Below are 115,343 nucleotides of genomic sequence, written 5' to 3'. Positions count from 1 at the left end.
GCATAAAGCTTGCGCAGCACGCTGAAAAAGTAGGCGTAGACGCAGTTTCTGCTGTTCCGTCTGTTTATTATCATCTTTCTCCTGCAAGTGTTGAAAAACACTGGAACGGAATTATTGATTCAACAAATTTGCCATTCATTATTTACAATATTCCACAGCTTACATCTTTTAATCTTCCACTTGATTTGTTCGAGAGAATGGCTAAAAATCCAAAGGTTATCGGTATCAAAAACTCCGAAGAACCTGTTTACAATATGGAAAGATACAGAACTGTTGCAGGTGATGACTTCATCATATTTAACGGTTCGGACGAGCAAATGCTCGGCGGCAGACTTATGGGTGCAAACGCCGGTATCGGCGGTACTTACGGTACTATGCCGGAACTTTTTGTTGCACTTGATAAGTTGATTAATGAAAACAGAATTGAAGAAGCTAAGGCTTTGCAGTTCAAAATCAATGATGTTATTTTTGATTTACTCAAGTTGCCGTCACTTTACGGTGCAGCAAAGAATGTTATTTCTCAAAGATTCGGTGTGAATGCAGGCGTTCCGAGAAGTCCGTTCTTGCCTGTTGACAACGACGAAAAAATTACTGCAATCGTTAACAAGATTGAGAAATATGTTGCTGAATTAGGAGAATAATTATGAGTGACGATTTCAAAGATGAGATAAAAGACGTTCAGCTCGACCCGCCTCTTGTTGTTCATAAAAAAACAGACGCCTCATATTATGACGGCGGAATCAATGTCGATATGAACGAAACTCATATTGAAGAAGAAAAGAAACCTACTATTGAAAGGCACAGATTTAAAAAAGACCCTGATAAGAAATCAAGCAAGTTTCCGATAATTCTTTTGATTATTGTTATTTTGGCAGGTGTTTTTTGTGCGCTTTATTTCACGGGTAATATTACCTTTGGCAATAAAAATGCAGAAAAGCCAACAAAAGAGTCTACAACCGAAACAACTACTTCGCTTGAACAAGCCTATGCGGGGACTATCGTTGTAAAGGGAACATATATCTTTGTTGATGCACAAGAAGTTGACGGTATTCAGGGACTTCAAGACGCTTTGAGATATGTTGACAAGTCAACAACAGCATATACAATTATTGATGAAAATGCTGATTCAAATTTTCTCAACAACAATGTTTTGCCTATATTGCTTGATATGGGTTTTTATGATGAAAACACAAACATTGTTCATCAGGGATATACAGGCTTGATGGCTAAAGACGAAACAACAACTCAACCGTCTACTCAACCGTCAACCGCTCCAAGCACTAAACCTGTTCAACAATAAAATAACTCAATACGATTCAGAAAACGGTACAATTTGATTGTGCCGTTTTTATATTGTAAACAAATCGTTAAATTTGTAAACAAACTGTTAACAAAATGTTGACTCTTAATATTGCAGTAACTATAATATTTTTAATATAAATAAAGGGGAGTATTATGTTAAAATCTATGACAGGGTTCGGCAGAGCCCAAAAAGAAATTGACGGTTATGTAATCACCGTTGAACTAAAGTCTGTAAATCACAGATATTTCGAGTTTTCGTCAAGAGTTCCTCGTCAGTACGGCTTTCTTGATGAAAAACTAAAATCATATATTAACGGCAAGGTTTCTCGTGGCAAGATTGAATGTTATGTTACTATCGAAGCGTTGAACACCGATACAGCAGATGTTGTTGTTAATCACACTTTGGCTGCCGCTTATGTTGATGCGCTCAAAGAAATTGCCGAAACATATGAACTTAAAGACGATTTCGGCGCTTCAACAATTTCTCGTTTTCCTGAAGTTCTTGTTGTCAGAAAATCTGACGAGGACGAAGAAAAACTTTGGGCATATGTTCAGGAAGTTTGTTCTGAAGCAATTGACAAATTCGTTGCTATGAGAGAAGTTGAAGGTTCAAAAATGAAAGACGACATCTATTCAAGAGGTCAATTCATTTTGGATTGCGTATCATACATCGAGGAGCGTTCTCCGCAAACCGTCAAGGAATACAACGACAAACTTGTTGAGAGAGTTCACGAGCTTTTAGGTGATGTTTCGCTTGATGAAAGCAGAATTATGCAAGAAGTTGCCGTTTATGCCGACAAGGTTGCCGTTGCAGAAGAAACAGTCAGACTTCGTTCCCACATCGAACAACTGAATACATTTATTTCATCCGATGAACCTGTTGGCAGAAAAATGGATTTCTTGGTTCAGGAAATCAACCGTGAAACCAATACAATCGGTTCAAAGGCAAACGATGTTGACATTGCACGCAAGGTTGTAGACATCAAAGCAGAGGTTGAAAAAATCAGAGAGCAAATTCAAAATATCGAGTAATTGACTATCGGAGATACAAATGAATTTAGTTAACATAGGATTTGGAAATTTAATCAATGCCGATAGAGTTATTTCCGTTATTTCACCCGAAAGTGCACCTGCAAAGCGACTTGTGCAAAAGGGCAAAGAGGACGGAACGCTGATAGACGCTACTCACGGCAGAAAAACTATGAGTATAATAATTACCGACAGCGACAATGTTGTTTTGAGCTATATGGATTTAAAACAAATTGCCGTGCGCTTTGGTGTGGAGGTGCAAAATGACGAATAACAAAGGCTTACTTGTAATCCTATCTGCACCAAGCGGATGCGGAAAAGATACTGTATTTCAAGCAATAAAAAAATTGCGCAGTGATGTTGTGGAATCGGTTTCTGCAACCACTCGTAAGCCGAGAGAGGGCGAAGTTGAAGGAGTAAATTATTACTTCAAGTCAGAGTCCGATTTTCAGCTTATGGTCGTAAATGACGAATTGCTCGAATACGCAAGATACAATAATTGCTATTACGGTACACCGATTTCAGGTGTTGAAAAAGCAATTAATGATGGCAAAATATGCTTCTTGATTATTGATGTTCAGGGCGCTCAAAGCATTTTGAAGGTTCGCCCCGACGCAGTTTCAATTTTCTTGTTGCCTCCAAGCCTTGAGGTCCTTGAAAAACGACTTATAAATCGCTCAACCAATGACATTGAGGATGTAAAAAATCGTATGAAAATTGCACAAAGGGAAATCGATATGGCTCCGCTTTATAAATATACGGTGGTAAATGACGATTTGGACGAATGTGTGAAAACTATAAACAATATAATTAACAAAGAGTTGTTAACTCTTAACAGTAAGGAGATTAAGTAAATGTTCAATCCGGATTTAAAGAAAATGTTAAATAATGTAAACAGCAGATACAGCCTTGTTGTAGGCACTGCAAAAAGAGCAAGAGAAATCAGAGATGAGGCTATCGAAAACAACACCATTCTTGACGAAAAGACCGTTTCTACCGCTATTGAGGAAATTTGGGACGGCAAGTATGTTATCGAAGAACCATCTGAAATCAAATCTAAATAATGAAAACAGTTGTTGCAACTGTTGCTGTTGACAATACCTTTTTCAGCTTTGATACCGATTATAGCTACATCGTGCCGATAAGTTTGGCAGAAAACGCAAAAATCGGTTCAAAAGTTTCTGTTCCGTTTGGCAGAGGTGACAAAACAAGAGACGGCATTATCGTTGAACTTGCAGAAACCGAAACAAACGAATTAAGCGGTCTTAAAGAAATAAAAAGTGTTTATGAAAAACTTTTGGATGACGAACTTGTAAAACTCGCTGTCTGGCTTAAAGAAAGATGCTTTTGTACAACTTATGATTGCTTAAAACAGATGTTGCCGAGAAAATACGGAACACTAAAAGGCAAGTCGGAGCGAATGGTAAGACTTCTTGTTGATGACGAAATAGAACTTTCAAAGATTACTAAAAAACAAAAAACAGTATGTGATTTGCTTTTAGATATCGGTTCGGCAGGAGCAAATGAAATTTGTGAATTTTGTGGCGTTGGTATTTCTGTTCTCAAAAACTTGGAGAAAAGCGGAATTGTTGAATTTTATTCAAAAGAAGTTTATCGCAATCCGTATGAAAACAAAGAAATTGCTGATAATAGCGAAATTTTGCTTTCCGACGAACAACAAGAGGCGTATTTAAAAAACAAGAATATGCTTGGCTCCGGCAAAACGGGGCTTCTTTTCGGTGTAACGGGAAGCGGAAAAACCCAGATATATCTTAAACTGATTGATGATGTAATTGATGACGGCAAAGATGTAATCGTTCTTGTTCCCGAAATTGCACTTACTCCGCAAACGCTTTCTATATTTCACAGAAGATACGGAGATAAGGTTGCAGTTATTCACAGCGGTTTGTCACTTGGCGAGAGAAATGATGAATACAAACGAATTGACAGAGGTATTGCAAAGATTGTTGTAGGCACAAGGTCGGCGATATTTGCCCCTGTTCATAATCTCGGACTCATCGTTATGGACGAGGAGCAGGAACAAACCTACAAATCCGAGCGTACTCCTCGATATAACGCAAAAGATGTTGCAAAATTCAGGGCAGGGTACAATAAGGCTTATTTTCTTATGAGCTCCGCCACTCCGTCTATTGAAACATACAGCAACGCATTGAACGGAAAATATGTTCTTTCAACTGTAACGCAAAGATACGGAAACGCTGTTTTGCCGAATGTAATTACTGTTGATATGAAAAACGAGATGAGAAACGGCAACAAAAGCCCTATTTCATCAATACTTCTTCAGCATTTGACAAAAACAATCAATAACGGCAAGCAAGCTATTTTGCTGATTAATCGCAGAGGTTACAATACTTTTATTGCTTGCAACGAATGCGGACATGTTATAACTTGTCCTAACTGCTCAATTTCTTTGACATATCACAGCTATAACAACAGGCTCGTGTGTCATTACTGCGGTTATACAAAAAAAATTGACAATATCTGCCCTGAATGTGGTAGTGATGCTGTCAGATACAGCGGTTTTGGCACCCAAAGAATTGAAGAGGAACTTCAAGCATTGCTTCCCGATGCAAAAATATTGAGAATGGACGCCGACACAACAACGGCAAAATTTTCGCACGAAAAACTGCTTGAACAATTCGGAAACAAGGAATATAACATATTAATCGGCACTCAAATGGTGGCGAAAGGTCTTGACTTTGAGGATGTGACCCTTGTCGGAGTTGTCAATGCCGATAATTCGCTTTATGACCAAAACTACACGGCAAGCGAGCGTTCTTTTGACCTAATCACGCAGGTTGTCGGCAGAGCAGGCAGGCGTGACAGTTCGGGAACGGCGATTATTCAAACCGTTAATCCGCAAAACGAAACGATTGATTTTGCTTCAAATCAGGATTATATCGGTTTTTATAATAACGAAATTATGCTTCGCAAGTTGATGATTTATCCGCCGTTTTGCGATATTTATTCAGCAACATTTACGGGTGAAAACGAAAATACAGTCGCACTTTGTTCAAAGGCGTTTTTCGACCGTCTTGTTGAATATAACAGTAATGAATACAAGGATATAAAACTTGTCGTTTTAGGTCCAACTCAAGCAAAAATTTCAAAAATTAATAATACATACAGATACCGTTTGGCAATTAAGTGTAAAAATTCACAAAGAATTCGCCAAATGATAACAAAAATCTTAAAAGATGTTAACAAAGATAAGTTATATTCCAAGGTAAGCATTAGTATTAGCTTAAACCCACCGGATATATCATAAAAAGAGGGAATATTATGGCTTTAAGAAGAATTGTTGAAATAGGCGACCCTGTTTTAACTAAAAAATGCAGAAAAATAGAAAATTTTGATGAAAAATTGTCAACGCTTATTGATGATATGTTTGATACAATGTATGAAGCTAACGGTGTCGGACTTGCCGCTCCGCAGGTAGGAATGCTCAAAAGAGTTGTTGTTATCGACTGCGGCGACGGACCAATCGAACTTGTTAACCCTGAAATCACTATGTCAGAGGGCGAACAAATGGAAACAGAGGGTTGTTTGTCTGTTCCGGGTAAATACGGTGTTTGCAAGCGCCCTGCAAAAGTTCAGGTTAAGGCACAAGACAGAACAGGTCAATGGCATGTCTACACAGGTGAAGAACTCAAAGCACGATGCTTCTGCCACGAGCTTGACCACCTTGAGGGAATATTATTCGTATCAAAAGTTATCGGAAAGTTGGAAGGCTGATGAAAATTGTATTTATGGGTACTCCCGATTTTGCAGTACCTTGTCTTGAAAGCTTAATAGACGCAAAACACGATGTTGTTGCTGTTTTTACACAACCGGACAAACCTGTCGGCAGAAAGCAGATTTTGACTCCGCCGGAGGTAAAAGTTTGTGCTCAAAAGCATAACATTCCTGTGTATCAGCCTGAAAAAATCAAAGGCTCAAACGCTGTTGAAATTTTAACAGAACTTGCTCCCGATGTAATTATCGTTGTTGCTTACGGCAAAATTTTGCCAAAAGAGATACTCGAAATTGCACCTTTGGGTTGCATAAATGTTCACGCTTCAATCTTGCCGCTTTACAGAGGTGCTGCTCCTATTCAATGGGCTGTTCTCAACGGCGACAAGGAAACAGGCGTTTCTATTATGCAAATGGACGAGGGACTTGATACAGGCGATGTATTCTATGTTGAAAAGACCGAAATCGGCGAAAACGAAACAAGTGCAGAACTTTTTGACAGATTGTCTGTAATCGGAGCAAGAGCTCTTGTTAAAACTCTCGATATGATAAAAGACGGCTCTGCCGTTGCCACAAAACAAGCTGATATTGAATGTCAATACGCATCAATGATTAACAAATCTATGTGTAATATTGACTGGAGCAATTCGGCAGATAAAATCCACAATCAGGTCAGAGGCTTGCAAACTTGGCCTGTTGCCACAACAACAGTTAATACTAAAGGCTTAAAAATTCACAAAACCGTTCATACAGACATCACTGCAAATAAAGCGGGTCAAATTGTAGATAATAAAAACAAACTCGTTATTTGCTGCGGTGACGGACATTGCCTTGAAATTCTCGAGCTTCAGCTTGACGGAAAAAAGAGAATGGACTCAAAATCATTCTTGCAAGGCAACAATATTGAAATCGGCACAATTTTAGGAGAGTAGTATTTTATGGGATATTATATGATGTATTATATGACAGGCTTTATTATGGTTCCTGTTTTCATCTTTGCATTAATTTGCCAATCATCTGTTAAAAAGAACTTTCGCAGATACTCGCAGGTTATCAGCCGTTCAGGGATGACCGGTGCTGACGCCGCTTGGCGACTTTTACAACTTAACGGCATCAATGATGTAAAAATTAAAAAGGTTGCCGGCACTCTTACAGATTATTATGACCCACGAACCAAAGAAATTTGCCTGAGCGAGGATGTATTCGACTCCCGTTCAATTGCGGCAATCGGTGTTGCTTGCCATGAAGCAGGTCACGCTTGCCAACACGCAGAGGGATATTTCCCGCTTAAAATAAGAAACTTTGTCATTCCTGCAACTAATATCGGTTCATCTCTCGGTATTCCGCTTTGCTTGATCGGTATGCTCATTCGTTCCGAAGCAGTTGCATATATCGGCATTATACTTTATTTCTTTGTTGCTTTGTTCCAGCTTATCACATTGCCTGTTGAATTTAACGCAAGCAAAAGAGCACTTGAAACAATCGAATCAAATCACTTTATGACAGACTCGGAGTATTTTGGTGCAAAGAAAGTGCTAACAGCCGCAGCCTTGACTTATGTTGCGGCATTAGCTTCTGCCATTGCAACTATTTTCAGACTTTTACTTGTGGTTAACGGTGGAAACAGACGATGAAGAACAGCAGACTCGCATCATTTGACATATTATATGACATTCTAAAAAACGGAGCATATTCAAACATTGCCATTGACAAAGGACTTACGGATGTTGACGGCAAGGATAGGGGATTCACTTCAAGACTTGTTTACGGTGTTGTTGAACGAAAACTCACACTTGATTATTTTATCGACAAGCATTTAACTTCAAAGGCAAAACCAAAGGTTAAAATCCTACTTTATATCGGTGCTTATCAGATTTTGTTTATGGATAAAGTGCCAAATGCCGTGGCTGTGTTTGAAACAGTTGAAATAGCGGATTTAATCGGTCTTTCATATTATAAAAAGCTGATTAATGCTGTATTACATAAAATAATAGAATGTAAATCCGAACTTGAAGCAACGGATGATTTGAGCATCAAGTATTCCTGCCCACCTCATCTTATTAATATGTGGAAAAAGATGTACGGAGAGGAAAAAACAATTGCCACACTTCAAGCAATCAATAACAGACCGCCTGTTTTCGCAATTCCAAACAGAAAGTTTGTTGACGAGGGCGAACTTCAGTATGAACTTTTAGATAACGGCGTTGAATGTGAAATATATGGCGATGTTGTCAAAATCAATTCATCTTTTGATTTAAGCAATATAAAGGCTTTTAAGGACGGATTGTTTTACATTGAGGATTACAGTTCATATTCCTGTGCAAAGGCACTTGATTGCAAAGAGGATGACATCGTTCTTGATATATGCGCCGCTCCGGGCGGTAAGACTTTTACTATGGCTCAAAGCGGAGCAACGGTATATGCTTTTGACTTGCACGAACATAGAGTTGAACTGATAAAAAAATCTGCACAAAGGCTTGAATTAAACAATATATCGGCGAGCATTAATGACGCACTTGTTTACAATGCCGAAATGCCTGTTGCCGATAAAATTCTTTGCGATGTTCCGTGCAGCGGCTTTGGAATTATAAGAAGAAAACCTGAGATAAGATACAAAAATCTTGATGATATAAAAGAGTTGCCACAAATTCAATATGATATTTTGAGCACATCGTCAAAATATTTAAAAAATAACGGCAGAATTATTTATTCCACCTGCACACTTAATAAAAAAGAAAACGAAAAAGTTGTTGAAAGATTTTTAAACGATAACAATAATTTTAAACTTATAGATGAAGTCACCGTTTTTCCAAGCGAAAATGGTGGCGACGGATTTTTCTATGCAATAATGAAAAAGACAAATGACTGACATAAAATCACTTACTTTTGAAGAACTGAATAACGAAATTATTTCAATAGGTCTGCCTAAATTCAGAACAAGGCAGATCTATTCGTGGTTACATGAAAAGGGCGTCAATTCTTTTGACGAAATGACTAATCTCTCAAAAGATTTGAGAGAAAAGCTAAGGCAAAATTATTTTATACCAACCGTTGAAATCGAAGATAAATATGTTTCTAAAATCGATGATACAGTAAAATATCTTTTCAGATTATACGATGGGGAATATGTCGAAGCTGTAATTATGAAGTATAAATACGGCTACACAATCTGTATTTCTTCACAGGTTGGTTGCAAAATGGGTTGCAAATTCTGTGCTTCAACTCTTGCCGGATTTAAGCGAAATTTGCTCCCTGCCGAGATGGAATCACAGCTTCATACCGCACAAAAAGATTTGAACATTCGAATTTCACACATCGTACTTATGGGTATAGGCGAACCGCTTGATAATTATGACAATGTTATAAGATTTATCCGTACAGTCAATAATGACAAGGGCTTGAATATCTCAATGCGTGACATAACTCTTTCAACCTGCGGTGTTGTGCCGAAAATGTACGATTTGGCAAATGAGAACATTCCTATTACTTTAACACTTTCGCTTCACGCACCGAATGACAAGATTCGTTCAACAATGATGCCTGTAAATGACAAATGGGGTGTCGATGAAGCAATAAAAGCGTGCAAGAATTATGCAGATGTTACAGGCAGACGAGTATCGTTTGAATACACACTTATAAACGGTGTGAACGATACGACAGAATGTGCTCACGAACTTGCAGAAAAGCTTAAAGGAATTCTTTGTCATGTCAATTTGATTCCCGTTAATGATGTTGAGGAACGAGGAAATGTTCGCTCAACAGATAAATCAATTAAAAATTTCTGCGAAACCTTGTATTCGCTCGGAATAAATGCTACAATAAGAAGAACGCTCGGTTCGGACATAAACGCCTCTTGCGGACAGCTCAGACGCAAGAAGAACGAAGGTGGTAACATATGAAAATAGTTGCTAAAACAGACAAAGGCTTAGTCAGAGAAAACAATCAAGACGCATATGCAGTCGGTGAACTTCCGGGAGAAGTTGCATGGGCTGTTGTTTGTGACGGAATGGGAGGAGCCGCAGGCGGAAATATTGCTTCCGCACTCGCTGTCAAGGTTATCAGCGATAAAATTACTTCCTCGTACAATGAAAAAATGCGTGATTCTTCAATCAAAAATCTTCTTGATTCCGCTATAACCGCCGCCAATATCGAAGTATATGATATGGCGTACTCAAGACCTGATTTAACAGGTATGGGTACAACAGTTGTCGCAGTTGTAGTGCGTGACAATGTTGCGCATATTGCCCACGCAGGCGACAGCAGAGCGTATATCGTCAACGATGACGGAGTTGAGCAAATCACAGTTGACCACAGCCTTGTTCAAAACCTCGTTGACAGAGGAGAAATAACCAAAGAAGAAGCCGAGCACCATCCAAATAAGAATGTAATCACAAGAGCGCTTGGCGTTGACAAAAGAATTGATGTTGATTTTTCAGAGGTCGAAATGCACGAAAACGAAACCCTTGTTTTGTGTACCGACGGACTCAGCAATTGTGTGAACAATGCAGAAATGGCTGAGGACATCAAGGACGGTCAGTATTATGCGTTTGCCGACAGATTGGTAAAAAGGGCAAACAAAAACGGCGGAAACGATAACATTACGGTTGTAGCAATCGCAATTTAACATATTTAGGAGAAAATAATGGATAATTATGTTGGAAAAAGATTAGACGGCAGATATGAGATACAGGAAATTATCGGTGTTGGCGGAATGTCTGTTGTTTATAAAGCATATGACAATGTTGATGACAGAATTGTTGCTGTTAAAATTTTAAAAGACGAATTTTTGAATAACGATGATTTTAAGCGTCGATTCAAAAACGAATCAAAGGCAATTGCACTTTTGTCACACGAAAATATAGTAAAAGTTTATGATGTCAATTTTGGTGAAAAACTCCAGTATATCGTTATGGAATATATTGACGGAATCACTCTCAAAGAATTCATCAACAAACAAGGCTCAATCACTTGGAACGATGCGCTGTTCTTTATGACTCAGATTTTGAGAGCGGTTCAGCATGCTCACGATAAAGGAATCGTTCATCGAGATATTAAACCTCAGAACATCATTTTGCTTCCAAACGGAAACCTGAAGGTTACAGACTTTGGTATCGCAAGATTTTCCCGTTCTGACACAAAGACTTTAACAGAACAGGCAATCGGTTCTGTTCATTATATTTCACCTGAACAGGCCAAGGGTGAATATACTGACGAAAAGGCAGACATTTATTCAATCGGTGTTGTTCTTTATGAAATGCTTTCGGGCAAAGTACCTTTTGAAGCTGACAGTGCTGTGTCTGTTGCGCTTATGCAGGTCAATTCAAATGCTGAGAAACTTACAAAGATAAATCCCGATATTCCGCTCGGTCTTGAACAAATTTGCTTCCACGCAATGCAAAAAAATCCTGCCGACAGGTATCAATCGGCAACCGAAATGCTCCTTGATATTGAGGAGATTGTAAAGGACCCTAACAAAACTTTTAATTATGTAAACAACGAAGTTATAAAAGAAGTATCACAAGAAATCGAACCAATTGTTGATGATGAAGAATATGACGAATCGGAGGTTGAATACGAAGATTCGTCACGCAAGAAAAAAACAATTGCTGCAGTTGTTATCGGTGTAATTGTTTTGATTGCTGCAATTATCGGCATCGTTATGATGTTCACATCGGGTTTGAACACAAAGACTCAAAAGCTCGAAAACTTTGTCGGATTTTCTTATGACCAACTTCAAGATAATGAAAGCTATAATTACGAATTTGTAGCAGAATACGAAAAATCCGACCAATACGACCCGGGAACTGTAATCAACCAAAGTCCCGAAGCAGGCTCAAAGGTTATGGCTGGCTCAAAAGTAACACTTTATGTTGCTTCGTCAGATAAAGATATACCTATGCCGAATGTATACGGTTTAACACTTGAACTTGCTGAGCAGACGCTTCAACTTGAGGGCTTAACAAAGTTTAAGACTATGAACATTGCAAGCGACAATGTTGCTGAGGGCAAGGTTATTTATACAGACCCCAAGGCTACAACGATTGTTTCCGCTGAGCAGGAAATCACAATTTATGTTTCATCGGGACCGACAACTACCGTTATAGAAACTTTGACTGTTCCTGATGTTTCTGGTCTTACACAAAGCGGTGCAAGGGCTTTCCTTGAAAAATTCGGTTTCAGTAATATTTCGTTTGTAACACAAGATGATGCACTCCAAAAAGGTATTGTATTGGCGCAAAGCCCTCTTGCCGGAACTCAGGCAAAAGCAACTGATGCAATCAAAGTAATTATCAGTTCAGGTGTTACAACAACAACCGCTCAAGCTGTTAAGTATTCTGTGAACATCACTTTGCCGGTTGTACAAAATAATAACGGCACATACGGAACAGATACGCTTGTTGTAAAAGTTGGCAAGGATACCTATTCAAGCAGAAAGGTTACTCTTGACGGTTCAAACGTTCCTATCAATATCACAGCAGAGAGCGGAAAATCACAAAACATCAAGGTTTCTCTCAATGAGACCGGGGTTACAGAAACAAAACATATTGACGGCAAAAAAGATAACGACATCTCAGTTAACTTCTCATCTGCGTCAAAATATCCTGTAACCTCCACTGTTCCTTCTCAAACAGAAAACGCACAAAACCCACAATAATTCTACTCAACGGCGACATCCTCGCCGTTGATGTTTTTAAAGATATATGACAAAAGGTAAAATTATAAAAGGCATCGGCGGTTTTTACTATGTTGATACCGACAATGGAATATTTGAATGTAAGGCAAGGGGTAATTTCAGAAATCAAAAAATAACCCCTCTTGTCGGTGATGATGTTGAAATCAGCGTTAACGAAAACGCCGAAAACACAATCGATACAATTTATCCGAGAAAAAACGAACTTATCCGTCCGCCGCTTGCAAATCTTGACCAATTGTTTATTGTTGCGTCGCTTGTTGACCCTAAAATAAACACAACAATAATTGACAATCTTACCGCAATTGCCGAGTATAAAAAAATTGAACCTATCATTGTTTTAACAAAAACAGACCTTGACGACAGCTCAGAAGTTTATAAAAACATCTATGAAAAAGCAGGATTTAAGGTTATTATTTGCAATAATATAACAGGCGACGGCTCAAAAGAAATACGTGATTTATTATGCGGAAAATGCTCAGCTTTTACAGGCAACACAGGTGTTGGAAAATCAACTTTGCTTAATAATATTTTCCCTGATTTGGATTTGAAAACAGGGGAAACAAGCAAAAAGTTGGGCAGAGGAAAACACACAACACGTCATTGTGAATTGTTTAAAACAGATAACGGTTATATTGCCGATACGCCCGGATTTTCATCATTAGAATTTAAGCAATGCGAAAAAATCTTAAAAGACGATTTGCCGTATTGCTTTAGAGAATTTGAAGATTATCTTGGTTGTTGCAAATTTTCAACTTGCACACACACAACCGATAAAGGTTGTGCGATTATTGATGCGGTTAATGATAACAAAATTTGCAAATCACGTCACGAAAGCTATATTTCAATGTACAACGAGGTTAAAAATATTAAAGAATGGGAACTCAAATAAAAAAATGTACCATTATTTCCGGCGCTCCTGATAACGATATTGATTTTTTAAAAGATAATATTAATGCTCAATCGTTTATCATTTGTGCTGATTCGGGATATAAAAATTGTTTAAAAGCAGGCTTTGCTCCAAATTTGATTATAGGGGATTTTGACTCATCAGAAAAGCCTGATATTGATTGCGAGATTATATCACTTGAGGTTGAAAAGGCCTTTACGGATACATTCCATTGCGTTATGGAAGCTGTTGACAGGGGATTTAGCGAAATCCGAATTTTTTGTGCTATCGGTTCAAGGCTTGACCATACATATTCAAATATTCTTTCCCTTGATTACTGTCAAAAACACAAGGTAAAATGTTATATCCAAAATAGAAATAATCGACTTTCTTTGATTAACGGCAAAGGTATTGTTAATAAAGATTACGACAATTTTTCTCTTTTTGCTTATCTGTCTGAATGTAAAGGTGTAAGGATTAAAGGCGCTTATTACACCGCAGGTTTTTACGACAAGGAAACACTTAATATCAAACCAAGCGATCAATTTGCACAAAGCAACTTTGTAAGCGAAGATTATGCCGAAATCTCTATTGATGAGGGAACACTTCTTTTAATTGAAAGTAACGATTAAGTATAAACTGCATATATTATAGTAAGCACAGATACGGCGGAGGTGTTTGCTATGAAGAAAATGTGCAAGAGAGATTTGTTATGGATTGCCTTTGGACTCGGTTGTGTTATGGCGTGCTGTTTGCCAACCGTTTGGGTAACCCGTATTCTTGCTATAGCAGTCATCGTCCTCGGAATCATCATCTGTTGCAGAAAGTAGGGGAGATATATGAAGGTTATACTTATAAAAAGTCCGAAATTGCTTGCGCCTATCCTGCGTTCAATTTTCAAAGTGAAGAAAATAAATTATGAAGAATAGTAAAAAGGTGCCAAGGTGCACCTTTTAAATTTTTGGTATTGAAATATACTTCTGTTTATTATATAATATTATAAATATTTTTAAGGATTAACTATATGGATAATTATATTGACTTAAACAATTTTGAAGATATTCCGGTTGTTCCGCTTCGTGGACTTGTCGTATATCCAAATATGACGCTTCATTTTGATGTCGGCAGAAAAAAGAGTGTTGCGGCTCTTAATACTGCTATGGACACTCATCAAATGATTTTTCTCGTTTCTCAAATTGATTCGAGTATTGAAGACCCAAGCGAGAGAGATGTTTATGAAGTAGGCGTTATTTGCAAGGTTAAGCAAATGATAAAAATACCGAATTCATCAAATCTCCGTGTTATTGTTGAGGGCATAGCAAGAGCAACCATTGTTACAATGTATACCGACGGCGACCACTTCAACGCAGTTGTTGACAGAGCACCGATTTATGATGTTGAGGTTTCAGCGGAAAACACAGCCTATATCAGAACTGTAAAAAAAGAATACGAAGTTTATGCTTCGATGTTCAAAAAGATTTCAAACGAAGTCGTTGCAAAAATAATTTGCTGTGAGGACATTGCGGAACTTACCGACTATATTTGCGAAAACAGCTTTTTCTCATTTTCGGACAAGCAGGCAATGCTTGAGGAATTTGACCCGCAAGAGAGAATTAAAAAGCTGACTGTGCTTCTTAAAAAGGAAACTACTTCACTTGAAATAGAAGCGGAAATTCAGGACAAGCTCCAAAAGGAAATTGACAAAGGACAGCGTGAATATTACCTCCGTGAAGAAATGAAGGTTATATCCGACGAACTCGGTGAGGGTGAAACACCGCTTGAAGAAGCTGATGAATACAAATCAAAAATCAATAACCTCAAATGTAATGATGAAATTAAAACAAAGCTTCTCAAGGAATGTGAAAAATTGATAAAAATGCCATCAGGTTCACACGAGGGAACGGTTGTCAGAACTTATCTTGACAAATGCCTTGAAATTCCATTTGGCAAATATTCAAAGGACAGAATAAATCTTGACCGCTCAAGGAAAATTCTTGATGCCGACCATTACGGGCTTGATAAAGTTAAAACACGTATTATTGAATCATTAGCTGTATTAAAGCGTAATCCTGAATACAACGGTCAAATTATTTGTTTATATGGACCTCCCGGAGTAGGTAAAACAAGCATTGTCAAATCGCTTGCGAAGTCTATGAACAGAAAATATGTTCGTATCGCTCTCGGCGGTGTTCACGACGAAGCAGAAATCAGAGGTCACAGAAAAACATACATAGGCTCAATGCCGGGCAGAATTATGCAAGCCATCATCGATGCAGGTACAATGAATCCGATTGTATTGCTTGACGAAATCGACAAGGTTGGAAATGATTACAAAGGCGACCCGTCATCTGCTCTTTTGGAAGCACTTGACCCGGAGCAAAACAATTCATTCAACGACCATTACATTGATTTTCCGATTGATTTGAGCAAGGTGTTGTTCATCACAACAGCAAACGATACTTCAACCATTTCTGCTCCGCTTCACGACAGAATGGAAATAATTGAACTTAACTCATATTCAATTGAGGAAAAATTCAGTATTGCAAAACAGCATTTGGTAAAGAAAGAACTTAAAAAGCACAATTTGTCGGCTCGTGAGTTCAAAATTTCCGATGATGCAATTTACAAAATCATTGAATGCTACACAAGAGAAGCCGGTGTCAGAACTCTTGAAAAGAATATTGCTACTCTGTGCAGAAAAGCAACGGTTGACCTTGAAAACGGCAAAAAGTCGTTTAAGGTAACATATAAAAATCTTTCCGATTATTTGGGTGTTGAAAAATATTCAAAGGATGAAATCCCAAATGAAAATCAAATAGGTGTTGTTAACGGACTTGCTTGGACACAGGTCGGCGGAACGATGCTTCCGATAGAAATATCGGCACTTGACGGCACAGGCAAAATCGAGCTTACAGGTAATCTCGGTGATGTAATGAAAGAAAGTGCCAAAACGGCTGTTAGCTATGTCAGAAGCAAAACAGGGGAATACGGTATCGAATCTGATTTCTACAAAACAAAGGATATTCACATCCATGCTCCTGAAGCTGCCATACCAAAGGACGGACCGTCGGCAGGACTCGCAATCACAACTGCCTTAGTAAGCGAGCTTACAGGTGTTCCTATAAAACGCAATGTTGCTATGACAGGTGAAATTTCACTCAAAGGTAAAGCTCTCCCAATCGGAGGACTTAAAGAAAAGTCTATGGCAGCATATAAAGCGGGATGTGACACAGTTATTATTCCAAAGGACAATTTCAAGGATCTGAACGAAATCTGCAATGAAGTAAAAACAGCCGTAAGATTTATTCCTGTTTCTTCGTTTGACGAGGTTATAACTCAGGCACTTGAATATATGCCTAAAAAAGAAAAGAAACAAAACATAATTATAAAGTCCGATGAGTCGGTTTCATCGGCAGTAACGCAGTAATATGAATTATAATAAAGCAGAATTTGAAAGAGCGTTTGGTATTTCGGGTCAGTTGCCGCCGAGCGAAGTTCCTGAAATCGCTTTTGCGGGCAGGTCAAATGTCGGCAAAAGTTCACTGCTCAATAAATTATTTAACAGAAAATCTTTGGCAAGAGTCAGTTCCGTTCCGGGTAAAACGATTACTATCAATTTTTATGATGTTGACGGTTATAAATTTGTTGACCTTCCGGGTTACGGCTACGCTAAACTCAGCAAGACAGAACGAGACCGTTTTGGAGAACTGATGGAAGGCTATTTCCAAAGCGGAAGAAACATAAAACTTGTTGTTCAGCTTGTTGATATGCGTCATAAGCCGTCACAGGATGACTATGGTATGATTGATTTTATGCAGCAGATGGAGATTCCGTTCATCGTTGTTTGCACAAAAGCTGACAAGCTTAAAGTAAAAGAATTTAAGAGAAGAGAACATGAAATCAAAGAAGAGCTTTCTATGGTGGATGAAAACTTGATTATTCCGTTTTCTTCACAATCGGGACTAGGTCTTGATAAAATAAAAATGTTAATTGAAAAATCACTCGGTGCATAAGTGATTTGAGGAGGATAAAAATGAATAAAACACCATTTCTTTCATTAGAAAAAGCACAGGAAATCATCAAGGATTATCCAACACCTTTTCATATTTATGACGAAAAGGGAATCAGAGAAAACGTAAAGGCTCTTAAAGAAGCATTCTCTTGGAACAAGGGTTACAAGGAATATTTTGCAGTAAAAGCTACTCCAAATCCATTTCTTATTAAAATATTGCAAGAGTACGGTTGCGGATGTGACTGCTCATCAAAAACAGAGCTTATGATGGCGAAAACTCTCGGTGCAACAGGCGATAACATTATGTTTTCATCAAACGATACACCGATTCAAGAGTTCAAGTATTGTAATGATTTAGGCGGCATCATCAATCTTGACGATATTACTCATATCGAAGCTGTTGAAAAGGCTTGTGGCAAGCTTCCAAAGAAAATGAGCTGTCGTTACAATCCGGGCGGTCTTTTCAAAATCAGCAACGATATTATGGACAATCCGGGTGATGCAAAGTACGGTATGACTACCGAGCAAATCTTTGAAGCATTCAAAATTATGAAAGAAAAAGGTGTTGAAGAATTCGGTATTCACGCTTTCCTTGCTTCAAACACAGTTACAAACGATTACTATCCGATGCTTGCAAAGGTTCTTTTTGAACTTGCTGTTGAACTTAAAGAAAAAGTAGGCGTACATATCGGTTTCATAAACCTTTCGGGCGGTGTCGGTATTCCATACAGACCTGACCAAGAGCCAAACGACATCCGTGTTATCGGTGAGGGCGTTCATAAGGTATTTGACGAAGTTCTTGTTCCTGCCGGAATGGGCGATGTAAAACTTTGTACAGAACTTGGCAGATTTATGATGGGTCCTTACGGTGCGCTTGTAACTACTGCAATCAACGAAAAGCACACACACAAGGAATACATCGGTGTTGACGCTTGTGCCGTTAACCTTATGCGTCCTGCAATTTATGGCGCTTATCACCACATTACGGTTTTGGGCAAAGAAAACGACGAATGCAACAGCAAATATGATGTTACAGGCTCACTTTGCGAAAACTGCGATAAGTTTGCAATCGACAGAATGTTACCAAAAATTGATATGGGAGATATTCTTTACATCCACGACACAGGCGCTCACGGCTTCTCAATGGGCTATAACTACAACGGCAAGCTCAAGAGTGCAGAAATTCTCCTCTGTGAGGATGGTTCATACAAACTCATCAGAAGAGCAGAAACACCAAAAGATTATTTTGCAACATTTGATTGCTTTGACTTTTATGATGAATTAATCAATGAATAATTGATTTTTAAGGCGGTGGGAAAATTTCTTACCGCTTTTTTTAAATTATGCTTTACTATCACGATTTAATGTGCTAAAATATTATCATAATTTAAACGGAGGCTTAGTTATGAATAATAAGCTACAAAACAAAAATGTTGATTTTTTATTTAAAGCAATTTTAGCACTTGAAAACACAGAAGAATGTTATGACTTCTTTGAGGATTTGTGCACCGTTCAGGAGCTTAAAACCCTCAGTCAGCGTATTGTTGTTGCAAAAATGCTTTCTGAAAAATGCGTTTACACCGATATTGTTGAACAAACAGGCGCTTCAACAGCCACTATCAGCCGTGTAAACCGCTCACTTCAATACGGTTGTGACGGATACGACAAGATTTTTGACAGAATCAGCGAAGAAGAAAGCAATGAGTAGTTACCAAACATTTGCTTATCTTTATGATGAGTTGACTCAAAATGTTGAATACGAAAAAAGATGCGAGTATATCCTGTCTTTTTTTGAACAAAACGGTATCAAATCGGGTACTGTTTTGGATTTGGCGTGCGGAACAGGCTCAATGAGTATCCCTTTTATGAAAAAAGGGTATAACATTATCGGAGTTGATTTGTCCGAAGAAATGCTTGAAATCGCCTCTAATCGACTTTTTGAAGCAGGGAACAACTTTTCTTTGCTAAAAGCGAAAATGCAGGATTTTGAGCTTTCTGAAAAGGCTGACGCCTGCATTTGCTGTCTTGACAGTATTAATCATCTCAATAATATTAACGATGTTCAAGCAACATTTAAAAATGTTTATGATTCGTTGAATAATGGTGGATTATTCGTTTTTGATGTCAATACTGTTTATAAGCACAATGAAATTCTTGCAGACAATACTTTTGTTTTTGACGAAGATGATTATTATCTTGTATGGGATAATGAAGCTGTTGATGACAGAACCGTTCGAATTCTTCTTGATATGTTTATTCTTAACGGCGAAAGCTATGACCGATTCAGCGAAGAATTTGAAGAAACAGCATATTCTGTTGAAGAATTGTTAAGTTTACTAAACAAAGTCGGTTTTGTTGATATTAAAGTTTATGATGAGCTATCATATGACGAACCTAAAAACGATAGCGAAAGATTATATTTTGTATGTAAAAAGGTGTAATAATGGGAAAGATTGTTAGATATATTGCAGTAGACGGTTCTGCGTTTGTAATTGCGACCGACTCTACCGATATTGTATACGAAGCAGAGCAAATTCACAAAACCTCTGCAACTGTTACTGCCGCACTTGGCAGACTTTTAACGGCAACATCAATGATGGGCGATATGCTAAAGGACAAAGAGGACAGCATCACCGTCAGAATGAACGGAGCAGGTCCTTGCGGTGATTTAATCGCAGTTTCAGACTACGAGGGCAATACAAGAGGTTATGTACAGAACCCTGTTGTTGAAATTCCGCTTAAAGAAAACGGAAAACTTGATGTATCGGGTGCAGTAGGCACAAACGGTCAACTTTGTGTCATCAAAGATATTGGAATGAAAGAGCCGTATGTTGGTCAAGTTCCGATTATCAGCGGTGAAATCGCCGAAGATATTACAAATTACTTTGCAACAAGCGAGCAAACACCGTCTGTTTGCGCTCTTGGTGTATTGGTTAATCCTGATTTAACTGTTAAAAAAGCCGGAGGATATATCATTCAGCTTCTTCCGGGATGTCCTGATGAAATTATTGACATTATCGAAAAGAACGTTTCGAAAATTCCGTCAGTTACAACAATGCTTGACGAGGGAATGACTCCTGATGATATTGCAATCAAGGCAATGCAGGGTATTGAACTTGACAAACTTGACGAAAGCACAGCGGAATACAGATGTAACTGTTCAAGAAAAAAAGTTGAAAATGCTCTTATATCAACAGGTATTGAAGCACTTACGGAAATGGCAAACGATGACCAAGATACAAAGGTGGAATGCCATTTTTGCAACAAGGAGTATGTATTCACACCTCAAGACATAAGACAAATTATTGACGCTTCAACTAAAAAATAAAAATTTAAAAAAAGTTGAAAAAAAGTGTTGACATTTTAGTCAAAATACTGTATAGTATAACACGTTGCAAGTAGCAATTCGGAAGCATAGCTCAGCTGGGAGAGCATCTGCCTTACAAGCAGAGGGTCACAGGTTCGAGCCCTGTTGTTTCCACCACTTCCAAGGCGAAAGCCTTGGAATATAAATGGCCCGGTAGTTCAGTTGGTTAGAACGCCAGCCTGTCACGCTGGAGGTCGACGGTTCGAGCCCGTTCCGGGTCGCCATTTATATGCTTCTGTAGCTCAGTCGGTAGAGCAGAGGACTGAAAATCCTCGTGTCGATGGTTCGATTCCGTCCGGAAGCACCAATTTGCGGATTTAGCTCATCCGGTAGAGCGTCACCTTGCCAAGGTGAAGGTAGCGAGTTCGAGTCTCGTAATCCGCTCCACATAATAGAAAACACGCAATGTGTTTTCTATTACTTTTATGGCACCATAGCCAAGAGGTAAGGCAGAGGTCTGCAACACCTTTATCCCCAGTTCAAGTCTGGGTGGTGCCTCCATAAAACCCGAGTCCTACGATTCGGGTTTTTATTTTTGCAAAGGAATGATTATTATGGATTTTAACGAAGTCATCAAATCAAGAAGAAGCATCAGAAAATACAGCGCTGAAAAATCTGTAACAGCCGAACAAATCGAAGAACTTATTAAATCGGCAATTTATGCGCCATCTTGGAAAAACTCACAAACAGCAAGATATTATTGTGCAGTTGAGCAAGACGCAATCGAAAAGGTTAGAAATTGCTTGCCGGAATTTAATCAGAAAAATTCTGAAAACTCCGCTTTGATTGTTACAACATTTGTACATAATCGTTCCGGTTTCAAACCTGATGGCGAAGCACAAAATGAATGTGGCAACGGATGGGGATATTACGATTTAGGTCTTGCAAATGAAAATCTTTTGCTAAAGGCAACAGAAATGGGCTTGGGAACGCTTGTAATGGGCATTAGAGACGGTGAAATGCTCAAGTCAGCTCTCAACATTCCAAACGAAGAAACTGTCGTTGCGGTGATTGCTGTCGGCTATCCTAATATTGAGCCTGAAATGCCAAAACGCAAAGAGCCAAGTGACATTATCAAGTGGATAAAATAAAAAAGGGAAATTAACCCCTTTTTATTTTTGAACATATACAGTTTGAGTCGGAAAAGCAAAATCCGTATCATTGTTTTCAACAATCTTTTTAATGGCGAGATTAAGCTCATTTTCGATTTTTAGGTACTCATCCATATCGGATGTTTCAGTGTAACAAACAACCTCAAAATTGAGGGCGCTGTCACCAAATTCTCTGAAATGGATTCGACAAGGTTCAGGAAGAATATCTTTGTTTTGAACAATATAAGTTTTTATCTCGTTTCGTATCTTTTCAATGGTTTCATTTGAAGTTGAATAAACAAGACCGAATGTCATCTTAATTCGTCTTTTGTCCATCATTGAAATATTTGTAACAGCTTCTTTTGTCAAAGTTGAATTAGGAACGGTTATAACGCTGTCGTCAAGAGTACGAATTTTTGTGCTTCTCATTGTAACTTCTTCAACAAAGCCTTTAACAGTCGCAGATTCGATTAAATCGCCAACCTTAAACGGTTTGTCAAAAATAATTATAAAACCGCTTATAAGATTTCCCACGGCGTCCTGTGCAGCCAAAGAAACAGCCAAGCCTCCAACACCCAAACCTGTGAGCAATCCGTTTACATTATAGCCAAGCTCACTTATAATCATTACAATGCCAAATGCAATAACAACAATTTTTAAGATATTTGCCAAGAAACGCAAGGCGGTGGTGTTCATTGTATCGTCTGCATTCTCACCAAAGTGTATATGAATGAACAAGTTGTTGGACAAATAATTAATTATACTCCAACATATAATTAGTATAATCAGTATTTTAAATACTTTTGTAACGCCGGGCTTATTATAATTAATTGCAAATGCAATGTACAAGCCAACCGTTCCGATGAGATAGGCAAGGGGTTTTTGCAGAGAATTGACAAGAGAATCCGTCTTTTCTTTGTTGTTCCTTAAAAATAACTTTCCAAAAACATTAATAAGTGCGTTTGAAATCTTATATCTGAATATAAACAATATCAAAAACACAGCAACGCCTATAACCAAATCAACCAGTTTATCTGTATCAGAAACAAATGTTGTTAAACTTTCAATAAATTTATTCATCTTATTTTCCTTTCAATTGATTTCTATATTTATTTTATATCATTTTTTTACACAATTCAATCATATTCTATTAACAAACCTACAATATAGAGTGTATATTTGTTAAATTTATTACTAATGTTTACAATTTATTCACAAAATTTGGCTATAAAATTAAAAATAGTTATTGAATTTTAATATAAATAATGTTATACTACATTCATACTTATAAGGAGGGGACTGCTTTGAGTAAAGAATCCAAAATCGCAAAAAAAGAGCAAAAGGCAGCAAAGAAAGCCGCCAAAGCCGAAAAAAAGCAGGCTAGCCAATATGCAAAACTTGTTAAAAGTATCGACAAGAAAAATGCAAAGGCTGAAAAGAAAGCTAACAAAAAGGGTAAACCGTTTACACCCGCACCAATTCCTACACAGGAAGAGGCATTTGCCGGTGTACAAGGAAGCAAAGGCAAGAAAATATTTACGCTTATCATTTTAATTCTTTTAATTTGGTTAGTTATTTATTTCTTGGTTATGTGGTTTAGCTATGTAGCGCCAATCAAAAGCAATGAAGCAGAAGAAGATAACGGTACTTCATCATCTCAGGAATATGACAGATATGTAAATGAGCATGAGATTACCACAACAAAGAGCTACAGTGTATCTGAAGCAAAGGCTCTTTTGAAGCAAGTTATCCACGACAACTGGAGAACTCTTTCATACTCAAGTGATCCTTCATCTGCAGCAATTAACTACACATCAAACATTGTGACAGTTAACAATGCTGATTGCTATGAATTTATGGCAAGCGGAAAAACATACGCAGTTGCAATCAATCTTTCAGCTGTATATGTTGTTGAGAACGGTGAATATACACCAATCACATTCCACGGCACAGCCCTACTTTCATAATTGTAATTAATACATAATTATACCGTCGAATTCCGGCGGTATTTTTATTTTAAATAAAGAAAAGGAGTCGAAAAAACGACTCCTTAATTTTTTACTATTTAGTTTTTAAGTGAATGAAGCGGAGCAGGAATTTTACCGCCGCGGGAAATGAATTTTGCCGGTGATTTAGTGTTAACTTTCATAACAGGTCCTGAACCGAGCAGTCCGCCAAATTCAAGCACATCTCCGTCTTTTTTGCCAACAGCAGGAATAACTCTTACAGCTGTTGTTTTTCCGTTCACCATACCAATAGCTGCTTCGTCGGCAATAATACCGCTGATGACTTCAGGAGTTGTATCACCCGGAATAACAATCATATCAAGACCAACGGAGCAAACTGCTGTCATTGCTTCAAGCTTTTCGATGCAGAGAGCACCTGATTTAGCAGCAGCAATCATTCCGGCATCTTCCGAAACAGGAATGAATGCACCTGAAAGACCGCCGACACTTGACGAAGCCATAACTCCGCCTTTTTTAACAGCATCATTAAGCATAGCAAGGCAAGCTGTTGTACCTGCTGCACCACACTGTTCAAGACCGATTTCTTCCAAAATATAAGCAACCGAGTCGCCGACAGCCGGGGTAGGAGCAAGTGAAAGGTCAACAATTCCGAAAGGAACGCCCAATCTTTCGCTTGCAAGAGTACCGACAAGCTGACCCATTCTTGTAACCTTAAATGCGGTTTTCTTGATGAGTTCTGCGATTTCGTTAATTGAATAATCAGGATGTTTTGCAACAGCGGCTCTTACAACGCCGGGACCCGAAACGCCGACATTAATAACACAATCAGGCTCTGAAACACCGTGAAAAGCACCTGCCATAAACGGATTGTCCTCAGGAGCATTGCAGAAAACAACAAGCTTTCCTGCGCCGATACAATCGTTATCCTTTGTAAGTTCAGCAGCTTCTTTAACCTTTTGACCCATAAGGCGAACAGCGTCCATATTGATACCTGCCTTAGTCGAACCGATATTTACCGAAGAACAGATATGTTCGGTTTGTGCAAGCGCCTGCGGAATAGACTCTATAAGTTCTCTGTCACCGGCTGCAAAGCCTTTTTGCACCAAAGCAGAGTATCCGCCTATAAAGTTAACTCCGATTGTTCTTGCGGCTTTTTCAAGGGTAAGTGCGTACTTTACAGGATCGCCGCCGCTGATACCTGCAAGGATAGAAATAGGAGTAACGCTGACTCTCTTGTTAATAATAGGAATACCGTATTCCTTTTCAATGTCTTCGCCTGTTTTAACAAGATTTTCTGCTTTTTTGCAAATCTTGTCGTATACCTTTTGGCAAGACTTGTCTATATCGCTGTCACCGCAATCCAATAGGGAAATACCCATTGTTGTGGTTCTGATATCAAGACACTCGTCTTGAATCATTCTAATTGTTTCAAGTATGTCGTATGTATTAATCAAAACGATGTCCTCCGATTATATTCTGTGCATTGAATTAAAGATGTCCTCGTGCATTGCGTGAATAGACAATCCGTTATTTTCGCCGTATTTTGCAAGTTTTTCTGCAAAAACAGGGAAGTCAACATTGGCCTTTGAAGCGTCTGCCATCATCATCATACAAAACATATCCTGCAAAATTGACTGAGAAACCTCTGTTACATTTACATTACATTCCTTACAAATACCCGATACGGAAGCGAGAATACCCACCATATCTTTACCTACAACTGTAATAACACATCTCATAATATGTCCTCCGAAAAATTATATTTTTTTACCACGATATGAAGAAAGATTTGAACGAGCCTTTACGCCGTTTGCAACCTTAACTGCCGATACCTTGTAGTAATATTTTTTACCTTTTTTGAGTTTTTTGTTTTTGAAACTTGTTTTCTTTGTGCTGCCTATATAGCTGTATGCACCATTTTTGCTTGTTGCTCTGTAAATATAGTATACAGAAGCACCGCCGACTTTTTTCCAAGACACAGTAACGGTTGTGCCTTTTTTCTTTATCGGATTAAGTTTAGGAGTGCCGTAATTTGCAAACTGCACATCTTTCTTTTCACCCTTGCTGTAACCGTATCTTGCAGAAGAATTTTTGTAATTGTTATAATATACATTTCCTGCTGCTTCTTTTTCAAAATAAACAGCATATTTTCCGTGACCGTCAAATATATTCGATGAAATTGTATTTACGCTTGCACCGGAATTAATATGAATTGCATCTGTACCCGATGAAACAATGTTATTAAGTTGGATAGTTGTACCGCTGCATTTACCGATTAAAATTCCGTTCTTTTCCGAATTTGAAATAGTGTTTGAACGGATTGTATTATTATTGCATCCCGAGTTAACAACAATTCCGCTGCTTCCCGCACCGCTTACATTGTTATTTCTAACTCTGTTGTTAGCGCTTGAAGAAGCAATCAAAATACTGTTTGAAAACTGCGAAACGGTATTTAAATAAATATCATTTGAATTTGAAGCATTTGCTGCATAAATTCCGTATCCGCCGTTTGTTCTTGAACTTGTAATTGTGTTATTGTGAATCTTTGAATTTAAAGTATCATACATTCTGATACCGTGAGCAGTAGTGTAAATTATATTGTTGAAAACAGAAATCTTGTTTACCGCATAGTTTGCAACATCAGCATAAGAATCATATTTTTTCTTTTTTGCCGATGTAACTTTGTTTCCGAAAATATAGATAGCCGAAGCAACAGAAACATCATCAGTAGAATTTACGCTGATGTTGTTATTGAAAATTCGTGTTTGGCAATCGTTGTTTACAAAACCGTTTTTATCATATTCACAAACAGAACCGAGTCTTGAATCGGGGCGCATCATAAAATAATAAATGCCCTCACCGCAATTTGTAATTGTGTTGCCGTAAATCTCTGTGTTGACATATGCAGAACAGAAAATAGCACATCCTGTCAAATTTGAAAAAGTATTGTTTCGAATAGTTATATTATTTTGGTAATATCCGTGGAACATAGACTTTGTGCCGACACCGCTTACAAGATTGTTGAATGTACAATTTTCAACGGTTACGCTGTTATTCATCGTTCCGTCATAGAACGGGAAACCTGAAAAGTGCTCATCTTCTTCAAGAATGTCAATTTGAATAGCCTCGCAGCTTGATGAATCGATATCACCGATAAAGCCGTCAAAAACGCATCCGTCAAAAACAACATTTGTTGAACCTGCAACCTCTACAAAGTGAGATATGAAGCCCTCTGTGAACTTTACATTTTCAAATCTTACGCCGTTTGCATGGGCAATTCTCGAAAGACAAGATTCGTTAGCGTTTTCATCGGTGTAAGTAAGTTGACCGCCACGCAATGTAAAATTGGTAAGACCGTCATAACCATAATATCCGCTTGGAGAATTGATTATGTTACCTCTCTTCTTGCAGTCATTATATATTACTGTACCGTTTGTAAGGTCAAGGACAGTGTTGCTTGTTGCGGTATTTGTTTGTGTTATTTTGTATTCACCGGCAGGTATTTTGATTGTCAAAACATTTTGAGGAGTTGCATTTGTTGCACAATATTGCAAAGCCTGCTTCAACGGCAGAGTGATGTTGTTGGTTTCAACCGAAACACTTTCAACCAAATTTGAAGAAGAATCCAAAATTTGAATTGAATCATTTGCAAATACAGTCATAGCCGAAAAAGGCAAAATTGAAGCCATCAAAACAACCAAGCTCATTACGATTGACAAAAGCTTCTTTTTTATTTTCATTTTAATTACCTCTATATAATACAATTAATCTATATTATAGTTTTAATTTGTATAATTGTCAAACAAATAATTTTATTTATAAGTATTTTATTTTACCGAAAACTATGATATAATAATGAGCCGGGTGATGATTATGAAATACAAGAACATTTTTGACACACATACTCATTCTGCCAACTCTTTTGACGGACATCATTCCTGCAAGCAATTATGCGAAGAAATTATAAAAAACGGCGGTATCGGTATAGCGATTACCGACCATTGCGACATTGACGGAACAAAAGACGGTTGCTGGGATTTTGAGGACAAGCAGTTTGCAGAAGTTCTTGAAGCAAAAAAAACATTTCCTCAAATCAAGGTATGCAACGGCGTTGAACTCGGTCAGCCTCTGTTTGAAAAAGAACTTTCGGAAGAATTTTTGTCAAAATACGATTTTGATTTTGTGCTCGGCTCTGTACATAATCTAAAAGATATGGAAGATTTCTATTTTTTGAATTACAAACAGTATGGCATTTACAGCCTGTTGCAACAGTATTTTAACGCATTACTTGATTTGGCAAAATGGAACAAAATCGACAGCCTTGCACATTTGACTTATCCGCTTAGATATATTGTTGCAAGAGAAAAAATCGATGTTGATATGTCGAAATTCGATGACATCATCGAAGAAATTTTCAGCACAATAATAGCGAATAACAAGGCGATTGAACTAAATGTTTCGGGTCTTTCAATGGATATGAGCGACACATTGCCAAATAAAGCATATATCAAAAAGTTTCACGATATGGGCGGAAAATATGTAACAGTTGGCTCTGATTCACATTATTTTGACAAAGTGTGCAACAATATTGACAAAGGCTATGACATACTAAAAGAATGCGGCTTTGAACATTTCACGATATTTGAAAAAAGAGAGCCAAAGCTCATTACCATAGAATAATAAGGAGATAAGATGGACAGATTATTATATTTACTTGAAACAAATCCAAGACTTACAAACGAGGAACTTGCGGTTATGCTCGGTGTAAGCGAAGAAGAAGTAAAAGAACAAATCAGAATATACGAAGAAAGCGGTGTAATCAAAGGCTATCGTGCAATTCTTGACAAAGAAAAAGTAAACGCAAAAGATTGTACTGCACTTATTGAAATTAAGGTTCAACCAAAATTCGGCCACGGCTTTGATGAGGTTGCACAGCGAATTGCAAATCTCGAAGAAGTTGAGAGCATTTACCTTATGAGCGGCGGCTACGACCTCTGCTGTATAGTTCAAAACAAATCTTTCGAAGAGGTCGCAATGTTTGTTGTAAAGCGACTTTCTCCGCTTGAAGATGTTGTTTCAACAACTACAAACTTTATCCTCAAGAAGTATAAAGAGCAGGGCATCAGCTTTGCAGAACCGACAAAGGATGACAGGGGGACAGTCTCGCTGTGATTGATTATAACGATTTTTTAAACTCCAATCTAACCAATGTCAAACCGTCAGGCATCAGAAAATTCTTTTCTATTGCCGAGGAAATGGACAATGTTATTTCACTCGGTGTCGGCGAGCCTGATTTTTTAACTCCGTGGCATATCAGACAGCAGGGAATAGATTATCTTGAGCGAGGCGCAACAAGATATACTGCAAACGCAGGTCTAATCGAACTCAGAAACGAGATTTCAAAATACTACACAAGAAAATATCTTGTTCAATATGACCCAAAAACAGAGGTGCTTGTAACCGTCGGCGGCAGCGAGGGCATCGATATGGCTATCCGTACACTTATCAACAGCGGCGATGAAGTGCTTGTTGTTGAGCCGTCATTCGTTTGCTACAAACCTATAATTGAGGTTTCGGGCGGTAAGGCAATTCCTGTTGCAACCAAACTCGAAAACGAATTTAAACTTACACCTGGTGATATCGAAAACGCTGTCACTCCAAAAACAAAGGCTATTGTGCTTCCGTTCCCAAACAATCCGACAGGCGCGATAATGAACGAAACTGAGTTAAAAGAAATTTCTGAAGTAATCAAAAAACACAATCTTTTTGTTATTTCTGATGAAATATACAGCGAGCTGACATACACTCCAGAGGGACATATCACAATTGCTTCGATTGACGGAATGAAAGAACGAACAATTGTAATCAACGGCTTTTCAAAATCGTATTCTATGACAGGCTGGCGACTCGGCTATGCGCTCGGTCCTGCACCTGTAATCAAGCAAATGACAAAACTTCATCAATTTGCAATTATGTCTGCACCGACAAATTCACAATATGCCGCAATTGACGCATTAAGAAACGGTGACAACGACATCAAAAAAATGGTTATGGACTACGATATGCGTCGCAGATTTACGGTTGATGCATTCAGAAAAATCGGTCTTGAATGTTTTGAGCCAAAGGGTGCATTTTATGTGTTCCCTTGCATAAAATCAACGGGTCTTTCAAGTGATGAATTTTGCGAAAGACTCATCAAAGAAAAGCACGTAGCGGTTATCCCCGGCAACGCTTTTGGCGACAGCGGTGAGGGATATGTCAGAGCTTCTTATTGCTATTCTATTGACAACATTAAGGAAGCTATTACAAGAATAGGCGAATTTGTTAAGGAATTAAAAAATGAAAATTAAAGTAAAAGCATATGCAAAAATAAACCTAATGCTTGATATTGTTGCACAAAGAAAAGACGGCTATCACGATTTGTTTATGATTATGCAGTCGGTCAGTCTTTACGACACAGTGACCGTTGAAAAAACAAAAGGCAAAAAGATAACTCTTTCTTGTGACGAAGAGGGTATTCCTCTTGACGAAAAAAACATTGCATACAAAGCAGCCGTTGCGTTTTTCAAGGCGAACAACATTAAAAATACCGGTATTCATATTGATATAAAGAAACGAATTCCGCACGCTGCGGGACTTGCCGGCGGAAGTGCCGACGGTGCAGGGGTTATCGTTGCGCTAAACCAAATATATAACACAAATTTGAACAATAAAGAATTGTGCCAAATCGGTGTAAAAATCGGCGCCGATGTTCCGTTTTGTATTTGCGGCGGAACTCTTCTTGCGCAAGGCATCGGTGAAGTGCTCAATCCTGTAAAACCGCTTCGCAAGTGCTTTATCCTGCTTGCAAAGCCGAAAACAGGCGTCAATACAGGCAATGCGTTCAAAGCTTTTGATGAAAACGGCAAAGTACATACTCCTGACAAACTCGGTATGCTCTATGCTATGCAGTCAAGGGATTTGGAACAAATTTGCTCGAAAATGGAAAATGTTTTTGAACAGTTTATCGAAGTTCCCGAAAGAGTTTATATCAAAGAAATTATGCGTTCAAACGCTGCTCTCGGCACTTGTATGAGCGGTTCGGGACCAACAGTTTTTGGTATTTTCACAGATAAAGAAAGTGCGCAAAAAGCATCCGAAGAACTTAAAAATTTTGCAAAAGATATTCACATTTGCACTCCTGTAAACAAGGGTTGCAAAATCGAAAACGAATAAAAATAACAAAACCTGCCAATCATTCAAACGAAAGGCAGGTTTTTATATGCTCAAAAAAATTTATTTGTTTGTTCCGATATTTCTCATTTCATTGATTTTATTCGGAATAATGTCACCAATCAACACGCTTTCAAACGACATCAGCCACAAAGTTTTAAGACTTCATATTTTAGCAAACAGCGACACTCAAGCCGATCAGGAATTAAAATTAAAACTTAAAGACAATTTGTTAAAAGATACTGCATATATATTTAAAGATTGCAACAGCCTTGACGAATCAATAGTTGCTGCTAAAAACAACATTGATTTATTTCAAAAATCCGCCGAACGCACCTTAAAAAATTGCAACAGCGATTACAGCGTAAAGGTTTATGTTGACAACGAATTTTTCGACATCAGAGAATACAATGATTTTACTCTTCCGTCAGGAAATTACAACACTATTAAGGTTGTAATAGGTGAGGGCAAAGGTCATAATTGGTGGTGTGTTATGTATCCGACCGTCTGTATTTCTGCATGCACAAATGATTTTGACAAGGTGCTGACCAAAGAAGAAAAGCAACTCATAACATCAAAAAAATACATCCCAAAATTCAAAGCACTCGAAATCATAAATAAACTAAAAAATAAAATAAAGCCTTGACATTACACATAAAATCAATTAAAATGTATGTGTTGTGCTGGTGTGGCGAAATCGGCAGACGCAAGGGACTTAAAATCCCTCGGTAGCAATACCGTACCGGTTCAAGTCCGGTCACCAGCACCAAAGCAGTGTTCGTTTGAGCATTGCTTTTTATTATTTATGAGCAAGCAAAAAGGTACTTTCAAATTAGAAAGTACCTTTTTGAATTTATTTATTAACTACATTTTGCGGATTGCCTTCAATAAACGCTTTGAGATTATCCTCAAGTATGCCCAAAAGGCGTTTTCTTGTTTCATAAGCTGCCCAAGCAATATGCGGAGTGATTATACAATTCTTTGCCGTAAGGAGTGGGTTATCGGCTGTTGGCGGTTCAACTCTCAAAACATCAACTCCTGCCGCCTGAATATCACCGTTATTAAGTGCATCGGCAAGATCTCGGTCATTTACAACAGGACCTCTTGATGTATTAATTATGATAACACTTTTTTTCATTTTTGAAATAGCATTCTTATCAATCAAGTTTTCAGTCTGCGGTGTAAGAGGGCAATGGCAGGTAATTATATCGCTGTCCTTGCAAAGCTTGTCAAAATCAACAAATGTAACATTCTTGAATTCTTCAGGCTTTGGATGAGGAGTAAACACCAAAACATTCATTCCGAATGCTCTCGAAATCTCTGCAACTCTTTGTCCGATTGAACCAAAACCGACTATGCCGATTGTCTTTCCGTCAAGTTCTGTTAGCGGTGCTTTCCAGAAGCAGAAATCGGGGCAAGATGTCCACTCACCGTTATGAACAGCATCGCTGTGAAGTGAAACCTTGTTTGTAATTTGCAAAATAAGTGCAAAAACAAGCTGTGCAACCGCTGCTGTTGAATACGCAGGAATATTTGAAACAACAATGCCTTTTTTCTTTGCAGCATCACAGTCAACAACATTATATCCTGTTGACTGCAAACCGATATATTTCAAGTTTGGCATTTTGTCAAGCATTTCTGCCGTGATTACAGTTTTGTTTATGATAAGAGCATCTGCATATTTTGCACGCTCAATAACTTCTTCAGGCTTTGTTCTTTCATAAACAGTAAACTCACCGTATTGCTTAAAACTATCCCATGATTGATCGCCTGGATTGGTTGTATATCCGTCTAAATTTACTATCTTCAAAATATCATCTCCTTTACAGTACAAATTATATCCCTTCTAAATAAATAAATCAACCGATTTATTGAAAGATTAATAAATATGTTGTATAATTAAATCATATTATTAATGTCGAACATTTTATATAGGCTTTGGTGATAGTATGAAAAAGGCATTAATGATATTATTTTCAGGTTTTCTTTTGATAGCTGTTTGCATCAATCTCAGCTGTAAGATTGACAACTATCTTGTAAAAACAGTTGGAATAAATAATATTCAAACACGAAAAACAGTTATTATCGACCCCGGTCATGGCGGAATCGATGTCGGTGCTGTCGGAATTGACGGTTCGCTTGAAAAGAACATCAATCTTTCAATTTCGCTCGATTTGTACGATTTTCTTATGGTGTCGGGGATAAATACCGTTTTGACTCGTGACGGCGATTATGAAGTGTATAGGGCAGGGGAGCAACGCACAAAATCCGACTTATATAATCGTATGGATTATATAAATACCGTACCCGACAGTATTTTGATTTCAATCCATCAAAATCATTTTGAAAATGAAGCCGAATGGGGAACTCAAATTTGGTATTCTCCAAACGATGAAAAAAGTCCAACGATTGCAGACAAAATCTTAAACAGCGTTAAAAAGAATATTCAACCTGAAAACAAACGAATAAACAAAAAATCTGACGACAATTATTATATTTTATACAAAGCACAAAAGCCGTCTGTTATGGTTGAATGTGGCTTTGTAAGCAACGAAAATGAAAATAAAAGACTGCAAGACAAGGAATATCAGCGAGATATGGCTTATTCTATTCTTGCAGGAATTTGTGAGGAAGTATAAATGGCAGGAAAAGTAAAATCCGTATATGTGTGCAGCGAATGTGGATACGAAAGCGTAAAATGGTTCGGAAAATGTCCGGGCTGTGGCGAATGGAACACTATGGAGGAGCAAACTCCGATTGTATCCGCAAAAGGCATTACAAGGTCTAAAGCAAGCATTAAACCTGTTCAAAGGCTTAACGAAATAGACAGTGATATTGAAAAAAGACTGTCAACGGGAATAAAAGAATTTGACCGAGTGCTCGGAGGTGGAATTGTAGAGGGAAGTTTGATTCTTCTTTCGGGTGATCCGGGTATCGGTAAATCAACTATTTTGCTTCAAATTTGTCAAAGCTTAGGACAAAAACACACGATTTTGTATATTAGCGGTGAAGAATCAGCACGACAAATCAAGCTCCGTGCAAACAGACTTAATGTTGATACCGAAAATCTGTTCATTCTTGCAGAAACCGATGTTTCGCTTATTGTTGAAACAATTAAAGCCGAAAAGCCGAATATGGTTATAATTGACTCGATTCAAACAATGATGATTGATGATATTTCGTCATCGGCAGGTAGTATCACGCAGGTCAGAGAATGCACAAATATCTTTATGCACCTTGCAAAATCGCTTGGAATCCCGATTTTTGTAGTTGGTCATGTCAACAAAGACGGCGCAATTGCAGGTCCGAAAGTGCTTGAACATATAGTTGATACTGTGTTATACTTTGAGGGTGAACGCAATTATTCATACAGAATTTTGCGAAGTGCTAAAAACCGATTTGGTTCAACAAACGAAATTGGCGTGTTTGAGATGACTCAAAGCGGTATGAATGAGGTTGAAAATCCGTCATTGATGATGCTTTCAGGCAGACCTAAAAACACGAGCGGAACTTGTGTTGCGTGTACAATGGAAGGCTCACGACCGATTCTTGCCGAGGTGCAAGGTTTGGTTACTTCATCAGGTTTTGGAACACCAAGACGAATGAGCACAGGCTTTGATTACAACCGAATGAGTATGATAATTGCCGTGCTTGAAAAGCGTGCCGGATTTCTGTTCAATGGAATGGATGCATATTTGAATGTAATCGGTGGATTGAAGCTATATGAACCGGCGGCAGATTTAAGCGTTGCTATGGCATTGATTTCATCATTAAAGGATAAGCCTGTAAACGAAAACACACTTGCATTCGGTGAAATAGGACTTGCAGGAGAAATCAGAGCCGTGAATAATTGTGAACAACGAATTACCGAAGCACAGCGACTCGGATTCACAAAATGTATAATTCCGTTTCATAATTATAAATCCTTGTCCAAAGAAATAAAAATCAATATGGACATAGTGCCTGTACGTAACATCCGTTCAGCATTCGATGCAATTACCGAAGAATAACAAAAAGCTGATTTCACAATAAAACATAATTATTATGAAATCAGCATGTTACATCAATATTATTAAAATATACCTAAATCTAAATAAATTGAAAGGAAAAACGATTAATAACTTCCCTTTATTTCGCAAAATATTAATTTTGCGAAATATCAAAAGGTTGTTAATCAAAATCAAACTCTTGAAACGAGAAGATTTTGCAAAACTGCCCTCTTTGGTGCAAGACTATTTGATATATGTTGAAGCAATCAAAGGACACAGTTCTTTATCCGTAACAGAATATGCAAGCGATTTGAGGACATTCTTTCGTTTTATGGCAAAACACAAAGGACTTTGCTCCGACACCACGCCTAATGACGAAATTGATTTATCTCAAATTGATATAAACTTTATCAAAGGTATAACATTAAATGATGCGTATACCTTTTTAGTGTACTGCAAAAATGTTCGTGGCAACAACGAAACAACCCGTGCTCGCCGTGTTGTGTGCATCAGACGATTTTTTAGTTACCTATCGGACAACCTTGGTTTGCTTTCAGTCAACCCTATGAAAAACCTCGATGCACCTAAAACCAAAAAATCTCTTCCAAAATATTTAACTTTAGAAGAAGCGCAAAAATTACTCTCTGTAATAGACGGAAAGTATAAAGAACGAGATTTTGCGATTATTACCCTGTTCCTGAATTGCGGAATGCGTCTTGCAGAACTTGTTTCGATTGACTATTCCGACATTAAATCCGACGGTACTCTTGTTATAACCGGTAAAGGCAACAAAGAACGAACTGTCTATCTCAACCAAGCCTGTATTGACGCCGTAACCGAATATATGAAAGTCAGACCAAACGACAAGGTCAAGGACAAAGCACTTTTCATTAGCAGTCGTTACCAACGAATCAGTCCTCGAATGGTTGAGATTATGGTCACTAAAAATCTTGAAAAAGCAGGACTTGGGGGTCGAGGTTTATCTGTACACAAACTTCGTCATACTGCCGCCACTCTGATGTATCAACACGGAAATGTTGATGTCCTTGTTCTCAAAGAAATTCTTGGTCATGAAAATCTTGGCACAACGGAAATTTACACACATATTCAAAGTGACGCTTCAAAGCAGGCAATCGATTCAAATCCACTTGCTAACAACAAGCCTAAATTTACATCTTAATTATTGAATTCAGCAAAAATATAATCAGTGAATTTACAAATGATATTGCCGTAATTTCAGTTCCATAAATTAAAAATGATTTTAGATAATCCTTTAAAACAAGCTGTTTTTCATTGTTTTTTTGAAGTGAAATATCAAAAATATTTTTGCTAAGTTCTTTTGAAGACGAAATTGTAAAAAACAAAATCACCATAAATGCCGAAGCTTCGGGAACAATCATCAAAAGTGAGTACCCTATCCCCTTTAGCGAATACATATTATAATAAAATGCTATTTTCACAGCGATTTCAAATCCGCAAAGAAACGGTACGGCATTTATTATCGGAAAACCGATGATACATAATCCAAGCAAAATCGTTATGGTATAAATCAACAAATAAACCGACAGTCTGTCAATTACCACGGAAAGCAGACTGTCGCTTTTTATTGTTAAAAAATCACTCAAAAGATTCGAAAATTTTGAAAGTTCAAGGCTTCTGAAAAGTAATGAACCTGCCAAAACTCCTGCAATATATATCAGCAAAAGATAAATGAATTGACGGTTACTTTCTACAAAATTTTCAAAATTAAATTTTTGTTTTGAAACAACAATACTTTTCATTTTTATACCTTAAACTTTCTTGTTCTTTTTGCATTTATGATTGCCGAAAGCAAACTCCCAACAATAATAATCACAGCGCATATTACAAGCTGAAAAAACGATTTATTTATAATAGAATTTATTACCGAGAGTATTATAGCAGGAATATTTGACAATATACACATTAAAACAAGGCTGTTTTTAAAATTTATCGTTGTTAAAAAAGCTGTAGCAAAACTTGCAATAAATAAAACGACATATCCAAAATATGAACAATAAGAAATGTCTAAATCAAACATCATTGTTAATTTAGTAAAAACTGCGGTCAAGAAAGCGACAAAAACAATTGATAAAAATACAGATTTCAGAACAAATCCTAAAAGTACACTATCAGTTTTTTTCATAAAAAAATCCCCCGAATATTCTTTATTACAAGATATTCGGGGGTTGATTTGTTTATTACACTAATTATTTGTCTGACTTCTTGCCTGACTTTTTAGCTTCTTTCTTTTCCTTGGCAGCTTCTCTTGCCTTTTCAACTTCTTTCTTGTGCTGTTCTGTCTTGGTGACATTTGTGTTTACAGCCCAACGTTGAATCTTCATCTTGTTTCTGTCAGCACCTGTTTCGATAATCAAATCTTCTTCTCTGATTGTAACTACCTTGCCAACGATACCGCCGATTGTAATGATTTCATCGCCGATTTCAAGAGAAGAACGCATTTCCTGTTCTTCCTTTTGACGCTTCTTTTGTGGACGAATCATCATAAAATACATAACGGCAACAAGTACCACCATAAGTATAATATAAGATGTTGAACCTGCCTTTGGATTAGCCGACTGTTGTGCTGCTTGCATTAATAATATTGAAGTCATTTTTTTCCTCCTAAAATACATTAAGTACTACAATTATATAGTATCTGTCAAATAATTGCAAGAACTATTTTAAATTCTTGTATCCAATTTGTCAACATATTCGTTTTTGTAATCTTCAAATGAATTATTGTCGATATTCTCTCTGATTTCGGTCATAAGGTTATTGTAGAAATAAAGATTATGCATAACCGCAAGACGCATACCAAGCATTTCTCCTGCTTTAAGAAGATGTCGAACATAAGCTCTTGAATAATTGCGACAAGTCGGACATTGGCATTCGTCATCAATCGGATGGTCGTCAAGGATATACTTGGCATTGTTGATATTAATTATACCTTTTTTAGTAAATAGCTGACCGTGACGGGCATTTCTTGCAGGCATAACGCAGTCAAAAAGGTCTACACCTCGGCCGACACCCTCAAGAATATTACCCGGAGTACCGACACCCATAAGGTATCTTGGCTTATCAACAGGAGCAAACGGTTCAACGGCAGAGATAATTCGATACATATCCTCTTTCGGCTCACCTACTGCAAGGCCTCCGATAGCATAACCGTCAAGATCCAACTTTGCAATTTCTTTCATATGCTCAACTCTCAAATCATCAAAGGTGCAACCCTGATTGATTCCGAATAACATTTGATTTTTATTGATTGTGTCAGGCAAAGAGTTAAGTCTGTCCATCTCAACTTTGCATCGCTCAAGCCATCTTAAAGTACGGGCACAAGCCTCTTTTGAATATTCGTACTTTGCAGGATTTGCAACACATTCATCAAAAGCCATTGCGATTGTAGAGCCTAAATTTGACTGAATTTGCATACTTTCTTCAGGCCCCATAAAGATTTTTCTGCCGTCAACATGAGAGTTGAAAGTAACTCCTTCCTCGGTAATCTTATTGAGCTTTGCAAGAGAAAAAACCTGAAATCCACCCGAATCGGTCAAAATCGGTCTGTCCCAATTTGTAAATTTATGTAGTCCGCCAAGAGTTTTGACCTTGTCGTCACCAGGTCTTACATGAAGATGATAGGTGTTGCAAAGCATAACCTGTGCGCCGACTTCTTTTAAATCAACAGTTGAAAGACCGCCTTTTATTGCGGCAACAGTTGCAACATTCATAAAACAAGGGGTTTGAACCGTGCCGTGAACAGTTGAGAATTCGCCTCGTCTTGCCTTATTTTCTGTCTTTAATAATTTATATCCCATATTAACTCCTTATTTTATATCTGCAAAGAAGCACGCATCGCCAAATGAGAAAAATCTGTATTTCTCTTTCACTGCGATTTTGTAAGCATTCATTACATTGTCATAACCTGCAAACGCCGAAATAAGCATAATCAATGTGCTTTCAGGCAAATGGAAATTTGTTACCAAGCCGTCAATACATTTGAATTCGTATCCCGGATAGATAAAAATTGAAGTGTCGTCCTCGTCCTCACAAATACAGCCGTTTTTGGTTGCGACAGATTCAAGAGTTCTTGTGCTTGTTGTACCAACCGCAATAACTCTGCCGCCGTTTTTCTTTGTATCATTAATCAAATCTGCGGTTTCCTTGCTGATATGATAATGTTCACTGTGCATTTTGTGATTTGTAACATCGTCAACCTTTACAGGTCTGAATGTACCAAGACCTACATGAAGCGTTACATAGCCAATCTTAATACCTTTATCTTCAATTTGTTTGAGCATTTCCTCGGTAAAGTGCAAACCGGCTGTCGGAGCTGCCGCAGAACCCAGTTCTTTTGAATAAACGGTTTGATACAATTCACCATTTTGGAGTTCTTCCGTAATATATGGTGGGAGAGGCATTTTGCCAATCTTGTCCAATATTGTATATATTTCTTTGGAATCGCATTTGAATTGAACCTTTCTGTTGCCGTCATCGGTTACATCTATAACATCACATTCAACAATTCCATCGCCAAACACAAAAGATGTACCGACCTTTGCTCTTTTGCCGGGTTTGCAAAGACATTCCCACACATTATTTTCACTTTGCTTCAAAAGCAAAAATTCAACAACAGCGCCTGTTTCTTTTTTCACACCGTAAATTCTTGCAGGAATAACTCTTGTATCATTCAAAATGAGGCAGTCGCCGGGTCTTAAATAATCGGTTAAATCTCTAAAGATTTTGTGTTCTATCTCGCCTGTATTCTTGTCAATAACCATAAGTCTTGACATATCTCTCGGCTCCATTGGGGTCTGAGCGATAAGTTCTTGAGGCAAATCATAATAAAAGTCAGAAGTTTTCATCAAATATTCTCCAAATTTATATAATTATTAATTGACATTCATATATAAATAGTGATATTATATATACTAAATTATCTTGTGCGAATTGCACTTTGTCTATTATATTGCAAAATGATAAATAATACAAGTTCTAAGGAGAATTATTTATGAAAAAATTTAATGTCGGCATCGTAGGTGCCACAGGTATGGTAGGTCAAAGATTTATGACCTTGCTTGAAAATCACCCATGGTTCAATGTTGTTGTGCTTGCAGCATCATCAAGATCGGCAGGCAAACCTTATGGCGAGGTTATCGGCAACAAATGGTGTATGGACACACCGCTTGCAGATAAATATAAAGAAATGGTAGTTATGGACGCTACCAACGATATTGAAGAAATCACTTCAATGGTTGATTTCGTATTTTGTGCAGTAAATATGAAAAAGGACGAAATCAAGGCTCTTGAGGAAGAATACGCAAAGCACGAGTGCCCTGTTGTTTCAAACAACTCTGCTCACAGATTCACTCCTGATGTTCCTATGGTTGTGCCTGAGCTTAATGCTGAGCATATCCACATCATTCCTGAACAGAGAAAGAGACTCGGCACAAAACGTGGTTTCATCGCAGTTAAGTCAAACTGCTCACTTCAGTCATATGTTCCTGCCCTCTTCCCTCTTCACGACAAGTTCGGTGTAAAAGATGTTTTGGTTTGCACATACCAAGCTATTTCAGGTGCAGGTAAAACATTTGAAACATGGCCTGAAATGATCGACAATGTTATTCCATACATCGGTGGCGAAGAAGAGAAGAGCGAAAAAGAGCCTCTCAAACTTTGGGGTAAAATCGAAGGCGACCACATTGAAAACGCTACAAAGCCTAACTTTACAGCACAGTGCATCAGAGTTCCTGTTTCAAACGGTCACCTCGGCGCAGTATTTGTAAACTTTGAAAAGAAGCCAACAAAAGAAGAAATGATTGATATTTGGAACAACTTTAAGGGCAGAGCACAAGAGCTTGAGCTTCCGTCTGCACCAAAGCATTTCCTCAACTACTTCACAGAGCCTGACAGACCGCAAATTCATTCAGAGCGTATGCTTGAAAACGGTATGGCAGTTTCTATCGGCAGACTCAGAGAGGACACACAGTATCAATACAAGTTTGTTTGTCTTTCTCACAACACACTTCGTGGTGCAGCAGGCGGTGCAGTATTGCTTGCAGAATTGCTTGCCGCTGAAGGTTATTTTGACTAATCTATTAAGGAGAATATACTATTATGAAGAATCCGGTATTTACAGGTTCAGCTGTTGCTATCATTACTCCTATGAATGATGACTTCAGCATTAATTACGATGAATTTAAGAAGTTTATTGATTGGCAGATTGACAACGGCACAGACGCTATTGTTATCTGCGGTACAACAGGTGAAAGCTCAACTCTCAGAACCGTTCACCACCTTGAAGCAATTAAATTCTGTGTTGATTATGTTAACGGCAGAATACCTGTTATTGCAGGTGCCGGCTCAAATAACACAGAATGTGGACTTGAACTTGCTGTAAAGGCTTGCGAATATGGCGTTGACGCTTTACTTCTTGTTACTCCTTACTACAACAAGTGCACGCAAAAGGGTCTTATCAAGCACTACACAATGTATCATGATGCAACAAATGTACCTATCATTCTTTACAATGTTCCGTCAAGAACAGGTGTAAACATCGCTCCTGAAACTCTCAAGGAACTTTCAAAGCTTCCAAGAATCAATGGTGTTAAGGAAGCATCAGGCAACATCAGTCAGGTTATGAAGATTCACGCACTTTGCGGTGATGACCTCAACATTTGGAGCGGTAACGACGACCAAATCCCTGCAGTTATGGCTTGTGGCGGTAAGGGTGTTATCTCTGTACTTTCAAACATTTGCCCACAGGAAACTCACGATATGGTTCAGGCTTATCTTGACGGCGATGCAAACAAGTGCACAAAGATGATGGCTGATTATCTTGAGCTTGCAAACGCTATGTTTGTTGAAGTTAACCCAATTCCTGTAAAGGCTGCTTGCAATATGATGGGCTGGGCAGCAGGACCTTGCAAGATGCCTCTTTGCGAAATGACTGATGAACACACAGAATATGTAAAGAGCGTTATGCAAAAGTACGGACTTATAAAATAAGATTTCAGAGGAAGTATAAATGACAAGAATTATATTATCAGGATGCTGTGGTAAAATGGGTGGAGTAATCCAAAACATTGTTGCGAACCGTGATGATGCAACTATCGTTGCAGGTGTTGACAAGTTCAACAACAATATGACCGACTTCCCTGTTTACGAAAGCATTTTGGATGTAAAAGAAGAAGCAGATGTTGTTATTGACTTTTCAAACCCGTCACTTCTTGAAAATCTTTTGGAATATGGCAAGAACACAAAAACTGCTCTTGTAATTGCTACAACAGGTTATGACGATTGCCAAAAGAAAAAGATTGCAGATGCTTCAAAAGAATGTCCTGTGTTCTTCACATACAATTACAGCTTGGGCATCAATCTTCTTGCAACTCTTGCAAAGAAAGCGGCTGCACTTTTGGGTGATGAGTTCGATATCGAAATTGTTGAACAGCATCATAATCAAAAGATTGACGCTCCTTCGGGCACTGCGCTTATGCTTGCAGATGCTATCAATGAGGAACTCGACAACCGTATGAAATATGAATACGACCGTCATTCAAAGCGTGAAAAGCGCACAAAGAACGAAATCGGTATTCATTCAATCAGAGGCGGAACAATCGTTGGTGAGCACGAAATTATTTTTGCAGGCAGAGATGAGATTATCACACTTTCTCACTCGGCAAGATCAAAAGAAGTTTTCGCTGTCGGCGCTGTAAATGCTGCTGTATTTATGGCAGGCAAAGAAGCCGGTATGTATGATATGGCAGAACTTGTAAAATAAAACGAAAAACATTAAAGAGCAAACCAATTGAGGTTTGCTCTTTTTTTTAGTCATATTAAATTATGAAAACAAATCGTTGATTTTTCCTGCCAACTCATTCGGAATGTCAATTCCCTGTGGGCAATGCTCCTTGCACTTGCCACATTTTACGCAAGCAGTATGATTCACATCAATGTTTTTGTATTTATTCTTGGCTTGAAATTCGGTGTAATCCCCTGTTTTGAGCTTATTATACACATCAAATATCGTGCTGATTTTCACACTCTTTGGACAGTCGGCACAATAATCGCAACCCGTACACGGAATAATGTCGATTTTATTAATGATAGACGCAACATTCTCGCAAACTTTGAATTCATTTTCATTCATAGGAACAAAATCAGTCAAAGTATTGACGTTATCCTGCATTTGCTCCAATGAATTCATACCGCTAAGAATAGTGATGACATTGTCATAACTTGCAACAAACTTCATAGCCCAAGAAGCAACGCTTTTTTCGGGAGCGTTTTTCTTCAAAAGAGTTTCTGCATCTTTCGGCAAATCCGCAAGTTTTCCGCCTCTTACAGGTTCCATAACGATTATAGGAATACCTGCATCGGTCAAAATTTGATATTGCGTTTTTGCGTCCTGATTTTTCCAATCAAGGTAGTTCATCTGAATTTGAGCAAAGTCCCAATGATGTGCAGAAATGATTTTCTTCAAATCTTCAACTGTTCCGTGGAATGAAAAGCCGATATTTTTAACCAATCCCTCTGCCTGCTTTTTAAGAACAAAATCGTAAGCGCCGTATTTTTCACACTTTGCAAAATTATCCTTATCAAGCGAATGAAGAAGATAGAAATCAAAACAATCAATTCCGGTACGCTGAAGCTGTTTGTTGAATATCTTTTCCATATCGGCAGGAGATTTGCACATCCAAATCGGAAGTTTATCAGCTAAAAAATAACTGTCTCTTGGGTACTTTTTAAGTGCTTGACCAATAAATTTCTCACTTTTGCCACAGTGATACATATACGCAGTATCAAAATAATTGACGCCGTTTTTATATGCCATATCAACTATTTGTTGTGCCTTGTCGTAATCAATGAGAGGATTTGACTCTCTTTTTATCGGGGTTTTGCATGGCAAACGCATATTGCCAAGCCCTAATCGTGAAACCTCGACATCCTTAAATTTAACCCTGTCAACCATAGTTTTATTCCTTAATCCAAGTTACACCTTGAGGTGTGTCTTTAAGAATGATGCCCTGTGCCTTTAGTTCATCACGAATTCTGTCGGCAGTTGCCCAATCTTTGTTGGCTCTTGCTTGCTGGCGCTCCTCAATAAGCTTTTCAATATCGTCATTGATGTCATTTGACTTTCTGTTATAAACAAGTCCCAAAACGCCTGTAAGCTCGTCAAACATATCGGTAGCCTTTTGGCAAACATTCTTTGATACATCCTTGTTGATGATTTTTGTATTGATGTCACTTACCAAATCGAATACAGCAGCAATGCCGTCAGCTGTGTTGAGGTCATCATCCATAGAATTGATGAACTGCTCTTTTCTGCTGTCAATCAAAGAAATAATTTCTTCATCATCGGCAATATCTGTCTTTGCATTCTTGATGGCAAAATCAAGGCTTTCACGGCAGTTATAAAGTCTTTCAAGTGCAGACTTGCATTGCTCAATAATCTCAAGATTATAGTTAATCGGTGAACGATAATGTGAAGAAATAAGGAAGTATCTGATTACCTCATAGCCGTAAACATCGGCAATTTCTCTAACAGTTTTAAAGTTGCCGAGTGACTTGCTCATCTTTACATTGTCTACATTGATATAACCGTTGTGCATCCAGTATTTTGAGAACATACAACCGTTTGCAGCCTCTGACTGTGCAATTTCATTTTCATGATGAGGGAAAATAAGGTCCTGACCGCCACAATGAATATCAATTGTATTACCGAGGTATCTTTTATTCATTGCAGAACATTCAATATGCCAACCCGGTCTGCCTTTGCCCCATGGAGAATCCCAGTAAGGTTCGCCTTCTTTTGCGGCTTTCCACAAAGCAAAATCAAGTGGATCTTCTTTTTTATCTCCGACAGCAATTCTTGCACCCGATTGTAAATCGTCAATAGGCTGATGAGAAAGTTTGCCGTAATCCCTAAATTTTAATGTTCTGTAATAAACATCTCCGTCAACGGCATAAGCATAACCCTTTTCTTCAAGAGTTTTAATAATTTCTATAATTTCATCAATATTCTCTGTTGCCTTTGGATGAACGGTAGCGTCTTTAAAATTAAGACCGTGCGCATCAGTCCAAAATTCTTTGATATACTTTTCTGAAATTTCTTCAAAAGTGCTGTTTTCTTCATTTGCTCTCTTGATAATTTTATCATCAACATCGGTAAAATTCTGAACAAATTTTACATTATATCCCCTGTATTCCAAATATCTGCGAAGTACATCAAATACGCAAAGCGGTCTTGCATTACCGATATGAATAAAGTTGTATACGGTAGGTCCGCAAGCATAAATCTTTACTTCATTAGGATCAACAGGAACGAACTCTTCCTTTCGTCTTGACATTGTATTAAATATTTTCATTATTAACAATCTCCTTTAATTCTTTGATATCTCCCTGGAGCTTTCTGATTTGCTCCTCATTTTTTCTGATTGCATTCATAATCGGGTCAGGAATATTGATTTGATCCAAATCATCGACTCTTTCACCATCAATTCTGACAATTTCACCCGGAACACCGACAACCGTACAGTTAGGTTCAACATCCTTAACCACAACCGCACCGGCAGCGATTTTAGCGTTTTTTCCGATTGTGATGGGTCCGAGTACCTTTGCACCCGCACCTATCATTACACCGCTTTCTACGGTAGGATGGCGTTTGCCTATATCTTTACCCGTACCGCCGAGAGTTACGCCCTGATATATCATAACATCGTCGCCGACTTCTGCGGTTTCGCCGATAACGATACCGTGACCATGGTCAATTACAACTCGTCTGCCAATCTTTGCACCCGGATGAATTTCTATACCGGTTTTATGTGCGGAGCGTTGACTGATTGCTCTTGCAAGAAACGGCATTTTATGATTATAAAACCAATGTGCTTTTTTATGAGAACGAAGTGCTTTAAAGCCGGGATAAAGCAAAATAATCTCTAACGGATTATCTGTTGCCGGGTCGTGGTCAATAAAACTTTGGATATCTTCTTTATATTGTTTGAACATTAATAATCCGCCTTTCAAAAAAAATAAAAAGCCTCTGTCAAACGACAGAGGCAGTAATACTGCGGTTCCACTCTGATTTATACTCAAGCTACCAATATAGCCTTTGCGGATAACGGTGCCTGCCGTCTCAAAATACTAAAATTCCTTTGAGAAGCTCATGGGTGCATTTCACAATTTGACCTATACAAACTCTCACCGACCGTTTGCTCTCTGAATAGGCGGAAAACTGTTACTTCTCCCAATCACAGCCTTTAAATACATTATATTCATTTTTCAAAAAAATGCAAGCATAAATTTTAATTTTTTATCGATTCAAAATAACGGAATTATTTTGTTTTAATATGCTTCCAGCCATCTACTGTATATTTTATACCCGACAAAGCCGTAACTATACCTGCAATCCAAAAAGCAATTGTGCAGTAAACAGTGAGCCATTGCGGAGCATTAAAGCCGTTTGTGGCGATAATTATTTCCCCGTCTTTTTCCATAATAGCAAGGAGCAAGAAGGTCATACCCGTTGTTGCCATTTGAATAAATGTCTTTGCCTTGCCAAAAACATTGGCGGCAATAACTTCGCCCTCAACTGTGGCTGCCATACGCATACCTGCAACAAGGAATTCTCTTGCCATCATAATCATAATGACAATATCTGTTCTGATTCCGAGATTTATCTGAATAAGAAATGCCGCAAGCACAAGAGCCTTGTCTGAAAGCGGGTCCATCAGCTTGCCAAAATCAGTTACAAGTTTTCTTTTTCTTGCAATGTTGCCGTCAACGGTATCGCTGACACAAGCTATAAAATATACCAAAAGTGCGGCAACCCAATGGTATCTGAACTGCCAAAGAGAAAACAGCCACAAAAAAGGTATACAGCAAAATCTGAAAACTGTAATTTTATTAGGTAAATTCATAATGTTCTCCTATCAAATCATATCCGTCAAAATCTGTAATCTTAACATCAACAAAGTCGCCGATATTAAGTTCTTTATTTGAAGTAAAAATAATTCCACTGTCAATTTCAGGCGAATCCATATAAGAACGACCTGTATACTTTCCGTCTGCAAAAGAATCAACAATTACCTTGTATACATTGCTGACTCTGCTTTTGTTTGAAGCCTCGGTAATGAAGAATTGAGCGTTCATCAAAACTTCCTGTCTACGCTTCTTGACATCTTCATCAATTTGATTTTTCATATCAAAAGCAGGAGTGTCCTCTTCAGGTGAAAAAGTGAAGCAACCCATTTTGTCGAACTTCATATCTTTTACGAAATCGCAAAGATTTTCGAACTGCTCGTCGGTTTCACCGGGGAAGCCGACCATAAATGTTGTACGAAGTGCCAAGCCCGGAATAGCTTTTCTCATTTTATTGAGAAGCACTCTGTAATCGTTTCCGTCCCCTACTCTGTTCATATTCTTGAGAACAGTAGCGTCGGAATGTTGAAGCGGAATGTCAATATACTTGCAAACTTTATCTTCTTTTGCAATAACATCAATCAGGCTGTCGGTAATTCTCTGTGGATAGCAATAGAAAAGTCTAATCCATTCAAGTCCGTCAATCTTAACAAGTTCTTTCAAAAGTTTGTCGAGTGAATATTCGCCGTACAAATCCTGTCCATATTTAGTTGTATCCTGTGCAACTAAAATTATTTCTTTAACTCCACGATTTACGAGGTTTTTTGCTTCATCAACAACAGACTCAATTGTTCTTGAACGAAAACTGCCTCTGATACCCGGAATAGCACAATAAGCACATCTGTTGTCGCATCCCTCGGCAATCTTCAAATATGCCCAATGAGGAGGCGTAGAAAGCACTCTTTCATCATCAAGCGGAAGATAACACTTATTCGGATAATTCGATGTTTTAATGCCGCACAGAGCCTTGTCGCACACCTTAACAATATCGGAATTTGCACCGATACCGATAACTGCGTCAACCTCCGGCATTTCCTTTAAGATTTCGTCCTGATACCTTTCGGCAAGACAACCCGTAACAACGATTGCGGAAATCAGCCCTGCTTCCTTGTACTGTGCAACTTCAAGAATTGTATCAATAGCTTCACGCTTGGCGTCTTCGATAAATCCGCAAGTGTTGACAATCATCACATCCGAATTTTCAATTTCATTTACAATTTGGTACCCTGCATGTGCAAGTTTTGCAAGCAGAGCCTCGCCGTCCACCTGATTTTTCGGACAACCGAGAGATATCATTCCGACTTTATAACCCATTGCCATTAATCGTATTCTTCATTTTCAATTCTTTCAAAGGCTTCCCTTATGTCAGAATATGAAAATCCCTTTCTCATCAAGGCGGCTATAACTTTTTTATTACCGTCTTGAGCGTCTAATTTGTTTCTGTATTTTGTAAAAATCAAATCAACAACAGCCGACACATTGTCAATTTCCGTATCTTCAAGAGTATATGCGATGATGTCGCTCGGCACACCTCGCTTATACATTTCCTGTTTGATATGATTTTTTGACATACGTTTTGTTTCGGACAGATATTTCACAAGATTTTTTGCATATTTTTCATCATCCAAATATCCGTAATCAATCATTTTTTCTATTGCTCTGTCGGCGTTTTCTTCATCAACCGTACGAAGAAGTTTTGTTTTAAGTTCTTTGACGGAATGGTCACGCCTTGAAAGCAAATCATAGCATTTGTCAACGGCTTTTTTATAATAAATCCCATTGCAAAGTTCCTGCCATTGCTCCTCGGTTATTTCTTGACCGTCTTTAAAAAAATGTTCTGCCCAGAAATCAATATCGGTTGTTATTGTATATTCGTCATCAACAAAAATATGAATCTTTTTGCCTCTGCCCTTTGTATGAGATATTTTCATTAATCCTCATCATCGTCTATTGCGATGTCAAGCTTTGCTCTTGCAGCAGCTCTTGTTTGAGTAACAGGAGCTTTTGGTGCTTCAGGCTCATCAGCCGAAACAGCTTCGTCAGCCTCATTGTTTGCCAAAATATCCTTAATCTGCTTTTCAAGTTCTGCCTGAACATCAGGATTTGATTTGATATAATCCTTGAACTTTTCTTTACCCTGGAAACGCTCCTCTCCGTATGTAAACCAAGCACCGCCCTTTGAAACGATACCGAGTGTTACGGCAAGGTCTGCAATTTCACCGATTTTATCAATACCGGTTCCGTACATAATATCGAATTCAGCCTGCTTGAACGGCGGAGCAACTTTGTTCTTAACAATCTTTGCTCTTGTTCTTGAACCGATAAACTCATTACCCGGTGCCTTGAGCTGTTCAATCTTTCTTACATCAATACGCATTGAAGAATAGAATTTGAGTGCACGACCGCCTGTTGTAACTTCAGGGTTGCCATAAATTACGCCAACTTTTTCACGAAGCTGATTGATAAAGATAATGATACAATTAGACTTATTGATTGCACCTGTAAGTTTACGAAGCGCCTGTGACATAAGTCTTGCGTGCAAGCCAACGTGAGAATCACCCATATCGCCCTCAATTTCCGAACGAGGAACAAGAGCCGCAACTGAGTCGACAACAATAATATCAACCGCACCGCTTCTTACAAGCTGTTCGGTGATTTCAAGTGCCTGTTCTCCGTTATCCGGCTGTGACACCAAAAGCGAATCAACATCAACGCCAAGATTTTTTGCATATCCAGGGTCGAGTGCGTGTTCTGCGTCAATAAATGCTGCCTCACCGCCAAGCTTTTGACACTCTGCAACACAGTGAAGTGCAAGTGTGGTTTTACCTGATGATTCAGGGCCGTATATTTCAATAATTCTTCCCTTTGGAAGTCCTCCGATACCTGTTGCAAGGTCGAGTGTGAGTGAACCGGTTGAAACAGCGTCAACCTTTAAATGTGTGCTTTCGCCAAGACGCATAATAGCACCTTGTCCATACTGCTTTTCAATTTGCTTTAACGCGGATTCAAGGGCGGTTTTTTTATCATTTGCTTTTTTATCTACAGCCATTGATTATTCCTCCGAAATATATTTTGAATTTAACAGATATATTATACTATATATGGTATATAAAATCAAGAAAATATAGTACAAATATACCATAAATATCACTATTAAAAAAATTATTGAAAAAATGCTTGCAATTTATGTAACTTTCTGTTATTATATTTCCGTTGTAAATTATTAAGGAGGTGTTCGCAAATGGCTAAATGTGAATACTGTGGTAAGGAAATGTCCTTCGGTATCAAGGTATCCCACTCACACAGAAGATCAAACAGAACATGGAAACCAAACATTAAGAGAGTTAAGGCTATCGTAAACGGATCTCCAAAGAGAGTTTATGTTTGCACAAGATGCCTTCGTTCAGGTAAGGTTGAAAGAGCGTAAGAGATACGCAAAAGATAAAGCTGTTCATTGCGAACAGCTTATTTTTTTGTTTTATAAAATAGTAAAAAAAGAAAGAGGAGGGCTCGCCTACTCTTTCTTTTTCTTTTTTGAACCGATTTTGTTTTCTGTATGATTAATAAGTCTTTTTACATTTTCTCTATGTGCCACAACCACTATAACCGTAAACACAAGAGCAATGAGCACAAGAATAATATCTTTGTAAAAAATTCCGATAAACACAGGATAGAAAATCGCCATCAAGATTGAGCCGAGGCTGACATATTTTGTTATCAATATAGTCAAAGCGAAAATTGCAAGCAATATGAGAGCAATTCGCCAATCAATCGCAATAACCATTCCGCCGCTTGTCGCAACGCCCTTGCCGCCCTTAAATTTGAAATAGCAAGGAAAGATATGTCCAAGCACGGCAAACAAGCCTGCAAAGGATTTCAGAACCACCTGCGGATAATCGGAGGCGCTGTCGAGAGTCATTTTGAGTTCTTCAACAGAAACAATCCTAAATGCGAGCCAAATAGCGAGCACAACCTTTAAAATGTCACCTGCTATTGTGAGCAAACCCAAAGTTTTACCGTAGGTGCGCATCATATTTGTTGTGCCTGCATTTCCGGAACCCGAATTTCTGACATCTTCGTTTTTCATACCTCTTGAAAGAATAACGCCAAAATTAAGACTGCCGAGCAAATACGAAATTACGGCGATAATGATAAATTTGAAAGCTATCACTTTTTACCCTCATTTCTTTCTCTGACGATAAATCTAACAGGAGTTCCGTCAAGACCGAAAATTTCTCTGATTTGATTTTCCAAATATCTTTGATATGAAAAATGGAAAAGTTCGCTGTTGTTTACAAAGAAAACAAATGTAGGCGGTCTTGTAGACGCCTGAGTCATATAGTAAATTTTAAGACGCTTTCCCTTATCGGTAGGCGGTTGAACTCTTGCGGTAGCAATTCCGAGAACTTCATTGAGTTTGCCTGTTGAAATACGCATTGAGTTTTGAGAATGAACATGAACAATCATTTCATAAAGTTTGTCAATACGAATGCCTGTTTTTGCAGAAATGAAAATAAATGGCGCATAGCTCATAAATGAAAAATCAACAGAAAGTTTTTCTCTAAACTCTTTCATAGTGTTGCCGTCTTTTTCAACAGCGTCCCATTTATTAACCGCAATAATACAAGCCTTACCCTGTTCGATTGCAATGCCTGCAACCTTGCTGTCCTGCTCTGTAAAGCCTTCTGTTGCGTCAATCATAATAACACATACATTAGCTCTTTCAACAGCCATTCTGGCACGGATAATGCTATATTTTTCAATGCTGTCATTCACACGGCTTTTTCTGCGAAGTCCCGCAGTATCAATAAAATTAAACTTGCCGTATTTATTCTCAATATAGGTATCTGTTGTATCTCTTGTTGTGCCGGCAATATTGCTGACAATCGCTCTGTCCGTACCGCTGATACGATTTATAAGCGATGATTTGCCGACATTTGGTTTGCCAATAACAGCAACATTGATAATTTCCTCGTCCTCAACCTCTTCCTCTTCTTGTTCAGGGAAAAATTTGATAACTTCATCGAGCAAATCACCTGTGCCGTGACCGTGAACTGAAGAAACGGCAATAGGGTCGCCCAAACCAAGATTGTAGAATTCATAAAATTCAGGGTCAGGTGCACCGATACTGTCGCACTTATTTACGCAAAGCACAATAGGTTTATTGCTCTTTTGAAGCATTGAGGCAACTTCCATATCAGAGGCAACAACGCCGCATTTCAAATCCGTAACAAGAATAATTACATCAGCAGTTTCGATAGCAATTTCTGCTTGAGTACGCATTTGGGATAGAATTACATCTGTGCTGTACGGCTCAATACCTCCTGTATCAACAAGCAAAAAATTGTGATTTAGCCATTCACAATCGCCATAAATCCTATCTCTTGTTACACCGGGAGTGTCATCTACAATAGAAAGTCTTGAGCCTATTAACTTATTAAACAATGTAGATTTGCCGACATTCGGTCTGCCGACAATAGCCACAACGGGTTTTGCCATATAAAAACCTCCTTATAACAAGAAAGGCGACTTAAATAAAGTCGCCAATGCTCAAATAATTAGTCCTTGCTGATAACTTCTTCGCCATTGTAATAGCCACAGCTTGCACATACCTTGTGTGGAACTGTGTATTCAGAACACTTTGGGCACTTTACAAGTGTTGGAGCTTCTGCCTTCCAAACGCTTGAACGTCTCTTATTCTTTCTTGCTTTACCTGTTCTTCTTGCTGGTACTGCCATTTTTAATTTCCTCCTTATTATAAAAACAAGTTAGTTTACTCATCAATCAGCAAATCTGCCAAAGCAGCCAACCTTGGGTCAACATCCTTTGCACATTCGCATTTTTCGTAATTTAAATTTTTGCCGCATTTTTGACACAATCCCTTGCAGTCTTCTTTACAAAGCATCTTTGCCGGCAAAAACAACTGAATTTCCTCATTAACGAGTTCATCAAGGTCAAGCACATTGTTTTCAACAACGATATAATCATCGTAATCATCATTTTCGTTTTTCATTGCGCTGACAATGATTTTGCTAAGAGAAAAATCATATCTTCTTTCGATGTCGTCGGCACATCTGTCGCACACACCGAAAAAGTCAAAGTTAACATCAAGGTCAAGATACACAACCCCGACTTTTTGATAAGCTCTTCCTTTTATATCAACACCGTTTTTGAGTGGTTTATAGGTGCTATACATAAAATCATCGGTTTTTGCGTGATAATCTATATTGATTTCATCAGCCGATGAATTAAGAAGATTTGTAAAATCAAGTTGCATACAGTTCACCTCATGTTTGCACTTTAGATATTATATATATAAAGAGCTTTTTTGTCAATAGTAAAATTTAAAAAAATAGGCACACTCGTCGCCAAGTGTGCCATAATTTTTACGCTTCTTCGCAATAATCGAAGATTTCAACCGGAAGATCTTCTTTATCACAGCTGATTGTGAAATAGAAGTTTACATCCGAAGCCTCACTTAAACCTGAAAGCATCTCAAAGAACTGAGGGAGCTTTTCGTACTCTCTGCCAACAATCTTGAATGTGGCATCAATAAGAATATCTGTAACATCGTAATTGCCTGCGCAAATGCCTGCAAGGAAACCATAGAATGCCTTATGGCCATTGATTCCGTAAGTTTCTGTTTCAAGCAAACGAGCCTTTGATGAAATATCGTATGTAAGTTTTGGTTCTTTCTCGATGCAAACGATATTTCCGTCAGAATTCTCTACACAGGAATTTACCAAATCAATAAGCTTCTTTGTTTTTCCTGCGCCTTTATTACCGATGATAAGTTTAATCATTATTTATTCCTCCTGTAAGAAATATGATCTTTTTTATATATTATCATAAATCTAATTGTTTTTCAAGTTTTTCTTTTTCGCTTTCATAGCCCGGTTTGCCAAGCAAAGCAAACATATTCTTTTTGTAGCTTTCTACGCCGGGTTGGTTAAACGGATTTACTCCGAGAATATAACCTGAAATGGCACAAGCCTTTTCAAAGAAGTAAATAAGATAACCGATTTCTTCTGCTCCGAGTTTGTCAGCCTCGATGATAAGGTTGCCAACACCACCCTCTGTGTGAGCAAGCAATGTGCCGAGTCTTGCCTTATCGTTTACAACGCTCATCTTTTCACCTGCAAGGAAGTTAAGGCCGTCAATATTGCCCTTTTGCTCGTCGATAACATAGTCGTTAAGGCAATTATTGAATTTAACAACGGTTTCAAACATCTTGTCAGCGCCTGACTCTTGAATATACTGACCAAGCGAATGAAGGTCGGTTGAGAATACGCAAGATACAGGGAACAAGCCCTTGCCGTCCTTGCCCTCACTCTCGCCAAAGAGTTGTTTGAGCCATTCGTTGAACATTGTCATATTAGGTTCGTACGAAACGAAACATTCCATTTTCTTGCCCTTGTTGTAGAAGCAGTTTCTTACTGCGGCATATTTAAGAGCAGCGTTCTTTTCAAGGTCTGTATCGCAAAGTTCGTTTTGTGCAGTTCTTGCACCAAGCATAAGCTCGTCAATATCAATACCTGCAACAGCAATAGGAAGCAAACCAACTGCTGTCAAAACAGAAAATCTACCGCCTACATCATCAGGAACGACGAATGTTTCGTAGCCTTCCTTATCTGCAAGTTCCTTGAGTGTGCCCTTGTTGGCATCAGTTGTGCAGAAAATTCTCTTTGCGGCTTCTTCCTTTGAATATCTGCTGTTGATGAGTTCTCTGAAAACTCTGAAAGCAATAGCAGGTTCGGTTGTTGTTCCGCTCTTTGAAATAACATTTACGCAAACATCCTTGCCGTCACAAAGGCTAACGATTTCGTTAAGACTTGACGGGCTGATAGAATTACCGATAAAGTAAATCTGAGGTGTATCCTTTGCAAGAAGATTGTAGTTATAAGACTTTACAGCCTCGATAACAGCTCTTGCTCCGAGATAAGAACCGCCGATACCGATAACAATAAGAACATCCGCATTTTTCTTGACATATTCGGCTGACTTCTTGATTCTGTCGAATTCTTCCTTATCGTAGTTTGTAGGGAGGTCAATCCAACCTAAAAAGTCATTGCCCTCACCTGTTTTTGACATAAGTGTATCCATAGCCTCAACTGCCTTTGGAGCGATTGCCTCAATGTCGGCAGGAGATACAATAGATTCACTGTATTTTGAATTAAATTTCAATGACATTATATTTTACCTCTTGTGTTAATTTAATAAATTTATAGAGATACTATACTACATATTGAAATAAAATGCAATAAAAAAACCGACTTTTCTAAATATGTTTAAAAATTTTTAAAAATATATAATTAAAATCAACCGTTTCAACAGTCTTGTCAGCATATAAAGGCACACTCTTTATTTTTTTATTTTTAGAAATAACCTCTATTTTACCAAGTTTATCGCCTTTTTTAATCGGTGCTTTTACTTCATTCTTTATCTTATAATTGTATGTCAATTCATCGTTGCCTTTGGGTACAATCAATTTTATATCTTTATCATACGCAGGTTTGATTTGTTTTTTTTTGCCGTTTTTTACTTTTACAGCCTTTATTTTCTTTTTATCAACATTTATATTTATGCAAGAATAATTCGCAAAACCAGTATCAAGCAAATAAGAGGCTGTGTTAAATCTATGTTCACTTGTGTCCGAACCCAAAACAACGGCAACGAGGTTTAATCCGTCACGACTTGCGGTTGCACTGACGCAAAAGCCTGCATTAGAGGTTGTTCCGGTTTTCAAGCCTGTTATTCCATTATAAGATTTAACGAGTTTGTTAGTATTGTTAAGTTCGGTTTTACCCCCTCTAAGGCTGTCAAGCCATATAGTCGAATATTTTGTAATCAATGGGTGTTTCATCACTTCGCAAGAAATAACGGCAAGGTCGTAGGCACAGGAATAATGTGCCTTTACGGTGTCGTCAAGACCTGTGCAATTTTCAAAATTTGTATGTTTCAATCCAAGTGATTTTGCTTTGTCGTTCATCATCTTTACAAATGCAACATCAGAACCGGCAACATGTTCTCCCAACGCGGTACAAGCATCATTAGCACTTGCGATAATAACAGCTTTAAACAACTCTTCAACTGTCATAACTTCCCCTACTTCAAGCCAAATTTGAGAACCACCCATTGCCACAGCTTCTTTTGAAGCCGAAACTTTATCCGTTAATTTGATTTTTCCGCTGTCGAGTGCCTCAAGGACAAGCAATAGCGACATAATTTTTGTAACAGAAGCAGGAGAAAGTTCCTCATATTCGTTTTCCGCATACAGCACTTCACCCGTATCAAGTGCCATAAGACAAACTGATTTTGCATTGATTTTGTCGTCCTTTTCCGTATTGTCATTTGCAAAAGCTGTCACAGGCAGCTGAAGCATAACAACAATGCACAGCAGAATTGCCAATATTTTTTTCATAAGAACACCTACTATATATTGTAATAATATTTGAAATTTGATATAATAGCATAAAATTTAAAGGCGGACATCAAATATATGAAAGCAGCATTTTATACACTTGGTTGCAAGGTCAACCAATACGAAACCGAATATATGGCTGAAATTCTCAAAAATGCGGGTATGCAAATTGTTTCGCACAACGAGGATGCAGACTATTACATAATAAATTCCTGCACGGTTACTGCCACGGCAGACCAAAAGACAAGACAGAATGTGCGTAAATTCAAGCGCCAGCACCCTAACTCTGTTGTTATTCTCACCGGATGTATGCCACAGGCGTTTCCTGAGCAGGCATCGGCACTCAATGAAGCCGACATTGTCCTTTCAAACAAGAGCAACGATGATATTCTTGACCTTATCAATCGCTACAATGTTTCGCACAACAGAATTGTAAAAATTGACAAGCACCAAAAAGGCGACGAATTTACAAAATGCTCGATTGAACATTTCAGCGAAAGAATAAGAGCATTTGTTAAAATCGAGGATGGGTGCGACAGATTTTGCTCATACTGCATTATTCCTATGTCAAGAGGCAGAGTTCGAAGCAAATCTCTTAACGATTTGAAGGACGAAATCAAAATGCTCGGCAACAACGGAATAAAGGAAATTGTACTTGTCGGAATCAATCTGTCGTCATACGGCAAAGGTGAAAATTTCAACATTGTTGATGCTGTCAGGATTTGCAATGAGGACGAAAACATCAGACGAGTTCGCCTCGGTTCGCTAGAACCTGATCATATAACCGATGAAGTTATTGAGGGACTTGCAAAATACGAAAAGTTCTGTCCGCAATTTCATATTTCACTCCAAAGCGGATGTGACAAAACGCTGAAAGATATGAATCGTCACTACAGTTCCGATGAATATCGCCGGCTTTGCAAAAAGCTACGTGCAACATTTGATGACGCAACCGTCACAACCGATATTATGGTAGGTTTCAACGACGAAACCGAGGAAGATTTCAACACTTCCCTTCAATTTGCAAAAGAAATCGGATTTGAAAAGGTTCACACTTTCCCTTATTCCGAGCGACAAGGCACAGTTGCATCTCGCAAGGGCGACAATGTACCAAAGCAGGAAAAGGAGCGCAGAGCCTCTGTTATGATTGAAGAAACAAACAAGATTCGTCACGAATATTTCAACAAATTAATCGGTGCAAAAGAAGTTGTTTTGTTTGAAAACAATATCGGCGGTAACACCTATCAAGGCTACACAAAGAATTATGTGCCTGTTCGTATGAAAAGCGACACAGACATTATCGGCAAAGAAATAGAAGTAACCATCAAAAGTGCCGACATCAGCCTTGACTGTTGCTTTGCATAACTTCATACATATTGGATACTTCATCCTTGGCATTTTCGCTTGACAATTGCGAATATGAAAAGATGTAGTATCCTTTTATTTTGTCTATTTTTGAAATATATGTAATTTGCCGTGCAATTATATCATTGTTGTTTTTAAATTCATTGATTATACTGCTGTCGTTTTCAGCAGCATATTCATCCTTTGTATTCACCTTGTAGAGTGGCAAACCTATATACAAATCAACATCTGTGTTTTCACATAGTTTAACCCATTTTTTTACGGTAAACATAAACGGTTGATACACATTTTTAAAGCCAAAATACACTTGAGGGCAAATGTAATCAACAGATCCGTTTTTAACCCACATTTCAACATCGGCATAAAGATTATTCCTGTCATTTTCAATATTTGATGCAGGGCTTATTCCGAATTCAACATCTTTGTTTATATTTTTCACCGCATCGTGAACACGCTTAACCATATCTGTTACATTCTGTCTGCGCCAATCCGAAAGTGACAAATCTCCACCATATTTTTTATATTCTTTTTTATCGAAGTTTTTGTTTTGGGTCGGATAAAAATAATCATCAAAATGAATAGCAGAAATATTGTAATTCTCAACAAGTTCTTTTACGCCGCTGACAATAAGGTTTGTGACCTCGTCATATGCAGGATTAAAGTATATTTTGCCATCAACAGCTTTGGTCATTTTCTTATTCTTAACAGCAAAGTTGTTCGGTGAAAGTTTGGAATAATCGTCATCCTGACTTACTCTATAAGGGTTTATCCAAGCTTCTGTTTTTAGATTAAACTGCTGTGCATAAGAGCATATTATTTCAAGCGGGTCATAATTCATTTCACTCCCCTGCTCGCCGTTGAAATATCTGCTTGTCGGGAAATATGCCGATTTATAAAAAGAATCTGCGCAAGGTCTGACTTGAACAGTAACTGTATTGAAACTTTTTGAAGCGATTTTTGATAATTCTTCTTTGACAGTTTTTTCAAACTCGTATTTATCTTTACCATTTGTCATTTCGGAAAGTTCATAATAAGCAATCCAAATTGCTTTTCTGTACTCACTTTTAACAATTCCCTTTTGTGTGTTTTCCTGTGGCAAAGAACAAGAAGAAAAAGCAAAACACAAAATTAAAATCAAAGGAATTACTTTTTTCACTTGAACACTTCTTTCTAATATAGTATTATATAACAAATGAGGTGATTTTATGGAATACAGACTCGGCAAAGGCAAAAGAATATTTGAGCAAGGAGAAACCGCTGTTCTTGAATGTCCGAATTGCAAAAACAAGGTTCAATTTTCTGTTTTCACAAACTTGGATACAAAGCTAATTCCACAACTTCCCGTTGTAAAATTCGAAAATGTATATTTTCTCGTTTGCCCTGAATGTGCATCGGTTTTCGGTGTTGACAACAAAAAAGGTGTTAACTTTAGAAACGGCGAAAAGCTTGCTATCGGCAACTATGATTTAAAGGAACTCAAAAAATTTGAAGTATGAAATTATAATAATATATCTTATTGTAATCAACATTGTCGGTGCGATAGTCAACATCGTTGACAAGCAGAGAGCAAAAAAGAACAAATGGCGCATATCCGAAGCGACACTTTGGACAATTGCACTCCTCGGCGGTTCAATCGGAAGCTACATCACAATGAAAACAATCAGACACAAAACGCAACACAAATCCTTTATGATTGGCTTTCCTGCAATCATTAGTTTTCAGGTTGCAATAATAACATATTTAATACTTAAAACAGAATTCGGCAGTTTTTGACTGCCGAATTTTTTTATAAAATGATACAAATTAAACCGCTGCAACCCTCATTGATTACCCTTTCGATCGTTTCTCTAAACTTATCCCTTGCCTCATTCGGCATACGATACAGTTTGTTGTTCAAGCCCTCATTAACAAGAGAGTGAAGCGATTTTCCGAAAATATTTGTTTCCCATATCTGTGACGGATTATTTTCAAACTCCTTGAGCAAATACATCACGAGTTCCTCGCTTTGACTTTCGCTGCCGACTATCGGAGCAACCTCCGTGTAGGTATTGCACTTTATCATATGAATTGACGGAGCGTGAGCCTTTAGCCTTACACCGTACTTTCCGCCTTGTTTCATAATTTCCGGGTCTTCAAGCGACAGCTCATCAAGGGTCGGCATAACAATTCCGTAACCTGTTTGTTCAACCTGATTGAGTGCGTCCTTAATGCGTGAATATTCCTTTTTAATCTTTGAAAGTGCAGAAATTTCTCGCATTAAATCCTGTTCGTTACTGATTTTTATTTCGCACTTTTCGGACAAAATACTGTAAAAATACGAATTGTCAATATTCGCCTTAACGCTGACCTTGCCACAGGACAAATCAACTGATGTAACGCTGATATCCGTTATTTCATCAATAGCGGAAACACAGTTTATATAATCACTTACGGAACGGACATTAGAAACTTTTGACGAATTTTCAAGGACTGCGGAAGTCACAACGGTTCGCATTTTGTCGTCCTCGTCAAGACTTCTAAACCAATTAGGCAAATCAATTCCGATACTTGTAACAGGAAATTCATACAAAATTCCCGAAATAATATCTTTGATTTTGTTTTCATCAAGTTCAAGGCAATTCACGGGAATTACAGGTTTGTTGTATTCCTTTGACAGTTTACAAGCCAAATCCTTGCACGCTTTACTGTTTGGATTTGTGCTGTTCAAAAGAACAACAAACGGTTTATTTATCGCTTTGAGTTCGTCTATAACACGCTTTTCAACCTCGGCGTATTCATTTCTCGGTATGGGACTGATTGTGCCGTCTGTCGTCACTACAAGGCCGATAGTTGAATGTTCTTCAATAACCTTTTTAGTGCCGATTTCAGCAGCAAGATTAAACGGAATTTCCTCCTCGCTCCACGGAGTCATCACCATTCTTGGTGTTTCATCCTCAAAGTATCCCTCGCTGCTCGGAACAATGTATCCGACACAATCAATCATTCGCACCTTAAATTTTGATGAATTGTCAAGTTTCAGTTCAATTGCGTCTTCAGGAATAAACTTCGGTTCGGTAGTCATAATCGTTTTGCCTGCCGACGATTGCGGAAGTTCATCATTCGCTCTTTGCTTTACAAAGTCGTCATCAATATTTGGAATTACAAGAGTTTCCATAAACTTCTTAATAAAAGTTGATTTGCCGGTACGAACAGGACCGACAACTCCTATATAAATATCTCCGCCTGTTCGCTTAGAGATATCGCTGTAAATATCAGTATTCATATTTCCTCCTTATAATCCCGGAATAATAATTACCTTGTTGCTGTCAAGACTTTCACAGGTAATGTTATTCTCTTTTTTTATAAGCTCAATATCAGATGAAAACTTCTTTGCAATATCCCACAGTTTTTCGTTTTGTTTTCCAAAATACAAAGTCAGAGCAGGAACGCTCACAGCATCATCTGTGCATTCGATTTCACTCAGAGCATTGATCGTCTTTTGCTTTCCCATATATCCGCAATAGCTGTACATAATATTGACGGAAATATTCTTATCATTAACAATTGTGTAATCAAAAGAAGAAACAAATGCAGAACTTGCAATTTCTGAATTTTCGGTTTTGATTTCAATCGTCTTTGTTTGAGTGATATATTCTATTCCCTTTTCGGCGGATTCAGCCAAAACAGAAATCTCAAACTCAATGCACAGTTTATTGTTTTTTTGAGTACAACTGCCGACAACTGCACTTAAATCATAAATTTTAGTTATTGAAGCGGACAAATCAAGCGACAGTTTTGTATTCTGAGAATTGTTTACATACTGACCGTTTGTTAAGCAATCAAAGGAAGAATACGAATTTTTTGTTTTTTGACCGACAATGTAACCGTCGGAAATTATATTTTTACATTCTTCTTTAATAACAATCACAGCAAGAGACAAATCGCCGTACAATTCAATTTTCCCACCGTTATCATCAGTTGAACTCTTTGCTTTGACATACAAACTGCCCTTGCTGATTTTTGCAATACAACTGCATTTTTCGTCAATGCCCGATATTTCAACTATTTTGGAGGCTTCGAAAGTAAAGTTAGCTTTGTCAATCTTATTTTCGTTATTTGTATACAAAACCGAAAGCGAAACATTCGATCTAATCAAAGCCTTATCCTTAATAGTCTTAATGTCCGTTGAAGTTGCATACAGTTCAAAACTGACAACTCTGTTTATTCCGTTTGAATTTGCAGGCAAAGTAAATGATTCTTCAACATCAATTTTGGATATAACCGCATTTTCAACATAAGCAATTTTTTCTTCAGATTTTCTTAGTTTTGATTTTTCACACTTACAGACACAAGGGCAACTCTTTTTGTCAAAAACGCTAACATTAAGAGCAAAAGAAGTGTGAACATCAATTCGTCTTTGGTTAATTATCCTAAAATTACAGTATTTATTGCATACTGAAGCAATGCCAAAAGCATATTCAGACACACTGTCAATCGCAACACTTTCGTTGAAGTCCTCAACAAAATCTGTGTACAAAAGTTCATTTTGCTCATTATAATAGGTCAAACAAATTTCTGTCTTACCGATTATGTAAACGGTCGAATCCTTTATATCGCAAGAGGTCACATAACTGTGTGCGGTGCACTTCACCACCTTAAAAATATCATCAAGATAGGCTTCGGGTGTTTCCTGATAATTCTTGTCTATGTTTATAGCTTTGCAAAACACTAATTCATTCTTTTCAAGGCAAGAATATTCTTTTTCGAGTTCCATAATTTTGCTCCTTTCTATTTCAATTAAGACTATGCGAAAGAAACAAAAAATATCACAGCTTGGCAAAAATAAAACACCGAGAATGAAAAAACATTCTCGATGCAGTTAAAACATATTAAATTATGCGTTTTTGATGTCCTTTGGATGAAGAACAGTCGGCTTTCTTGATTTGTTTGTAAGAAGAAGCGGCTGAGTTGAATTACGAACCGAATCCTCAGTTACAACGATTTTTTCAATAGAACAATCAGACGGAACGCTGAACATCAAATCACCCAACACACTCTCAAACACCGAGCGAAGTCCTCTTGCGCCTGTTTTTCTTTCAAGTGTAATGTCAGCCATTGCTTCAAGAGCACCTGGTTCGAATTCAAGTTCAACATTGTCCATTTCAAACAACTTGGTGTACTGCTTAACGATTGAATTCTTTGGTTCTGTCATAATCTTAACAAGAGCTTCCTTGTCGAGTTCATCGAGAACCGTAAGAACAGGAATTCTGCCGATAAGTTCAGGAATTAAGCCGTATTTAACCAAATCATGCTGATTGATACTTCTAAGGACTTCTTCTTTATTGTCAACATTCTTTGAAAGTTCAGAGCCGAAGCCGAGTGAACCTTTACCCAAACGCTTTTCAACAATTTTGTCTATACCATCAAATGCACCGCCACAGATGAACAAAATATTTGTTGTGTCAATCTGTATAAATTCTTGTTGTGGATGCTTTCTTCCGCCTCCCGGAGGAACGTTTGAAACTGTACCCTCAAGGATTTTAAGAAGTGCCTGTTGAACGCCCTCACCGCTTACATCACGGGTGATAGAACGATTTTCGCTCTTGCGGGAAATCTTGTCAATTTCGTCAACATAAATGATGCCACGCTGTGCTTTTTCAATATCAAAATCAGCAGCTTGAATCAAGCGAAGCAAAATATTTTCAACATCCTCACCGACATAACCTGCTTCGGTAAGTGTGGTTGCATCTGCGATAGCAAACGGCACATCAAGGATTTTTGCCAAAGTCTGTGCAAGCATTGTTTTGCCGACACCAGTCGGACCAAGAAGCAAAATATTGCTTTTTTGCAAATCAACATCAGAACCATTATCATAATAAATTCTCTTATAATGATTATAAACAGCAACAGAAAGATTTTTCTTTGCTTCATCCTGACCTACAACATATTCATCAAGTTTTGCCTTGATTTCCATAGGTTTCGGAATAACCATTTCTGAAAACTTCTTATCATATTTTGGTGCAGGCGTGCTCTGACGAATCAAATCCTCGCACAAAGCAACACATTCATCACAAATGAATACACCCGGACCTTCGATAAGACGGTTAACCATAGATTCGCTCTTGCCACAGAAAGAACATCTGGCTACATTTACATTAGTCTCGTCTTTTGCCAAAACCGATACTCCTTATCTTTTCTCGATTACTTTATCAACAAGACCGTATTCCATAGCCTCGTTTGCAGACATCCAATTATCTCTGTCTGTATCCTTAACAAGTGTTTCGTAATCCTTGCCACAGTTTTCAGCAAGAATTCTGTTAAGTTTTTCTTTAGTCTTTAAAAGATTTTTAGCAGCAATTTCAACATCTGTTGCCTGACCTGTAATTCCGTTACCGCCAACAAGAGGTTGGTGGATAAGGATTTCGCTGTTTGGCAACGCAATTCTCTTGCCCTTTGCACCGCTGCTCAAAAGGAAAGCACCCATACTTGCAGCCATACCGACACAAATTGTTGAAACATCACACTTGATGTAGTTCATCGTGTCATAAATAGCAAGACCTGCGGTAACAGAGCCGCCAGGAGAATTGATGTACAAAGAAATATCCTTTGTGCTGTCCTGACTTTCCAAGAACAACAACTGTGCAACAACGAGTGACGCTGTTTGATCGGTTACTTCATCAGACAGAACAATAATTCTGTCTGACAAAAGTCTTGAAAAAATGTCTACGCTACGCTCGCCTGAGCTTGATTGTTCAATTACATAAGGCATTGATGCCATACTTATCACTATCCTTTAATTAGAATGGTTAATTACTCTTTAACAGCGTTGTCAACGATAAAGTCAACAGCCTTGCGAGTAGTAATATCAGCAGAAAGTTGCTCTGTCGGAACAGCAGTCTTAATCTTGTCAGCTTCCATATTGTACTGTTCTGCAAGTTTGTTGATTTCTGCTTCGATTTCTTCTTCAGAAGCCTCGATGTTTTCAGCCTTTACGATAGCGTCAAGAGCAAGCTTTGACTTAACTTGTTGCTTTGCGCCCTCCATAAATTGTTCCTTGAACTGATCCATTGTTTGACCGAGATACTGAAGATATGTATTGAGGTCAAGACCCTGCATTTGAAGTCTGTATGCATAATCCTGTACCATTTCATCACACTTTTGAGTGAACATACATTCAGGAATTTCAACTTCCATATTTTCGCAAACTTGCTCAAGAATTTGATTTTCAAAATCAATCTTTGCATTTTCTGCTTTTCTGTCAGCGATTTGTTTCTTCAAATCTTCTTTAAGTTCATCAAGAGTATCAAACTCTGATACATCCTTTGCAAATTCATCGTCAAGTTCAGGAAGTTCCTTAGCCTTGATTTCATTAATCTTACACTTGAAAACAGCGTCCTTGCCTGCAAGTGAAGGTTCATACTGCTCAGGGAATGTAACATTTACATCAAATTCCTCGCCTGCCTTATGACCTGCAACTTGCTCTTCAAAGCCCGGAATGAAGCTGTTTGAACCAAGTTCGAGAGGATAATTCTCGCCCTTGCCGCCGTCAAAAGCAACATCATCGACAAAGCCTTCAAAGTTAATGTCGCAAGTATCGCCCATTGCAGCCTCTCTGTCCTCAACAGTTACAAGACGAGAGTTTCTCTCCTGCATATTCTTGAGTTCTGTTTCAACATCTTCATCAGTTGCGTCTGTATCGAGCATCTTGCCCTTAATGCCCTTGTATTCGCCAAGCTTTACTTCAGGATATGTAGTAACCTTCATTGTGATTACAACGCCCTCTGCCTTACTCATTACAGGGAAATCAACATCAGATGGCTGGTCAACAACATTAAGACCTGCTTCTTCAAATGCAGCACCTACTGCTTCAGGATAAACGATTTCAAGAGCTTCTTCATAGAAAGCGCCTTCGCCGTATACCTTTTCAATCATACCCTGAGTAGCCTTACCCTTACGGAAGCCAGGGATCTGGATTGATTTTCTTTGCTTCAAATAAGCCTTTTTGCATGCTTCTGTAAATGTTTCTGCATCTACAGTAATTTCAAGTTCATAAACATTTGTCTCTACTTTATTAGATGACTTAAGTGCCATAATAATGACCCTCCTTAATTAAATTACAATTTGATACCGTAGCATTATACCACATAAACAAACATATTTCAATATATTTATTAAATAAATTATTATATATAATATTAACGAATCAGCTTTGGTGTAAAGCCTAATCTGTCACAAGAAATAAGTCTGAACTCAATTCCGTCAACTGTGTCGTCAATCGCCATTTTAGCTGCTATACCGTGAAGATGCCCATAATAGCATTTTTTTATACCATATTGTTTGAGCAAATTCAAAATTTCATCACATTTGGTGTCGGTTGTAATCGGCGGATAATGGAGAAAAACGATTTTTTCCTCACATTCTGCGCTGTCAAGCGACATTTTCAGTCTGCCAACTTCCCTGTTCAGCACCTTTTCATCGTGTTCATCGTTTATATCGAACAGCCAGCCTCTGCTCCCGCAAATAGAAATATTTTCAACCGAATACGAATTATTCGAAAGAATTTTTATTGTATCAAAACCGTGTTGTTCGATAAATTCATTCATTTTCTTGGCAGTATTCCACCAATAATCGTGATTTCCTTTTAGAATAATCTTTTTGCCTTTTAGGTTATTGATAAACTCAAAATCAGCAACAAGCCGGTCAAAATCCATTGCCCAGCTAATATCTCCTGCGATGACAACCGTGTCATCATCAGTCACTAATTTGTTCCAATTTTTTTCAATTCTGCCAACATAATCATTCCAACCCGGGAATGAATCCATCGGCTTGTCTGTGCCGAAAGACAAATGAGTATCGGCAATCGCAAAAATTGACATAAAATCTCCTTGAATAAAAGCAAAAATAAACTAAATAATAAATTTGAAGGGAGTGAAAGCAAAATGAAGCAAGAAATTAAAGGAATCAACTGCGAAGTTAAAAACTGTATTCATCACGATATGTCAAACTGCTGTACAGCAGGAAGTATCAAAGTAGGATGCACAAACGCAACTTCAACAAACGAAACAAATTGTGAAACATTTGAATGTTGCAGCGATTGCAACTGCAATTAAGCTACACTCAATAAAAAAGAGGCTCAATAACGGGCCTCTTTTATTTTTACAAATTCAAAAGTTTAAATACCATTTCGCTCATATTTTCTTTGTCGCAAACATTGTTAAAGCGAACCGCCTTATCTTTAAGTGCCTGAAGCGGTTTTGGAACATCAACGCCCGAAACCTTGTTGAGTTCATCAACCATTGCAAATTCATCAAGATTTGCTTCTTCACCGCCCATAACAGCAGTCAAAACGCTCTTTGAGAACTTATACGGTGAAGCAGTTGAGTCAATAACAGTAGGAATGTCATCGCCTGTACGCTTTACATAATCGTCATAAACTTCAACAGCAACAGCTGTGTGAGTATCGCAAAGATAATGATATTTGTCAAAATGCTCTTTGATTGTTGCATCAACGCTTGCTTCATCACAGCAACCCGCATCAAAAACAGTTTGGATAGAGTCAATGAGAGTCTTTGAAACCTCGTACTTTCCGTCTGTTGCAAGAGCGTTCATAAGCTCATTTACAAGATTGTCATCCTCGCCGCTCATATGGTAAAGGAGTCTTTCAAGGTTTGACGAAATAAGAATATCCATGGACGGTGAAGTTGTTATGAAGAACTTTCTGTTCTTGTCGTATTCACCTGTCTTTAAGAAGTCTGTGAGAACATTGTTTGAGTTTGAAGCACAGATAAGTTTCTTAATCGGAAGTCCCATATTCTTTGCATAATAAGCCGCAAGAATGTTGCCGAAATTACCGGTTGGAACAACAACATTAATCTCATCACCGAGAGCAATTCTCTTTTGTTCAAGCAAATCGCAATATGTTGAGAAATAGTAAACAATCTGAGGAACAAGTCTGCCCCAGTTGATTGAATTTGCAGATGAGAACATCATATTCTTCTGTGCAAGCTGAGCCTTAATATCATCATTTGTAAAGATAGCCTTTACAGCGCTTTGAGCATCGTCAAAGTTACCATTAATTGCGCAAACAGAAACATTCTCGCCGTCCTGTGTTGTCATCTGAAGTTTCTGCATCGGAGAAACACCGTCAACAGGATAGAACACAAGAATTCTTGTGTTGTCAACATCCTTAAAGCCCTCAAGAGCAGCCTTGCCTGTGTCGCCTGAAGTTGCAACAAGAATAACGATAGTTTTGCCGTCAGCCGTTTTTTTTGCGGAAGCAGTCATAAGATAAGGCAAAAGCTGAAGCGCCATATCCTTAAATGCACAAGTCGGACCGTGCCATAATTCAAGAATATTCTTGTTGCCTGCAACATTTACTGTCGGTGCAATTTTTGATGAAGAAAATTTTTCAGCGGCATAAGCGCCGTTTACGCAATAGTCAAGTTCTTCCTCGGAAAAGTCTGTCAAGAAATCCTTGAGAACTGTCTTTGCTCTTTCTGTATATGGCATATCAACCATAGACGCAATTTTATCAAGTGAAAACTTCGGAAGCTCACATGGTACGAAAAGTCCGCCCTCTTCGCTGATACCCTGTGCAATAGCCTGCGATGCAGTTACTTTTATATTTTTATTTCGTGTAGAAGTATAGAACATAATATGTCCTCCTAAAATTTAGTAGTACTATTTTATTACAAACTAAAAGCATTTTCAAGATGTTTAATGGATTTTATTCGGTTATTCTCCAAAAAAACCTCAATCACATCAAATCTCGGCTGTAATTTAATCTTATATTGTGACATATAGAGGTTGGCTGTTGAAATAATTTTTCGTTGTTTAACCTCATCAACAAACTCTCTCGGTTGAGCAATGGAGTTTTCACTCCTTGCTTTTACCTCAACAAAAACAATGAAATTCTTATATTCAAAAATCAGGTCAATTTCGCCGAAACGGGATTTATAGCTATGTTCAATCAGATAATAGCCTTTTCCTCTTAAATAATTTGCGGCTTTCATTTCCGCAATTCTGCCCTTATTATTCATTTTTTAGCGTACCATGTTTTCAAAAAAGTTTGCCTATGGATTTCGCTTGCACCAAACTCATCAAGCATTTCATAATGGAGTTTTGTTCCGTAACCCTTATGCTTTTCAAACTTATATTCAGGGTATTTTTCTGCCATTTCAAGCATATATCTATCCCTTGAAACCTTTGCGAGAATTGAAGCGGCGGCAATAGACACAGAATTAGCGTCGCCCTTGACGACAGCCTCACAATCAATATCCAAATCAGGTGTTTTGTTGCCGTCAATCATTGCAAAATCGGGCTTGATTTCAAGTCCCTCGACAGCCTTTTTCATCGCAAGAAAAGTTGCGTTAAGAATATTTATTTCGTCAATGGTTTTCTCATCAACAGAAGCGATAGAATAGTACAACGCTTCTTCCTTTATCTTATCAAAAAGAGCCTCTCTTTTCTTTTCTGAAAGTTTTTTTGAATCGTTTACGCCCTCGATTACTTGACCTCTGCCAAGCACAACGGCAGCGGCAAACACAGGACCTGCAAGCGGTCCTCTGCCTGCTTCGTCAACACCGCAAACACAGGTGTAGCCGTTTTCATAAGCTTCATTTTCAAATTTGAGCCAATCAATTTGTTCTGTTTCTTTTTTCATTACGGTAATTCAAGGGTAATTCTACCCAATTTTCCTCCTCTGAATTCATCGGCAACAATAACGGCTGCTCGCTCGTAATCAATTTCTCCGCCTTTTATCAAAAAACCACGCTTTTTGCCAATCATTTCAAGGATTTCCCAGCCTTGAAGTCCCTCAACACCTGAAATTTTATATCTTTCCTCGATAGCGCTCGGATTTGTTTTTGCAAGGCTTTCAAGCAATCTGCAAGCGATGGTTTCCTTGTCGGTTACTTCATCCTTTACAGAACCGATAAAAGCAAGTTTATCGCCAACTTCGGGGTCGTCAAACTTCGGCCACAAAACTCCCGGAGTATCGAGAAGCTCAATTCCGTTTCCGACAATAAACCATTGGTTTTGCCTTGTAACACCCGCTTTGTCCGCAACCTTTGCTTTTGCGTTTTTGCCCATTCGATTGATGAATGAGGACTTGCCCGTGTTCGGAATACCGACAACCATAAGACGAAGCGGTTTGCCTGTCATTCCCTTTTCTTCATTCTTGGCAATAACTCTTGCCAAAGCCTTTTTTACGACCTCGTCAAACTTGTTAAGACCTTTTCCTGTCTTACAATCAACAGGTATGGCATAAGCACCCTTGCTTTCAAAATACTTTATCCACATTGATGTGGCAGTTGGGTTTGCAACATCACATTTATTGAGCAAAATTATTCTCGGTTTATTCTTTATTATTCCGTCAAGTTCAGGATTTTGTGAGCTATACGGCACTCTTGCGTCAAGAATTTCAACAACTCCGTCAACAAGGTTGAGCGACTCTTTTATAAGTCGTCTTGTCTTTGCCATATGCCCCGGAAACCACTGCACATTCTGTTTTATCAGTTCAGGCATATCATTCACCTACCATATATATTTAATGTATTATACAATAAAACACAATTATTTTCAAATAAAAAACAAGCCGTATCACAGGCAAACCTACGATACGACTATTTTTGGTTATTATCTAAGTGCTTCCTTAACCTTAGCAGCCTTACCAACTCTATCACGAAGATAATAGAGCTTAGCTCTTCTAACCTTACCGGCACGGATAACCTGAACATCAACTACGTTAGGTGAGTGAACCGGGAATACACGCTCAATACCAACGCCGTATGATACTCTGCGAACTGTAAATGTTTCAGAAATGCCTGAACCTCTCTTTGCAATTACAGTACCCTCAAAGTTCTGAATTCTCTCTCTTTGACCTTCACGGATGTTAACAGAAACCTTTACTGTGTCACCAATGTTGAACTTTGGTACTTCTGCCTTGATGTTGTCTTGAGCAATAATCTTAAGTGCGTCCATTTTATTTTCCTCCTTTATAATTTATGAGATGTTCATATCAATACGAAAGCGGACCATCTTCTAAAATGCGAAACGCTACATCTTACGCGTTGCAGGGATATGCAACGGATAAATGCTGATATATATTACCATATGTTTACACAAAATGCAAGCATTTTATTTATATTCTTTGAAATCTTTTGTTAAAAGACTGATTCTGCCTATGCTTTTCCACTCATAATCCATATCAATAAGCCTGATAATAGTATCAAAAAGCAATGTAGGATTAAGATTTTTATCGGGTCCTGCAAGAAGTCTTATATTTAATACAATATTATCATCCCTTATCGAAGCGTTATATTTTACTATAAACTGCTTGATGTCGGTTTCTTTAAGAATTCTTCTCCTGCCCTGTTTTGCCTTTTTTTGAGCCAAGATTTCATCTGACTCAAGCACAGCAATGATTTTTTTAAGAGCAGTTTCATTGTCCTTAAATTCAAACTTATACACATAGTCGCTATAAACTATGTCGTGGCAATCCATAAAATCCTCGTAAACATCAACAATTCTGATACCGAGAGGCAAAGCGTCATTCATACGCTCTTTTATTTCCTCATCTGTCAAATCGTCAAGAATACGCAAATCCACATTTTCGCAATAACTTTCTACTCCGAGAGAAAGCGGAAGCGAAAAGCTCATATACGGACGAGGGTTGAAACCCTGAGTGTACCACAAATTTATCTTTGCTCTTGCAAGTGCTCGTGAAAACACTCTGTTTGTGTCAAGGTGGCTGATATATTTAGCCTGTCCTGTTTTTGAAAATCTAAGTCTAACCTCTCGCATCACAATGACCTCCGTTCAGTCTGTTTGCTCCGCAACCGGCACATTGAATTCTGCAATGCGGTGTAGTTTCATTTTCGTGTGCTTTCATATTTTCTCTTTCAAGGAATTTTCTGCTGATGCCGTAGTCAAGATGATCCCAAGGCAATACCTCGCTGAACTCTCTCTTACGGTGCGTGTAAAAATATGGGTCAAGATTGTTTTCCTCAAAAGCTTCCATCCAAGCGTCAAATTTGAAATGTTCATCCCACGAATCAAATTTACAGCCTTTTTTATACGCTGAATAAAGGACTGCGGAAAGTCGTCTGTCACCTCTTGCGAGAACACCCTCAAGAAGTGAAGTAGGGGTTTCGTGATAAGAAACCTTTATCTTCTTTGACGGGATTGATTCAAGCAAATGTTTCTGCTTAGCCTTGAGTGATTCCATAGTGTCCTCAGGCTCCCATTGGAACGGAGTAAACGGTTTTGGAATAAATGACGAACAAGAAATATTCACCTGAAGTCCTGTTCCTTTTTGACGGTTAGGGTTTTTATAAAAAGCGTGAATAACTTCCATACCGAGATTTGCGATACCCTCAATATCCTCCATGGTTTCAGTCGGGAGTCCCATCATAAAGTACAATTTAACGGTAGTCCAACCGTTATCAAATGCTTTTGTGCAAGTTTTGATAACTTCTTCTTCAGTGACATTTTTATTGATTACATCACGGAGTCTTTGAGTTCCTGCTTCGGGAGCAAATGTGAGTCCGCTTTTTCTGACCTTATTGAGCTTATCGACCAATTCATCTGAAAAATTGTCAACTCGAAGACTTGGTAACGAAAGATTAATTTTATCCTTAACAGTCCAATCAATAAGAGAAGTGAGCATCTCATTAACCTGTGAATGGTCGGAAGTTGAAAGAGAGCAAAGAGAGAGTTCATCATATCCTGTTGAGTCAATAAGTGCCTTACTTTGGGCATTGATTGTTTCAACGCTTTTTTCTCTGATTGGTCGATAAATAAATCCCGCCTGACAAAAACGACAGCCTCTGATACAACCTCTGAAAATTTCCTCAACCGCTCTGTCGTGAACAATGCTGATAAACGGAACAACAAATTCCTTTGGATAATAGCACTTGTTCATATCGGAAACGATAGATTTTTTTACCTTTTTAGGTGCGTCATTAATAGACACAAGTTCCTTCAAAGTGCCGTCATCGTTATAGCTGTCTTTATAGAATGACGGAACATACACGCCTGTAATATCCTTTGCTTTAAGCAAAAATTCCTGCTTTGTCGCACCGTTTTTCTTACATTCTTTAAGCAAATCAATAACTTCATTTGTGCTTTCTTCGCCGTCACCCAAAAATACGATGTCAACAAAATCCGCAATCGGTTCAGGATTACAAGCACAAGGACCGCCGACGCAAACAATAGGTGCAAGTTCGGTTCTGTCCTTAGAAAACAGCGGTACACCTGCCAAATCAAGCATATTGAGCACATTGGTGTAGCAAAGTTCATACATCAAAGTGAAGCCAATCATATCAAAATCTTTGATATAATCTCCGCTTTCAAGAGCAAAAAGAGGAACATTGTTTTTTCTCATCTGCTCCTCCATATCAATATCGGGTGCAAAAACTCTCTCGCACCAAGCGTCGTCACGCTCATTTACAAGTCCGTAAAGAATTTTCATTCCGAGGTGACTCATACCGATTTCATATATATCAGGAAAACAAAACGCATAGCGAATGTCAACCTTGTCTGCGTCTTTGATTACACTATTGAGTTCACCGCCCGAATATCTTGCAGGTTTTTGAACATATTGCAATATTTTTTCTACTTCTTTTTTTATCATAAATTACCTCTAAAAAGCCAATAAGCCAAATATGCCGAAATAATCAGCAGACTGAACTTTTTGCAATAAAAAGAATATCCGACCAACAGTACAAGAGCGACTGCACTCAAAACATACATAAAAAAATACGATATTCTAAAATCAAAATATTTTTCAAGCACAAGCTTTAAACATCTGCCCATATCAAGCGGATAAATCGGCAGAGCGTTAATTACAAGCAATGCAAGGTTTATATCTCGCTTTATATTAAACATAACAAAAAGCAAATTTATCAGTATGCCCGAAAGCAAGAACAATATTTCTCTTGAAACAGGCAAATCGGAACTGTGTTTCAATCCGATTCCGTAAAACGAAATTGTGATTTTGTCAGCCTTTCCGCCAAGCAAATAAAGTGAAACAATATGCCCTAATTCGTGAAGTGACGAAAAAAGCAAAACATAAATAAATTCATAATTATTTGCAATCAAAGCCGTGCATATTATGACGAAAAACAAAAAGCTAACTTCAAATTCTACATCAAAAAGTTTAAATTTCAAACTATCACCATATAAAAATACGGCGAAGTTTTATATAAAATTACTTGTTTTTATCAAGATAGCTTTGAAGAATCATAACCGCCGACACAGCGTCAACAGTTTGTTTTCTCTTTGCACCACGAACATTGTTATCCGACAAAATGTTATGAGCCATAACCGTTGTGAGTCGTTCATCTTCAAAAGCAATTTTAACATCGGATTTTTCAGCTATTGCCTCACCGAGCGATTTACACTCATCACAACGGTAACCGTAGGTGCCGTCCATATTTCTCGGCAGACCGATAACAACTTTTTCAGCTTTATTCTCACCAATAAGTTCAATTATTTTATCAACAAGTTTTGGTTGATAGCTTTCTTTTATAACGCAAAGCGGAGATGCGAGAATTCCTCTTATGTCAGATATCGCAACACCTGTTCTGACATCTCCGTAATCAATCGACATTATTTTCATATTTCCTCATTAATAATAGGAAAACCAAATTTGATTTTCCTATTATTTTTAATATTAATTTTCGTCCGAATTATCCCCTGATTCATCATCATTTGAATCATCGGGATTTTCATCAGGATTTTCGATGTCGTCATTTGAATCGTCATCGGAATTATCTTCGGTATAATCTTCCCTGCGCTTTGTTGTGGAATATCTTCTGTTGTATGAATTATCCGAATCATAGTCGCTCAAATAATCGTTTGAGGCGGTTTTTGGCAAGTTGTTTACATCAAACCAGCCCCATCTGCCCGTTCCGCTGCGAAGAAGTCCGTTCGAAGAATATTCCTTGTGAACAATTCCGTCACATTCAGGGAATTTTTTGACATTCTTTCCCTTCTTCTCATAGATTTCTTTCATAATGGTGTTCCAAATTGTACCTGATGGGTTTGCGGAAAGACGATAAACAACTTCCTTGTTCTTATCGTACCCATACCAAACACCACCGATATATTCAGGAGTACCGCCAAAGAACCAACGGTCGTTTGAACCTGTTGTTGTACCTGTTTTGCCCATACACTCAACACCGTCAATCTTATACGAACGACCTGTACCCTCTGTCATAACTGTTTGAAGCATCTTGTTCATAACCCAAGAAGTATTCTCGGACAAAGCAACTTCCTTGTCTTTTTCAGGATTCTTTTCAAGAATAACATTGCCCTGAGCATCTTCAATTTTATAATAGCTATAGCCCTCGTAATAATAACCGCCATTGCCAAACGCTTGATAAGCGGCTGTCATTTCAAGTACGGTTACACCATAAGTCATTGAGCCTGTTGCCAAAGGAGCAAGGTCACAGTCCTGAACAGTAAGAGTTGAAAGGTGGAACTTATTTGTAAGGAATTCATATGAATAAGTTGTTCCGATTTTGTCAAGTGTTCTTGCAGAAATTGTATTCTTTGAAAGAGCAAGACCCTTTTGAACCGTGATTGTTTGACCCGAATATGAGCCGCCCTCATTTGTCGGCCACGGTTTGCCGTCAATCTTTGTAAGCGGTGCGTCCTTAGTCGGAGTTGACCAATAAACATTTGTGTCGCCGTCCTGCAAAGTCTTTTCAAGTGCAGGGCCATATACGGCAAGAGGTTTGATAACAGAACCCGGCTGACGCTTTGACTGCCATGCACGGTTAAGTACACGGTTCGCCTTTTTCTTGCCTGTTCCGCCGACCATACCGAGAATTCTGCCGTGATAATCCATAATTACGCAAGCACCTTGTACTGTTTCGTCAGGCATCTTTCTGTAATTCTCATATACATCCTCGATAGCGTTTTGAACATCAAAATCAATAGCAGAATAAATTTTCAATCCGCCGCCGTAAATGAGTTTCTTTGCTTTCTTGGCGCTGTAACCTGCATTTTGAAGGTCATTGATTACTTGGTCGATTACATAGTCGGTGTAGTAAGAATTAACTTTTTCTGCCTGCTTTTTCTCAGAAGCAGACTTTTTGATTTGACTGCCCTTATAATCGGGAGAGTTGGTGAACACCATTTTATATGCAACAGCTTCGTCATATTCTTGTTGAGAAATAAATCCTTTTTCAAGCATTTTCTTAAGAACACGAAGCTGACGCTGTCTATTATTTTCCGGATTGAGAAGAGGGTCGTACTTTGTCGGGAACTGGGTTATACTTGCTATACAAGCACATTCGGCAATATTAAGGTCCTTAACCTCTTTACCAAAATATGTTTCTGCCGCTGTTTTTACACCATAGCAACCGTGCGACAAATAAATCGTGTTGAGATACGCTTCCATAATCTCATCTTTGGAATAATGCTTTTCCAAATTGAGAGCAGAAAGAATCTCGTTAAACTTACGGATAAATGTTACATCGTTTTCATCGGTAAGGTTCTTGATAAGTTGTTGAGTGATTGTTGAACCACCCTGTCCGCTGTTAGACGGTTTAACCATAACGCCGATGGTTCGTTTCCAGTCAACACCGTGGTGCTTTTCAAATCGCTCATCTTCGATAGCAATAAACGCCTTTGACATATATTTTGTCATATCGTTTTTATCGAGCCAAATACGATTTTCCTCACCGTGAAGTCGAGTGATTTCGATAAGTTTGTTATTGTTATCGTAGCCATAAATAAACGAAGTTTGATTTTGACTTGATGCCTCGTCCTCAAGATTGAAAACAACATCACCGTGAACAACGGAAAATCCGTAAACAAAAAGTACGGAAGAACAGATGATGCCAACAACTGCAATTACAAGAACAATGCCCAAAAGAACTTTTCCTAATCCCTCAAGTGCCTTTTGACCCGAAGTTTTGTTTTTGTTGTTCTTTTTGCCGCCTTTGTTTTTGTTTGTATTAACAGAGGTTGAATATCCTGCTTTGGATTTCTTGCCATTGTCTGTATTTGAAAAAGTATTATAGGCAGACGGTAATTTTCCGCCGTTCTTTTTTCGTGTTTCTCTGTCGTCGTTATAAGCCTTTTGTGAATTGTTCATAAAAGACTCAAGAAGATCATCATAATCTTTATTCGCCACGAAATCAGCCTCCTTCAAGCAATATAGATTTATTATAATATATAATAACAAAAAAATAAAGAAGTATTTTAAATATTAACAAAATATTGTAAAATTAATCCTTCTTTATCCTTTTTGCTTTTTTTCTGTTCATTTCAATACTGCGTTGATTCACCTCAACAGTATCATATGTTTTTTTCGCTCTGACGGTTGTCCAATAAGTTTTTCCGCATTTCTTGCACTTAGCAGGACATCTAAACGACTTGTTGACACACTCAAAGTCTTTCAAACGCACCATTTTGCTCTTGCACACAGGGCACAAAAGGTCTTGCTTGTAAACATCAAAAAGTTGAGTTACAGGCTTGACGATAAGATACGGTTTATAAATAAGGCGTTCAAAAAACGAACTGTCACAATCATGAATGTAATTTTGAAGTTTATCCTTATCAAACACTTTTTTTAAACACTCGGCGGTTAAATAGCAATCCGTGAGTGCACGGTGAAGCTTGTCTACATCAATTTCAATTCCAAAAGTTTCTCCGCAATCCGCAAGAGAAATTTGGTTATTGTTTTCCCTCTTGATAAAAGACATACAATATTTTTGAGCATCGCAATATTTTGTGATGAAATCAATGTTCAAATTGCCCAAAAAAGTTTGATAATTATTGGTAAGAACGTACAAATCGGAATTGCTCCACGACATAAAAACATTGCCGTCTCCCCTGCTCCATCTTGAAAAATCCTTGATAGCATCAGCAAAAGGAATACCGTTTTGTTTCAACTCTTCGTTTGTAATATTAGTAAGACTTTTGCATCTACCGGAGAGTTTTTTTGTAATTTTCGGCAAAATAAGTTGCTTAAAGGTGTCGACAATCTCAAGTCTTTCATTCAATTTTACTGCGCCTATTTCTATGATTTCGTTCATAAAACCTTTTTTTGCATAGCTATAAGCGTTATTCCATTCCAAATCAAATATAATATAATTCAATTTCTAACCTCAAAACAAAAATAACCTTGCATAACGCAAGGTTATTACTTAACTGTTATACAAAAAGAAATACCAAAAATGCTGCCAAAACAAGAACAAAGAAGAATGCAATAAACCACTTTGTTACTCTTTCAAGCTTCTTTTCGTTTGTCATACCTTTTGACTTACTGCCGTAAGACTCTGAGCTGCCGCCAATAACGCCGGAAAGGTTTGATGATCTGCCCTCTTGCATAAGGACAATAATTGTAATAATAACTGATGCAACAATAAGAACTGCACCAAATACGTAATGATACCAGAGCATAATATTTCCTCCATTAGAATTTTCGACTACTGCATTATAACATAATAAAATACATAATGCAAGCCTTTTTTTAATTTATCAAAATGTTATTTGTGCGGCATTGTCCGCAGGGGTCGGCAAAGCGCCGGCAGCAGGCAGATTTTTGGTTCTGAATCTCCATGCTTTTTCAAACTCGCCGTCCTCATAATGATGCATAGATTCAACCTTATGGTTCTTCTTCTGTGTCATAACGGAAACGCCGATTGTGTCCTTTGACGACTTAGGCGTAAGCGCTCCCGTGTTCAAAATCAACATTCTTCCGCTTGTAGAACAAAGTACAAGTTCGCAATCTTCCTCGATATACTCAATGCAAGCAAGCGGAGATTTAAGCGAATAAGCTTTTAAGAGTTTCTTTCTGTTGGTCTTTGTTTGATAAGCGGTGATGTCAACCTTTGCAACTTTGCCGTTTTCAAAAACAAAAATCATATATCCGACATATTCCTTGATTACGCAGATATAAACAACCTTTTCGTCTTGCTCCATCTCAAGTTTGCCGGCAACATAAATACCGAGTTGAGACGCCTTGCCGTCAGGAAAGTCGTCAACTTTTGCCTTATAAACCTGTCCTTTATCGGTGAACACCAAAAGTTCATCTTTGTTTGAGCACTCAAAAGTTGTTTCAACCTCGTCGCCCTCCTTTACCTTTTGTTCACCCGACATACGCAGATTGGCTGTTCTGATTTTATTAAGGTATCCCTCTTTTGTAATAAACAAAGTAACAGGATAGTCAGGCACTTCAGCCTCGACAGAAGCATCAAATTCTTCAACCTCATAAAGAATTTCCGATTTTCTTTCGCCCGAATATTTATCGGCAACTTCGTTAAGTTCCTTAATAATAATCTTTTTAAGTTTATTTTTACTGTCAAGAATAGCTTGAAGTTCCTCGATTTCTGCTTTAAGGGACTCAATATCCTTTGTACGCTTTAAAATATATTCTCTGTTGAGATGTCTGAGCTTGATTTCCGCAACATATTCGGCTTGAATTTTGTCAATTCCAAAGCCAATCATAAGGTTTGGCACAACATCGGCTTCGCTTTCGGTGTTACGAATAATCTTAATTGCCTTGTCAATATCAAGAAGTATCTTTTCAAGACCTTGAAGCAAATGCAATCTTTCAGCCTTTTTATTAAGTGTAAACTGTGTGCGTCTTTTTACACATTCAAGTCTGAAATTAATCCACTCTTTGAGAATATCATTTACACCAAGAACCTTTGGATAACCGTTTATAAGCACATTAAAATTACAAGAAAATGTATCTTCAAGCGGAGTGAGTTTGTACAGTTTTGTCATAAAAGCGTCAGGGTCAACACCACGCTTCAAATCAAGTGTTATACGCAAACCTTTGAGGTCTGTTTCATCACGAATATCCGAGATTTCTTTAATCTTATTTGATTTAACAAGCTCAACAACTTTGTCGATAATAGCCTCGCAAGTTGTTGTTGGCGGAATTTGAGTGACATCGATACAATTATATGACTTATCATAAGTGTATCTTGCACGCACTTTTACAGAGCCTCTGCCTGTTTTGTAAATCCTGTCTAATTCGTCCTTATCATAAATGATATATCCGCCGCCGACAAAATCCGGTGCAAGCAACGTTTCGGACACATCATGATCAGGATTTTTGATAAGTGCGATTGTAGTATCGCAAAGTTCTTTAAGATTAAATGAAGCAATAGATGATGCCATACCTACAGCGATACCCGTTGTAACATTCGCAAGAATAGATGGGAAAGTTACAGGCAACAATGTCGGTTCCTTCATAGAATTATCATAGTTATCTACAAAATCGACCGTATCTTTGTTGATGTCATCAAAAAGTTCTTTTGCAATCGGTGCAAGTTTCGCCTCTGTGTAACGAGAAGCGGCGTACATCATATTTTTGCTGTAAGCCTTACCGAAGTTACCTTTTGACTCAACATAGGGATACAAAAGGCTCTCGTTGCCTCGTGACAATCTAATCATTGTTTCATAGATTGAAGCGTCACCGTGAGGGTTAAGCTGCATTGTTCTTCCGACAATATTGGCACTCTTAATTGTTCCGCCTTGCAAAAGTCCCATATTGTACATTGTATAAAGTAGCTTTCTGTGAGACGGTTTAAATCCGTCAATTTCAGGAATCGCACGGGACAATATAACACTCATTGCATATGGCATATAGTTCCATTTGAGAGTGTCAATAATCTTTTCGTCCTTAATCAGTCCTGCGTCCTGAATATGCACATTATCTGCCAAAGGAGTTTGTGCTTCATTATCTCTGCTATTCTTTTTTCTTGCCATAATAACGAATACCTCCTTTAGCTTACATCTGCCGCATCAAGGTACAAATGACCGTAGTCGGCAATGTATGTTTTTCTTCCGTCAAGATTGTCGCCGAGGAGCAAATCAAACATTTCACTTGTTGCCTGTGCATCACACGGGTTAACCTTGATAAGTCGTCTTGTTGCAGGGTTCATAGTGGTGAGTGACATCATATCAGCCTCATTTTCACCAAGACCCTTTGAACGCTGAACAGTGTATTTATTATCGCCGATTTCAGCCTTGATTGCGTCCATTTCAATTTCATTGTAGGCAAAATATGTTTGGTCTTTGCAAGTGACCTCATAAAGCGGAGATTCAGCAATATAAACCTTGCCCTCGTCAATAAGTTTTGGCATAAGACGATAAATCATTGTCAAAATAAGTGTTCTGATTTGGAATCCGTCAACATCGGCATCGGTACAAATCATAATTTTGTTCCAACGAAGTTGCTCCATATCGAACATCGAAACATCCTTTGCCGCCTTGCTTTTTACTTCAACGCCGCAACCGAGAACCTTAATTAAATCGGTTATAATATCGCTCTTAAATATCTTATCATAATCGGATTTAAGACAATTAAGAATTTTACCTCTGACCGGAATAATCGCTTGGAAATTGGCATCTCTCGCCTGCTTACAAGCACCGAGAGCAGAGTCACCCTCTACTATAAACAGTTCCCTCTCATCAACATTTTTTGACCTACAATCGACAAATTTTTGAATACGATTTGTCATATCCACCTTTGTCTGCAAGGTTGTTTTAAGAGTTTTTCTTGTTTTTTCAGCCTTAACACGAGAACGCATATTTATCAAAATTTGGTCTGCAATTTTGTCTGCGTCCATCTTATTTTCAATAAAATATACCTCAAGCTGTTTCCTGAAGAAATCGGTCATAGCTTCTTGGATAAACTTATTTGTAATAGCCTTTTTTGTTTGGTTTTCGTACGAAGTCTGAGTAGAAAACGATGAAACAACAAAGATTACACATTCCTCAATATCCTGAACAGTAATTTGAGAATCGGTTTTGTTGTACTTATTAGTCGATTTAAGATAAGCGTTGATTTGATTTACAAAAGCACTTCTAAACGCCTTTTCGGGAGCACCTCCGTGTTCAAGGAATGATGAATTGTGATAGTATTCCTTTAGTTGTGTTTCAAGAGAAAAGCACAAAGCGGCTCTGATTTTCAGCTTATAATCTTTCAAATCTTCTCTGTCTCTGCCGACTCTCTCGCACTCCCAATACTGCGGAGTCGTGAAAGCCTTATCCCCTGCAAGCTCGGTAACATAATCCTTGATACCGTTTTCATAGCAGTATTCAAATGTTTCAAATTGAGTTGCGGTAAGTTGATTTTTGAAAATAAACTTAATCTTATCGTTAACTATTGCCTGACGTTTCATAGTTTCCTTATAAAACTCAACAGGCACATTTATATCGGTGAACACCTGCAAATCAGGCTTCCATCTGATTCTTGTTCCGGTGTCGCCTCTTTTGCCGTAAGGTTCTTTTTGCAAGCCTCCGACATTTTCACCGTGTTCAAAATGAAGATTGTACTTGAAACCGTCAGTTTTAATTTCTGCATCCATATATTCGGACGCATATTGTGTAGCACAAAGTCCGAGACCGTTCAAGCCGAGTGAGAACTCATAGTTATCTCCGCCGTTGTCATATTTACCGCCGGCATAAAGTTCACAGAAAAGAAGTTCCCAGTTATATTTATCCTCATTTTTATTGTAATCAACAGGAATTCCACGACCGTGGTCCTGAACCTCAACCGAGCCGTCAAGAAAACGAGTTACGGTAATTTTTGTACCGTGACCCTCTCTCGCTTCGTCAATAGAGTTTGACATAATCTCAAAAATAGAGTGCTGACAACCGTCAATACCGTCTGAGCCGAAAATAACCGCAGGTCTTTTTCTGACACGGTCAGCGCCCTTTAATGACTTAATACTCTCGTTTCCGTATTCTTGTTTCTTTGCCAAGCAAATCCCTCCATAAGAAGTATACATACTAAATAAGTATACAATATATTGTGGGTAAAAGTCAAGTAATCAAAAGAAATCTCCTGCTTCAGAAGTGTCCAAGCAGGAGATTACAAACTTTACAATGTTTTAGCTTTGCCGATTTCCGACCAGGATGAATAGAACTTGTCACCCTCATTTACGATTTTGTAGCTTCTGATTTTGTAATAATAAATCTGCTTTGACTTTAAGCCGTGAAGCTTGATTCCTTTTGCATTTTTATTATTAACATCAATCACCGTGCTATTTAAAAATTGTGGATTCTTGCTGTAAAAGATTTCGTATCCGTCACATTGAGCGGTGATTTTATCCCAACAAAGTTCAACTTCGTTCTTTCTCAGAATGATTTTTCTAAACAAAGGACTTTGCGGATAAACGAAAAACATCAGCCTTTGAATTCCGCTGTAATTTCCGATAAAAGCTATGTCATAGCTATACATACCGACATATCTTCTGCCCAACGGTATGCTTAAAATATAATCTTCCCCGCACACTAATTCGTTGCCTTTTGAATCAAGCACGCAAACATTCGGAGAATACGAATATCTGTTGTAAACGGCGTTTGGATATTCAAGCGCAGAAGATTCGATTTTATCGATAATTTCGTCTTTTTCAACCTGTCCGCAAACGGTGCAGACCATAACTCTGTGTCCGACAGTTTCTGTTGTGGCAGGAGTAATTCTTTCAACAAGTCTGTGACCGGTCGGGCAATAATATTTATTTATGTATCTTATATCACAAGTTCTGCATGTATATTCAATATATCCAAATTCTGTACAAGTTGGGAACACCGTTTTGTATACAGGCTCGTGGTGATGCTTTCCGCCTCCCGACAAAGTTCCGTTTTCTTTTTCAACGGCAATTGCGGAGTCGTCAAAGTTTTCTTCAACATCGGTTGTTTCGCTTGACAGCACAAGGGTTTTTAGATGCTGTGAATACTTAAAAGAATTTTTACTTATTGTAACCGTGTTTTTCAGAGTGACAAATCTTTCGTCTGTTTTTGACGGCGGGTATTTTATAAGTCTTGACAAATCTTTTGAATACAGCACCCCGTCAAACGATGAATAGACCATATTTTCAATGTTAACATTAAATTCTTTTATTCCGACGCATCCGTCAAAAGCGGTATTATCAATGTCAATAACGCTTTCGCCGATATTTATTTTTTCAAGACTCGTGCAATTTCTAAATAACCTTGCGCCGATTTTTAGTATTCCGCTTTCAACCGAAACTGTTTTTATGTCACCATTCAAATACAAAAAAGGAGAATTGTTAAAATCAGGAATTTCGCCGCTGCCCTTGATAGTTACTTCTCCTGTTTTACTATTCACCGTATAAACAATTCCATCACACAGTTCATCGCCGAAAGTTTGGGCGAAAGCAGAAAAAGGATAAGCCGACAGAAATATAAACAACGACAGCAAAACGCACAAAATCCGTTTCATCACAACATCTCCGTAACTCAAACATACTTGTCTAAGCATAATTAGTATATTATAAAATAACGATTTATAATATACCATATATTAAATTTTTATTCAACTAAAAATCGACAAAAAGTTACTATCAATAAATGCTGTTTTAATCTGTTTTTGTTATTATTCCAATGCAGTCCTGTTCAAAGGTTCCTTTACTAAGGTGCCTGCTGACGCTTCCTGTCTTGTTCGAGATATTCATAAATTTCATCGGAAACATCTACTTCAATACAATCGTCATCATATTCAATTGTGGATTTAACCAAACCCAGCCTTTCCGTCAGAAAATCGGTAAGTGTGGCATAGCCGAAACAATACCACAGCTGTCAATTCCTCAGCATTTCGCTATTATATCAGGATTGCCAATGGCGGCAACCAAGAAATCTAAGGTTGAACTAATTACAACCTCACCGACTATTTTATTTCATAAGGTTTACGCCTGATGAGTAAATTAATATTGCTTTTTTGAGAGGTGTTTTTTATCTAAATCAAAACTACTAATACTCAAACAACTTTTCGTTTTGTATCATTTTAGAGAGATGCATATTAAATCCTAGTGCTGTTGAGTTTTCAGTAAATATATAAGTCTCTTTTTTGTGCATAATCGCAATCATATATGTTTTTTCCATTCTGATTGTTCCCAAATAATCTGGATGATATATGTCGATAGGTGAAACAGCAACGAAAAATTCACCTTCATTAACAGGAATAATTTGTTCGTATTTTTCTGTTTTTTTACTCTGTTCATTGAAATCTAATACATAGTCATTAAAATTTTTGGTTGCATCTTCTAAGGTTCCATGAGAAGTATAAATTACATCAATATAATTGTTGCTATAAATAGGCACCTCATCATGTATGAAAAATTTGCAAGGAAAATACAATCTTTTATTGTATGAGACATTAGAACCTTCATTATGATAATCAAAGTCACCAGCAGTATTGTCATACGGAAATATTTCTGTTATCTCATTATTTGATAATTGTTCTGTTAGTAATTGAATGTCTGCATCTGTCACCAAATCATTTTTGACAAATTCTTTACGAAAGCAATTGAATGTGCCAACGCAAACAGTAAAAAAATTAATGGTGAGTATTATAGACAAAAATACACATATAGTTTTAGTTTTATTTTTCTTTTTGTATAAAATAAATGCACATACAATACTAACAATAATTGGTAATGCAATATAAATCAATGTATAGCCATCAATTAAAAAATCAATAATTTTATCCATAAATTCTCCTTTATCAGTATAATATTCTTTACCAACCATTAACAATTTTTATTACACTAACACTTTTATTTTTTGTTTCTGTTATTCTAGGTCTAGGACCTGTACCCTTTTTTACTGCATCCCCTGCTAAAACACTGCGTCCTCTATCAGAAGTGTCTTTCCATACATAGTCTGGATTATCCTGATTTACGCCATGGGAAGCAGAAACGGAATTATTATAACTAATATATCCGTGAGCATAAATATCTTGATATGGATGAAGAGCATTTCCTAAAAGCGTAGCACTGCCATCATAATTTTTTTGTCTATATGCAAGTTCAACTGATGCCAAAAATTAAGAAATAAAAACTTACGGTTTATTTTTTAAATCTTTAAAAGCAAAAAACAAACTGCCTATCGCTATAATAGCGAACAAAATTAAAAATATGTAATTAGGAAAATCCAAATAAGATGACGGCATTGAGTATGCACCGTTTCCGCAAGTACAGGCAATAAAATATCCGGCACCGCATATTGTTGCACATATTGCGATCGTGCATAATATAATTGTTTTTTTCATAATTTTATCCTTTCTTTTAATAGATTCTGCAAATTTTAATTACAATCTAACTGAATGTCATCAGCAGTAAAATCATTCTTATTTCTTATTGAACAACTTAGCTTTCAGAATATTTATTAATACCAATTCCATTTAAGTTTCGATGCTTCTGTATTAATGACGCACCAAGTGTAATTCTTGTATTTTTTGTAGTCACCCTTGGCGTCATAAAATCCAACATCCAAATCAACAATGACCTCGCCGCATCTGACATAACAATCAACAAATTCTGCACTTGAAGCATTATTCAATGCGTCAACAAAATCGTCAACTTCAAGCTGAAGTCCTTTAAACACCCCTTTGCTGTTTGCACAGGTTTGGAATTGCAAATTTGGGTCTGAACATTCAGGCATCTCAATAATCATATCGCAATGCTTAAAGTCCTTATATTGATTATAAATAGTATCATCAGAATAATTCTGCGGATACAATTCAATATCAAAGGTAAGCACGATAGTGTCATTTCCTACCTTAACATTCGACAATTTTTGGTCGTGAATTAAACCACAAGGAATGTCAAAACCGTACAAATCAAATTCAGTGTTCATAGCGTTCTCCTTTACAAATCAATATTTTTTGTTTTCTTTTTTAGTTTCACTGCCGTTGCTTCAAAACTCATATCCAAAAGCATTTTTATCTTTTCGTCATCGGCACTGCCGTCAAGCACAACAGAAATCCAACTGTTTTTTGTCATATGATACGCCGGATAAAAGCCATTTTCTCGCAAAAGTGATCCCACCATTATTGGGTCGCTTTTTAAATTTACAACAGAAATTATATCATCAGACGGAAGACCGATTTTACTTTTCGGTATGTCCATAATCACAGCAAACCACTTTTTATTGTTTGGATGTCGAAAAACACGGAAGCTCGGATACTGAATCCACGGAAAATCCGAAGTGCAAACATAATTATCTGATATAAATTTTTCTAATTCGCTCCGATTCATTCCCCTACTCCGCTATCAAATTAAAAAATTATTCCTCGACAGTTTTCCATCCGGCATAAATAATATCTTCAGCCTTGCCGACCTTGGTTAAAATATTTTCAATCAAATAATCGTTGTTTGTTTTTGTTGTAATAAAAGCCTTGATTTTGGATTCGTTATTCTCTCCGTCGATAGTTTCCAAATTATGCAACAACGCATTCGGTTCGTTTTTAATGATAGACATAATGTTTTTTCTGATTTCAAGAGCTGCTTCTTCAGGGCAAACAACAGTAATTTTGTAGAACTTTTCTCTGTTCTCTTTTTTTGATTTTTCATATTTGCGTGTTTGGTCAATTTTATCCGACAACGGATGAATAACCAAGTGAACAACCACTATTGCAAGTGCCGCAACAATGGCATATTTCAGCTGATTAAGACAACACAAAATTCCGATAGCAGAACTTGTCCAAACAGTAGCTGCGGTGTTGAGTCCCCTAACATTTGCACCCTCTCTGATAATCAAACCTGCACCGAGGAAACCGATACCGCTGACAACCTGTGCGGCAATACGGGTTAAATCTGTGTCGGGTCCTTGAATAAGATAACCAAACGAGGTAAACAAAAAAGCACCAACACATACAATTATGTTAGTGATAATCCCTGCATTGTGACGGGTCAGCTGTCTTTCCAAGCCGATAATAGCGCCCAAAATAATTGCCAATGAAATTCTTAATAAAAACCCTCCCGTATCGGTTATATCAGAATATAAAAATAATTCTCTCAAAGTATAGCCTCCCAGAATAAAACGAAATTCGTTTGCTCTTATAACAACTATAATACAGCATTTTGAACAATATTACAATAATAAAAGTTTAAAATTTATTAATATGTTATAAAGCGTTGACACAGTAGAAGTATTATGATATAAAGAAATTGAAAGGGAGATGATTATATGAGCAAAACAAAAAAGATAATTATCGCAATCGTTTCAATTTTGCTTTGTGCTTTGATAGTGATTGCCGTTGTTTGCAAATCAAACCAAGATGTACAGAAAATCATCAAAGACGATTTTGGCAGTTCGATGAGCGTTATTTTGGATAATCCAAGCGATTTTGGATTGTCTGACATTGACGCTTCGAGTGATATAGAAATTTTAAACGAAATCAACATAAACAATCTTTCAAATGACAAAGGAAATGTTATCAGTATTCCTGTTGTTATCAACGATAACATTGAGTTAATTTATTCTATTTCTTTGACAGCTTGTAGCTATAATGTTTCGGTCGGCAAGGACTATGCACCGCTGTTGAACGAAATGAGAAAGAACGGATATAACGAAGTTTATATCATTCAAGACAAATACACATTTTATGCTATTTCCGACAACCATATTTTCAAACAATCAGGTCAGGAAATAACTCAAGTTGATGAGAAAAATTTAGACTTTACAATTCAAGATGATATGCAAAAAAGCGATTTAAGTGCAGTCAATGATGACTATACTCAAACCGCTGTCGAATCATTAAAAATCGCAAATAACGAATAATAACCAAACCCTCCTGTGGCAGAACAAACTACCGCAGGAGGGTTTTCTATTACCTACTTTTACATACTTATTACACACAGAATATTTTATTCCCTTTGATTTTTTCTATTACCGTATATGTAAATTACATCACTTTGCATTGACAATTATATTTTATAATGCTATACTTTTTATGTTCGCTCAGGGAGCGATTGTTCAGTAAAAACAAAAGCCGAACAGGTGCAGACTGAGATAGCTGTAGCTTGTTCGGTTTTTTCGATTATATGTAGTGTTTTTTAAGAACAGATGCAGAAATTCTTTAAACAAATTTCGGGAGAATAAAAATGACAAAAGATGAATATTTAATAACTGATCCACCGCTCAAGGCATTGACTGTTTTTGCAATGCCTATGATTTTGGGCAGTTTTTTTCAACAAGTATACAATATGGCGGATTCAATCATCGTCGGTCAATTTGTCGGTTCTTCTGCTCTTGCAGCCGTTGGTGCTTGTGCCGCACTTACAAATGTTTTTATTTGCATAGCACTCGGTGCAGGCGTAGGTGCAGGCGTACTTGTCAGCCGTTATTTCGGTGCTCAAAATTACGGCAAAATGAAAACAATCGTTTCTACTTCGCTAATCAGTTTTCTGCTTTTAAGCATATTTCTCGGTGTTTTTGGATTATGCAGTTCTCATTGGATGATGAGCATATTGCAAACACCGGCAGATATAATGGATGATGCGGTGCTGTATTTGCGTATCTATTTTGCAGGATTTCCGTTTTTGTTTATGTACAACATCCTGTCAACCATGTTTACTTCCATCGGTGAATCGAAAATTCCGTTATGGCTTTTAATATTTTCATCTGTTATGAATATCATTATGGACCTATGGATGGTTGGCGGTCTAAAACTCGGTGTATTCGGTGCAGCGCTTGCAACTCTTATTGCGCAAGGCATTTCCGCAGTATTTTCCCTTTTGATTTTTCTTCGCCGTATGCGCAAATACACAAGTCCGTTTCATTGGTTTGACAAAAACGAACTGCTTTGCACGCTTAAAATCGCTGTTCCGTCTGTCCTTCAGCAATCAACAGTATCAATCGGGATGATGATTGTGCAAGCAGTTGTAAATCCATTTGGTACACAAGCACTCGCAGGATATGCGGCAACAATGAGAGTAGAGAATGTTTTTTCGCTGATATTTGTATCAATCGGAAATGCCGTGTCACCTTTTGTTTCGCAAAATCTCGGCGCTAAAAAAATCGACCGTATCAAGAAAGGTTACCGTGCCGCATTGCTGTTAGATGTATGCTTCGCTGTTCTTGCATTTGTAATTATCGAAACCATGCACACTCAAATTTCTTCTCTTTTCTTAGGCAAAGACGGAACAGAATTAGCATATCAAGTGTCCGGTGATTATATGAAATGGATCGGCTACTTTTTCATATTTATGGGCATCAAAATGGCAACAGACGGTGTTCTTCGCGGACTTGGAAACATGCGTCCGTTTTTAATTGCCAATATGGTCAATCTTGCAATTCGCCTGTCCGTAGCATTGATTTTTGCGCCGCATTTTGGCATTGAATTCGTTTGGCTTGCAGTACCGGCAGGCTGGCTCGCCAACTTTGTAATTTCATATGCGGCACTAAGAAAATCTTGGCCAAAAGAAAAATTGGCTTAGAAATATTCACATTATATAAGAAAACAGGTTTGTCCCAAAACTTAGGGCAGACCTGTTTTTAAAAAGTCATTATAAACTGTCACTCAACACCTTGATTTTTTCATCACGGCTAAGAGTCTTATAACCGCCATCCATTGTTAGTGTTAAATCGGCAATGTTTTCTATGTAAACCGAAGCGTTTTACAAAAGTATTTCATTGAAAAATACGAAAGCGGCAGGGGCAGAAGGAATTGAGGCTTATATTTTATTATCAAAACCCTTATAAATAGGCTGTTTTACCAACACGTATAAATCAAATGAGGGCAATAATGAGGGCAAAATGCTAATTATATTGTTTTTTGTTGTCATAAATATAAAATTTATATACTAATTCATTTTAGCCTGTTGCTTCGTAAGCTTTATTTTAAATTAAGATTTACAAGTGCGCTTTGGTTGATTGAAAACAGGAGGTTGACTATTTCGTTTTCGTCAACGGCATAATTTGAACGCACCCATTGAATAATAATTCCTGTGTTTCCATTTAAGATATATGAAAAAATGTACTGCTCAAATTCCTTTGGTAATTCAACTCTTAAATTATCTACAAACTGAATTATGGATTGTTGCATAAAGCGAGAACGGAAGTCAGGGTCGGCGGCATCAACTAAAAGGGTGCGGAACGGCTTGTCGTTCTCCTTTATATATTTAAGGAAAGAAAGCAAATACTTGTGCGCTCCCGCATCGTTTTCTTCTCCGATTTTTTTAAGATGCTCTTCGGTAGCTTCCAACAATTCCGTTTCGATTTCCATCAGCAAATCGTTCGGCTCGTTATAATGTGCATAAAATGTAGAACGATTAAGCTCGGCTCGGTCGCAAAGCTCTCTGACAGAGATTTTTGCTACTGAGCCTTTTTCTTTGAGCAAGTCCATCAACGCATTTTTGAATAGCAATTTGGAAAGTCGAGTTCTCTGATTATTTTTTGTATTCATATTATTCCACCACTTTTTTGTGTTTTTGTTGGTTTTAAAGCCACTATTATGCAAACTGATGATTGTTAATCCAACACAGTGTTGCTATAATTAAAGTGTAAACTAAGACAGCGAAAAAGTCAAGAGGTGATGTTTTGAAAAAACAAATATTTAATCCGTTTTTGCCTCTCAATAAATATATTCCCGACGGTGAGCCACACATTTTCGGCGACAGAATATATTTGTTTGGCAGTCACGACAAAGAGGGCGGCGACACTTTTTGTGCACTTGATTACGAATTCTTTTCTGCCCAGCTTGACGATTTGAGCGATTGGAGCAGTAAGGGCATCAATTACAGTGCAAAGCAGGATACACTTTATTCAAAAGAGCGACCGTACATGTATGCACCCGATGTGGTGCGTGGCAATGACAGAAGATATTATTTATATTACTGCCTTGCGGGCAACAAGGGTGACGGAGGTTACTACGGCCCTATCAGCGTTGCGGTTTGCGACACACCCGATGGGAAATATGAATATCTCGGTTATGTCAAAAATCAAGACGGAACAGAATTCAACAAATTTATTTGCTTTGACCCGGCTGTGATGAATGACAACGGAACAATAAGGCTTTATTACGGAACGGCAATGCCTCGTGGAATGTGTTTGCCGAAGCCGTTAAAAGCTGTCGCAGCACCTATATTTGAAAAAATATACGGCAAAAGCAAGGAAGAAATTTTGTCGGAGCCAAGCGTTTGGGGTGCAAATATGATTACCCTTTGCGACGATATGCTGACCGTTAAAACCGATGCAGTTCGTATTATTCCCGAAAAGACAAGAGGTACGGATTTTGAGGGACACGGATTTTTTGAAGGCTCATCAATCAGGAAGATAAACAATACATACTATTTTATATATTCCTCACAGCTCAATCACGAGCTTTGCTATGCCACAAGCAAATATCCCGACAGAGATTTTAAGTACGGCGGTACGATTGTTTCCGCAGGTGATGTTGGCTTAAACGGCAGAAAAGAAAAGGACAGCCTAAACACCGTCGGCACAACGCACGGAAGCATTGAGTGCATAAACGGCAGGTGGTATGTGTTTTATCACAGGCTTACTCACGGAAGTGATTACAGTCGCCAAGCGTGTGCGGAACCTATTGAAATTAAGACAGACGGAAGCATTGAGCAGACAGAAATAAGCTCTTGCGGATTAAATTCAAAACCGTTGATTGCCAAAGGCAAATATCCGTCTGTAATTGCTTGCCACATCACGAACGGTAAAATGCCGAGAGTTTCAAACAAGCAATGCAAAAAACCTATTCCGATGGTAACGCACAAAAACGATGAAAGATACATTGCGAACATAGGCGGCAAGACCACAATCACCTACAAATGGTTTGATTTTGAAAATCAAAACGGCACGCTTGAATTGGATATAGATTCAAACGCAGACGGTGAAATTCAAGTTTTTACAAACGGTAAAACCATTGCGAGAAAACGCATAAATCCGTTTGGCAGAAAAACGATTGTGCTTGAATATCAGGTTGAAAACAAAAACAAACAAGACCTTTCAATCCGATTTTTCGGCAAAGGAAAATTTGATTTGTATTCATTAAATTTTAAGGAGAATGAAATATGAAAAAAGGCGTAAAAATTGCAGGCATTTCAGTCGTGTCATTGGCACTTGCCTGTTTATTAGGTTTAATCATAACAGGTGCGCAAATCGGCTGGGGTCCGTTTGCTTCTCTTTACAGCTGGGATAAAGAAGTTAATCCTATTGCCGAAAAATATGATGCAGATGAAAGACAGGGCGAAATCATCTTTTACGGTGCATCAAATTTCAGACTTTGGCCGGAAATGGAAGAGGATTTGAGCGAATACAAGGTACAAAATCACGCATTCGGCGGAAGCACGGATAAACTGCTTGTAGAATACGCAGACAAGCTTTTATATCCGTACAATCCGTCAATCGTGTTCTTCCAAACAGGCTCAAACGACTATGTTTCGCTTTCAGGCACAGACGAAGAAAAGGTTAAGGCTTGTATGGAATACAAAAAGCAAATGTTTGATACTTTTCACGAAAAATGCCCGAATGCAAAATTCGTTGTGATGAGCGGATTGCTTTTGCCGGGCAGAAGCGAATACAGAGAGCTTACACAAATGGTGAATGATAAGCTTGAGGAATATTGCAATTCTAAAGATTATATGTATTTTGTCGATTCAGAAGATATGACTTATCAAAACGGTGAGTACAGAGAGAATTTGTTCATCAAGGACGGCATTCATCTCAATCACACAGGTCAGCTTTTGTGGAGAGATGAATATATCAAACCTGCACTTGACAAAGTGATTAAAGAAAACAATTTATCAAATGTTATGAGGTAATCATATGGCAAAGAAAATAATTATCGGTGTAATCAGCTTTTTAATGACTGCCTGCTTAATCGGACTTATTGTTACGGGTGCGAAAGTCGGCTGGGGTCCGTTTGCCTTTATCAAATATAATAAAGAGCCAACGCTTTTATCAACCACCGAATATAAATATTCAACTGAAGAAATGTGGCTTAAAAACGGCGAAAAGTCCATATACGGAACGCTTTACAAAGCAGACACGCAAAGCGAAAAAAAGCCGATAGCAATACTTTCACACGGATATAACGGAAGCAGTAAATATAACAAATACATTGCAAAATCACTTGCTATGAGCGGTATATCTGTTTATGCTTATGACTTTTGCGGTGGCGGAACAAAGAGCAAGAGTGACGGTGAGCCTGTTGATATGTCAATTATCACAGAAAAAAGTGACTTGAATGCTGTAATTGACCAAGTAAAAGCTTGGGATTGGGTTGATGAAAATAACATATTTCTTATCGGAGAAAGTCAGGGCGGATGCGTAACTGCTTTAACTGCCGCAGAAAGAACGGATATTAACAGCATTGTTTTATATTTCCCTGCATTCAGCATTATTGAAGGTGCAAATCAGCAATTTAAATCCGCTGATGATATACCTGACACAAGCAAGGCATTTATGGGATTGACCATTGGAAAAAAATATTATGAGGATATTCTCGGCATTGATGTTTATAAAGAAATTTCAAAATTTGAAAACCCTGTGTTATTGATGCACGGAACAGCCGACAAAACGGTTGATTGCAGTTGCTCGGAAAAGGCTAATCAGGTTTACAGGAATTCCGAGTTAATAAAATTTAAAAATGCAGGACACGGCTTTAACTCTAAAGACAGCGAAAAAGCAGTCAAATACGCCTATGATTTTATAAATAAAAATCTGAAATAAGGGTATAAAAATGAAAAATAAAAAAATGAAAACAGCTTTTACGATTATAGTCAGCATAATTCTTATTCTTGCAATGGTTGCAGGGATATGCCTGTATCACTTTATAGGCATATCAAAGTGTGTTAGCGAAAAGAAATACGATTATAAAACAGAAAAAATATCGGTTGAATATAACGGTATCAATCTATACGGCGAGGCGCTGATTCCGATTAGCGACAGCGAGCAGAAATTCAAAACCGTGATTTACGCACACGGTGCCGAAAGCAATTATAAATCGGATATAACAACGCTTAAAAGTCTTGCAGAAAGCGGAATTGCGTGCTACACCTTTGATTTTTACGGTTGGACTTCAAAAAGCACGGGACCGAAAGGAACAAAGTGGTTTAAAGGTACGCCGAAATCGGATAATGACGCTTATGAAAACAAAGTTCTGTTGCAGGTTGAGGATTTGAATGCGGTTATCGAAAAGGTCAAGACCTTTGATTTTGTAGATAAGGACAACATTTATCTTTTGGGAAGCAGTATGGGTGGTGTTACGGTTGCCACCTGTGCCGTAACGCATACAGATGACATAAAGGGAATAATTTTGCAGTACCCTGCTATTTTCTTGAACGAACAAGCATACGAAACAGGTGCACAGTACAATGTTAAAAACTATAAAAATCCTGTTTTGCTTTTGCAAGGCAACAATGACAAAATCGTGCCTGACAAGTATTCAACCGAGCTTTGCAACTATTATAACAGCGAAAACAAAGAGCATTGCAAAATGATTATGTATGACGGTCAACCGCATGTGTTCACCGGCAAATACAAAGTTGTTGCGGCAAAGGATATTTACAATTTTATAAACGGCTAAGGAGAAAATATGAAAAACAAATTCAGAGATGATTTTTTATGGGGCGCAGCGACTGCCTCGGCACAGATTGAGGGCGGATGGAACGAAGGTGGCAGAACGCCAAGCATTTGGGATTTGACACCAAATGGCAAAATCAAAGGCAATGCCGACTGCCATACCGCCTGCGACCATTTTCACAGAGTTAAGGAAGATGTTGCCTTGATGAAAGAAATGGGGCTTAAATCCTATCGCTTTTCAATAAGCTGGTCAAGAATTCAGCCGAGGGAAAACGAAATCAATCAAAAGGGCTTAGACTTTTACATAAATTTGGTTGACGAATTAAGAAAAGCAGACATTGAACCGCTTGTGACAATTTATCATTGGGATTTGCCGATTTGGGTGCATCAAAAGGGCGGATTTTTGAGTGAGGAAATCATACCGCTTTTTGAAAAATACACAAAGATTGTTGTAGATGCCTTGTCGAATAAGGTTACCTATTGGATACCGATGAACAAGCCTCAATGCTTTATAATGCTTGGCTATTGCTATGCGGTGCACGCTCCGTTCAAGTTCGGTCTGCAAAACATTCCAAAGGCATCTCGAATTTGTATGCTTGCACACGCTGTATCTGTAAAAGCCATTCGCAAGTATGCAAAAACACCTCCGAAAATCGGTATCGCTATGGCGGCAGGAGCGTTTATTCCTCAAAATGAAAGTAAAGAAGAAATTGAAAAAGCAAGGCACAAAACCTTTAATTCCGGCATTGGGCTTATGAACAATCATTGGTGGTCTGACCCGATTTTGCTTGGCAAACCGGTTACGGCATACGGCGTTTTCAAAACACACGAACGGGATATGGCAGAGATTTATCAACCGCTTGATTTTGTGGGACTGAATGTGTATCAGCCGTACGGAGTGTCTAAGCGCAAGCTGGACGACAGCCAAAAAACAAGTATGGGCTGGGCGATTGACGGCGATGTGCTTTATTGGACGATCAGGTTTTACAGCGAACGCTATCACCTGCCTGTTATGGTGACGGAAAACGGAATGGCAGACAATGACTGCGTGGGCACAAACGGCAAGGTACATGATGACAAGAGAATTGCATTTTTGCGTGATTATCTCGGCTGTGTAAAACGAGCAGTAAACGAAGGTATTGACGTACTCGGCTATCAGCATTGGTCGCTTATGGATAATTTCGAGTGGACGCACGGCTACACACCACGCTTTGGGTTAATCCATATTGATTACAAAACACAAAAAAGAACGCTTAAAGATTCGGCTCATTTCTATAAAGAAGTGATTGAATCGAACGGCGAAATACTTTAACAAACAAAAATCAATAAAGGGGAAAAATTATGACAAACAAATTAAACACACCCTTGCTCAACAGCAGGGTGAAAAGTGATAATGTAAAGAAAAGTGAAAAATGGCTGGGTTATTTGCTCGGTCCGTCGGGAGCGTTGCTTCTCAACGCCGTGCTTGCAACATATCTGAATGTGTACTACACGGATGTGTTAAAGCTGACAACAATTTGGGGCGGTGCATTTTTGACCGTGTTCCCGATTATTTCAAAGATAATTGACGCAATCACCAATGTGATTATGGGCTACATAATCGACCACACTAAAACAGCACAGGGCAAAGCCCGCCCGTGGCTTTTGCTTTCCGCTCCGCTTCTTTTAATCAGCGGCATTTTGCTTTTTACCGTTCCGCAGAGCAATGAAACCGTGCAGGTAATTTGGGTAATGCTGTCCTATAATCTGTTCTATTCGTTTGCCTATACCATTTACAATATGAGCCATAATCTTATGGTGCCTTTGTCAACAAGAAACACCGAACAAAGAGGCTCACTTTCTGTATTTAATCAGATTTCAACAATTATGATGAGCGGCATTATAGTTGCTCTCATCTTCCCAATGCTCATTATGCCACATCTTGGCGTTGACAAATCAAAGTGGATTGTTACTATGAGCATTTTGTCCTGCCTTGCTTTACCGCTTACTCTTATGGAATATTACTTCACCAAAGAGCGTGTAACAATGGAGGACATCAACAAGAAAGAGGAGAAGAAAATCCCGTATAAAAATCTTCTCAAGGCAATTTTTACAGACAAATATATGGTGCTGATTTTGCTCTATTTCTTGATTTACACAGTCGGTACACAATTCAAAAACCTCGGTCTTGTGTATTTCTGCAACTATGTTCTCGGTACTTACAACGACGGCAAAACACAAACAATGATTTCCGTTATCGGCGGTATTCCGATGGGTATCGGTATCTTTGCCGTTTGGCCTCTTGCAAAGAAATTCGGCAAGCGCAATCTCACTATGGCAGGCTTTGTGCTGTATGCAATCGGCAGTGCGATTTGCTGGATTTTCCCAACAAATATGGTAATTGTTCTTATAGGCCAATTCATCAAGAATATCGGCGGACTTCCTTGCTCATATGTATTTATGGCGCTGTTTGCAGATGTGCTTGATCATTTGGAATGGAAAAACAGCTTTAGATGCGACGGCATTGCAATGTCTATTTTCAACATCATTGCAGTTACAAGCGTCGGAATTGTTACAGGACTTTTCAATATGCTCCTTTCAAAATGCGGATATGTTGCACCGTCTATCATCAACGGCGAAACCGTGGCTGCCGTTCAAAATGTTGCAACAAAGAACGCAATCACATTCTCATTCGTGGGACTTGAAAGTATTACTGCAATTATTCTTATCGTAATTCTTGCATTTATCAATGTTGAAAAGCAAATCAACAAGGAGCAGGCAGAAATTAAAGCAAGGAAAGAAAAAGAAAATGAAGAGTAAAATAATAAAAACAGTCTCGATTCTTTCAGCGATAATAATTTTTATTGTTGCTTGGCTTGCTTTTTGCGGATATCAGTGGGGCTGGGGGCCTTTTTTAAGCCTGCATAATTATAAAACAGCCTCATTGTTGGGTAATGCGGAAGAATACTCACTAAATAAAGCAGAAATAATCAGCGAAAGCCCATTAAAAAACAAAAAGATTATTTTTCTCGGTTCATCGGTAACATACGGTGCGGCTTCCGGCGGTGTATCATTTGCCGATTACATAGGCAAAGAAAACGAATGTACTGTGCTTAAAGAGGCCGTATCGGGAACTACTCTTGTTGATGAAGGCGTTAGTTCATATATATCAAGACTCAAGAAATCGGATGAAGATAATGCTGATATTTTTGTTTGCCAGCTTTCAACAAATGACGCAACGCAGAAAAAAGAACTCGGCCAAGTAATCGAATCAAAAAACATTGATGATTTCAATACAAAAACCGTGGCAGGAGCAATTGAATATATAGTTGCGTTTGCCAAGAATAAATGGGATTGTCCTGTTGTTTTCTACACAAATCCCAAATACGAAAGCGAAGAATATCAAAAAATGGTTGATATTCTTTACCAAGTAAAAGATAAATGGAATATTGAAATTATAGATATGTGGAACGATGCCGACTTTAACAATATTTCGGATGAGCAAAGAAATCTTTATATGGCAGATAAAATTCATCCCACAAAAGCAGGCTATCTTGAATGGTGGACACCTGTATTTAATCAAAAACTTACAGAGGTAATTGAAAATGAAAGCAATTAACATAAAAACAGAATACCTGAAAAATCCTTTGGGTATTGATATAGAAAACCCTCGTGTTATGTGGAACTGCGAGGGAAGTGTAACTCAAACTGCGTATCAAATCGTTACAGATGATTGGGACAGCGGCAAGGTTGAATCAAATTCTATGCGTGCCGTTATCCCGGCAAAATTTGAAAAAGGCAAAAGAGTTACTTTCAAAATCAAGCTTTGGGACGAAAACGACACCGATGGCGAGTTCAGCGAAGAAAACTTCTTTGAATACGGTATCAAAAACTGGTCGGCAAAGTGGATTACCGGCAACTATGAGGTAGACAAAAAAGGCTACGAAAAGCAGGCGAAAATAGACAAATCATTTTTCCTTTCAGGCATAAATTTTGTTGCAACAGCAAACAAGCCGGAACCCGACCGCTTCCCTGTTGACTGCTTCAAAAAGGAATTCGTGGCGAAAAAAGAAGTTGAATCAGCAAGGCTTTACGCAACTGCCTGCGGCATTTATTCGGCTTACATAAACGGCAAAAAGGTTTCTATGCCTCTTGCACCGGGCGTAACGGATTACAGAAAGCGAGTGCAATACCAAACCTATGATGTCACAAATTTAATAAAGGAAAGCAACATCATTAACATTGACCTTGCAGACGGTTGGTATCGTGGCTCGGTCGGTGCTTGGGGACTTAAAAATCAATACGGCTGCGAAACAAAAATTCTTGCACAGCTTGAAATTCAATACACAGACGGCACAACGGACAAGGTTGCAACAGACAGCTCTTGGCTTTGGTCAAATGACGGCGCAATTTCTTTTGCAGACAACAAGGACGGCGAAATTGTTGATGCAAACAAAGTTCCAACCTATTACACAAGGGCAAAACTCACATTACATAATGTTGTGCCGACCGCTTCAAACAATGTTCCTATTGCGGAAAAAGAAATCTTTAAGGGCGAGATGACAACGTCTCCCAGCGGAAAGAAATTGATTAATTTCAAACAGAATATGGCAGGCTATGTATCCTTCAAAATCAATGCCAAAAAGGGACAGAAAATCACGCTTCGTTTTGGCGAAATGCTTGACGAAAAGGGAGAGTTGACACTGAAGAACATTCAATGCTCAAACAAAAAAATCACCACACCTTTGCAAACAATTAAATACACTTGCAAGGACGGTGTAAACGAATACAAGCCAAACTTTGCAATTTTCGGCTTTACTTATATGGAAATTGACACGGATATTGAGGTATCGGCAGATGATTTCACAGCTATTGCGGTTTATTCGGATATGGAAGAAACAGGATTTTTCACTTCCTCCAACGAATTGCTCAACAAATTTGTAAGCGCAACAAAGTGGTCAACAAAATCAAACAGCGTTGATTTGCCTACCGATTGCCCCACAAGAGAGCGACACGGCTGGACGGGCGACGCACAGATTTTCTTCAACACGGCGGCTTATCTTTTTGATTATGCCACATTCAGCGAAAAATACATTCGTGATGTATACGATTGGCAACAGAAAGACGGAAAGTTACCGCAAATCGTTCCGTACGGTGGCGTTGATTTCTTTATGTCGTGGATGAACGGCTCGGTCGGTTGGTCGGATGTGGGCGTACTTCTCCCCTATCGTTTTTGGAAGATTTACAATGACGACTGCCTAATTCAAAAATACTACAACGGTATGGTGAAATACGCAAAGTTTATGATTTCCCGATGTGGAAAATGGACGCCGCTCAAACACAACATTCAGCTTTCGGGCAAAAACAGAAAATATTTTGTAAACTTCGGTCAGTCCTACGGTGAATGGGCAGAACCAAAGGATGTTTTTCCAAACGATTGGAAAAATACCGTATTGCCGAATCCCGAGGAATCAACTGCATACACATCATACATTATGTCGTTGATGTGCGAGATTGCAAAATATATGAACGACAGCCGGAATTTGCCGTTATTTGAGGAATACAAAAAGGGCTGCGCAGAAGCGTACAGAGAGTTGATTACCAAAAACGGTTATTCAATCGACACCGACCGTCAGGCAAAACTTGTGCGTCCGCTTTATATGCACCTGCTTGATGAAAAATCAACGGAATTTGCCAAGAAACGACTTATCAAGGCACTTGATAATTACGGTTGGAGACTCGGCACGGGCTTTTTGTCAACTCCGTTCATTCTTGATGTACTTGCGGATATGAACATTGAATATGCCTACAAGCTCCTTGAAAACGAAAAGATGCCGGGCTGGCTCTTTATGGCTAAAATGGGTGCAACAACCATTTGGGAATCCTGGGAAGGAACACAGGCACAGGGCGGAATTGCCTCCCTCAACCACTATTCAAAGGGTGCTGTTTGCGAATGGCTGTTCAGAACAATGTGCGGAATAAATGTCAGCGGTGAAAACCATTTTGTCATTAAGCCACAGCCGGGCGGGCACTTCACCGTTGCAAATGCACAGTACAACAGCGTTTTCGGCGAGGTTAAATCAGGCTGGGAAATAAAGGACGGCAAAACAGTTTATACAATCGAAATTCCTGCAAACTGCACGGCAGATATAATTTTGCCAAACGGCGAAAAGCAAACAGTTACAGCAGGTAAACATATATTTTAGGAGGACAGAATTATGAAAATTTGTATGATCGGAGGCACAGGACTGCTTGGCAGTCAGGGTGCCGCAGAATTGATTTCAAGAGGTCACCAGGTAAAAGCCATTGCGTTGCCTCCCCTTCCCCAAGGTGCGGTTTTGCCGCCGGAAATGGAAATTTCCTACGGCAATTACCTGGAAATGAACGATGATGAAGTAAAGAAAATGTTTGAGGGTTGCGAGGGCTTTGTGTTTGCGGCAGGCGTTGACGAAAGAGTTGAGGGTCCTGCACCGATTTATGACCTTTACAAAAAATACAACATTGATCCTGTAAAGCGTTTGCTTAAAATCGCAAAAGAATGCGGAGTTAAGCATTGTGTTGTACTTGGCTCGTATTTTTCGTATTTTGCAAAGGCAAGACCGCAAATGCACCTTACAGAATATCACCCATATATCCGTTCTCGTATCAACCAAGAAAAGGTTGCCATGAGCTTTGCGGATGAAAATTTTGATGTGGCTGTGCTTGAACTTCCGTACATTTTCGGCACACAGCCGGGCAGAAAGCCTGTTTGGGTTTTCCTTGTTGAAAGTATTCGCAAAATGCCGGGCGTGACTATGTGGCCAAAGGGCGGCTCAACCATGGTAACGGTAAAGCAGGTTGGTCAGGCAATCGCAGGTGCCATTGAACGCAACAAGGGCGGCAACTGCTATCCTATCGGCTACTACAATCTCACTTGGAAAGAAATGCTTACCATTTGCCACAAGCATCTCGGTTGTCCAAATAAAAAGATAATCACTATTCCCGATTGGATGTACGGTATGGCAGGCAAAAGCCTTGTAAAACAGCAGAAAAAAGACGGTATTCAGGGCGGACTGGATATGATTAAATTTACAGAGCTTCAATGCTCAAATCAGTTTATTGACAAAAAGCTTGGATGTATTCCGCTTGGTGTTAAACCTGATGATATAGATTCTGCAATCGGCGATAGCGTAAAACTTTGCGTGGATATTTTGGACGGCAAGGCAAAAAACATTGTGGCAATGAAGGGTGAATAATATGGAAAAGAAAACAGTATTTTTAACAGGTGCTTGTGGTGGAATGGGCTTTCAAGGTCTTACAAGAATGTTAAAGGACGGCGATAGTTACAACACTCTCGTGCTTGTTCGTGACAGCGATAAAAACAGAACTATGCTCGCTCCGTATATGTCATACGAAAATTTGCAAATTGTTTGGGGCGACCTCAACGATTACGACACCGTGTACAAATGCGTTGAAAAATCGGATTTGATTTTGCATGTGGCAGCTTTTGTTTCTCCGCAGGCGGATTATAATCCACAAAAGGCAATGCAGGTAAACTACGGCTCAACAAAAAATCTGATCACCGCAATCAAGGAGCAAGGCAGAGAAAACGAAGTTAAGTTTGTATATATCGGAACAGTTGCAGAAACAGGCGACCGTATGCCACCTATCCATTGGGGCAGAGTCGGTGACCCGATCAAACCGAGTATGTTTGATTACTACGCTGTTTCAAAGGTTGCCGCTGAAAGATATGTTATTGAAAGCGGGCTTAAATATTGGTTTCGCTTCATCAAACAGGCATTATAGGCCCTGCTATGAGCAAAATCCGTGACGCAATTATGTTCCACAACTGCTATGACAATGTGCTTGAATATGTGTCTGACAGGGACAGCGGCGTTCTACTTCGTAACCTTTCTTATCAAGATGCAACAGACACAATGGACACAGCGTTTTGGGGACATATCTACAATATCGGCGGTGGCGAAAAGTGCCGTGTATCAACAGCCGAAATGTTTGAAAGACTTTACGGCGACATCGGAATTAAAGACTTGTCGCTCATTCTCAAGCCTAAAATGCAGGCAACACGCAACTTCCACGGTCACTACTATTTAGACAGCGACAAGCTGGAACACTTTGTTCATTTTCAGCGTGACAGTATGGAATATTACTATGATTGCTACATCAAAGATTTGGGTGCAACAGCACCTATGGCAAAGGTAATGTGTAAGGTGCCTGGCGGCGAAAAACTGATGGCGACCGTTATGGGCAATATGTTCAACAAACTTGCAGACGGCGAGCATGGCACAAAGCATTTTATCGACTGCAATATGGAGGACAGAATCGAGGCATATTGGGGCAGTCGCAAGGCTTGGGAGGCTCTGCCTGAAAGCTACAACGACTTTAACCACTTCTTCGATTGGGACAAAAAGGTTGTTCTCGACCATGGCTATGACGAAACAAAGCCGGAAAGCGAACTGACCCTTGACGATATGAAAAGGGCGGCAATGTTCCGTGGCGGTGAATGTCTTTCAACAAAGATGAAAAAGGGCGATTGGTCAACACAACTTGAATTTAAGTGTGCATTCGGTCACACCTTTAAGGCAAGTCCTCGACTTGTTTTGGAGGGCGGACATTGGTGCGATGAATGCGAGCGTAAAAGCTGGAACTACGGTCAACGTGCAAAGGTTGACCCATTCTTTGCACAGGTTTGGGAACCACTTCACGAGGCAGACGAAATGAGAGAATATCCAAAAGAAGTATCGGAGCTTGATGTAAAATGACATATTATTTAGCCATAGACATCGGAGCGTCAAGCGGACGGCATATTCTTTCACATATTGAAAACGAAAGGCTTGTGCTTGAGGAGATTTATCGCTTTGACAATAATCTTTCGCAAAGCAAAGACGGACTTATTTGGGATATTGAAAGCCTGTTTAGCGAAGTATTAAACGGAATTAAGAAATGCAAGGAAATAGGCAAAATTCCTAAAAGTATCGCTATTGACACTTGGGGTGTTGACTATGTTTTGCTTGACGAAAACAAGAAAGAAATCAAGCCTTGCTATTGCTACCGTGACAGCAGAACAAACGCTGTTGTTGACGAGGTTGAAAACCTTGTCTCCCCTGCCCGGTTATATGCAAAAACGGGTATTCAAAAGCAGAATTTCAACACGATTTATCAGCTTTATGCAGACAAGAAAAACGGCAGACTTCAAAATGCAAAATACTTTTTGATGATGCCGGAATATCTTTCATTTAAGCTGACAGGCGTTTGCAAAAACGAATACACAAATGCTACAACTACAGGCTTGGTTAATGCTAAAACGAAAACTTGGGACTCTCAGATTATCCACGCACTCGGTTTGACGGAGGATTTTTTCAAACCCCTTTTTCTTCCGTCAAGCCTTGTGGGTGATTTGAGTGCGGATATTCAAAAAGCAGTCGGTTTTAATTGTGCTGTGCTTTTCGCACCGAGCCACGATACTGCAAGTGCCGTGTGTGCCTGCCCTATGGCAGACAATGATTTGTACATATCCTCAGGTACTTGGTCGCTTATCGGAACGGAAATCACCGAGCCGATTTTGAGTGATAATGCAAGACAACTCAATTTCACCAACGAGGGCGGAATTGATTACCGTTTTCGTTTTCTCAAAAACTACATGGGTATGTGGCTGTTCCAAAATATCAGGCGAAATCTTGACAAGTCGATGACTTATGACGAGATGATGGAACTTGCGAAAAATTGTGGAGAGTACAAATATTTTGATGTGAACGACAGCACGCTTGTTTCACCGAAAAATATGATTGACGCAATCGGCAAATTGATTGGAAGTGATGATTTAGGATTGATTCTCAATTCTGCCTATCATTCCCTTGCAAAGTCATATAGCGAAGCCGTGACGGAAATCGAAGCCGTAACAGGCAAAAGATTTAATGCAATTCATATTGTTGGCGGTGGCTGTCAGGATAAATACCTGAACGCCCTCACCCGTGATTACACAGGCAAAAGCGTAACGGCAGGACCGATTGAAGCAACAGCCACAGGCAATATTGTATCGCAGATTATGCGTGACAAAAAAATATCCCTTGCAGCAGCAAGAGATTTGATTAAAAATTCATTTTACATAAAGGAGATTTGACAATGTCCTATCTGGAAGCTAAAGAAAAATATGCCAAAATCGGAGTTGACACCGACAAGGCGATTGAAAAGTTAAAAACCGTACCTGTTTCACTTCATTGCTGGCAGGGTGATGATGTGGTAGGCTTTGACCAAAAAGGTGCGTTATCGGGCGGTATTCAAACTACCGGCAATTACATAGGCAGAGCAAGAACACCCGACGAGCTTATGGCGGATATTGACAAGGTCATAAGCCTTGTGCCGGGCAAAATGAAGTTGAATTTACACGCTTGCTATGCGATTTTTGACGAGGGCGAATTTGCCGACAGAAACGAGCTTGAACCAAAGCATTTTGCAAAGTGGGTTGACTTTGCAAAGAAAAGAAATATGGGTATCGACTTTAATCCCACATTCTTTTCTCACCCTATGGTAAAGGACAATTTGACTCTTTCTTCACCTGAGGAGAGTGTTCGTTCGTTTTGGGTTGAACATGGCAAAAGATGTCTTAAAATCGCAGAATATTTTGCAAACGAAACCGGTGAGCCTTGTGTTATGAACATTTGGATTCCTGACGGCTACAAGGATATTCCTGCCGACAGACTCACACCGAGAGAAAGATTCAAAAAATCACTTGATGAAATTCTCTCAATATCGTATGATAAAAGCAAGGTTTTTGTAACGCTTGAATCAAAAGTGTTCGGTATCGGACTTGAAAGTTATACGGTCGGTTCATCCGAATTCTGTATGAATTATGTTGCGAATAAGGGCATTACTCCGCTTATGGACAACGGACATTATCACCCGACAGAGCTTGTCAGCGACAAAATTTCGTCTATGCTTTTGTTCAACGAAAAATTGGCTTTGCACATCACCCGTGGCGTTCGTTGGGACAGCGACCATGTTGTTATTTTTGATGACGAAACAAAGGAGATTGCAAAGGAAATCGTAAGAGCAAACGCACTTGACAGAGTGTTCATCGCAACAGACTATTTTGATGCAAGCATAAACCGAATTTCTGCTTGGGTTACAGGTATCAGAAGCGTTGAAAAGGCTTTGCTTTATGCGCTTTTGGAGCCGAGCAACACAATGAAAGAATTACAAAACAATGCAGATTTTACTTCCCTTATGGTTATGCACGAAGAACTGAAAACTATGCCGTTTGGTGATGTTTGGACAGAATATTTGAAAGAAACAAACGCCCCTGCCGATTATCTTGCAGAGGCTAAAAAATACGAAAAAGAAGTATTGGAGAACAGACAATGAAAGACATTTTAACTTCCCCTTTTGTTCGTGAAATGTGCGACACAACGGCGAATATGTACCGCCTTGGTTGGGACGAACGAAACGGCGGAAACATCAGTTATTTGCTTGATGAAAACGAGGTTGCGGAGTATCTCGACCTTAACAATGTAATCAGAACAATTCCGACAGGATTTAACGCACCCGAACTTATCGGCAAGATTTTTATCGTTACAGGCACAGGCAAGTATTTCAAAAATGTGGAGAAAGACCCTGAAAACAATCTCGGCATTATTCGCATTGCGCAAGACGGCACAACGGCAGAACTGCTTTGGGGTTACAGCGACGGCGGAAAATTCACTTCCGAACTTCCTGCTCACTTGATGAGCCATATGGCACGCCTCAAGGTTGATCCCGAAAACAGAGTTGTTATGCACTCTCACCCGACAAACACCCTTGCCATGAACTATGTTCACGAGCTTGACGAGAAAAAAATAACGCACACACTTTGGGAAATGTGCACCGAGTGCATTGTTGTGTTCCCTGACGGCGTCGGTGTTCTTCCGTGGATGCTTTGCGGAACGAATGAAATCGGCGAAGCAACAGCAGAAAAGATGAAAGAGTTTAGGCTCGTCATCTGGAGCATGCACGGCATTTACGGTGCCGGCAAAACGATGGATGAAACCTTTGGACTTATCGAAACCGTTGAAAAGGCGGCGCAAATTTATATGCTCACCTGCAATATGCCAAGGGTGAACACAATCAAAGACAGCGAAATGCAACAGCTCGCCGAATACTTCGGAGTTGATTACAGAAAAGATTTTTTGAATTTATAAAATAAAAGGTGCAGTCATTCGACTGCACCTTTTTGTCTTTCTATAAATATCAATTTTGATGCTCTTGAAAAATAGCAAAACTTCCCGGAGTAAAACAGCGTAAAGAAAGAAGTAAATATCATTCTTTAATTTTAGGATACAGTTTAATCCATTTGCCGTACTTCTCATTATAATATTTCACGAATTGATTATTTGGCGTAATATGAACATAATCCGGCTCAATACTTGTTTTCAAGCGCTCGTATTCATCTCCAGTCAAGCAGGCGTTTGCGCCAAGCAAAGCAGCACCCAAAACAGCTCCGTGTTCATTTTTCGGAAGCAGAATATTTATATTCAAAACAGAAGCAATGATTTTCACCCATTGTATATTTTTTGTTCCGCCTCCGCAAATCTTTGATGTATCTATATGTACACCTAAATCACGAATTATATTTAAATTCTGTCTAATCGCAAAGGCTACGCCTTCTAATACGGCAAGTGTCATTTCATCTTTTGTTGTATTAAGTGACAATCCAAAAAATGCACCGCGAATATTAGAATCGTTTATCGGAGAACGCTCTCCCATAAGATACGGCAAAAACATAACCGGACTTTTTCCTACATATTTTGAAAAATCATCATTATATGAAGATTTCGTTATATCTTCAATCCACCATTTTTGACAGCTCGCCGCCGACAAAATACAAGCAAGATAATGATATTTTCCAGTTGCAGAACAAAAAGTGTGAATTGCACCATTTGGTGCATAATTGAACACATCACTTGCAACAAAAACAGTACCGGATGTGCCCAAAGAAATGTTACAATCTCCGTTTTTTATTGTTTCTGTTCCGATTGCGGAGGCTGCATTGTCTCCTGCGCCGATAATGATTTTAACATTTTCCGACAGCCCGATTTCAGCTGCAACAGACTTTTTTAACGTTCCTACAACTTGATTGCTTTCATAAATTTTTGGTAAATTTTCTTCGCTTATTCCGAGAATTTGAAGCATTGGTAACGACCAGCAGCGATTTTTTGTGTCAAAATACAATGTACCGGCAGCATCTGAACAATCTGTTGCAAAAACACCGCTGAGTTTATAAGATACATAATCTTTTGGCAGCATAACTTTTTGGATTTTTTTGAAGTTCGACGGTTCATTGTTTTTTACCCAAAGCAGTTTAGGAGCAGTAAAACCAGCAAAAGCAATGTTGCCCGTGTTATGCTGAAGTGTTTTTTTGCCTATAATATTATTCAAATACTCTGTTTCATGCACGCTCCTACTATCATTCCATAAAATAGCCGGGCGAATCACTTGGTCTTTATCATCAAGCATAACCAAACCGTGCATTTGACCTGAAAAAGCAATAGACACAACATTGCTTTTTTCTATATCGGATACAAGCTCTTTGAGTACGGAAATACACGACTCATACCAATCCTGCGGATTTTGCTCACACCAACCGTCATGAGGATAATATACCGGATAATCTTTCGATGCAGTCTTGATTATGCTGCTTTCAGACAACAGAATACCCTTTACGGCAGATGTTCCTATATCCAAACCTATAAAATATCTCATTTGTACTTCCTCATCCAAATAAAACCCGGTTAATCTCGCTTTGAATTTTTTCTTGATTGCCGGAACAAGGAGTCATACAAGTCTTTTTGTCACAGGCTATCTTTGATAATTGAGCTAAAGAGATGTTACCGCTTCTGATTTTTTGACCTAATTCAGAATCAAAAGAAGCATATTTTTCTTTAATCACGCCATCAATTATTTGATTTTCTATAATTTCAGCAGCTTTTATCAAACCCAGAGCGAATGTATCCATACCGAGAATATAACCATAGAACATATCTTCAGGTGTATTGCTTGTTCTTCGATTTTTGGCATCAAAGTTAAATCCGCCCGTCAATCCGCCGTTTTTAAGAACCTCGTACATACACATTGTTGCACTGTAAACATCAAACGGGAATTCATCCGTATCCCATCCCAAAAGCATATTTCCTTGATTTGCATCAATAGAGCCAAGCATACCGTTTATTGCGGAAACTCTTAATTCGTGCTGGAAGGTATGACCTGCCAATGTGGCATGATTTGCTTCGATATTCATTTTGAAATCTTTATCAAGACCGAATTGGCGTAAGAATCCTATTGCGGTTGCCGCATCAAAATCATATTGATGTGTCATCGGTTCTTTCGGCTTAGGTTCAATATAAAAATCACCGTCAAATCCAATGCTGCGACCATAATCAACAGCCATATGCATAAGCGAAGCAATATTTTCCTGTTCAAATTTGACATCTGTATTTAACAGGGTTTCATACCCTTCTCGTCCGCCCCAAAAAACATAGCCTTTGCCTCCGAGTTTAACGGTAATGTCAAGAGCCTTCTTAATTTGAGCAGCGGCAAAGCAATATACATCAACATCATTGGTACTGCCGGCACCGTTCATAAATCTCGGATTACCAAACATATTAGCCGTACCCCAAAGGCACTTAATATCCGTGCCTTTCATTTTTTCCAAAATATAGTCAGAGATTTCATCCAGACGCTGATTGGTAACATTTATATCAGCATCTTCGGGAACTAAATCGACATCGTGGAAACAAAAATATTTGATTCCGAGTTTTTGCATAAATTCAAAGCCTGCATCCACTTTTGCTTTTGCATGCTCCATTGTGCCCGGTTTTGCACCAAAAGATTTATCGGCGGTGCCTACACCGAACATATCCACACCGTTTGCTCCTAAATTATGCCACCACGCCATTGCAAACGGTAAATGCTCGCTCATCTTTTTACCGAGAATAACTCGGTTAGGGTCATAGAACTTAAACGCAAGCGGATTTGTACTTTTCTCGCCCTCATAATTTACCTTTTTTACAAAATCAAAATATTCCATAATACTCTTCCTTTACTAAATATAATTATTATTCTATCAAAGTGAAAAATCAAATGCATTTGCCATTGCACCTTCACTGTCTTGACCGACATAGAATGTATAGTTATTTTCTAAATACCATTCCTTACATAATTGTTCGGAAACCTCTTTTAAGATTTTATCGTTAGGATTTTGTTGATACAGTTTAACCGCTTCAGAATAATTTACAACACTACTCCTTTCAAAGAAATAATTTTGCTTTTCTAATTCCATTATATAATGATTTTATTGACGAAAAAAGAAATATATTTTATAATAATAGAAATATTTTTGCATGGTGAGATATATGATTTTTTATGAAACGCACAGAAGTTCAAAAGGTGAATATCTCTATAATCAGTTTGACAAAAATCTGAACTTTCAAAAACATACGCATTGCAGTTATGAAATTGTATTTTGTTTAGGCGGTTGCTTAATATGCGAAGTTGGTAACACAGAATATGAACTGCATAAGGGCGATGGTTTACTGATTCTTCCGGGTTATATTCATTCTTATCGTACGCCTGAAAAAAGCGAAAACTATATTTGTGTTTTTTCTACCGATCTTGTTTACTCATTTTACGAAAAAACAAAGATGAAATCACTCACAAACACCACATTCTCGTTTGATAACCGGAATGATATTGATATTTTAACAGATGAAAACAGAAGTATTTTTGCAAAGCAGTCTGTCCTTTACAGACTTTGTGCCACAGTATTTGAGCAGAGTAAGATTGAAAGTATAGATCAATCATACTTTGCACTTACTAATTCTCTTTCTATGTACATCCAAAACAATTTCACAAAGAAATTAAGTCTGCAAGAAATAGCAAAAGAATTCGGTTATGATTACAGCTATCTTTCATCATTTTTTAATAAAAATTTCGACATGGATTTTGCCTCGTTCGTAAACAAATATCGAGTACAATATGCATGTGAATTATTAAAAAATTCAGATGATGACATAACACAAATCGGAATGAAATGCGGCTTTACAACTATCAGAAACTTTAACCTTGTTTTCAAAAAAGAAAAAGGTCAAACACCAAAAGAATATAGACAGCACTTAAAATAAAGCCATCCATAGAAGTTTAACTAATAAATCCTCATAAAATATTCAAATAGGGAGGCAATTCGATTTAAACTGCCTCCCATGCTTTTTATTATTTAATTAATCCGCTTTCTTTTAAAAACTGTTCCACATCAGTACCTTTAACCTTTTTCATCACTGTTTTGAGCAGGAGTTTTTCCTTGAATGAAAGAGGTACTTCGTCAATTGTCTTTTTGTCAATCGCATAATAACAAGCACGCAAAAGCTCTCTTACATCGTATTTACTGCCCCAAACTTCAGGCACGCCACGGTCAACATCAAGAAGTGTATACACGCTTTCCATACCTGTTCTGATTGAGTATTCGGTTGTGAAAATTGTATCTCTCGGAGTTTCTGCAAACTGACCGATGAACGCAAAGTTAACTGCTCCGTCAGGCACAACCTTTGGTCTGTCGCTCTCTTTTCTTGGCTGGAAGAAAGCGTTGATATATGGCATATAGCAGGTTGTAGTGTTGCAGGCATTTTTTGCAAGGTAATCAATTTTGCTGTCGTCAATTCCGATATGATAAAGCCACTCACGGCAAACTTCTTCGCCCGTGCAATTTCGGATTGCCTTTTTAACATAATTGCCCTCTTTGTTTGTGTTAAGAGCATAAAGCCAAACGAGAACGGTGTTTTTGTCCTGTGCTTTAAATTGAGGTTGACGGTTGATTGTCCAAGAAAGATACCAATTTTCCGTGCTGTCTTTAACAGTTACGATACCACCGGTTGTTACTTTGCCCTCACGAGGATCACGCTTGCAAACATTGATGATGTGCTTGATTATCTCTTCGTCAGATGTTTGAACAGTTGCACTCATCCAGTTTGTTGCTTCAACATCATTGCAAAATGCGTCAGGATTGCCGTATTCATCGTGTTTAGCTTGCTTTGCAATGTTTTTCCACAAATCCCAAGATTCGCCGCATCCGTTTTTGATACCCGACAAATCGGGAGCGGTATTTTGGTCGCCGTAGCAAGATGTGTCTGTGCAACAACCGTTTGTAATAAATACAAGGTCATCTTCAATTAAATCAATGCTTTGCTCTTTGCCGTCTTTAACATAAACAATTTGCTTTGCAATCTTTTTGTCACCCTTGTTTTCAATCACAACATTTTTGACATCCATACCGAATTCGATTTTAACACCGTGTGATTCAAGATATTTTACAAGCGGCAAAATCATACTTTCGTATTGATTGTATTTGGTAAAACGAAGTGCACTGAAATCAGGCAAGCCGTCAATATGATGAACATAACGGCACAAATATCTTTTCATTTCAAGAGCACTTGACCAACGCTGAAAAGCAAACATAGTTTGCCAATAAAGCCAGAAATTTGTTGACCAGAACGAATCAGGCAGAACATCTGAAATCTTTTTGCCCTCAAGATCTTTTTCGGGTGTGATGAAAAGAGTTGAAAGTGCCATTGCAGATTCTTTGTCAAGCTTAAACTTTTTGTCGGTGTGGGCATCCTGACCTCTATTGATTGACGCACGGCAAAGAGAATAGTTAGGGTCGTGTTTGTTAAGCCAATAGTATTCATCGAGCACAGACACGCCCGGTGTTTCTATTGACGGCACATCTCTGAACATATCCCACATAACCTCAAAGTGGTTGTCCATTTCTCTGCCACCACGCATATAGAAGCCTTTTGTTACATCCTTTTTGCCGTCACAGCTACCGCCTGCCAGCTCAAGTTTTTCGAGCAAGTGAATGTGCTCGCCCTTCATTTGTCCGTCACGAACAAGATAGAATGCTGCGGCAAGTCCTGCAAGTCCTGTGCCGATAATATAAGCAGATTTTTTGTCAACATCCTTTGGCTTTTCCGGATGAGCAAATGCTTCATAAGTTCCTGATGAATAATACATAACAAAACCTCCTAAAATTTTTTTGTAATTTCATTATATTGTGTGCAATTAGTTTTAACAATAATCAAAAAAAGCACCGTGATAAGATTTTTATCACAGTGCAGAATTTGTAATTTTTTTAATCATTTTTGCGGTTTTGATAAATTAAAGCGTTTTAAAGCCGAGCCTATGTCACCGTCTAAAACGAGTGCAAGTCTTTCAACCAAATCTTCAGGCTTTTCTTTCATATCATCTTTAATCCAATCAAGCATAATGCCGACAAAGCAATAAGAATAAATTTTGGCAATGAATTTTTTGTCATCTTCACGAACACTTATGTTTACAGACTCTTCCTCAACAACACCCAAAAGCAAGTCGTCTGCAAGCGGTTTGAGATATTTTTCAACCTGTGCCTTGTCAACGCAGTTATAAACATTGACGATGAACGGCTTGTTTTCCTTGACGGCATAAAGAAGTGAGATAAGTCCTTGTTGCCAAGTGTCGTGTGTTTTTTGGTTTTCGATAGCCTTTTTTGCGTCTTCAAGGCACGCCCACTCAACAAGGTCATAAATATCCTGAAAATGATAGTAAAAAGTCATTCGATTTATTCCGCAGTCTTCTGCAATATCATTTATGGTTATCTTGTTCAACGGCTTTTTTAAAAGCAAATTTTTTAGCGAAGCCTCAAGTGCCCTTTTTGTAACTTGTGACATACTCATCACTCCGTATAATTTATATAATTAAGTTTAACATAATCAAATAGAATCTTCAAGAAAAAATGTTATATGTTAAATCTTCACGAGATGTTTATTGCGGTTATTAAACTTGCATTTAAAAATATGCAGAATTACACATTACAAATATATCATATCTTAACAAGCATACAAAGGAGTGGTTTGGCTCTGAGGAACAATACAATATGTTCTGCCGACGACTAAATGTTTTGAACCAAAAATTGATATAATTATATTAAAAGTAATATTTGAGCTGTAAATGGTTTTTGCTGTTTGCAGCTTTTTGTTTTTTAATAAATATCAAAGGATGGTAAAGGAGTACGCAAAGCCGTATTCTTTATTTATTCTTTTATAAAGATTTTCGTATTGACTCAAATTCTGATATTTTTTCATAAATACTTATGTTTCAATAATTTCTTGGCATTAAAAATCCTTCCTGATGTATATTCTACAACAAGAGGGCTCTTTTTTCTATTGTCCATTTTTTACGGACTTGTTCAAATCGAATTTCATCCTTTTTGAATGTCTTATCACTTTTAGGCTTGTATGAGAATTTTAAGAAATTTTTTTAAAATCTTTGATTTCTTAACAGTGATTACGGTTGCCTGAATTATCGGACCGGAGAGCAAAACGGTGGCAATTGTGCAAATTCCGAATTTACCGCCGAGCAAAACGCCGATAATTACCATTATAATATCAAGAACCATTCGTACGATTTTGATTTTCCACCCGTTTTTTTCGGCAAGCGAAAATGTGACTGCTTCATATGAGCCCCTGCCGAAATCAGCGGCGGAGTAAAGCCCCGTTCCGAACGAAAATATAGCAATGCCAAGCAGCATTATAACAAAATTAACCGCTTTAATATCTGTATAATGCTGAATTTTTGTGAATACATCCACGAAAAAGCTGTAAATAATTTGGTAAAGAATTGTGCCGACATTGATTTGCTTTCTGTCATAGAAAAAGGCAAAAATTATCATTGCCACAGCCACAACAAATGACGATGTGCCGATTGAAATACCTGTCACATTCGTCAACCCTTGCCACAATATCGCAAGTGTTGCGCCGCCGAAACCTGCGCCTATTGCAAGCGTAATTCCGTATGCGGATATTATTGATCCGATAACGATCATCAGCGTTTTTGTTGCATATTTTTTAAATTTCACATTATCACCTACAAAAAAATAAGACTGTAAACTCTGCTGTTGTGTTCAGAAACAGCAAAATTTATAGTCTTCATCAGCCGAGACAGCTTTATTTTTTTGATTATACACCCGAGCTTTTATAAAGTCAACGG

General features: G+C 38.2%; 118 protein-coding genes, 6 tRNA genes and 1 other annotated feature (1 of these 125 running past the window's edge). Of the genes, 65 read left to right on the top strand and 59 right to left on the bottom strand.

Translation table 11 applies throughout. The features are described from left to right. From Q0E03_RS02590 to Q0E03_RS02450, 30 genes are all read left to right on the top strand, one after another. On the top strand, nt 1–641 hold the 3' portion of the coding sequence (locus Q0E03_RS02590; protein ID WP_297129199.1) for a dihydrodipicolinate synthase family protein. Its footprint begins 268 nt before the window's first position; 641 of the gene's 909 nt are visible here — the last part of the coding sequence; its start codon lies beyond the left edge, outside the window; the stop codon is at nt 639–641. Nucleotides 642–643: 2 nt separating this feature from the next. Next, nucleotides 644–1,300 (top strand): hypothetical protein, encoded by a 657-nt coding sequence (locus Q0E03_RS02585; protein ID WP_297129196.1) that lies wholly within the window; start codon nt 644–646, stop codon nt 1,298–1,300. Between the two features lie 155 nt (nt 1,301–1,455). Beyond that, complete coding sequence (locus Q0E03_RS02580) at nt 1,456–2,334, top strand: YicC/YloC family endoribonuclease (RefSeq protein WP_297129194.1); 879 nt, start codon at nt 1,456–1,458, stop codon at nt 2,332–2,334. A gap of 19 nt (nt 2,335–2,353) precedes the next feature. Continuing rightward, nucleotides 2,354–2,605, top strand: a complete 252-nt coding sequence (locus tag Q0E03_RS02575; RefSeq protein WP_078768449.1) for a DUF370 domain-containing protein — start codon at nt 2,354–2,356, stop codon at nt 2,603–2,605. Beyond that, nucleotides 2,595–3,185, top strand: a complete 591-nt coding sequence (gene gmk / locus Q0E03_RS02570; protein WP_297129190.1) for a guanylate kinase — start codon at nt 2,595–2,597, stop codon at nt 3,183–3,185. Before Q0E03_RS02575 ends, gmk begins: the two co-directional genes overlap by 11 nt. Then, the gene (gene rpoZ, locus Q0E03_RS02565) at nt 3,186–3,395 is read left to right on the top strand and encodes a DNA-directed RNA polymerase subunit omega (RefSeq protein ID WP_294835212.1); all 210 of its coding nucleotides are present in this window, start codon (nt 3,186–3,188) and stop codon (nt 3,393–3,395) included. Next, entirely contained in the window at nt 3,395–5,620 is a 2,226-nt protein-coding gene (priA, locus tag Q0E03_RS02560) for a primosomal protein N' (RefSeq protein WP_297129186.1), read from the top strand. Before rpoZ ends, priA begins: the two co-directional genes overlap by 1 nt. A 14-nt stretch (nt 5,621–5,634) precedes the next feature. Next, complete coding sequence (gene def, locus Q0E03_RS02555; protein ID WP_297129184.1) at nt 5,635–6,087, top strand: peptide deformylase; 453 nt, start codon at nt 5,635–5,637, stop codon at nt 6,085–6,087. Further along, nucleotides 6,087–7,016 (top strand): methionyl-tRNA formyltransferase, encoded by a 930-nt coding sequence (gene fmt / locus Q0E03_RS02550; RefSeq protein WP_297129180.1) that lies wholly within the window; start codon nt 6,087–6,089, stop codon nt 7,014–7,016. The genes def and fmt overlap by 1 nt, the downstream gene beginning before the upstream one ends. Before the next feature lie 6 nt (nt 7,017–7,022). Further along, complete coding sequence (locus Q0E03_RS02545; RefSeq protein ID WP_297129177.1) at nt 7,023–7,718, top strand: zinc metallopeptidase; 696 nt, start codon at nt 7,023–7,025, stop codon at nt 7,716–7,718. Continuing rightward, nucleotides 7,715–8,953: a 16S rRNA (cytosine(967)-C(5))-methyltransferase RsmB gene (gene rsmB / locus Q0E03_RS02540; protein ID WP_297129174.1), complete on the top strand. Its 1,239-nt coding sequence runs from the start codon at nt 7,715–7,717 to the stop codon at nt 8,951–8,953. The genes Q0E03_RS02545 and rsmB overlap by 4 nt, the downstream gene beginning before the upstream one ends. After that, nucleotides 8,946–9,983, top strand: coding sequence for a 23S rRNA (adenine(2503)-C(2))-methyltransferase RlmN (gene rlmN, locus Q0E03_RS02535; protein WP_297129170.1), 1,038 nt, complete (start codon nt 8,946–8,948; stop codon nt 9,981–9,983). Before rsmB ends, rlmN begins: the two co-directional genes overlap by 8 nt. Next, the gene (locus Q0E03_RS02530) at nt 9,980–10,708 is read left to right on the top strand and encodes a Stp1/IreP family PP2C-type Ser/Thr phosphatase (RefSeq protein ID WP_294835195.1); all 729 of its coding nucleotides are present in this window, start codon (nt 9,980–9,982) and stop codon (nt 10,706–10,708) included. The genes rlmN and Q0E03_RS02530 overlap by 4 nt, the downstream gene beginning before the upstream one ends. A gap of 18 nt (nt 10,709–10,726) precedes the next feature. Then, nucleotides 10,727–12,739: a Stk1 family PASTA domain-containing Ser/Thr kinase gene (pknB, locus tag Q0E03_RS02525; protein WP_297129166.1), complete on the top strand. Its 2,013-nt coding sequence runs from the start codon at nt 10,727–10,729 to the stop codon at nt 12,737–12,739. Between the two features lie 46 nt (nt 12,740–12,785). Continuing rightward, on the top strand, nt 12,786–13,667 hold the full coding sequence (gene rsgA, locus Q0E03_RS02520; protein ID WP_297129163.1) for a ribosome small subunit-dependent GTPase A: 882 nt from the start codon (nt 12,786–12,788) through the stop codon (nt 13,665–13,667). Beyond that, nucleotides 13,652–14,296, top strand: a complete 645-nt coding sequence (locus Q0E03_RS02515; protein ID WP_297129161.1) for a thiamine diphosphokinase — start codon at nt 13,652–13,654, stop codon at nt 14,294–14,296. The genes rsgA and Q0E03_RS02515 overlap by 16 nt, the downstream gene beginning before the upstream one ends. Nucleotides 14,297–14,347: 51 nt before the next feature. Then, nucleotides 14,348–14,494 carry a hypothetical protein gene (locus Q0E03_RS02510; protein WP_294835183.1) on the top strand — a complete coding sequence of 49 codons (147 nt, stop codon included), beginning with the start codon at nt 14,348–14,350 and terminating at the stop codon, nt 14,492–14,494. Between the two features lie 9 nt (nt 14,495–14,503). Next, nucleotides 14,504–14,593, top strand: coding sequence for a stage V sporulation protein SpoVM (spoVM, locus tag Q0E03_RS09080; protein WP_143406725.1), 90 nt, complete (start codon nt 14,504–14,506; stop codon nt 14,591–14,593). 95 nt (nt 14,594–14,688) lie between these two features. Continuing rightward, nucleotides 14,689–17,091 (top strand): endopeptidase La, encoded by a 2,403-nt coding sequence (lon, locus tag Q0E03_RS02505; protein WP_297129158.1) that lies wholly within the window; start codon nt 14,689–14,691, stop codon nt 17,089–17,091. Nucleotide 17,092: 1 nt separating this feature from the next. Next, nucleotides 17,093–17,677, top strand: coding sequence for a ribosome biogenesis GTP-binding protein YihA/YsxC (yihA, locus tag Q0E03_RS02500; RefSeq protein WP_297129154.1), 585 nt, complete (start codon nt 17,093–17,095; stop codon nt 17,675–17,677). A gap of 20 nt (nt 17,678–17,697) precedes the next feature. Then, nucleotides 17,698–18,972: a diaminopimelate decarboxylase gene (locus Q0E03_RS02495; protein WP_297129151.1), complete on the top strand. Its 1,275-nt coding sequence runs from the start codon at nt 17,698–17,700 to the stop codon at nt 18,970–18,972. Between the two features lie 109 nt (nt 18,973–19,081). Continuing rightward, a complete protein-coding gene (locus Q0E03_RS02490) occupies nt 19,082–19,384 on the top strand; it encodes a YerC/YecD family TrpR-related protein (RefSeq protein WP_296079123.1) in 303 nt (100 codons plus the stop codon). After that, nucleotides 19,350–20,117 (top strand): class I SAM-dependent methyltransferase, encoded by a 768-nt coding sequence (locus tag Q0E03_RS02485; RefSeq protein ID WP_297129146.1) that lies wholly within the window; start codon nt 19,350–19,352, stop codon nt 20,115–20,117. The genes Q0E03_RS02490 and Q0E03_RS02485 overlap by 35 nt, the downstream gene beginning before the upstream one ends. Nucleotides 20,118–20,119: 2 nt before the next feature. Beyond that, entirely contained in the window at nt 20,120–21,004 is an 885-nt protein-coding gene (gene hslO / locus Q0E03_RS02480) for an Hsp33 family molecular chaperone HslO (RefSeq protein WP_297129143.1), read from the top strand. Nucleotides 21,005–21,084: 80 nt separating this feature from the next. Continuing rightward, nucleotides 21,085–21,160, top strand: a tRNA-Val gene (locus Q0E03_RS02475). 30 nt (nt 21,161–21,190) lie between these two features. After that, a tRNA-Asp gene (locus Q0E03_RS02470) sits at nt 21,191–21,267 on the top strand. A gap of 7 nt (nt 21,268–21,274) precedes the next feature. Then, nucleotides 21,275–21,350, top strand: a tRNA-Phe gene (locus Q0E03_RS02465). 4 nt (nt 21,351–21,354) lie between these two features. Further along, nucleotides 21,355–21,430: transfer RNA gene (locus Q0E03_RS02460), tRNA-Gly, on the top strand. 40 nt (nt 21,431–21,470) lie between these two features. Beyond that, nucleotides 21,471–21,544 (top strand) — tRNA-Cys (locus Q0E03_RS02455). A 53-nt stretch (nt 21,545–21,597) separates the two neighbouring features. Further along, nucleotides 21,598–22,134 (top strand): nitroreductase family protein, encoded by a 537-nt coding sequence (locus tag Q0E03_RS02450; RefSeq protein WP_297129142.1) that lies wholly within the window; start codon nt 21,598–21,600, stop codon nt 22,132–22,134. Between the two features lie 21 nt (nt 22,135–22,155). On the opposite strand, the gene Q0E03_RS02445 is transcribed toward Q0E03_RS02450, so the two are convergent. Further along, nucleotides 22,156–23,214 (bottom strand): mechanosensitive ion channel family protein, encoded by a 1,059-nt coding sequence (locus Q0E03_RS02445; protein WP_297129139.1) that lies wholly within the window; start codon nt 23,212–23,214, stop codon nt 22,156–22,158. Between the two features lie 224 nt (nt 23,215–23,438). Between Q0E03_RS02445 and Q0E03_RS02440 the strand changes: the two genes are divergently transcribed. Continuing rightward, nucleotides 23,439–24,101 carry a hypothetical protein gene (locus Q0E03_RS02440; protein WP_297129135.1) on the top strand — a complete coding sequence of 221 codons (663 nt, stop codon included), beginning with the start codon at nt 23,439–23,441 and terminating at the stop codon, nt 24,099–24,101. Between the two features lie 98 nt (nt 24,102–24,199). Here Q0E03_RS02440 and Q0E03_RS02435 read toward each other — a convergent pair whose 3' ends face one another. The 3 genes from Q0E03_RS02435 to Q0E03_RS02425 are packed head-to-tail and all read right to left on the bottom strand — an operon-like array spanning nt 24,200 to nt 27,841. Continuing rightward, a complete protein-coding gene (locus tag Q0E03_RS02435) occupies nt 24,200–25,555 on the bottom strand; it encodes a PFL family protein (protein WP_297129132.1) in 1,356 nt (451 codons plus the stop codon). Between the two features lie 15 nt (nt 25,556–25,570). Continuing rightward, a complete protein-coding gene (locus Q0E03_RS02430; RefSeq protein ID WP_297129129.1) occupies nt 25,571–25,840 on the bottom strand; it encodes an ACT domain-containing protein in 270 nt (89 codons plus the stop codon). Between the two features lie 18 nt (nt 25,841–25,858). After that, entirely contained in the window at nt 25,859–27,841 is a 1,983-nt protein-coding gene (locus Q0E03_RS02425; protein ID WP_297129127.1) for a right-handed parallel beta-helix repeat-containing protein, read from the bottom strand. 133 nt (nt 27,842–27,974) lie between these two features. On the opposite strand from Q0E03_RS02425, the gene Q0E03_RS02420 reads away from it, so the two are divergent. From Q0E03_RS02420 to Q0E03_RS02395, 6 genes are all read left to right on the top strand, one after another. Further along, nucleotides 27,975–28,781 (top strand): histidinol-phosphatase HisJ family protein, encoded by an 807-nt coding sequence (locus Q0E03_RS02420; RefSeq protein ID WP_297129124.1) that lies wholly within the window; start codon nt 27,975–27,977, stop codon nt 28,779–28,781. Between the two features lie 12 nt (nt 28,782–28,793). Further along, on the top strand, nt 28,794–29,273 hold the full coding sequence (locus Q0E03_RS02415) for an Lrp/AsnC family transcriptional regulator (RefSeq protein ID WP_297129121.1): 480 nt from the start codon (nt 28,794–28,796) through the stop codon (nt 29,271–29,273). Beyond that, nucleotides 29,270–30,451, top strand: a complete 1,182-nt coding sequence (locus Q0E03_RS02410; protein ID WP_297129118.1) for an aminotransferase class I/II-fold pyridoxal phosphate-dependent enzyme — start codon at nt 29,270–29,272, stop codon at nt 30,449–30,451. The genes Q0E03_RS02415 and Q0E03_RS02410 overlap by 4 nt, the downstream gene beginning before the upstream one ends. Then, nucleotides 30,441–31,316, top strand: coding sequence for a 4-(cytidine 5'-diphospho)-2-C-methyl-D-erythritol kinase (ispE, locus tag Q0E03_RS02405; RefSeq protein ID WP_297129115.1), 876 nt, complete (start codon nt 30,441–30,443; stop codon nt 31,314–31,316). The genes Q0E03_RS02410 and ispE overlap by 11 nt, the downstream gene beginning before the upstream one ends. Before the next feature lie 46 nt (nt 31,317–31,362). Continuing rightward, the gene (locus Q0E03_RS02400) at nt 31,363–31,959 is read left to right on the top strand and encodes a stage II sporulation protein R (RefSeq protein WP_297129112.1); all 597 of its coding nucleotides are present in this window, start codon (nt 31,363–31,365) and stop codon (nt 31,957–31,959) included. 36 nt (nt 31,960–31,995) lie between these two features. Next, nucleotides 31,996–32,082, top strand: a tRNA-Leu gene (locus Q0E03_RS02395). Between the two features lie 84 nt (nt 32,083–32,166). On the opposite strand, the gene Q0E03_RS02390 is transcribed toward Q0E03_RS02395, so the two are convergent. Next, entirely contained in the window at nt 32,167–33,123 is a 957-nt protein-coding gene (locus tag Q0E03_RS02390) for a D-2-hydroxyacid dehydrogenase (RefSeq protein ID WP_297129109.1), read from the bottom strand. Nucleotides 33,124–33,262: 139 nt separating this feature from the next. Here Q0E03_RS02390 and Q0E03_RS02385 point away from each other — a divergent pair, with 139 nt between their 5' ends. The 3 genes from Q0E03_RS02385 to Q0E03_RS02375 all read left to right on the top strand — a co-directional run bounded on the left by Q0E03_RS02385 (nt 33,263) and on the right by Q0E03_RS02375 (nt 36,482). Then, nucleotides 33,263–33,952, top strand: coding sequence for an N-acetylmuramoyl-L-alanine amidase (locus Q0E03_RS02385; RefSeq protein WP_297129106.1), 690 nt, complete (start codon nt 33,263–33,265; stop codon nt 33,950–33,952). Further along, nucleotides 33,953–35,323 (top strand): DNA repair protein RadA, encoded by a 1,371-nt coding sequence (gene radA / locus Q0E03_RS02380; RefSeq protein ID WP_297129104.1) that lies wholly within the window; start codon nt 33,953–33,955, stop codon nt 35,321–35,323. A 310-nt stretch (nt 35,324–35,633) separates the two neighbouring features. Beyond that, a complete protein-coding gene (locus Q0E03_RS02375; RefSeq protein ID WP_367270214.1) occupies nt 35,634–36,482 on the top strand; it encodes a tyrosine-type recombinase/integrase in 849 nt (282 codons plus the stop codon). On the opposite strand, the gene Q0E03_RS02370 is transcribed toward Q0E03_RS02375, so the two are convergent. The 5 genes from Q0E03_RS02370 to queA all read right to left on the bottom strand — a co-directional run bounded on the left by Q0E03_RS02370 (nt 36,472) and on the right by queA (nt 40,185). Continuing rightward, nucleotides 36,472–37,083, bottom strand: a complete 612-nt coding sequence (locus Q0E03_RS02370) for a stage II sporulation protein M (protein ID WP_297129098.1) — start codon at nt 37,081–37,083, stop codon at nt 36,472–36,474. The genes Q0E03_RS02375 and Q0E03_RS02370 overlap by 11 nt on opposite strands. Before the next feature lie 2 nt (nt 37,084–37,085). Further along, nucleotides 37,086–37,466 carry a hypothetical protein gene (locus Q0E03_RS02365; RefSeq protein ID WP_297129097.1) on the bottom strand — a complete coding sequence of 127 codons (381 nt, stop codon included), beginning with the start codon at nt 37,464–37,466 and terminating at the stop codon, nt 37,086–37,088. Nucleotides 37,467–37,530: 64 nt separating this feature from the next. Continuing rightward, nucleotides 37,531–37,935: a preprotein translocase subunit YajC gene (gene yajC / locus Q0E03_RS02360; protein ID WP_297129094.1), complete on the bottom strand. Its 405-nt coding sequence runs from the start codon at nt 37,933–37,935 to the stop codon at nt 37,531–37,533. A 69-nt stretch (nt 37,936–38,004) separates the two neighbouring features. Continuing rightward, complete coding sequence (gene tgt / locus Q0E03_RS02355) at nt 38,005–39,138, bottom strand: tRNA guanosine(34) transglycosylase Tgt (protein ID WP_297129091.1); 1,134 nt, start codon at nt 39,136–39,138, stop codon at nt 38,005–38,007. A 9-nt stretch (nt 39,139–39,147) separates the two neighbouring features. After that, on the bottom strand, nt 39,148–40,185 hold the full coding sequence (queA, locus tag Q0E03_RS02350; RefSeq protein ID WP_297129087.1) for a tRNA preQ1(34) S-adenosylmethionine ribosyltransferase-isomerase QueA: 1,038 nt from the start codon (nt 40,183–40,185) through the stop codon (nt 39,148–39,150). A 146-nt stretch (nt 40,186–40,331) separates the two neighbouring features. On the opposite strand from queA, the gene asd reads away from it, so the two are divergent. The 3 genes from asd to dapB are packed head-to-tail and all read left to right on the top strand — an operon-like array spanning nt 40,332 to nt 43,100. Continuing rightward, the gene (asd, locus tag Q0E03_RS02345) at nt 40,332–41,414 is read left to right on the top strand and encodes an aspartate-semialdehyde dehydrogenase (protein WP_297129084.1); all 1,083 of its coding nucleotides are present in this window, start codon (nt 40,332–40,334) and stop codon (nt 41,412–41,414) included. Nucleotides 41,415–41,437: 23 nt separating this feature from the next. Next, entirely contained in the window at nt 41,438–42,328 is an 891-nt protein-coding gene (dapA, locus tag Q0E03_RS02340) for a 4-hydroxy-tetrahydrodipicolinate synthase (RefSeq protein WP_297129081.1), read from the top strand. Between the two features lie 19 nt (nt 42,329–42,347). Further along, a complete protein-coding gene (gene dapB / locus Q0E03_RS02335) occupies nt 42,348–43,100 on the top strand; it encodes a 4-hydroxy-tetrahydrodipicolinate reductase (protein WP_297129078.1) in 753 nt (250 codons plus the stop codon). 60 nt (nt 43,101–43,160) lie between these two features. Here dapB and Q0E03_RS02330 read toward each other — a convergent pair whose 3' ends face one another. From Q0E03_RS02330 to recA, 7 genes are all read right to left on the bottom strand, one after another. Further along, the gene (locus Q0E03_RS02330) at nt 43,161–44,291 is read right to left on the bottom strand and encodes an aldo/keto reductase (RefSeq protein WP_297129075.1); all 1,131 of its coding nucleotides are present in this window, start codon (nt 44,289–44,291) and stop codon (nt 43,161–43,163) included. Between the two features lie 4 nt (nt 44,292–44,295). Continuing rightward, the gene (gene cysS / locus Q0E03_RS02325) at nt 44,296–45,690 is read right to left on the bottom strand and encodes a cysteine--tRNA ligase (RefSeq protein ID WP_297129072.1); all 1,395 of its coding nucleotides are present in this window, start codon (nt 45,688–45,690) and stop codon (nt 44,296–44,298) included. After that, nucleotides 45,677–46,330 carry a serine O-acetyltransferase gene (cysE, locus tag Q0E03_RS02320; RefSeq protein ID WP_297129068.1) on the bottom strand — a complete coding sequence of 218 codons (654 nt, stop codon included), beginning with the start codon at nt 46,328–46,330 and terminating at the stop codon, nt 45,677–45,679. Before cysE ends, cysS begins: the two co-directional genes overlap by 14 nt. A 43-nt stretch (nt 46,331–46,373) precedes the next feature. Continuing rightward, nucleotides 46,374–46,585: a binding site (T-box leader), on the bottom strand. Nucleotides 46,586–46,656: 71 nt separating this feature from the next. After that, complete coding sequence (gene pgsA / locus Q0E03_RS02315) at nt 46,657–47,241, bottom strand: CDP-diacylglycerol--glycerol-3-phosphate 3-phosphatidyltransferase (protein WP_297129065.1); 585 nt, start codon at nt 47,239–47,241, stop codon at nt 46,657–46,659. Further along, nucleotides 47,228–48,562 (bottom strand): 30S ribosomal protein S12 methylthiotransferase RimO, encoded by a 1,335-nt coding sequence (gene rimO, locus Q0E03_RS02310; protein ID WP_367270213.1) that lies wholly within the window; start codon nt 48,560–48,562, stop codon nt 47,228–47,230. The genes pgsA and rimO overlap by 14 nt, the downstream gene beginning before the upstream one ends. Continuing rightward, the gene (locus Q0E03_RS02305; protein ID WP_297129063.1) at nt 48,562–49,173 is read right to left on the bottom strand and encodes a regulatory protein RecX; all 612 of its coding nucleotides are present in this window, start codon (nt 49,171–49,173) and stop codon (nt 48,562–48,564) included. The genes rimO and Q0E03_RS02305 overlap by 1 nt, the downstream gene beginning before the upstream one ends. After that, the gene (gene recA, locus Q0E03_RS02300) at nt 49,173–50,291 is read right to left on the bottom strand and encodes a recombinase RecA (protein WP_294837517.1); all 1,119 of its coding nucleotides are present in this window, start codon (nt 50,289–50,291) and stop codon (nt 49,173–49,175) included. The genes Q0E03_RS02305 and recA overlap by 1 nt, the downstream gene beginning before the upstream one ends. Nucleotides 50,292–50,483: 192 nt before the next feature. Here recA and rpmB point away from each other — a divergent pair, with 192 nt between their 5' ends. Then, nucleotides 50,484–50,669, top strand: a complete 186-nt coding sequence (rpmB, locus tag Q0E03_RS02295; RefSeq protein ID WP_078768495.1) for a 50S ribosomal protein L28 — start codon at nt 50,484–50,486, stop codon at nt 50,667–50,669. Between the two features lie 87 nt (nt 50,670–50,756). Here rpmB and plsY read toward each other — a convergent pair whose 3' ends face one another. From plsY to Q0E03_RS02260, 7 genes are all read right to left on the bottom strand, one after another. Then, complete coding sequence (gene plsY, locus Q0E03_RS02290) at nt 50,757–51,413, bottom strand: glycerol-3-phosphate 1-O-acyltransferase PlsY (protein WP_297129060.1); 657 nt, start codon at nt 51,411–51,413, stop codon at nt 50,757–50,759. Beyond that, nucleotides 51,410–52,741, bottom strand: a complete 1,332-nt coding sequence (gene der, locus Q0E03_RS02285; RefSeq protein ID WP_297129057.1) for a ribosome biogenesis GTPase Der — start codon at nt 52,739–52,741, stop codon at nt 51,410–51,412. The genes plsY and der overlap by 4 nt, the downstream gene beginning before the upstream one ends. Before the next feature lie 59 nt (nt 52,742–52,800). Further along, nucleotides 52,801–52,980, bottom strand: coding sequence for a 50S ribosomal protein L32 (gene rpmF, locus Q0E03_RS02280; protein WP_297129053.1), 180 nt, complete (start codon nt 52,978–52,980; stop codon nt 52,801–52,803). A gap of 35 nt (nt 52,981–53,015) precedes the next feature. Next, the gene (locus tag Q0E03_RS02275) at nt 53,016–53,519 is read right to left on the bottom strand and encodes a DUF177 domain-containing protein (protein WP_297129050.1); all 504 of its coding nucleotides are present in this window, start codon (nt 53,517–53,519) and stop codon (nt 53,016–53,018) included. Between the two features lie 109 nt (nt 53,520–53,628). Then, nucleotides 53,629–54,045 carry a hypothetical protein gene (locus Q0E03_RS02270; protein ID WP_078768500.1) on the bottom strand — a complete coding sequence of 139 codons (417 nt, stop codon included), beginning with the start codon at nt 54,043–54,045 and terminating at the stop codon, nt 53,629–53,631. A 43-nt stretch (nt 54,046–54,088) separates the two neighbouring features. Beyond that, nucleotides 54,089–55,432, bottom strand: coding sequence for a glucose-6-phosphate isomerase (locus tag Q0E03_RS02265; RefSeq protein ID WP_297129047.1), 1,344 nt, complete (start codon nt 55,430–55,432; stop codon nt 54,089–54,091). An 88-nt stretch (nt 55,433–55,520) separates the two neighbouring features. Beyond that, nucleotides 55,521–56,663 (bottom strand): D-alanyl-D-alanine carboxypeptidase family protein, encoded by a 1,143-nt coding sequence (locus Q0E03_RS02260; RefSeq protein ID WP_297129044.1) that lies wholly within the window; start codon nt 56,661–56,663, stop codon nt 55,521–55,523. Nucleotides 56,664–56,741: 78 nt separating this feature from the next. On the opposite strand from Q0E03_RS02260, the gene mtaB reads away from it, so the two are divergent. Next, nucleotides 56,742–58,028: a tRNA (N(6)-L-threonylcarbamoyladenosine(37)-C(2))-methylthiotransferase MtaB gene (gene mtaB / locus Q0E03_RS02255; RefSeq protein ID WP_297129040.1), complete on the top strand. Its 1,287-nt coding sequence runs from the start codon at nt 56,742–56,744 to the stop codon at nt 58,026–58,028. Here mtaB and Q0E03_RS02250 read toward each other — a convergent pair. Further along, nucleotides 58,003–59,184: a glycoside hydrolase family 10 protein gene (locus tag Q0E03_RS02250; RefSeq protein WP_297129037.1), complete on the bottom strand. Its 1,182-nt coding sequence runs from the start codon at nt 59,182–59,184 to the stop codon at nt 58,003–58,005. The two genes, mtaB and Q0E03_RS02250, sit on opposite strands and share 26 nt — an antisense overlap. Before the next feature lie 49 nt (nt 59,185–59,233). On the opposite strand from Q0E03_RS02250, the gene Q0E03_RS02245 reads away from it, so the two are divergent. Beyond that, nucleotides 59,234–59,524 (top strand): hypothetical protein, encoded by a 291-nt coding sequence (locus tag Q0E03_RS02245; RefSeq protein WP_297129035.1) that lies wholly within the window; start codon nt 59,234–59,236, stop codon nt 59,522–59,524. Between the two features lies 1 nt (nt 59,525). Next, on the top strand, nt 59,526–59,801 hold the full coding sequence (locus Q0E03_RS02240) for a DUF1294 domain-containing protein (RefSeq protein WP_294837526.1): 276 nt from the start codon (nt 59,526–59,528) through the stop codon (nt 59,799–59,801). A gap of 13 nt (nt 59,802–59,814) precedes the next feature. Here Q0E03_RS02240 and spoIVA read toward each other — a convergent pair whose 3' ends face one another. The 6 genes from spoIVA to Q0E03_RS02210 form a co-directional block, all read right to left on the bottom strand. After that, nucleotides 59,815–61,290, bottom strand: a complete 1,476-nt coding sequence (gene spoIVA / locus Q0E03_RS02235; protein WP_297129032.1) for a stage IV sporulation protein A — start codon at nt 61,288–61,290, stop codon at nt 59,815–59,817. Between the two features lie 9 nt (nt 61,291–61,299). After that, on the bottom strand, nt 61,300–62,781 hold the full coding sequence (locus Q0E03_RS02230; RefSeq protein WP_297129027.1) for a LysM peptidoglycan-binding domain-containing protein: 1,482 nt from the start codon (nt 62,779–62,781) through the stop codon (nt 61,300–61,302). Between the two features lie 120 nt (nt 62,782–62,901). Beyond that, on the bottom strand, nt 62,902–64,182 hold the full coding sequence (gene clpX / locus Q0E03_RS02225) for an ATP-dependent Clp protease ATP-binding subunit ClpX (RefSeq protein WP_294837505.1): 1,281 nt from the start codon (nt 64,180–64,182) through the stop codon (nt 62,902–62,904). Between the two features lie 12 nt (nt 64,183–64,194). After that, nucleotides 64,195–64,785 (bottom strand): ATP-dependent Clp protease proteolytic subunit, encoded by a 591-nt coding sequence (locus Q0E03_RS02220; RefSeq protein ID WP_273338023.1) that lies wholly within the window; start codon nt 64,783–64,785, stop codon nt 64,195–64,197. A gap of 32 nt (nt 64,786–64,817) precedes the next feature. Beyond that, nucleotides 64,818–66,098 carry a trigger factor gene (tig, locus tag Q0E03_RS02215; RefSeq protein WP_297129023.1) on the bottom strand — a complete coding sequence of 427 codons (1,281 nt, stop codon included), beginning with the start codon at nt 66,096–66,098 and terminating at the stop codon, nt 64,818–64,820. 104 nt (nt 66,099–66,202) lie between these two features. Next, nucleotides 66,203–66,883 (bottom strand): metallophosphoesterase, encoded by a 681-nt coding sequence (locus Q0E03_RS02210; RefSeq protein WP_297129020.1) that lies wholly within the window; start codon nt 66,881–66,883, stop codon nt 66,203–66,205. A 63-nt stretch (nt 66,884–66,946) separates the two neighbouring features. On the opposite strand from Q0E03_RS02210, the gene Q0E03_RS02205 reads away from it, so the two are divergent. After that, complete coding sequence (locus Q0E03_RS02205) at nt 66,947–67,117, top strand: DUF1540 domain-containing protein (RefSeq protein WP_078769015.1); 171 nt, start codon at nt 66,947–66,949, stop codon at nt 67,115–67,117. A gap of 46 nt (nt 67,118–67,163) precedes the next feature. Here Q0E03_RS02205 and thrC read toward each other — a convergent pair whose 3' ends face one another. The 21 genes from thrC to Q0E03_RS02100 form a co-directional block, all read right to left on the bottom strand. Then, nucleotides 67,164–68,660 (bottom strand): threonine synthase, encoded by a 1,497-nt coding sequence (thrC, locus tag Q0E03_RS02200; protein ID WP_297129017.1) that lies wholly within the window; start codon nt 68,658–68,660, stop codon nt 67,164–67,166. A 35-nt stretch (nt 68,661–68,695) separates the two neighbouring features. Next, entirely contained in the window at nt 68,696–69,046 is a 351-nt protein-coding gene (locus Q0E03_RS02195; RefSeq protein ID WP_297129012.1) for a YraN family protein, read from the bottom strand. Next, nucleotides 69,043–69,669, bottom strand: a complete 627-nt coding sequence (locus tag Q0E03_RS02190; protein ID WP_297129009.1) for a ribonuclease HII — start codon at nt 69,667–69,669, stop codon at nt 69,043–69,045. Before Q0E03_RS02190 ends, Q0E03_RS02195 begins: the two co-directional genes overlap by 4 nt. Then, nucleotides 69,669–70,532 carry a ribosome biogenesis GTPase YlqF gene (gene ylqF / locus Q0E03_RS02185; protein ID WP_294837499.1) on the bottom strand — a complete coding sequence of 288 codons (864 nt, stop codon included), beginning with the start codon at nt 70,530–70,532 and terminating at the stop codon, nt 69,669–69,671. The genes Q0E03_RS02190 and ylqF overlap by 1 nt, the downstream gene beginning before the upstream one ends. A 111-nt stretch (nt 70,533–70,643) precedes the next feature. After that, nucleotides 70,644–70,988 (bottom strand): 50S ribosomal protein L19, encoded by a 345-nt coding sequence (gene rplS, locus Q0E03_RS02180; protein WP_288529093.1) that lies wholly within the window; start codon nt 70,986–70,988, stop codon nt 70,644–70,646. 156 nt (nt 70,989–71,144) lie between these two features. Continuing rightward, the gene (locus Q0E03_RS02175; RefSeq protein WP_297129004.1) at nt 71,145–71,810 is read right to left on the bottom strand and encodes a TIGR03936 family radical SAM-associated protein; all 666 of its coding nucleotides are present in this window, start codon (nt 71,808–71,810) and stop codon (nt 71,145–71,147) included. Then, the gene (locus Q0E03_RS02170) at nt 71,797–73,641 is read right to left on the bottom strand and encodes a TIGR03960 family B12-binding radical SAM protein (protein WP_297129002.1); all 1,845 of its coding nucleotides are present in this window, start codon (nt 73,639–73,641) and stop codon (nt 71,797–71,799) included. The genes Q0E03_RS02175 and Q0E03_RS02170 overlap by 14 nt, the downstream gene beginning before the upstream one ends. After that, on the bottom strand, nt 73,638–74,177 hold the full coding sequence (locus Q0E03_RS02165) for a hypothetical protein (RefSeq protein ID WP_297128999.1): 540 nt from the start codon (nt 74,175–74,177) through the stop codon (nt 73,638–73,640). Before Q0E03_RS02165 ends, Q0E03_RS02170 begins: the two co-directional genes overlap by 4 nt. A gap of 40 nt (nt 74,178–74,217) precedes the next feature. Continuing rightward, complete coding sequence (gene ruvX, locus Q0E03_RS02160) at nt 74,218–74,628, bottom strand: Holliday junction resolvase RuvX (RefSeq protein ID WP_297128996.1); 411 nt, start codon at nt 74,626–74,628, stop codon at nt 74,218–74,220. Between the two features lie 54 nt (nt 74,629–74,682). Beyond that, the gene (locus Q0E03_RS02155) at nt 74,683–77,154 is read right to left on the bottom strand and encodes a transglycosylase domain-containing protein (RefSeq protein ID WP_297128993.1); all 2,472 of its coding nucleotides are present in this window, start codon (nt 77,152–77,154) and stop codon (nt 74,683–74,685) included. Between the two features lie 94 nt (nt 77,155–77,248). Next, nucleotides 77,249–78,121 (bottom strand): 3'-5' exonuclease, encoded by an 873-nt coding sequence (locus Q0E03_RS02150; protein ID WP_297128991.1) that lies wholly within the window; start codon nt 78,119–78,121, stop codon nt 77,249–77,251. Between the two features lie 55 nt (nt 78,122–78,176). After that, nucleotides 78,177–78,425 (bottom strand): preprotein translocase subunit SecG, encoded by a 249-nt coding sequence (gene secG, locus Q0E03_RS02145; RefSeq protein ID WP_294837493.1) that lies wholly within the window; start codon nt 78,423–78,425, stop codon nt 78,177–78,179. A 78-nt stretch (nt 78,426–78,503) separates the two neighbouring features. Continuing rightward, a complete protein-coding gene (locus Q0E03_RS02140) occupies nt 78,504–80,744 on the bottom strand; it encodes a DNA topoisomerase (ATP-hydrolyzing) subunit A (RefSeq protein ID WP_297128987.1) in 2,241 nt (746 codons plus the stop codon). 17 nt (nt 80,745–80,761) lie between these two features. Continuing rightward, nucleotides 80,762–82,744: a type IIA DNA topoisomerase subunit B gene (locus tag Q0E03_RS02135; RefSeq protein ID WP_297128984.1), complete on the bottom strand. Its 1,983-nt coding sequence runs from the start codon at nt 82,742–82,744 to the stop codon at nt 80,762–80,764. A gap of 119 nt (nt 82,745–82,863) precedes the next feature. Continuing rightward, a complete protein-coding gene (locus Q0E03_RS02130; RefSeq protein ID WP_297128981.1) occupies nt 82,864–84,228 on the bottom strand; it encodes a leucine-rich repeat protein in 1,365 nt (454 codons plus the stop codon). Nucleotides 84,229–84,755: 527 nt separating this feature from the next. Next, entirely contained in the window at nt 84,756–85,496 is a 741-nt protein-coding gene (locus Q0E03_RS02125) for a hypothetical protein (RefSeq protein ID WP_297128978.1), read from the bottom strand. Nucleotides 85,497–85,524: 28 nt separating this feature from the next. Continuing rightward, on the bottom strand, nt 85,525–85,827 hold the full coding sequence (locus tag Q0E03_RS02120; protein ID WP_297128975.1) for a hypothetical protein: 303 nt from the start codon (nt 85,825–85,827) through the stop codon (nt 85,525–85,527). Between the two features lie 18 nt (nt 85,828–85,845). Then, nucleotides 85,846–86,055 carry a hypothetical protein gene (locus Q0E03_RS02115; RefSeq protein WP_297128972.1) on the bottom strand — a complete coding sequence of 70 codons (210 nt, stop codon included), beginning with the start codon at nt 86,053–86,055 and terminating at the stop codon, nt 85,846–85,848. A 116-nt stretch (nt 86,056–86,171) separates the two neighbouring features. After that, nucleotides 86,172–86,642 carry a hypothetical protein gene (locus Q0E03_RS02110; protein WP_297128969.1) on the bottom strand — a complete coding sequence of 157 codons (471 nt, stop codon included), beginning with the start codon at nt 86,640–86,642 and terminating at the stop codon, nt 86,172–86,174. A gap of 11 nt (nt 86,643–86,653) precedes the next feature. After that, entirely contained in the window at nt 86,654–87,043 is a 390-nt protein-coding gene (locus Q0E03_RS02105; RefSeq protein WP_297128966.1) for an MmcQ/YjbR family DNA-binding protein, read from the bottom strand. Nucleotides 87,044–87,071: 28 nt separating this feature from the next. After that, nucleotides 87,072–87,806 (bottom strand): MgtC/SapB family protein, encoded by a 735-nt coding sequence (locus tag Q0E03_RS02100; protein WP_297128963.1) that lies wholly within the window; start codon nt 87,804–87,806, stop codon nt 87,072–87,074. 168 nt (nt 87,807–87,974) lie between these two features. On the opposite strand from Q0E03_RS02100, the gene Q0E03_RS02095 reads away from it, so the two are divergent. Next, entirely contained in the window at nt 87,975–88,568 is a 594-nt protein-coding gene (locus tag Q0E03_RS02095; RefSeq protein ID WP_297128961.1) for a hypothetical protein, read from the top strand. Nucleotides 88,569–88,891: 323 nt separating this feature from the next. Beyond that, on the top strand, nt 88,892–90,226 hold the full coding sequence (locus Q0E03_RS02090) for an MATE family efflux transporter (RefSeq protein ID WP_297128958.1): 1,335 nt from the start codon (nt 88,892–88,894) through the stop codon (nt 90,224–90,226). 398 nt (nt 90,227–90,624) lie between these two features. Here Q0E03_RS02090 and Q0E03_RS02085 read toward each other — a convergent pair whose 3' ends face one another. Beyond that, the gene (locus tag Q0E03_RS02085; protein WP_297128954.1) at nt 90,625–91,194 is read right to left on the bottom strand and encodes a TetR/AcrR family transcriptional regulator; all 570 of its coding nucleotides are present in this window, start codon (nt 91,192–91,194) and stop codon (nt 90,625–90,627) included. Between the two features lie 134 nt (nt 91,195–91,328). Here Q0E03_RS02085 and Q0E03_RS02080 point away from each other — a divergent pair, with 134 nt between their 5' ends. The 14 genes from Q0E03_RS02080 (at nt 91,329) to rhaD (ending at nt 107,473) form a co-directional block, all read left to right on the top strand. Continuing rightward, nucleotides 91,329–92,816, top strand: coding sequence for a family 43 glycosylhydrolase (locus Q0E03_RS02080; protein ID WP_297128951.1), 1,488 nt, complete (start codon nt 91,329–91,331; stop codon nt 92,814–92,816). Next, a complete protein-coding gene (locus Q0E03_RS02075; RefSeq protein WP_297128949.1) occupies nt 92,813–93,562 on the top strand; it encodes a GDSL-type esterase/lipase family protein in 750 nt (249 codons plus the stop codon). The genes Q0E03_RS02080 and Q0E03_RS02075 overlap by 4 nt, the downstream gene beginning before the upstream one ends. Before the next feature lie 4 nt (nt 93,563–93,566). Next, nucleotides 93,567–94,472: a S9 family peptidase gene (locus Q0E03_RS02070; RefSeq protein WP_297128946.1), complete on the top strand. Its 906-nt coding sequence runs from the start codon at nt 93,567–93,569 to the stop codon at nt 94,470–94,472. A 10-nt stretch (nt 94,473–94,482) separates the two neighbouring features. Then, nucleotides 94,483–95,328 carry a S9 family peptidase gene (locus Q0E03_RS02065; protein ID WP_297128943.1) on the top strand — a complete coding sequence of 282 codons (846 nt, stop codon included), beginning with the start codon at nt 94,483–94,485 and terminating at the stop codon, nt 95,326–95,328. 9 nt (nt 95,329–95,337) lie between these two features. Then, entirely contained in the window at nt 95,338–96,636 is a 1,299-nt protein-coding gene (locus Q0E03_RS02060; protein ID WP_297128941.1) for a glycoside hydrolase family 1 protein, read from the top strand. A 29-nt stretch (nt 96,637–96,665) separates the two neighbouring features. Then, nucleotides 96,666–98,123: an MFS transporter gene (locus Q0E03_RS02055; protein WP_297128939.1), complete on the top strand. Its 1,458-nt coding sequence runs from the start codon at nt 96,666–96,668 to the stop codon at nt 98,121–98,123. Nucleotides 98,124–98,247: 124 nt separating this feature from the next. Then, on the top strand, nt 98,248–98,922 hold the full coding sequence (locus Q0E03_RS02050) for an SGNH/GDSL hydrolase family protein (RefSeq protein ID WP_297128937.1): 675 nt from the start codon (nt 98,248–98,250) through the stop codon (nt 98,920–98,922). Then, nucleotides 98,909–101,509: a family 78 glycoside hydrolase catalytic domain gene (locus Q0E03_RS02045; protein WP_297128935.1), complete on the top strand. Its 2,601-nt coding sequence runs from the start codon at nt 98,909–98,911 to the stop codon at nt 101,507–101,509. Before Q0E03_RS02050 ends, Q0E03_RS02045 begins: the two co-directional genes overlap by 14 nt. A 12-nt stretch (nt 101,510–101,521) precedes the next feature. Then, on the top strand, nt 101,522–102,538 hold the full coding sequence (locus Q0E03_RS02040; protein ID WP_297128933.1) for an NAD(P)-dependent oxidoreductase: 1,017 nt from the start codon (nt 101,522–101,524) through the stop codon (nt 102,536–102,538). A gap of 1 nt (nt 102,539) precedes the next feature. Continuing rightward, on the top strand, nt 102,540–103,088 hold the full coding sequence (locus Q0E03_RS02035) for an NAD(P)-dependent oxidoreductase (RefSeq protein ID WP_297128931.1): 549 nt from the start codon (nt 102,540–102,542) through the stop codon (nt 103,086–103,088). 8 nt (nt 103,089–103,096) lie between these two features. Continuing rightward, nucleotides 103,097–104,062, top strand: a complete 966-nt coding sequence (locus Q0E03_RS02030) for a hypothetical protein (protein WP_297128929.1) — start codon at nt 103,097–103,099, stop codon at nt 104,060–104,062. Further along, nucleotides 104,059–105,420, top strand: coding sequence for a rhamnulokinase family protein (locus tag Q0E03_RS02025; RefSeq protein WP_297128927.1), 1,362 nt, complete (start codon nt 104,059–104,061; stop codon nt 105,418–105,420). Before Q0E03_RS02030 ends, Q0E03_RS02025 begins: the two co-directional genes overlap by 4 nt. Nucleotides 105,421–105,422: 2 nt before the next feature. Then, complete coding sequence (locus Q0E03_RS02020) at nt 105,423–106,661, top strand: L-rhamnose isomerase (RefSeq protein WP_297128925.1); 1,239 nt, start codon at nt 105,423–105,425, stop codon at nt 106,659–106,661. Beyond that, the gene (gene rhaD, locus Q0E03_RS02015) at nt 106,658–107,473 is read left to right on the top strand and encodes a rhamnulose-1-phosphate aldolase (protein WP_297128922.1); all 816 of its coding nucleotides are present in this window, start codon (nt 106,658–106,660) and stop codon (nt 107,471–107,473) included. The genes Q0E03_RS02020 and rhaD overlap by 4 nt, the downstream gene beginning before the upstream one ends. A 118-nt stretch (nt 107,474–107,591) precedes the next feature. Here the strand turns inward: rhaD and xylB are convergent, their stop codons facing one another. From xylB to Q0E03_RS02000, 3 genes are read right to left on the bottom strand one after another with little or no spacing between them, the layout of a single operon-like run. Beyond that, the gene (gene xylB / locus Q0E03_RS02010; RefSeq protein ID WP_297128919.1) at nt 107,592–109,034 is read right to left on the bottom strand and encodes a xylulokinase; all 1,443 of its coding nucleotides are present in this window, start codon (nt 109,032–109,034) and stop codon (nt 107,592–107,594) included. Between the two features lie 10 nt (nt 109,035–109,044). After that, the gene (xylA, locus tag Q0E03_RS02005; protein ID WP_367270212.1) at nt 109,045–110,358 is read right to left on the bottom strand and encodes a xylose isomerase; all 1,314 of its coding nucleotides are present in this window, start codon (nt 110,356–110,358) and stop codon (nt 109,045–109,047) included. Nucleotides 110,359–110,394: 36 nt separating this feature from the next. Continuing rightward, nucleotides 110,395–110,610 (bottom strand): hypothetical protein, encoded by a 216-nt coding sequence (locus Q0E03_RS02000; RefSeq protein ID WP_297128917.1) that lies wholly within the window; start codon nt 110,608–110,610, stop codon nt 110,395–110,397. Nucleotides 110,611–110,683: 73 nt separating this feature from the next. Between Q0E03_RS02000 and Q0E03_RS01995 the strand changes: the two genes are divergently transcribed. Beyond that, on the top strand, nt 110,684–111,451 hold the full coding sequence (locus tag Q0E03_RS01995; protein WP_297128913.1) for an AraC family transcriptional regulator: 768 nt from the start codon (nt 110,684–110,686) through the stop codon (nt 111,449–111,451). An 88-nt stretch (nt 111,452–111,539) separates the two neighbouring features. Here the strand turns inward: Q0E03_RS01995 and Q0E03_RS01990 are convergent, their stop codons facing one another. The 3 genes from Q0E03_RS01990 to Q0E03_RS01980 form a co-directional block, all read right to left on the bottom strand. Further along, nucleotides 111,540–113,333 carry an oleate hydratase gene (locus Q0E03_RS01990; RefSeq protein WP_297128911.1) on the bottom strand — a complete coding sequence of 598 codons (1,794 nt, stop codon included), beginning with the start codon at nt 113,331–113,333 and terminating at the stop codon, nt 111,540–111,542. A gap of 122 nt (nt 113,334–113,455) precedes the next feature. Beyond that, entirely contained in the window at nt 113,456–114,025 is a 570-nt protein-coding gene (locus Q0E03_RS01985) for a TetR/AcrR family transcriptional regulator (protein ID WP_297128908.1), read from the bottom strand. 557 nt (nt 114,026–114,582) lie between these two features. Further along, nucleotides 114,583–115,212, bottom strand: a complete 630-nt coding sequence (locus Q0E03_RS01980; RefSeq protein ID WP_297128906.1) for a YitT family protein — start codon at nt 115,210–115,212, stop codon at nt 114,583–114,585. Between the last annotated feature and the right edge of the window lie 131 nt (nt 115,213–115,343).

Origin of the sequence: uncultured Eubacterium sp. (assembly GCF_934525195.1) — a bacterium.
Lineage (GTDB): Bacteria > Bacillota > Clostridia > Oscillospirales > Acutalibacteraceae > Eubacterium_R.
The sequence above is the reverse complement of the archived record's forward strand: the minus strand, read 5'-3'. Positions and strand labels throughout refer to the sequence as shown.

Excerpts from the sequence above, each read along its gene's own strand:
- asd (WP_297129084.1), top strand. The coding sequence starts at position 40,332 with ATGAAAAAATTTAATGTCGGCATCGTAGGTGCCACAGGTATGGTAGGT.
- Q0E03_RS02090 (WP_297128958.1), top strand. The coding sequence starts at position 88,892 with ATGACAAAAGATGAATATTTAATAACTGATCCACCGCTCAAGGCATTG.
- cysE (WP_297129068.1), bottom strand. The coding sequence starts at position 46,330 with ATGTTCAAACAATATAAAGAAGATATCCAAAGTTTTATTGACCACGAC.
- Q0E03_RS02430 (WP_297129129.1), bottom strand. The coding sequence starts at position 25,840 with ATGAGATGTGTTATTACAGTTGTAGGTAAAGATATGGTGGGTATTCTC.
- Q0E03_RS02040 (WP_297128933.1), top strand. The coding sequence starts at position 101,522 with ATGAAAATTTGTATGATCGGAGGCACAGGACTGCTTGGCAGTCAGGGT.
- Q0E03_RS02330 (WP_297129075.1), bottom strand. The coding sequence starts at position 44,291 with ATGGTTGACAGGGTTAAATTTAAGGATGTCGAGGTTTCACGATTAGGG.
- Q0E03_RS02085 (WP_297128954.1), bottom strand. The coding sequence starts at position 91,194 with ATGAATACAAAAAATAATCAGAGAACTCGACTTTCCAAATTGCTATTC.
- Q0E03_RS02210 (WP_297129020.1), bottom strand. The coding sequence starts at position 66,883 with ATGTCAATTTTTGCGATTGCCGATACTCATTTGTCTTTCGGCACAGAC.
- recA (WP_294837517.1), bottom strand. The coding sequence starts at position 50,291 with ATGGCTGTAGATAAAAAAGCAAATGATAAAAAAACCGCCCTTGAATCC.
- lon (WP_297129158.1), top strand. The coding sequence starts at position 14,689 with ATGGATAATTATATTGACTTAAACAATTTTGAAGATATTCCGGTTGTT.
- Q0E03_RS02530 (WP_294835195.1), top strand. The coding sequence starts at position 9,980 with ATGAAAATAGTTGCTAAAACAGACAAAGGCTTAGTCAGAGAAAACAAT.
- Q0E03_RS02265 (WP_297129047.1), bottom strand. The coding sequence starts at position 55,432 with ATGTCATTGAAATTTAATTCAAAATACAGTGAATCTATTGTATCTCCT.
- Q0E03_RS02425 (WP_297129127.1), bottom strand. The coding sequence starts at position 27,841 with ATGAAAATAAAAAAGAAGCTTTTGTCAATCGTAATGAGCTTGGTTGTT.
- Q0E03_RS02095 (WP_297128961.1), top strand. The coding sequence starts at position 87,975 with ATGAGCAAAACAAAAAAGATAATTATCGCAATCGTTTCAATTTTGCTT.
- Q0E03_RS02075 (WP_297128949.1), top strand. The coding sequence starts at position 92,813 with ATGAAAAAAGGCGTAAAAATTGCAGGCATTTCAGTCGTGTCATTGGCA.
- Q0E03_RS02115 (WP_297128972.1), bottom strand. The coding sequence starts at position 86,055 with ATGAAAAAAACAATTATATTATGCACGATCGCAATATGTGCAACAATA.
- ispE (WP_297129115.1), top strand. The coding sequence starts at position 30,441 with ATGAAAATTAAAGTAAAAGCATATGCAAAAATAAACCTAATGCTTGAT.
- xylB (WP_297128919.1), bottom strand. The coding sequence starts at position 109,034 with ATGAGATATTTTATAGGTTTGGATATAGGAACATCTGCCGTAAAGGGT.
- yajC (WP_297129094.1), bottom strand. The coding sequence starts at position 37,935 with ATGACTTCAATATTATTAATGCAAGCAGCACAACAGTCGGCTAATCCA.
- Q0E03_RS02125 (WP_297128978.1), bottom strand. The coding sequence starts at position 85,496 with ATGGATAAAATTATTGATTTTTTAATTGATGGCTATACATTGATTTAT.
- mtaB (WP_297129040.1), top strand. The coding sequence starts at position 56,742 with ATGAAAGCAGCATTTTATACACTTGGTTGCAAGGTCAACCAATACGAA.
- Q0E03_RS02385 (WP_297129106.1), top strand. The coding sequence starts at position 33,263 with ATGAAAAAGGCATTAATGATATTATTTTCAGGTTTTCTTTTGATAGCT.
- Q0E03_RS02190 (WP_297129009.1), bottom strand. The coding sequence starts at position 69,669 with ATGAAAAAAGAAACAGAACAAATTGATTGGCTCAAATTTGAAAATGAA.
- Q0E03_RS02170 (WP_297129002.1), bottom strand. The coding sequence starts at position 73,641 with ATGATAAAAAAAGAAGTAGAAAAAATATTGCAATATGTTCAAAAACCT.
- hslO (WP_297129143.1), top strand. The coding sequence starts at position 20,120 with ATGGGAAAGATTGTTAGATATATTGCAGTAGACGGTTCTGCGTTTGTA.
- Q0E03_RS02020 (WP_297128925.1), top strand. The coding sequence starts at position 105,423 with ATGTCCTATCTGGAAGCTAAAGAAAAATATGCCAAAATCGGAGTTGAC.
- Q0E03_RS02575 (WP_078768449.1), top strand. The coding sequence starts at position 2,354 with ATGAATTTAGTTAACATAGGATTTGGAAATTTAATCAATGCCGATAGA.
- der (WP_297129057.1), bottom strand. The coding sequence starts at position 52,741 with ATGGCAAAACCCGTTGTGGCTATTGTCGGCAGACCGAATGTCGGCAAA.
- Q0E03_RS02000 (WP_297128917.1), bottom strand. The coding sequence starts at position 110,610 with ATGGAATTAGAAAAGCAAAATTATTTCTTTGAAAGGAGTAGTGTTGTA.
- Q0E03_RS01985 (WP_297128908.1), bottom strand. The coding sequence starts at position 114,025 with ATGTCACAAGTTACAAAAAGGGCACTTGAGGCTTCGCTAAAAAATTTG.
- Q0E03_RS02260 (WP_297129044.1), bottom strand. The coding sequence starts at position 56,663 with ATGAAAAAAATATTGGCAATTCTGCTGTGCATTGTTGTTATGCTTCAG.
- rpmF (WP_297129053.1), bottom strand. The coding sequence starts at position 52,980 with ATGGCAGTACCAGCAAGAAGAACAGGTAAAGCAAGAAAGAATAAGAGA.
- thrC (WP_297129017.1), bottom strand. The coding sequence starts at position 68,660 with ATGTTCTATACTTCTACACGAAATAAAAATATAAAAGTAACTGCATCG.
- pgsA (WP_297129065.1), bottom strand. The coding sequence starts at position 47,241 with ATGAATTTACCTAATAAAATTACAGTTTTCAGATTTTGCTGTATACCT.
- Q0E03_RS02445 (WP_297129139.1), bottom strand. The coding sequence starts at position 23,214 with ATGAATAAATTTATTGAAAGTTTAACAACATTTGTTTCTGATACAGAT.
- rsmB (WP_297129174.1), top strand. The coding sequence starts at position 7,715 with ATGAAGAACAGCAGACTCGCATCATTTGACATATTATATGACATTCTA.
- Q0E03_RS02195 (WP_297129012.1), bottom strand. The coding sequence starts at position 69,046 with ATGAATAATAAGGGCAGAATTGCGGAAATGAAAGCCGCAAATTATTTA.
- Q0E03_RS02060 (WP_297128941.1), top strand. The coding sequence starts at position 95,338 with ATGAAAAACAAATTCAGAGATGATTTTTTATGGGGCGCAGCGACTGCC.
- Q0E03_RS01990 (WP_297128911.1), bottom strand. The coding sequence starts at position 113,333 with ATGTATTATTCATCAGGAACTTATGAAGCATTTGCTCATCCGGAAAAG.
- spoIVA (WP_297129032.1), bottom strand. The coding sequence starts at position 61,290 with ATGAATACTGATATTTACAGCGATATCTCTAAGCGAACAGGCGGAGAT.
- rhaD (WP_297128922.1), top strand. The coding sequence starts at position 106,658 with ATGAAAGACATTTTAACTTCCCCTTTTGTTCGTGAAATGTGCGACACA.
- Q0E03_RS02545 (WP_297129177.1), top strand. The coding sequence starts at position 7,023 with ATGGGATATTATATGATGTATTATATGACAGGCTTTATTATGGTTCCT.
- Q0E03_RS02110 (WP_297128969.1), bottom strand. The coding sequence starts at position 86,642 with ATGAACACTGAATTTGATTTGTACGGTTTTGACATTCCTTGTGGTTTA.
- gmk (WP_297129190.1), top strand. The coding sequence starts at position 2,595 with ATGACGAATAACAAAGGCTTACTTGTAATCCTATCTGCACCAAGCGGA.
- rsgA (WP_297129163.1), top strand. The coding sequence starts at position 12,786 with ATGACAAAAGGTAAAATTATAAAAGGCATCGGCGGTTTTTACTATGTT.
- Q0E03_RS02515 (WP_297129161.1), top strand. The coding sequence starts at position 13,652 with ATGGGAACTCAAATAAAAAAATGTACCATTATTTCCGGCGCTCCTGAT.
- Q0E03_RS02495 (WP_297129151.1), top strand. The coding sequence starts at position 17,698 with ATGAATAAAACACCATTTCTTTCATTAGAAAAAGCACAGGAAATCATC.
- Q0E03_RS02580 (WP_297129194.1), top strand. The coding sequence starts at position 1,456 with ATGTTAAAATCTATGACAGGGTTCGGCAGAGCCCAAAAAGAAATTGAC.
- Q0E03_RS02585 (WP_297129196.1), top strand. The coding sequence starts at position 644 with ATGAGTGACGATTTCAAAGATGAGATAAAAGACGTTCAGCTCGACCCG.
- rpmB (WP_078768495.1), top strand. The coding sequence starts at position 50,484 with ATGGCTAAATGTGAATACTGTGGTAAGGAAATGTCCTTCGGTATCAAG.
- Q0E03_RS02130 (WP_297128981.1), bottom strand. The coding sequence starts at position 84,228 with ATGAAACGGATTTTGTGCGTTTTGCTGTCGTTGTTTATATTTCTGTCG.
- Q0E03_RS02105 (WP_297128966.1), bottom strand. The coding sequence starts at position 87,043 with ATGAATCGGAGCGAATTAGAAAAATTTATATCAGATAATTATGTTTGC.
- Q0E03_RS02490 (WP_296079123.1), top strand. The coding sequence starts at position 19,082 with ATGAATAATAAGCTACAAAACAAAAATGTTGATTTTTTATTTAAAGCA.
- Q0E03_RS02370 (WP_297129098.1), bottom strand. The coding sequence starts at position 37,083 with ATGAAAAGTATTGTTGTTTCAAAACAAAAATTTAATTTTGAAAATTTT.
- Q0E03_RS02450 (WP_297129142.1), top strand. The coding sequence starts at position 21,598 with ATGGATTTTAACGAAGTCATCAAATCAAGAAGAAGCATCAGAAAATAC.
- spoVM (WP_143406725.1), top strand. The coding sequence starts at position 14,504 with ATGAAGGTTATACTTATAAAAAGTCCGAAATTGCTTGCGCCTATCCTG.
- tgt (WP_297129091.1), bottom strand. The coding sequence starts at position 39,138 with ATGGGATATAAATTATTAAAGACAGAAAATAAGGCAAGACGAGGCGAA.
- Q0E03_RS02275 (WP_297129050.1), bottom strand. The coding sequence starts at position 53,519 with ATGCAACTTGATTTTACAAATCTTCTTAATTCATCGGCTGATGAAATC.
- Q0E03_RS02030 (WP_297128929.1), top strand. The coding sequence starts at position 103,097 with ATGAGCAAAATCCGTGACGCAATTATGTTCCACAACTGCTATGACAAT.
- Q0E03_RS02220 (WP_273338023.1), bottom strand. The coding sequence starts at position 64,785 with ATGGCATCAATGCCTTATGTAATTGAACAATCAAGCTCAGGCGAGCGT.
- Q0E03_RS02270 (WP_078768500.1), bottom strand. The coding sequence starts at position 54,045 with ATGATTAAACTTATCATCGGTAATAAAGGCGCAGGAAAAACAAAGAAG.
- Q0E03_RS02035 (WP_297128931.1), top strand. The coding sequence starts at position 102,540 with ATGGAAAAGAAAACAGTATTTTTAACAGGTGCTTGTGGTGGAATGGGC.
- Q0E03_RS02045 (WP_297128935.1), top strand. The coding sequence starts at position 98,909 with ATGAAAGCAATTAACATAAAAACAGAATACCTGAAAAATCCTTTGGGT.
- Q0E03_RS02415 (WP_297129121.1), top strand. The coding sequence starts at position 28,794 with ATGGACAGATTATTATATTTACTTGAAACAAATCCAAGACTTACAAAC.
- Q0E03_RS02175 (WP_297129004.1), bottom strand. The coding sequence starts at position 71,810 with ATGCGAGAGGTTAGACTTAGATTTTCAAAAACAGGACAGGCTAAATAT.
- Q0E03_RS02305 (WP_297129063.1), bottom strand. The coding sequence starts at position 49,173 with ATGAAAATATCTCATACAAAGGGCAGAGGCAAAAAGATTCATATTTTT.
- Q0E03_RS02205 (WP_078769015.1), top strand. The coding sequence starts at position 66,947 with ATGAAGCAAGAAATTAAAGGAATCAACTGCGAAGTTAAAAACTGTATT.
- Q0E03_RS02140 (WP_297128987.1), bottom strand. The coding sequence starts at position 80,744 with ATGGCAAGAAAAAAGAATAGCAGAGATAATGAAGCACAAACTCCTTTG.
- rpoZ (WP_294835212.1), top strand. The coding sequence starts at position 3,186 with ATGTTCAATCCGGATTTAAAGAAAATGTTAAATAATGTAAACAGCAGA.
- Q0E03_RS02055 (WP_297128939.1), top strand. The coding sequence starts at position 96,666 with ATGACAAACAAATTAAACACACCCTTGCTCAACAGCAGGGTGAAAAGT.
- priA (WP_297129186.1), top strand. The coding sequence starts at position 3,395 with ATGAAAACAGTTGTTGCAACTGTTGCTGTTGACAATACCTTTTTCAGC.
- secG (WP_294837493.1), bottom strand. The coding sequence starts at position 78,425 with ATGCTCTGGTATCATTACGTATTTGGTGCAGTTCTTATTGTTGCATCA.
- fmt (WP_297129180.1), top strand. The coding sequence starts at position 6,087 with ATGAAAATTGTATTTATGGGTACTCCCGATTTTGCAGTACCTTGTCTT.
- dapB (WP_297129078.1), top strand. The coding sequence starts at position 42,348 with ATGACAAGAATTATATTATCAGGATGCTGTGGTAAAATGGGTGGAGTA.
- Q0E03_RS02245 (WP_297129035.1), top strand. The coding sequence starts at position 59,234 with ATGGAATACAGACTCGGCAAAGGCAAAAGAATATTTGAGCAAGGAGAA.
- Q0E03_RS02070 (WP_297128946.1), top strand. The coding sequence starts at position 93,567 with ATGGCAAAGAAAATAATTATCGGTGTAATCAGCTTTTTAATGACTGCC.
- queA (WP_297129087.1), bottom strand. The coding sequence starts at position 40,185 with ATGAAAACTTCTGACTTTTATTATGATTTGCCTCAAGAACTTATCGCT.
- Q0E03_RS02400 (WP_297129112.1), top strand. The coding sequence starts at position 31,363 with ATGCTCAAAAAAATTTATTTGTTTGTTCCGATATTTCTCATTTCATTG.
- Q0E03_RS02375 (WP_367270214.1), top strand. The coding sequence starts at position 35,634 with ATGGCAAAACACAAAGGACTTTGCTCCGACACCACGCCTAATGACGAA.
- def (WP_297129184.1), top strand. The coding sequence starts at position 5,635 with ATGGCTTTAAGAAGAATTGTTGAAATAGGCGACCCTGTTTTAACTAAA.
- dapA (WP_297129081.1), top strand. The coding sequence starts at position 41,438 with ATGAAGAATCCGGTATTTACAGGTTCAGCTGTTGCTATCATTACTCCT.
- Q0E03_RS02230 (WP_297129027.1), bottom strand. The coding sequence starts at position 62,781 with ATGGAACTCGAAAAAGAATATTCTTGCCTTGAAAAGAATGAATTAGTG.
- Q0E03_RS02365 (WP_297129097.1), bottom strand. The coding sequence starts at position 37,466 with ATGAAAAAAACTGATAGTGTACTTTTAGGATTTGTTCTGAAATCTGTA.
- radA (WP_297129104.1), top strand. The coding sequence starts at position 33,953 with ATGGCAGGAAAAGTAAAATCCGTATATGTGTGCAGCGAATGTGGATAC.
- rimO (WP_367270213.1), bottom strand. The coding sequence starts at position 48,562 with ATGGCAATGGGTTATAAAGTCGGAATGATATCTCTCGGTTGTCCGAAA.
- Q0E03_RS02510 (WP_294835183.1), top strand. The coding sequence starts at position 14,348 with ATGAAGAAAATGTGCAAGAGAGATTTGTTATGGATTGCCTTTGGACTC.
- cysS (WP_297129072.1), bottom strand. The coding sequence starts at position 45,690 with ATGAAAATATTTAATACAATGTCAAGACGAAAGGAAGAGTTCGTTCCT.
- rplS (WP_288529093.1), bottom strand. The coding sequence starts at position 70,988 with ATGGACGCACTTAAGATTATTGCTCAAGACAACATCAAGGCAGAAGTA.
- Q0E03_RS02065 (WP_297128943.1), top strand. The coding sequence starts at position 94,483 with ATGAAAAATAAAAAAATGAAAACAGCTTTTACGATTATAGTCAGCATA.
- pknB (WP_297129166.1), top strand. The coding sequence starts at position 10,727 with ATGGATAATTATGTTGGAAAAAGATTAGACGGCAGATATGAGATACAG.
- yihA (WP_297129154.1), top strand. The coding sequence starts at position 17,093 with ATGAATTATAATAAAGCAGAATTTGAAAGAGCGTTTGGTATTTCGGGT.
- Q0E03_RS01995 (WP_297128913.1), top strand. The coding sequence starts at position 110,684 with ATGATTTTTTATGAAACGCACAGAAGTTCAAAAGGTGAATATCTCTAT.
- ruvX (WP_297128996.1), bottom strand. The coding sequence starts at position 74,628 with ATGAAAATAATGTCGATTGATTACGGAGATGTCAGAACAGGTGTTGCG.
- tig (WP_297129023.1), bottom strand. The coding sequence starts at position 66,098 with ATGGCACTTAAGTCATCTAATAAAGTAGAGACAAATGTTTATGAACTT.
- Q0E03_RS02025 (WP_297128927.1), top strand. The coding sequence starts at position 104,059 with ATGACATATTATTTAGCCATAGACATCGGAGCGTCAAGCGGACGGCAT.
- ylqF (WP_294837499.1), bottom strand. The coding sequence starts at position 70,532 with ATGCCTGAACTGATAAAACAGAATGTGCAGTGGTTTCCGGGGCATATG.
- Q0E03_RS02420 (WP_297129124.1), top strand. The coding sequence starts at position 27,975 with ATGAAATACAAGAACATTTTTGACACACATACTCATTCTGCCAACTCT.
- xylA (WP_367270212.1), bottom strand. The coding sequence starts at position 110,358 with ATGGAATATTTTGATTTTGTAAAAAAGGTAAATTATGAGGGCGAGAAA.
- rlmN (WP_297129170.1), top strand. The coding sequence starts at position 8,946 with ATGACTGACATAAAATCACTTACTTTTGAAGAACTGAATAACGAAATT.